108 protein-coding genes (2 of these 108 running past the window's edge) are annotated in these 115,343 nt (G+C 51.5%); 66 read left to right on the top strand and 42 right to left on the bottom strand.

What is annotated here, in order from left to right; translation table 11 throughout:
* Window positions 1-1,017, bottom strand: the 5' portion of a protein-coding gene (pyrC, locus tag J1784_RS22105) for a dihydroorotase (RefSeq protein ID WP_217150973.1). It extends 33 nt beyond the left edge of the window; only the first 1,017 of its 1,050 coding nucleotides appear in the window; its start codon is at window positions 1,015-1,017; its stop codon lies off the left edge, out of view.
* A 223-nt stretch (window positions 1,018-1,240) separates the two neighbouring features.
* Between pyrC and J1784_RS22100 the strand changes: the two genes are divergently transcribed.
* On the top strand, window positions 1,241-1,528 hold the full coding sequence (locus J1784_RS22100) for a putative quinol monooxygenase (protein WP_217150972.1): 288 nt from the start codon (window positions 1,241-1,243) through the stop codon (window positions 1,526-1,528).
* A gap of 82 nt (window positions 1,529-1,610) precedes the next feature.
* Here J1784_RS22100 and rne read toward each other — a convergent pair whose 3' ends face one another.
* The gene (gene rne / locus J1784_RS22095) at window positions 1,611-4,901 is read right to left on the bottom strand and encodes a ribonuclease E (RefSeq protein ID WP_217150971.1); all 3,291 of its coding nucleotides are present in this window, start codon (window positions 4,899-4,901) and stop codon (window positions 1,611-1,613) included.
* A gap of 600 nt (window positions 4,902-5,501) precedes the next feature.
* Between rne and rluC the strand changes: the two genes are divergently transcribed.
* The gene (rluC, locus tag J1784_RS22090; protein WP_217150970.1) at window positions 5,502-6,464 is read left to right on the top strand and encodes a 23S rRNA pseudouridine(955/2504/2580) synthase RluC; all 963 of its coding nucleotides are present in this window, start codon (window positions 5,502-5,504) and stop codon (window positions 6,462-6,464) included.
* 69 nt (window positions 6,465-6,533) lie between these two features.
* Here rluC and J1784_RS22085 read toward each other — a convergent pair whose 3' ends face one another.
* Entirely contained in the window at window positions 6,534-7,136 is a 603-nt protein-coding gene (locus J1784_RS22085) for a Maf family protein (RefSeq protein ID WP_420803987.1), read from the bottom strand.
* Window positions 7,137-7,278: 142 nt separating this feature from the next.
* Between J1784_RS22085 and yceD the strand changes: the two genes are divergently transcribed.
* The 22 genes from yceD (at window position 7,279) to J1784_RS21975 (ending at window position 26,349) form a co-directional block, all read left to right on the top strand.
* Window positions 7,279-7,803, top strand: coding sequence for a 23S rRNA accumulation protein YceD (yceD, locus tag J1784_RS22080; protein ID WP_217150969.1), 525 nt, complete (start codon window positions 7,279-7,281; stop codon window positions 7,801-7,803).
* A 12-nt stretch (window positions 7,804-7,815) separates the two neighbouring features.
* Window positions 7,816-7,983: a 50S ribosomal protein L32 gene (gene rpmF / locus J1784_RS22075; RefSeq protein ID WP_013576249.1), complete on the top strand. Its 168-nt coding sequence runs from the start codon at window positions 7,816-7,818 to the stop codon at window positions 7,981-7,983.
* Between the two features lie 48 nt (window positions 7,984-8,031).
* Window positions 8,032-9,066: a phosphate acyltransferase PlsX gene (plsX, locus tag J1784_RS22070; RefSeq protein ID WP_217150968.1), complete on the top strand. Its 1,035-nt coding sequence runs from the start codon at window positions 8,032-8,034 to the stop codon at window positions 9,064-9,066.
* Between the two features lie 6 nt (window positions 9,067-9,072).
* Window positions 9,073-10,026 carry a beta-ketoacyl-ACP synthase III gene (locus J1784_RS22065; protein WP_217150967.1) on the top strand — a complete coding sequence of 318 codons (954 nt, stop codon included), beginning with the start codon at window positions 9,073-9,075 and terminating at the stop codon, window positions 10,024-10,026.
* Between the two features lie 18 nt (window positions 10,027-10,044).
* Entirely contained in the window at window positions 10,045-10,974 is a 930-nt protein-coding gene (gene fabD, locus J1784_RS22060) for an ACP S-malonyltransferase (RefSeq protein ID WP_217150966.1), read from the top strand.
* A gap of 13 nt (window positions 10,975-10,987) precedes the next feature.
* Complete coding sequence (fabG, locus tag J1784_RS22055; RefSeq protein ID WP_112291135.1) at window positions 10,988-11,722, top strand: 3-oxoacyl-ACP reductase FabG; 735 nt, start codon at window positions 10,988-10,990, stop codon at window positions 11,720-11,722.
* Window positions 11,723-11,875: 153 nt separating this feature from the next.
* The gene (acpP, locus tag J1784_RS22050) at window positions 11,876-12,112 is read left to right on the top strand and encodes an acyl carrier protein (protein ID WP_015690190.1); all 237 of its coding nucleotides are present in this window, start codon (window positions 11,876-11,878) and stop codon (window positions 12,110-12,112) included.
* A gap of 101 nt (window positions 12,113-12,213) precedes the next feature.
* The gene (gene fabF / locus J1784_RS22045; protein ID WP_217150965.1) at window positions 12,214-13,455 is read left to right on the top strand and encodes a beta-ketoacyl-ACP synthase II; all 1,242 of its coding nucleotides are present in this window, start codon (window positions 12,214-12,216) and stop codon (window positions 13,453-13,455) included.
* A 234-nt stretch (window positions 13,456-13,689) separates the two neighbouring features.
* Window positions 13,690-14,487 carry an aminodeoxychorismate lyase gene (gene pabC, locus J1784_RS22040; RefSeq protein ID WP_217150964.1) on the top strand — a complete coding sequence of 266 codons (798 nt, stop codon included), beginning with the start codon at window positions 13,690-13,692 and terminating at the stop codon, window positions 14,485-14,487.
* A 15-nt stretch (window positions 14,488-14,502) separates the two neighbouring features.
* The gene (gene mltG, locus J1784_RS22035; protein ID WP_217150963.1) at window positions 14,503-15,528 is read left to right on the top strand and encodes an endolytic transglycosylase MltG; all 1,026 of its coding nucleotides are present in this window, start codon (window positions 14,503-14,505) and stop codon (window positions 15,526-15,528) included.
* Window positions 15,518-16,165 (top strand): dTMP kinase, encoded by a 648-nt coding sequence (gene tmk, locus J1784_RS22030; RefSeq protein WP_217150962.1) that lies wholly within the window; start codon window positions 15,518-15,520, stop codon window positions 16,163-16,165. The genes mltG and tmk overlap by 11 nt, the downstream gene beginning before the upstream one ends.
* Window positions 16,162-17,181 (top strand): DNA polymerase III subunit delta', encoded by a 1,020-nt coding sequence (gene holB, locus J1784_RS22025; protein WP_217150961.1) that lies wholly within the window; start codon window positions 16,162-16,164, stop codon window positions 17,179-17,181. Before tmk ends, holB begins: the two co-directional genes overlap by 4 nt.
* Window positions 17,182-17,210: 29 nt before the next feature.
* The gene (locus J1784_RS22020; protein ID WP_217150960.1) at window positions 17,211-18,005 is read left to right on the top strand and encodes a metal-dependent hydrolase; all 795 of its coding nucleotides are present in this window, start codon (window positions 17,211-17,213) and stop codon (window positions 18,003-18,005) included.
* A 338-nt stretch (window positions 18,006-18,343) separates the two neighbouring features.
* Window positions 18,344-19,777 carry a PTS glucose transporter subunit IIBC gene (gene ptsG, locus J1784_RS22015; RefSeq protein WP_217150959.1) on the top strand — a complete coding sequence of 478 codons (1,434 nt, stop codon included), beginning with the start codon at window positions 18,344-18,346 and terminating at the stop codon, window positions 19,775-19,777.
* Window positions 19,778-19,977: 200 nt separating this feature from the next.
* Complete coding sequence (hinT, locus tag J1784_RS22010; protein ID WP_120135087.1) at window positions 19,978-20,331, top strand: purine nucleoside phosphoramidase; 354 nt, start codon at window positions 19,978-19,980, stop codon at window positions 20,329-20,331.
* 8 nt (window positions 20,332-20,339) lie between these two features.
* Window positions 20,340-20,708: a YcfL family putative periplasmic lipoprotein gene (locus J1784_RS22005; RefSeq protein ID WP_217150958.1), complete on the top strand. Its 369-nt coding sequence runs from the start codon at window positions 20,340-20,342 to the stop codon at window positions 20,706-20,708.
* Between the two features lie 20 nt (window positions 20,709-20,728).
* Window positions 20,729-21,331 carry a penicillin-binding protein activator LpoB gene (gene lpoB / locus J1784_RS22000; protein WP_217150957.1) on the top strand — a complete coding sequence of 201 codons (603 nt, stop codon included), beginning with the start codon at window positions 20,729-20,731 and terminating at the stop codon, window positions 21,329-21,331.
* A complete protein-coding gene (locus tag J1784_RS21995) occupies window positions 21,315-22,172 on the top strand; it encodes a phosphotransferase (protein ID WP_217151156.1) in 858 nt (285 codons plus the stop codon). Before lpoB ends, J1784_RS21995 begins: the two co-directional genes overlap by 17 nt.
* Window positions 22,173-22,218: 46 nt before the next feature.
* Window positions 22,219-23,247, top strand: a complete 1,029-nt coding sequence (nagZ, locus tag J1784_RS21990) for a beta-N-acetylhexosaminidase (protein ID WP_217151155.1) — start codon at window positions 22,219-22,221, stop codon at window positions 23,245-23,247.
* A 52-nt stretch (window positions 23,248-23,299) separates the two neighbouring features.
* Window positions 23,300-23,842: an alpha/beta hydrolase YcfP gene (gene ycfP, locus J1784_RS21985; protein WP_217150956.1), complete on the top strand. Its 543-nt coding sequence runs from the start codon at window positions 23,300-23,302 to the stop codon at window positions 23,840-23,842.
* Between the two features lie 322 nt (window positions 23,843-24,164).
* Window positions 24,165-25,469 carry an NAD(P)/FAD-dependent oxidoreductase gene (locus tag J1784_RS21980; RefSeq protein ID WP_217150955.1) on the top strand — a complete coding sequence of 435 codons (1,305 nt, stop codon included), beginning with the start codon at window positions 24,165-24,167 and terminating at the stop codon, window positions 25,467-25,469.
* 343 nt (window positions 25,470-25,812) lie between these two features.
* The gene (locus J1784_RS21975) at window positions 25,813-26,349 is read left to right on the top strand and encodes a glycine zipper 2TM domain-containing protein (protein WP_217150954.1); all 537 of its coding nucleotides are present in this window, start codon (window positions 25,813-25,815) and stop codon (window positions 26,347-26,349) included.
* Window positions 26,350-26,451: 102 nt separating this feature from the next.
* Here the strand turns inward: J1784_RS21975 and J1784_RS21970 are convergent, their stop codons facing one another.
* Both J1784_RS21970 and J1784_RS21965 read right to left on the bottom strand, forming a co-directional pair.
* Complete coding sequence (locus J1784_RS21970; RefSeq protein ID WP_217150953.1) at window positions 26,452-27,435, bottom strand: XdhC family protein; 984 nt, start codon at window positions 27,433-27,435, stop codon at window positions 26,452-26,454.
* The gene (locus tag J1784_RS21965; RefSeq protein WP_217150952.1) at window positions 27,422-28,036 is read right to left on the bottom strand and encodes a nucleotidyltransferase family protein; all 615 of its coding nucleotides are present in this window, start codon (window positions 28,034-28,036) and stop codon (window positions 27,422-27,424) included. Before J1784_RS21965 ends, J1784_RS21970 begins: the two co-directional genes overlap by 14 nt.
* Window positions 28,037-28,245: 209 nt before the next feature.
* Here J1784_RS21965 and J1784_RS21960 point away from each other — a divergent pair, with 209 nt between their 5' ends.
* The 3 genes from J1784_RS21960 to J1784_RS21950 are packed head-to-tail and all read left to right on the top strand — an operon-like array spanning window position 28,246 to window position 32,821.
* On the top strand, window positions 28,246-31,035 hold the full coding sequence (locus J1784_RS21960; protein ID WP_217150951.1) for a xanthine dehydrogenase family protein molybdopterin-binding subunit: 2,790 nt from the start codon (window positions 28,246-28,248) through the stop codon (window positions 31,033-31,035).
* Window positions 31,032-31,580, top strand: a complete 549-nt coding sequence (locus J1784_RS21955) for a (2Fe-2S)-binding protein (protein WP_217150950.1) — start codon at window positions 31,032-31,034, stop codon at window positions 31,578-31,580. The genes J1784_RS21960 and J1784_RS21955 overlap by 4 nt, the downstream gene beginning before the upstream one ends.
* Window positions 31,580-32,821, top strand: a complete 1,242-nt coding sequence (locus J1784_RS21950; protein WP_217150949.1) for a cytochrome c — start codon at window positions 31,580-31,582, stop codon at window positions 32,819-32,821. The genes J1784_RS21955 and J1784_RS21950 overlap by 1 nt, the downstream gene beginning before the upstream one ends.
* 73 nt (window positions 32,822-32,894) lie before the next feature.
* On the opposite strand, the gene mfd is transcribed toward J1784_RS21950, so the two are convergent.
* Window positions 32,895-36,338: a transcription-repair coupling factor gene (mfd, locus tag J1784_RS21945; protein ID WP_217150948.1), complete on the bottom strand. Its 3,444-nt coding sequence runs from the start codon at window positions 36,336-36,338 to the stop codon at window positions 32,895-32,897.
* Between the two features lie 238 nt (window positions 36,339-36,576).
* Between mfd and lolC the strand changes: the two genes are divergently transcribed.
* From lolC to pepT, 5 genes are all read left to right on the top strand, one after another.
* On the top strand, window positions 36,577-37,779 hold the full coding sequence (gene lolC, locus J1784_RS21940; protein ID WP_217150947.1) for a lipoprotein-releasing ABC transporter permease subunit LolC: 1,203 nt from the start codon (window positions 36,577-36,579) through the stop codon (window positions 37,777-37,779).
* Entirely contained in the window at window positions 37,772-38,476 is a 705-nt protein-coding gene (gene lolD, locus J1784_RS21935) for a lipoprotein-releasing ABC transporter ATP-binding protein LolD (RefSeq protein ID WP_217150946.1), read from the top strand. The genes lolC and lolD overlap by 8 nt, the downstream gene beginning before the upstream one ends.
* Window positions 38,476-39,726 (top strand): lipoprotein-releasing ABC transporter permease subunit LolE, encoded by a 1,251-nt coding sequence (lolE, locus tag J1784_RS21930; protein ID WP_217150945.1) that lies wholly within the window; start codon window positions 38,476-38,478, stop codon window positions 39,724-39,726. Before lolD ends, lolE begins: the two co-directional genes overlap by 1 nt.
* A 63-nt stretch (window positions 39,727-39,789) precedes the next feature.
* Window positions 39,790-40,620 carry a Sir2 family NAD+-dependent deacetylase gene (cobB, locus tag J1784_RS21925; RefSeq protein ID WP_217150944.1) on the top strand — a complete coding sequence of 277 codons (831 nt, stop codon included), beginning with the start codon at window positions 39,790-39,792 and terminating at the stop codon, window positions 40,618-40,620.
* A 153-nt stretch (window positions 40,621-40,773) separates the two neighbouring features.
* Complete coding sequence (gene pepT / locus J1784_RS21920; protein ID WP_217150943.1) at window positions 40,774-42,009, top strand: peptidase T; 1,236 nt, start codon at window positions 40,774-40,776, stop codon at window positions 42,007-42,009.
* A gap of 76 nt (window positions 42,010-42,085) precedes the next feature.
* Here pepT and J1784_RS21915 read toward each other — a convergent pair whose 3' ends face one another.
* From J1784_RS21915 to phoP, 3 genes are all read right to left on the bottom strand, one after another.
* Window positions 42,086-43,207, bottom strand: a complete 1,122-nt coding sequence (locus J1784_RS21915; protein WP_217150942.1) for a ribosomal protein uL16 3-hydroxylase — start codon at window positions 43,205-43,207, stop codon at window positions 42,086-42,088.
* A gap of 159 nt (window positions 43,208-43,366) precedes the next feature.
* Window positions 43,367-44,821 carry a two-component system sensor histidine kinase PhoQ gene (phoQ, locus tag J1784_RS21910; RefSeq protein ID WP_217150941.1) on the bottom strand — a complete coding sequence of 485 codons (1,455 nt, stop codon included), beginning with the start codon at window positions 44,819-44,821 and terminating at the stop codon, window positions 43,367-43,369.
* Between the two features lie 31 nt (window positions 44,822-44,852).
* Window positions 44,853-45,527, bottom strand: a complete 675-nt coding sequence (gene phoP, locus J1784_RS21905; protein ID WP_095921366.1) for a two-component system response regulator PhoP — start codon at window positions 45,525-45,527, stop codon at window positions 44,853-44,855.
* 295 nt (window positions 45,528-45,822) lie between these two features.
* Between phoP and J1784_RS21900 the strand changes: the two genes are divergently transcribed.
* The 3 genes from J1784_RS21900 (at window position 45,823) to J1784_RS21890 (ending at window position 49,154) form a co-directional block, all read left to right on the top strand.
* Window positions 45,823-47,076: a nucleoside permease gene (locus J1784_RS21900; protein ID WP_217150940.1), complete on the top strand. Its 1,254-nt coding sequence runs from the start codon at window positions 45,823-45,825 to the stop codon at window positions 47,074-47,076.
* 90 nt (window positions 47,077-47,166) lie between these two features.
* Window positions 47,167-48,186 (top strand): ADP-ribosylglycohydrolase family protein, encoded by a 1,020-nt coding sequence (locus tag J1784_RS21895; protein WP_217150939.1) that lies wholly within the window; start codon window positions 47,167-47,169, stop codon window positions 48,184-48,186.
* Complete coding sequence (locus J1784_RS21890; protein WP_217150938.1) at window positions 48,183-49,154, top strand: PfkB family carbohydrate kinase; 972 nt, start codon at window positions 48,183-48,185, stop codon at window positions 49,152-49,154. Before J1784_RS21895 ends, J1784_RS21890 begins: the two co-directional genes overlap by 4 nt.
* Window positions 49,155-49,162: 8 nt before the next feature.
* Here J1784_RS21890 and J1784_RS21885 read toward each other — a convergent pair whose 3' ends face one another.
* From J1784_RS21885 to rluE, 6 genes are all read right to left on the bottom strand, one after another.
* Window positions 49,163-49,924 (bottom strand): GntR family transcriptional regulator, encoded by a 762-nt coding sequence (locus J1784_RS21885; RefSeq protein ID WP_217150937.1) that lies wholly within the window; start codon window positions 49,922-49,924, stop codon window positions 49,163-49,165.
* Window positions 49,925-50,048: 124 nt separating this feature from the next.
* Window positions 50,049-51,419, bottom strand: a complete 1,371-nt coding sequence (gene purB / locus J1784_RS21880) for an adenylosuccinate lyase (protein ID WP_217150936.1) — start codon at window positions 51,417-51,419, stop codon at window positions 50,049-50,051.
* A 23-nt stretch (window positions 51,420-51,442) separates the two neighbouring features.
* Window positions 51,443-52,069 carry a high frequency lysogenization protein HflD gene (hflD, locus tag J1784_RS21875; RefSeq protein WP_217150935.1) on the bottom strand — a complete coding sequence of 209 codons (627 nt, stop codon included), beginning with the start codon at window positions 52,067-52,069 and terminating at the stop codon, window positions 51,443-51,445.
* Between the two features lie 190 nt (window positions 52,070-52,259).
* The gene (gene mnmA / locus J1784_RS21870; protein WP_217150934.1) at window positions 52,260-53,369 is read right to left on the bottom strand and encodes a tRNA 2-thiouridine(34) synthase MnmA; all 1,110 of its coding nucleotides are present in this window, start codon (window positions 53,367-53,369) and stop codon (window positions 52,260-52,262) included.
* A gap of 248 nt (window positions 53,370-53,617) precedes the next feature.
* Entirely contained in the window at window positions 53,618-54,064 is a 447-nt protein-coding gene (locus J1784_RS21865; protein WP_217150933.1) for an NUDIX hydrolase, read from the bottom strand.
* Window positions 54,057-54,683, bottom strand: coding sequence for a 23S rRNA pseudouridine(2457) synthase RluE (gene rluE / locus J1784_RS21860; protein WP_217150932.1), 627 nt, complete (start codon window positions 54,681-54,683; stop codon window positions 54,057-54,059). The genes J1784_RS21865 and rluE overlap by 8 nt, the downstream gene beginning before the upstream one ends.
* A gap of 132 nt (window positions 54,684-54,815) precedes the next feature.
* Here rluE and icd point away from each other — a divergent pair, with 132 nt between their 5' ends.
* Complete coding sequence (gene icd, locus J1784_RS21855; RefSeq protein ID WP_112291085.1) at window positions 54,816-56,069, top strand: NADP-dependent isocitrate dehydrogenase; 1,254 nt, start codon at window positions 54,816-54,818, stop codon at window positions 56,067-56,069.
* Between the two features lie 58 nt (window positions 56,070-56,127).
* On the opposite strand, the gene J1784_RS21850 is transcribed toward icd, so the two are convergent.
* Complete coding sequence (locus J1784_RS21850; protein ID WP_217150931.1) at window positions 56,128-56,454, bottom strand: DUF2623 family protein; 327 nt, start codon at window positions 56,452-56,454, stop codon at window positions 56,128-56,130.
* Window positions 56,455-56,825: 371 nt separating this feature from the next.
* Between J1784_RS21850 and J1784_RS21845 the strand changes: the two genes are divergently transcribed.
* Window positions 56,826-58,334, top strand: coding sequence for a sensor domain-containing diguanylate cyclase (locus J1784_RS21845; RefSeq protein WP_217151154.1), 1,509 nt, complete (start codon window positions 56,826-56,828; stop codon window positions 58,332-58,334).
* 38 nt (window positions 58,335-58,372) lie between these two features.
* On the opposite strand, the gene J1784_RS21840 is transcribed toward J1784_RS21845, so the two are convergent.
* Complete coding sequence (locus J1784_RS21840) at window positions 58,373-58,561, bottom strand: hypothetical protein (RefSeq protein ID WP_217151153.1); 189 nt, start codon at window positions 58,559-58,561, stop codon at window positions 58,373-58,375.
* 359 nt (window positions 58,562-58,920) lie between these two features.
* Here J1784_RS21840 and J1784_RS21835 point away from each other — a divergent pair, with 359 nt between their 5' ends.
* Window positions 58,921-59,208: a hypothetical protein gene (locus J1784_RS21835; RefSeq protein WP_120506065.1), complete on the top strand. Its 288-nt coding sequence runs from the start codon at window positions 58,921-58,923 to the stop codon at window positions 59,206-59,208.
* A 68-nt stretch (window positions 59,209-59,276) separates the two neighbouring features.
* Here the strand turns inward: J1784_RS21835 and J1784_RS21830 are convergent, their stop codons facing one another.
* From J1784_RS21830 to J1784_RS21820, 3 genes are all read right to left on the bottom strand, one after another.
* Complete coding sequence (locus J1784_RS21830) at window positions 59,277-59,492, bottom strand: hypothetical protein (protein ID WP_217150930.1); 216 nt, start codon at window positions 59,490-59,492, stop codon at window positions 59,277-59,279.
* Window positions 59,493-59,642: 150 nt separating this feature from the next.
* On the bottom strand, window positions 59,643-61,283 hold the full coding sequence (locus J1784_RS21825; RefSeq protein ID WP_217150929.1) for an ABC transporter substrate-binding protein: 1,641 nt from the start codon (window positions 61,281-61,283) through the stop codon (window positions 59,643-59,645).
* Window positions 61,284-61,410: 127 nt separating this feature from the next.
* Window positions 61,411-61,602 carry a YdfD/YebW family protein gene (locus tag J1784_RS21820; protein WP_095921376.1) on the bottom strand — a complete coding sequence of 64 codons (192 nt, stop codon included), beginning with the start codon at window positions 61,600-61,602 and terminating at the stop codon, window positions 61,411-61,413.
* Window positions 61,603-61,802: 200 nt separating this feature from the next.
* Between J1784_RS21820 and J1784_RS21815 the strand changes: the two genes are divergently transcribed.
* On the top strand, window positions 61,803-62,048 hold the full coding sequence (locus tag J1784_RS21815; protein ID WP_013576204.1) for a DUF2766 family protein: 246 nt from the start codon (window positions 61,803-61,805) through the stop codon (window positions 62,046-62,048).
* 79 nt (window positions 62,049-62,127) lie between these two features.
* On the opposite strand, the gene J1784_RS21810 is transcribed toward J1784_RS21815, so the two are convergent.
* Window positions 62,128-62,364 carry a YobH family protein gene (locus tag J1784_RS21810; protein WP_217150928.1) on the bottom strand — a complete coding sequence of 79 codons (237 nt, stop codon included), beginning with the start codon at window positions 62,362-62,364 and terminating at the stop codon, window positions 62,128-62,130.
* A 183-nt stretch (window positions 62,365-62,547) separates the two neighbouring features.
* Window positions 62,548-65,241, bottom strand: coding sequence for an autotransporter outer membrane beta-barrel domain-containing protein (locus tag J1784_RS21805; RefSeq protein ID WP_217150927.1), 2,694 nt, complete (start codon window positions 65,239-65,241; stop codon window positions 62,548-62,550).
* 762 nt (window positions 65,242-66,003) lie between these two features.
* Here J1784_RS21805 and mgrB point away from each other — a divergent pair.
* The 4 genes from mgrB to J1784_RS21785 all read left to right on the top strand — a co-directional run bounded on the left by mgrB (window position 66,004) and on the right by J1784_RS21785 (window position 67,331).
* Complete coding sequence (gene mgrB / locus J1784_RS26935; RefSeq protein ID WP_162940700.1) at window positions 66,004-66,126, top strand: PhoP/PhoQ regulatory lipoprotein MgrB; 123 nt, start codon at window positions 66,004-66,006, stop codon at window positions 66,124-66,126.
* Between the two features lie 143 nt (window positions 66,127-66,269).
* Window positions 66,270-66,542 (top strand): YebO family protein, encoded by a 273-nt coding sequence (locus J1784_RS21795; RefSeq protein ID WP_217150926.1) that lies wholly within the window; start codon window positions 66,270-66,272, stop codon window positions 66,540-66,542.
* A 114-nt stretch (window positions 66,543-66,656) separates the two neighbouring features.
* On the top strand, window positions 66,657-66,959 hold the full coding sequence (locus J1784_RS21790) for a phage protein NinX family protein (protein ID WP_217151152.1): 303 nt from the start codon (window positions 66,657-66,659) through the stop codon (window positions 66,957-66,959).
* A 135-nt stretch (window positions 66,960-67,094) separates the two neighbouring features.
* Complete coding sequence (locus J1784_RS21785) at window positions 67,095-67,331, top strand: DUF4060 family protein (RefSeq protein ID WP_013576199.1); 237 nt, start codon at window positions 67,095-67,097, stop codon at window positions 67,329-67,331.
* A gap of 58 nt (window positions 67,332-67,389) precedes the next feature.
* Here J1784_RS21785 and J1784_RS21780 read toward each other — a convergent pair whose 3' ends face one another.
* Window positions 67,390-67,680 carry a hypothetical protein gene (locus J1784_RS21780; protein ID WP_217150925.1) on the bottom strand — a complete coding sequence of 97 codons (291 nt, stop codon included), beginning with the start codon at window positions 67,678-67,680 and terminating at the stop codon, window positions 67,390-67,392.
* A 184-nt stretch (window positions 67,681-67,864) separates the two neighbouring features.
* Between J1784_RS21780 and J1784_RS21775 the strand changes: the two genes are divergently transcribed.
* The 3 genes from J1784_RS21775 to cspE all read left to right on the top strand — a co-directional run bounded on the left by J1784_RS21775 (window position 67,865) and on the right by cspE (window position 70,334).
* Window positions 67,865-68,854: an MBL fold metallo-hydrolase gene (locus J1784_RS21775; protein WP_217150924.1), complete on the top strand. Its 990-nt coding sequence runs from the start codon at window positions 67,865-67,867 to the stop codon at window positions 68,852-68,854.
* Between the two features lie 1,112 nt (window positions 68,855-69,966).
* The gene (locus tag J1784_RS21770; protein ID WP_071823629.1) at window positions 69,967-70,083 is read left to right on the top strand and encodes a DUF2627 domain-containing protein; all 117 of its coding nucleotides are present in this window, start codon (window positions 69,967-69,969) and stop codon (window positions 70,081-70,083) included.
* Window positions 70,084-70,124: 41 nt separating this feature from the next.
* Window positions 70,125-70,334 (top strand): transcription antiterminator/RNA stability regulator CspE, encoded by a 210-nt coding sequence (gene cspE, locus J1784_RS21765; RefSeq protein WP_002221949.1) that lies wholly within the window; start codon window positions 70,125-70,127, stop codon window positions 70,332-70,334.
* Window positions 70,335-70,419: 85 nt separating this feature from the next.
* On the opposite strand, the gene pgeF is transcribed toward cspE, so the two are convergent.
* Window positions 70,420-71,118: a peptidoglycan editing factor PgeF gene (gene pgeF, locus J1784_RS21760; protein WP_217150923.1), complete on the bottom strand. Its 699-nt coding sequence runs from the start codon at window positions 71,116-71,118 to the stop codon at window positions 70,420-70,422.
* A gap of 147 nt (window positions 71,119-71,265) precedes the next feature.
* Between pgeF and rlmA the strand changes: the two genes are divergently transcribed.
* Window positions 71,266-72,087, top strand: coding sequence for a 23S rRNA (guanine(745)-N(1))-methyltransferase (gene rlmA, locus J1784_RS21755; RefSeq protein ID WP_217150922.1), 822 nt, complete (start codon window positions 71,266-71,268; stop codon window positions 72,085-72,087).
* Here the strand turns inward: rlmA and mntP are convergent, their stop codons facing one another.
* The 5 genes from mntP to manX all read right to left on the bottom strand — a co-directional run bounded on the left by mntP (window position 72,088) and on the right by manX (window position 76,156).
* Window positions 72,088-72,660, bottom strand: a complete 573-nt coding sequence (mntP, locus tag J1784_RS21750) for a manganese efflux pump MntP (protein WP_217150921.1) — start codon at window positions 72,658-72,660, stop codon at window positions 72,088-72,090. It lies immediately after the preceding gene.
* A gap of 235 nt (window positions 72,661-72,895) precedes the next feature.
* Entirely contained in the window at window positions 72,896-73,354 is a 459-nt protein-coding gene (locus tag J1784_RS21745; protein WP_217150920.1) for a DUF986 family protein, read from the bottom strand.
* Window positions 73,355-73,450: 96 nt separating this feature from the next.
* Window positions 73,451-74,293 (bottom strand): PTS mannose transporter subunit IID, encoded by an 843-nt coding sequence (locus J1784_RS21740; protein ID WP_120506051.1) that lies wholly within the window; start codon window positions 74,291-74,293, stop codon window positions 73,451-73,453.
* Window positions 74,294-74,304: 11 nt separating this feature from the next.
* The gene (locus tag J1784_RS21735) at window positions 74,305-75,102 is read right to left on the bottom strand and encodes a PTS mannose/fructose/sorbose transporter subunit IIC (RefSeq protein ID WP_112291058.1); all 798 of its coding nucleotides are present in this window, start codon (window positions 75,100-75,102) and stop codon (window positions 74,305-74,307) included.
* A 91-nt stretch (window positions 75,103-75,193) separates the two neighbouring features.
* Window positions 75,194-76,156 carry a PTS mannose transporter subunit IIAB gene (gene manX / locus J1784_RS21730; RefSeq protein ID WP_217150919.1) on the bottom strand — a complete coding sequence of 321 codons (963 nt, stop codon included), beginning with the start codon at window positions 76,154-76,156 and terminating at the stop codon, window positions 75,194-75,196.
* A 592-nt stretch (window positions 76,157-76,748) separates the two neighbouring features.
* Here manX and J1784_RS21725 point away from each other — a divergent pair.
* On the top strand, window positions 76,749-78,308 hold the full coding sequence (locus tag J1784_RS21725; RefSeq protein WP_217150918.1) for a TerC family protein: 1,560 nt from the start codon (window positions 76,749-76,751) through the stop codon (window positions 78,306-78,308).
* 79 nt (window positions 78,309-78,387) lie between these two features.
* Here the strand turns inward: J1784_RS21725 and J1784_RS21720 are convergent, their stop codons facing one another.
* The 4 genes from J1784_RS21720 to pabB all read right to left on the bottom strand — a co-directional run bounded on the left by J1784_RS21720 (window position 78,388) and on the right by pabB (window position 83,987).
* Window positions 78,388-79,980, bottom strand: a complete 1,593-nt coding sequence (locus J1784_RS21720; protein ID WP_217150917.1) for an EAL domain-containing protein — start codon at window positions 79,978-79,980, stop codon at window positions 78,388-78,390.
* Window positions 79,981-80,436: 456 nt separating this feature from the next.
* Window positions 80,437-81,801: an L-serine ammonia-lyase gene (locus J1784_RS21715; RefSeq protein ID WP_217150916.1), complete on the bottom strand. Its 1,365-nt coding sequence runs from the start codon at window positions 81,799-81,801 to the stop codon at window positions 80,437-80,439.
* A gap of 207 nt (window positions 81,802-82,008) precedes the next feature.
* Window positions 82,009-82,611 (bottom strand): CoA pyrophosphatase, encoded by a 603-nt coding sequence (locus J1784_RS21710; protein WP_129638516.1) that lies wholly within the window; start codon window positions 82,609-82,611, stop codon window positions 82,009-82,011.
* A complete protein-coding gene (pabB, locus tag J1784_RS21705; protein WP_217150915.1) occupies window positions 82,608-83,987 on the bottom strand; it encodes an aminodeoxychorismate synthase component 1 in 1,380 nt (459 codons plus the stop codon). The genes J1784_RS21710 and pabB overlap by 4 nt, the downstream gene beginning before the upstream one ends.
* A 190-nt stretch (window positions 83,988-84,177) precedes the next feature.
* On the opposite strand from pabB, the gene J1784_RS21700 reads away from it, so the two are divergent.
* Window positions 84,178-84,360, top strand: coding sequence for a YoaH family protein (locus J1784_RS21700; RefSeq protein WP_217150914.1), 183 nt, complete (start codon window positions 84,178-84,180; stop codon window positions 84,358-84,360).
* A gap of 98 nt (window positions 84,361-84,458) precedes the next feature.
* Here J1784_RS21700 and purT read toward each other — a convergent pair whose 3' ends face one another.
* On the bottom strand, window positions 84,459-85,637 hold the full coding sequence (gene purT / locus J1784_RS21695) for a formate-dependent phosphoribosylglycinamide formyltransferase (protein WP_217150913.1): 1,179 nt from the start codon (window positions 85,635-85,637) through the stop codon (window positions 84,459-84,461).
* Between the two features lie 260 nt (window positions 85,638-85,897).
* Between purT and dbpA the strand changes: the two genes are divergently transcribed.
* The 4 genes from dbpA to pip all read left to right on the top strand — a co-directional run bounded on the left by dbpA (window position 85,898) and on the right by pip (window position 91,422).
* Window positions 85,898-87,280, top strand: a complete 1,383-nt coding sequence (gene dbpA, locus J1784_RS21690) for an ATP-dependent RNA helicase DbpA (protein WP_217150912.1) — start codon at window positions 85,898-85,900, stop codon at window positions 87,278-87,280.
* 171 nt (window positions 87,281-87,451) lie between these two features.
* A complete protein-coding gene (gene yebF, locus J1784_RS21685; protein WP_217150911.1) occupies window positions 87,452-87,817 on the top strand; it encodes a protein YebF in 366 nt (121 codons plus the stop codon).
* Window positions 87,818-87,939: 122 nt separating this feature from the next.
* Window positions 87,940-89,976: a S9 family peptidase gene (locus tag J1784_RS21680; protein ID WP_217150910.1), complete on the top strand. Its 2,037-nt coding sequence runs from the start codon at window positions 87,940-87,942 to the stop codon at window positions 89,974-89,976.
* A 489-nt stretch (window positions 89,977-90,465) separates the two neighbouring features.
* Window positions 90,466-91,422 carry a prolyl aminopeptidase gene (gene pip / locus J1784_RS21675; RefSeq protein WP_217150909.1) on the top strand — a complete coding sequence of 319 codons (957 nt, stop codon included), beginning with the start codon at window positions 90,466-90,468 and terminating at the stop codon, window positions 91,420-91,422.
* 20 nt (window positions 91,423-91,442) lie between these two features.
* On the opposite strand, the gene J1784_RS21670 is transcribed toward pip, so the two are convergent.
* Window positions 91,443-91,673, bottom strand: a complete 231-nt coding sequence (locus J1784_RS21670; RefSeq protein ID WP_120132034.1) for a DNA polymerase III subunit theta — start codon at window positions 91,671-91,673, stop codon at window positions 91,443-91,445.
* A gap of 404 nt (window positions 91,674-92,077) precedes the next feature.
* Here J1784_RS21670 and ftnA point away from each other — a divergent pair, with 404 nt between their 5' ends.
* From ftnA to J1784_RS21640, 6 genes are all read left to right on the top strand, one after another.
* A complete protein-coding gene (gene ftnA, locus J1784_RS21665) occupies window positions 92,078-92,584 on the top strand; it encodes a non-heme ferritin (protein WP_217150908.1) in 507 nt (168 codons plus the stop codon).
* Between the two features lie 136 nt (window positions 92,585-92,720).
* The gene (gene copC, locus J1784_RS21660) at window positions 92,721-93,107 is read left to right on the top strand and encodes a copper homeostasis periplasmic binding protein CopC (protein ID WP_420803990.1); all 387 of its coding nucleotides are present in this window, start codon (window positions 92,721-92,723) and stop codon (window positions 93,105-93,107) included.
* Window positions 93,108-93,110: 3 nt separating this feature from the next.
* The gene (gene copD / locus J1784_RS21655; RefSeq protein WP_217150906.1) at window positions 93,111-93,995 is read left to right on the top strand and encodes a copper homeostasis membrane protein CopD; all 885 of its coding nucleotides are present in this window, start codon (window positions 93,111-93,113) and stop codon (window positions 93,993-93,995) included.
* 49 nt (window positions 93,996-94,044) lie between these two features.
* A complete protein-coding gene (locus J1784_RS21650; protein ID WP_217150905.1) occupies window positions 94,045-94,380 on the top strand; it encodes a YebY family protein in 336 nt (111 codons plus the stop codon).
* 383 nt (window positions 94,381-94,763) lie between these two features.
* Window positions 94,764-94,982, top strand: a complete 219-nt coding sequence (locus J1784_RS21645) for a DUF7661 family protein (RefSeq protein ID WP_217150904.1) — start codon at window positions 94,764-94,766, stop codon at window positions 94,980-94,982.
* Between the two features lie 306 nt (window positions 94,983-95,288).
* Window positions 95,289-95,987 (top strand): extensin-like domain-containing protein, encoded by a 699-nt coding sequence (locus J1784_RS21640; protein WP_217150903.1) that lies wholly within the window; start codon window positions 95,289-95,291, stop codon window positions 95,985-95,987.
* Between the two features lie 12 nt (window positions 95,988-95,999).
* Here the strand turns inward: J1784_RS21640 and J1784_RS21635 are convergent, their stop codons facing one another.
* The gene (locus tag J1784_RS21635; protein ID WP_217150902.1) at window positions 96,000-97,178 is read right to left on the bottom strand and encodes a M20 aminoacylase family protein; all 1,179 of its coding nucleotides are present in this window, start codon (window positions 97,176-97,178) and stop codon (window positions 96,000-96,002) included.
* 357 nt (window positions 97,179-97,535) lie between these two features.
* Complete coding sequence (locus J1784_RS21630; RefSeq protein WP_217151151.1) at window positions 97,536-97,793, bottom strand: DUF1883 domain-containing protein; 258 nt, start codon at window positions 97,791-97,793, stop codon at window positions 97,536-97,538.
* A gap of 517 nt (window positions 97,794-98,310) precedes the next feature.
* Here J1784_RS21630 and J1784_RS21625 point away from each other — a divergent pair.
* From J1784_RS21625 to J1784_RS21610, 4 genes are all read left to right on the top strand, one after another.
* Window positions 98,311-101,070 (top strand): WG repeat-containing protein, encoded by a 2,760-nt coding sequence (locus J1784_RS21625; RefSeq protein ID WP_217150901.1) that lies wholly within the window; start codon window positions 98,311-98,313, stop codon window positions 101,068-101,070.
* Window positions 101,070-103,931: a WG repeat-containing protein gene (locus J1784_RS21620; protein WP_217150900.1), complete on the top strand. Its 2,862-nt coding sequence runs from the start codon at window positions 101,070-101,072 to the stop codon at window positions 103,929-103,931. The genes J1784_RS21625 and J1784_RS21620 overlap by 1 nt, the downstream gene beginning before the upstream one ends.
* Window positions 103,932-104,028: 97 nt before the next feature.
* On the top strand, window positions 104,029-104,421 hold the full coding sequence (locus tag J1784_RS21615; protein ID WP_120161753.1) for an ASCH domain-containing protein: 393 nt from the start codon (window positions 104,029-104,031) through the stop codon (window positions 104,419-104,421).
* Between the two features lie 92 nt (window positions 104,422-104,513).
* Window positions 104,514-105,158 (top strand): C39 family peptidase, encoded by a 645-nt coding sequence (locus J1784_RS21610; protein ID WP_217150899.1) that lies wholly within the window; start codon window positions 104,514-104,516, stop codon window positions 105,156-105,158.
* A gap of 60 nt (window positions 105,159-105,218) precedes the next feature.
* On the opposite strand, the gene J1784_RS21605 is transcribed toward J1784_RS21610, so the two are convergent.
* The 5 genes from J1784_RS21605 to yebS form a co-directional block, all read right to left on the bottom strand.
* A complete protein-coding gene (locus tag J1784_RS21605) occupies window positions 105,219-105,461 on the bottom strand; it encodes a YebV family protein (protein WP_120505994.1) in 243 nt (80 codons plus the stop codon).
* Window positions 105,462-105,680: 219 nt separating this feature from the next.
* Window positions 105,681-107,402: a sensor domain-containing diguanylate cyclase gene (locus tag J1784_RS21600; protein ID WP_217150898.1), complete on the bottom strand. Its 1,722-nt coding sequence runs from the start codon at window positions 107,400-107,402 to the stop codon at window positions 105,681-105,683.
* Between the two features lie 370 nt (window positions 107,403-107,772).
* A complete protein-coding gene (rsmF, locus tag J1784_RS21595) occupies window positions 107,773-109,167 on the bottom strand; it encodes a 16S rRNA (cytosine(1407)-C(5))-methyltransferase RsmF (protein WP_217151150.1) in 1,395 nt (464 codons plus the stop codon).
* 207 nt (window positions 109,168-109,374) lie between these two features.
* Window positions 109,375-112,005: a PqiB family protein gene (locus J1784_RS21590; RefSeq protein ID WP_217150897.1), complete on the bottom strand. Its 2,631-nt coding sequence runs from the start codon at window positions 112,003-112,005 to the stop codon at window positions 109,375-109,377.
* Window positions 111,974-113,221, bottom strand: a complete 1,248-nt coding sequence (yebS, locus tag J1784_RS21585; RefSeq protein ID WP_217150896.1) for a membrane integrity lipid transport subunit YebS — start codon at window positions 113,219-113,221, stop codon at window positions 111,974-111,976. The genes J1784_RS21590 and yebS overlap by 32 nt, the downstream gene beginning before the upstream one ends.
* A gap of 257 nt (window positions 113,222-113,478) precedes the next feature.
* Between yebS and J1784_RS21580 the strand changes: the two genes are divergently transcribed.
* The 3 genes from J1784_RS21580 to prc all read left to right on the top strand — a co-directional run.
* A complete protein-coding gene (locus tag J1784_RS21580; RefSeq protein ID WP_120132017.1) occupies window positions 113,479-113,976 on the top strand; it encodes a GAF domain-containing protein in 498 nt (165 codons plus the stop codon).
* A 95-nt stretch (window positions 113,977-114,071) separates the two neighbouring features.
* On the top strand, window positions 114,072-114,761 hold the full coding sequence (gene proQ / locus J1784_RS21575; RefSeq protein WP_112287990.1) for an RNA chaperone ProQ: 690 nt from the start codon (window positions 114,072-114,074) through the stop codon (window positions 114,759-114,761).
* Window positions 114,762-114,780: 19 nt separating this feature from the next.
* On the top strand, window positions 114,781-115,343 hold the beginning of the coding sequence (prc, locus tag J1784_RS21570; RefSeq protein WP_217150895.1) for a carboxy terminal-processing peptidase. It continues 1,510 nt past the right edge of the window; only the first 563 of its 2,073 coding nucleotides appear in the window; the start codon lies at window positions 114,781-114,783; its stop codon lies off the right edge, out of view.

Genomic DNA, 115,343 nt, shown 5'->3' with positions numbered 1-115,343 from the left:
CCCTGCGAGGAATGGCACAACAGATTCTTCACCCAAAGCAATCTCTTCCGGCTGAGTCACTGGCGTACGCGTCAGTTCGATGAAATCTTCATTGAGCGGCAAACCGTAGAAACGCGGGCCATTCAGGGAGCAGAACGCTTCAAAGTGTTGAAGGGCATTCATTTCTTCGAAGACAGTGGCATAAGCGGACAGTGCCAGAGGTGCATTAAAGCAACCCGCACAGCCACAGCTCGATTCTTTACGACCTTTGGTGTGTGGTGCGGAATCCGTGCCGAGGAAGAAACGGTCAGCGCCACTGGCGATGACTTCACGCAGGGCTTCCTGATGAACGTTACGTTTGAGGATCGGAAGACAGAATAGGTGGGGGCGAACGCCGCCCACCAGCATGTGGTTGCGGTTAAACATCAGATGCTGTGGCGTAATGGTGGCGCCCAGATACTGATTACCAGCCAGAACATACTGCGCTGCTTCTCTGGTCGTAATGTGCTCGAATACAATTTTCAGCTCAGGAAACTGACGACGAACCGGATCCATCACTTCATCAATGAAACGGGCTTCGCGATCGAAAATATCAACATGGCTGTGAGTCACTTCGCCGTGGATAAGCAAAGGCATGCCGATTTTTTGCATGCGCTCGAGCACCGGGTAAATCGTTTTGACATCCGAAACCCCGTGCTGGGAGTTTGTGGTCGCGTTGGCCGGATACAGTTTTGCAGCAGTGAAAACGCCTTGCTCAAACCCGCGGGCAATTTCTTCCGGATCCAGAGAGTCGGTCAGATAGCAGGTCATCAGAGGGGTGAATTTATGTCCGGCAGGCAGCGCGGCCATAATACGTTCACGATACGCTATTGCTGCGGCGACAGTGGTCACCGGCGGCGTCAGGTTCGGCATGACAATCGCACGACCAAAGACTTCACTGGTGAAAGGTAACACCGTGCTGAGCATTTCATCGTCACGAAGGTGAATATGCCAGTCATCTGGGCGGCGGATTTTCAAAACTTGCGGTGTTGCGGTCATCAGGCAAAACTCCGGCATTGAGAGACAAGATGTTGGGATCAGGTGCGGTAATGGGAGCATTAACGGCGGGGAACAAGAATAAGCGTAAAAGCGTTGTGTTGCATCTGTTAAATAAAGTTCGTATTGAAATCAATGTATCGAAAGGTTCATAGTGGTAGGAGATTTTAGTTACTGTGCTTCATGGTTTGTGCCTGAAGCAGGACAAAATAACGGGAGAACCATTATGGAAATCAGAGTTGTTGCTACCATTGTCGCGAAAAAAGAATTCAGGACAAAAGTGACAGAAGCATTGCTTGACGTAATTGAGCCGAGTCGCCAGGAAGTAGGGTGCCTGCAATATGAACTGCACCAGGATCTGGATACCGACGGGACGTTTGTTTTCTATGAGCGCTGGGCATCAGAGGATGCGTTGAACCAGCATAATAAGACCGAGCATTTCCAGCATTTCGCAAAAAGCCTGGAAGGGAAGCTTGAGGAACTGACGATCCGTCGTCTGAAAAGTCTGGCCTGATTCTCGTCGGTCAGATTTACAGCCAATAAAAAAACCCGCCGAGGCGGGTTTTTACTTTTGTGACAATCTCAGCTCAGCGCAATTACTCTGCTGGCATCTCCGGTTTGGTTGCAGGAGCCGTTGCAGTAGTGACTGCAGCATGGCCACCGGCAGAACCTTTACCATCGAAGTTGAACTCAGGGCGAACCCATTCACTGTGACGCGCTGGTTCAGGCACATAGCTCGGCGCGGGTGCTTTGGTCATAGGCGCTGTCGCGAAATGCTTGAAGCGAGGCGCTACAACTGCAGCTTCAGTCACTGCCGGAGCTTGCGTAACTGGCGCATTTTCCACAGCAGGTTTAACTTCTGCAACCGGTTCTGCTTTCGCTTCAACTTTCACTTCAGGTTCTGCGACGTGCGCAGGTGCCTGAAGCTCTGGTTCAGCCAGCACGGCTGTTGGTTCAACAACTGCTGGCTCGTGCGCTTCTGGCGCTATCTCGACAACAGGCGTTTCTTCAACAGGTTCCGCGGTTGCAGGTTCAACCAATACAGGTTCATCGGCAAAAGGTTGCGCGATTTGCGCTGGTGCTTCTTGCTGTGCGGGTTCAAAAGCAGTTTCTGGCTCAGCGGCTGGCTGAGGTGCGACTTCTGCAGTTTCAGAAATAACCGGCGTATTCGCCTGTGCAATCTCAACCTGCTGGGTCAGCACTTCAGGTGCTTCTGCTTCAGTAGTCTGCTGCTCATGGGACTGATATTCAGATGACTGATATTCAGAAGACTGAGCCACCGGATAGGTGATCCACACTTTACCTGACGCCATTTCCGGAGAAACGAACGCACCCGCCATTGGCATTGGTGACTGAGTCGGGTAACGCTCATCGCGGTAACGACGACGACGCTGACCGCTGACGCGCAGGTGACGTGGAGAACGGCGTGAACGACGTGGCATACCGTTTTCACGGGCATTGTCATTCTGATTGTCTTCGCTGTCAGCAGCGTTTGCGGGTTCTGCATCAGAAGGTTCTTGCGCAACTACTGCTGGCGCTGGTGCTGTAGGACGAGTACCTGTGATCAGCAACTGAGCCGCAGCTTCTTCTTCGTGATCCACTTCTTCGGATTCAAAGCGGATTTTCTGATTCAGCTGACGACGCTGACGGCGCTGTGCTGGCTGACGATCTTCCTGTTCAGCTTCATCAGTCACTACCGGAGCAACAACTTGCTCAACGGCAACTGCATCCTGAATTTTTTCTTCAGTTTGCGGTTTACGTTTGTCTTCAGAACGGCGACGGGAACGTTCACGACGAGGTTGCTGCTGCTGTTCTTCGCGAGCGGCAGTTTCAACTTCTTCATTACGACTTTCGGTAACAACCGGTTCCTGATTACGACGGCCACGACGCTGATCGTCACGTTGCTCGCGATTATTCTCGCGGTTATCACGGCTTTCGCCACGATTGTTATCACGACCTTCGCCACGTTCGCCACGATTACCGCGGTCATTACGCTCACCGTTGCGGTCACGACGTCCGCCCTGACGACGCTGGTTACGGCGTTCGTTGTTACGACGGTTTTCGGTTTCAGTTGCTTCCGGGGTCTCTTTCGGTGCCTCAACAGGTTTAACTTCCTGCTGTGGTTCCGGAGCGAACAAGCTTTTCAACCCGCTCAGCAGACGGCTGACAAAACCTGATTTCTCAGCAACAGGAGCTGCCGGAGCATTCACTGTGGCGGTGCGGGTTTTGACAGGTTCTTCAGTGGTAGTGGTCTGCTCGAAGCTGGATGGCGGCGCTTCGCTTTGCAGCGCAAAGGCAGCCAGAGCCGGTTGCTCAGGACGACGACGTTCAGTCGGCAACTCTTCAGAAGGTTGCAGCATTTCTGCTTCGTGGATCTGTGGCAGCAGGTAGCTCAGTGCAGAGATTTCTTCGCCTTTACGAACACGCAGAACGTGGTAATGCGGAGTTTGCATCTGATCGTTAGGTACGATCACCGCACGCACGCCACCCTGACGTTTCTCGATGGCATTCACCGATTCACGTTTTTCGTTCAGCAGGTAAGAAGCGATTGGCACTGGAACGATGGCATGCACTTCTTTGGTGTTTTCCTTCAGCGCTTCTTCTTCAATCAGACGCAGAATCGACAGTGACAGAGATTCGTTGTCACGGACGGTACCGGTACCTGCGCAACGTGGGCAGATATGGTGCGTTGATTCACCCAGTGACGGGCTCAGGCGCTGACGGGACATTTCCAGTAAGCCGAAACGGGAAATGCGACCAATCTGGATACGTGCGCGATCCTGACGAACGGCGTCACGCAGACGGTTTTCCACTTCGCGCTGGTGGCGAACTGGCGTCATATCAATGAAGTCGATAACGATCAAGCCACCGAGGTCGCGCAGGCGCAACTGGCGGGCAATTTCGTCTGCCGCTTCAAGGTTGGTATTAAACGCCGTCTCTTCGATATCGCCGCCGCGGGTTGCACGCGCGGAGTTGATATCGATAGCAGTCAGCGCTTCGGTGCTGTCGATAACAATCGAGCCACCGGAAGGCAGACGAACTTCACGCTGGAAGGCGGATTCGATTTGCGATTCGATCTGGTAGTGACTGAACAGCGGAATTTCACCGACGTACGGTTTAATTTTGCTGCTGAAATCAGGACGGCCCAGAGCGGCGATATGCTCTTTTGCCAGATCGAGGATTTTCGGGTTATCGATAAGAATTTCGCCGATGTCCGGACGCAGATAATCACGGAATGCACGAACGATAACGTTGCTTTCCTGATGGATCAGGAACGGAGCAGGGCGGCCTTCAGCTGCTTTCTTGATAGCATCCCAATGTTTGAGACGGAAAGTCAGGTCCCATTGCAGGGCTTCTGCGGATTTGCCAACACCGGCAGTACGCACAATCAGACCCATGCCATCAGGCAATTGCAGAGAAGACAGCGCTTCTTTCAGTTCAGTACGGTCATCACCTTCAATCCGGCGGGAAATTCCCCCAGCGCGTGGATTGTTAGGCATCAGAACCAGATAACTACCGGCCAGACTGATAAACGTCGTCAGTGCTGCGCCTTTATTTCCACGTTCTTCTTTATCAACCTGAACGATAACTTCCTGACCTTCGCGCAACACATCTTTGATGTTTGGGCGGCCGTGGGAAGAATAGTTACCAGGGAAATATTCACGGGAAATTTCTTTCAGAGGGAGGAAACCATGTCGTTCTGCGCCGTAATCTACGAATGCCGCTTCCAGACTAGGTTCAATGCGGGTGATTTTACCTTTGTAAATGTTCGCTTTTTTCTGCTCATGGCCCGGACTTTCAATATCCAAATCATACAGCCGCTGTCCATCTACAAGGGCAACGCGCAACTCTTCTTGCTGAGTCGCGTTAATCAACATTCTTTTCATCTTAACTTACTCGTTATTATTCCATTATTGACAGAGCTGCGGGCAAAATGACCTCATGACCGGATAAACCGTTGGCCCCGAGTCTTCTCGCAAATCGTCAACCTCACGGCTGTCGCTTGCATAGGGGCGCATTATTTCGGTAAGTCTGCTTTTGCTGTATTAAAGGCACCAGCGTTATGAAAGCAGCACTTTTATTAGGGGAATAGCTTCTGAATTTAGGTTAACAGATCTCATTCCGTATGCCGGCCAAGCTGCAACCCGCAGCCCGCTAATTGCTTGATTTCACATTACGTCTTACGCCATTGCTGCGTTTTTGTGCGATCAGGCAAATCTATAATTCCTGCGTTTTCCCTAACTTAAGAGAAACAACGCCGAAAGTAGTTTCATTATTCCATTGCAGGCACTGTGATAGCAAGGTGACTTTTCCCATGCGGGTAAGATATTTACCTCAATGAGAGATGCGCCGCATTGTCTGAACATAAGCATTCTGTAAAAACAGGGGGTATAGAAGGGTTTTCCTCGGCTGTTACTGGTAAAGTAAGAGTTAAGCACATAAAAATCAGTGGCGCGAACCGTGCCGGATATTTAGAATCGCGAGCCATGAAAACTGAGAATCCAACTGTACAATTAATCCCCATCTCTGAAGACGAAGCCGGTCAGCGCATCGACAACTTCTTACTTAAAATCCTGAAGGGCGTGCCGAAGAGCATGATCTATCGCATCGTGCGTAAAGGAGAGGTGCGGGTTAATAAGAAAAGAATTAAGCCTGAATACAAATTACTTGCCGGGGATGAAGTGCGCGTGCCGCCGGTTCGCGTGGCTGAGCGCGATGAAGCGCCGGTTTCCGCGAAACTGGATAAAGTTGCTGCTTTAGCCAATTGCATCTTATATGAAGACGATCACCTGCTGATCCTCAATAAACCGTCCGGGACTGCCGTTCATGGTGGCAGCGGGCTGAGCTTTGGCGTGATTGAAGGTCTGCGGGCTTTACGTCCGGAAGCGCGATTCCTTGAGCTGGTTCACCGTCTGGACCGCGATACTTCCGGTGTTCTGCTGGTCGCCAAGAAGCGGTCTGCCCTGCGATCCCTGCATGAGCAACTGCGTGTTAAAAGCATGCAGAAGGATTACTTGGCTCTGGTGCGCGGCGAATGGCCTTCGCATTGCAAAGTGGTGCAGGCTCCGTTGCTGAAAAATATTCTGCAAAGCGGTGAACGTGTGGTCAGGGTAAATGCGGAAGGCAAGCCTTCTGAAACGCGCTTTAAAATTGAAGAACGGTATGAATTTGCGACGCTGGTCAAAGCCAGTCCGGTGACCGGCAGAACGCACCAGATCCGTGTGCACGCGCTGCACGCCGGTCATCCGATTGCTTTTGACGATCGTTATGGTGAGCGCGATTTTGATGCAAAACTGTCAGGAACGGGGCTGAACCGTCTTTTCCTGCATGCGGCTGCGCTGCGTTTTGAACATCCCGCCACCGGTGAAACGATGCGCATTGAGGCTCCGATGGATGCCAAACTGCGTAACTGCCTGAAAATTTTGCGCGGAAAATCCACTGCCCGCTAAGAAATCAGAGTATGAGTCATAAAAAGGCGCACAGGTTGCGCCTTTTTTATGTCTGAAAATTATTGAGTCTCATTGAGTCTCAAGTAAAGGGTTGATGCCGTGTTCGCGCAGTAATGCGAGCAGGGCAATAAGAGGCAGGCCAATCAGCGTATTCGGGTCGCGTCCCGTCAGACTGTCGAAAAGTGTGATCCCCAGTCCTTCGCATTTAAAGCTGCCGGCGCAGTCATACGGCTCTTCGCGATGCAGATAACCTGAAATTTCTTCAGCCGTTAATGGCCTGAAAGTCACGTCGAAGGTTTCGCAAATCGTCTTTGCTTGTGAGGTCTCGCTATTATAAAGGCTCAGGCCTGTATAAAAAGTTACGGTTTTGCCACTGGCTGCCTGAAGTTGTCTGAACGCATTATCGAAAGTGTGCGGCTTCCCGGTTATCCTCCCATCAATTACGCAGACCTGGTCGGAACCTATAATCAGATGATGCGGATGGGCAGTGGCGAGTGCGCTGGCTTTGGATTGTGCCAGGCGTTTCACCAGTTCTGTCGGGCTCTCACCGGATGCCGGAGTTTCATCAATATTGGGGGATGCACAGGTAAACGTCAGGCCGGTTTTCTCCAGCAACGCTTTACGGTAGACCGAGGTCGAGGCTAAAAGTAATTGTGGTGAAGACATAATCATAATTTTTTTTCACAAAGCGTAGCGTTATTGAATCACACATTTTAAACTGTCGGCCGCTGCGGAAGCGAATATTGGTGAAAGGTGCGGTTTTGAGGCCTTTTTCTTTGACTCTATGTCGTTACAAAGTTAATATGCGCGCCCTATGCAAAAAGTAAAATTACCCCTGACCCTTGATGCGGTCCGCACTGCCCAGAAGCGTTTAGACTATACAGGTGTCTATACTGCAGATCAGGTTACGCGTGTTGCCCAATCAGTGGTCAGTGTGGATTCTGATATACAAACCTCATTGTCGTTTGATATCGACAATCAGCGCCTGGCTGTGATTACCGGCCAATCAGATGTTGCTGTAACTCTGGAATGCCAGAGATGCGGTAAGACGTTTGAACATCAGGTTCACACAACATATTGTTTTAGCCCTGTCCAGAATGATGAACAGGCTGAGGCATTACCGGAAGCGTACGAGCCGATCGAAGTCGATGATTTTGGCGAAGTCGATTTGCTGGCGATGATTGAAGACGAAATTATTCTTTCACTGCCTGTCGTTCCGGTACATGAATCTGAACACTGTGAAGTGTCCGACGCGGACATGGTATTTGGCAAACTGCCTGAAGAGGCGGAGAAACCTAATCCATTTGCCGTATTAGCGAGTTTAAAGAAAAGTACTTAAGGAGTAAGGTCCATGGCCGTACAACAGAATAAACCAACCCGTTCTAAACGTGGCATGCGTCGTTCACATGACGCTCTGACCACTTCCACTCTGTCTGTGGACAAGACTTCTGGTGAAACTCACCTGCGTCACCACATCACTGCCGACGGTTTCTACCGCGGTCGCAAGGTAATCGGCTGATAATTGCCTGCAACTTATTCACGTGATAAGTGCTGGCAAGGCGATACCTTGACTCGTCTAACCATCGCGTTAGATGTAATGGGCGGAGATTTCGGTCCTTCCGTCACAGTGCCTGCTTCATTGCAGGCACTGATCTCTAATTCTGAATTAGATCTTCTTCTGGTCGGCGATCCCGACGCAATCACACCTTTCTTAGCCAAAGCCGATCCTTCTATAAAAGAACGAATTCGGATAATTCCTGCTGAATCAGTTATAGCCAGCGACATGCGCGCATCGCAAGCTATACGTGCCAGTAAAGGAAGCTCAATGCGTGTGGCGTTGGAACTGATCAAAAGCGGAGATGCACAGGCGTGTGTCAGTGCCGGAAATACCGGTGCTCTGATGGGATTAGCCAAAATGGTGGTCAAGCCACTGGATGGCATTGAACGCCCGGCGCTAATGAGCGTGCTGCCCAATCAGCAACGCAGTAAAACTGTGGTGCTGGATCTGGGGGCGAACGTTGAGTGTGACAGCACGATGCTGGTCCAGTTTGCCGTGATGGGTGCAGTAATGGCCGAGCAGGTGGTGGGGATTACAAACCCCCGCGTTGCCCTGCTCAACATCGGCGAAGAAGAAAGCAAAGGGCTGGATAATATCCGCGAAGCCGCAGCTATTTTAAAAAATACCGCATTAATCAACTATATCGGCTATCTTGAAGGCAATGACCTTCTGACCGGTAAGACAGATGTGATGGTGTGTGACGGCTTCGTTGGAAATGTTACGCTCAAGACCATGGAAGGCGTAATTAGGATGTTTTTGTCACTGTTAAAATCCTCCGGTGAGGGTGGCAAGAAGGCCTGGTGGTTGAAATGGTTGGGACGGATAGTCCAGAAGAAGTTGCTAAAGCGTTTTAGCCACCTCAACCCCGACCAGTATAATGGCGCATGTTTGTTAGGATTACGGGGCATCGTTATTAAAAGCCACGGCGGAGCAAACCAGCGTGCGTTTGCTGTCGCTATCGAACAGGCTGTGCAGGCGGTGCAGCGGCAGGTCCCTCAGCGGATTGCCGCGCGCCTTGAAGCTGTATTACCCAAGAGTGACTGATCGTACATGTATACAAAAATTCTCGGTACGGGGAGCTATTTGCCCGTGCAAGTTCGGACTAATGCCGACTTAGAAAAAATGGTGGATACCTCCGACGAGTGGATTGTCACCCGCACAGGTATTCGTGAACGTCGTATCGCTGCACCGGATGAGACTGTGGCCACAATGGGCCTGCACGCTGCAGAAAAAGCACTCGAAATGGCCGGCGTCAGCGCAAGCGACGTGGGTTTGATCATTGTTGCAACAACCTCATCTTCACATGCATTCCCGAGTTCAGCCTGCCAGGTGCAGAATATGCTGGGCATCAAGGATTCCGCAGCGTTCGATCTGGCCGCGGCTTGTGCCGGCTTTACCTATGCACTGAGCGTAGCCGATCAGTACATCAAAAACGGTGCCGTGAAATATGCACTGGTGATCGGTTCTGATGTGCTGTCGCGTAAACTCGATCCTGAAGATCGTGGCACCGTTATTCTTTTTGGTGATGGCGCGGGCGCAGTCTTGCTGGGCGCATCCGAAGAGCAGGGTATCATTTCTACGCATATGCATGCCGATGGTCATTACGGCAACTTGCTGACGTTGGCTTATCCAAGTCAGTCAGAACCGGAAAAACCGGCGTATGTCACCATGGCCGGGAATGAAGTCTTCAAAGTCGCTGTAACTGAACTGGCGCACATTGTTGATGAAACCCTGACTGCGAATAATCTTGACCGTTCTGCACTTGACTGGCTGGTTCCTCATCAGGCGAACCTGCGCATTATCAGTGCGACAGCGAAAAAGTTAGGAATGGAAATGGATAAAGTGGTGGTTACGCTCGATCGTCATGGCAATACCTCTGCGGCTTCTGTGCCAGCAGCATTTGACGAAGCAGTGCGTGACGGCAGAATTCAGCGCGGGCAATTAGTGTTGCTCGAAGCATTTGGCGGTGGCTTTACCTGGGGCTCGGCGCTGGTACGTTTTTGATTTAACAGGAAGATAAAAATGACAAAAATTGCAGTTGTTTTCCCTGGTCAGGGTTCTCAGACGCTCGGTATGCTGGCAGATTTAGCCGCTGCTCATCCGGTGATTGAAGAAACATTTGCCGAAGCTTCTTCGGCGCTGGGATATGATTTGTGGCAGCTGGTGCAACAGGGGCCTGCTGAAGAACTGAATAAAACCTGGCAGACGCAACCTGCATTGCTGGCCGCTTCCGTCGCTATCTGGCGCGTATGGCAGCAGCAGAATGGCACTCAGCCTGTTCTCATGGCTGGCCACAGTCTGGGCGAATATTCTGCTCTGGTTTGTTCTGGCGTACTGGATTTCAAACAGGCGATTTCCCTGGTTGAACTGCGCGGCAAACTGATGCAGGAAGCGGTTCCGGCAGGTACTGGCGCGATGTACGCAATTATCGGTCTGGATAACGACGCGATTGCTAAAGCTTGTGAAGAATCTGCTCAGGGACAGGTTGTTTCTCCGGTTAACTTTAACTCGCCAGGTCAGGTTGTGATCGCGGGTAACAAAGAAGCGGTGGAACGTGCCGGTGCTGCTTGTAAAGAAGCGGGTGCAAAACGTGCTCTGCCGTTGCCTGTCAGTGTGCCATCGCATTGTGCGCTGATGAAGCCTGCTGCGGATAAACTGGCTGTCGCACTGGAAAACGTCACATTCAGCGCACCACAGTATTCTGTAGTGAACAATGTTGATGTGAAAATCGAAACGTCCCCTGAAGCCATCCGCAGTGCGCTGGTACGCCAGCTATACAGCCCGGTGCGCTGGACGGAGTCTGTCGAGTTTATGGCAGCACAGGGCGTTGAGCAGCTTTTAGAAGTGGGGCCGGGTAAAGTGCTGACCGGTCTGACTAAACGTATTGTTGATACCCTGACGGCGGCCGCTGTGAATGACACGGCAAGCCTGGCAGCGGCGTTAGAGCAGTAATAAGAGGATGAGTATGACCTTCGAAGGCAAAATTGCACTTGTTACTGGTGCTAGTCGTGGTATCGGCCGCGCTATTGCAGAGAAACTGGTAGCAGGCGGCGCGAAAGTGATCGGCACAGCAACCAGCGAGAAAGGTGCTGAAGCGATCAGCGAATATTTAGGCGAAAATGGCAAAGGTATTATGCTCAATGTGGTTGATTCTGCATCTATTGAGCAAGTATTGGCGACTATTCGAGCTGAATTTGGCGAAATTGATATTTTAGTTAATAATGCCGGCATTACCCGTGATAACCTTCTCATGCGAATGAAGGATGATGAGTGGCAGGATATCCTGGATACGAATCTTACTTCAGTGTTTCGGCTGTCAAAAGCTGTCATGCGGGCTATGATGAAGAAACGGTGTGGACGGATTATTACAATTGGTTCCGTTGTTGGCACCATGGGTAACGCAGGGCAGGCGAACTACGCGGCGGCTAAAGCTGGCTTGATTGGTTTTAGTAAGTCTTTGGCACGTGAAGTCGCTTCACGTGGCATTACTGTCAACGTCGTCGCTCCCGGCTTTATTGAGACGGATATGACAAGGGCGTTGACAGATGATCAACGCGCAGGCATTTTGTCATCAGTTCCAGCCAACCGGTTGGGCGATGCCAAAGAAATTGCCAGCGCCGTTGCTTTTTTAGCCTCTGACGAGGCCGGCTATATCACGGGTGAAACATTACATGTCAATGGCGGCATGTATATGATTTAAAAATTACGAAATTATTTGCGTTATTTGCGGTAAAAACCGCAAAATAGAGCAAATTCGTGGTTTGACCAGCCTGGATTTAGTTGCATCTTTTTCAACATTTTATACACTACGAAAACCATCGCGAAAGCGAGTTTTGATAGGAAATTTAAGAGTATGAGCACTATCGAAGAACGCGTTAAGAAAATCATCGTTGAACAGCTGGGTGTTAAACAGGAAGAAGTAGTGAATGCTGCATCTTTCGTAGACGACCTTGGCGCTGATTCTCTCGACACCGTTGAGCTGGTTATGGCTCTGGAAGAAGAGTTTGATACCGAGATCCCTGACGAAGAAGCTGAAAAAATCACTACTGTTCAGGCAGCAATTGATTTTATCAACGCTAGCCAACAGTAAGCGTACATGCTTTAAGTTTAGATAGTTAGGCGGTCATTTGACCGCCTAAGTTTTTTATATCCCACGGTATTACTACTTTTTTCCCTCCCTGGAGGACACACGTGTCTAAGCGTCGAGTTGTAGTGACTGGACTGGGCATGCTGTCTCCTGTCGGCAATACTGTAGAGTCCACTTGGAACGCTCTTCTTGCCGGTCAGAGTGGCATCAGCCTGATCGACCATTTTGATACTAGTGCCTATGCAACGCGTTTTGCTGGCTTAGTAAAAGATTTTAACTGTGAAGACTTCATCCCGCGCAAAGATGCCCGCAAGATGGATGCCTTTATTCAGTATGGTATTACTGCCGGTATTCAGGCGATGCAAGACTCCGGGCTTGAAGTAACTGCTGAGAACGCGACACGCATTGGTGCGGCGATCGGTTCTGGCATCGGTGGACTTGGTCTGATTGAAGAAAACCATACGTCATTGGTTAACGGCGGACCTCGCAAAATTAGTCCTTTTTTCGTTCCATCAACCATCGTTAACATGATTGCCGGTCATCTGAGCATCATGTTCGGGTTGCGTGGCCCGAGTATTTCTATTGCCACGGCCTGTACTTCAGGTGTGCATAATATTGGTCATGCCGCGCGTATTATCGCTTATAACGATGCTGACGTGATGCTGGCTGGCGGTGCAGAAAAAGCCAGTACGCCTTTGGGTGTCGGTGGTTTCGGTGCAGCACGCGCGTTATCCACGCGCAATGATAACCCGCAGGCGGCAAGCCGTCCTTGGGATAAAGATCGTGATGGTTTCGTACTGGGTGATGGTGCCGGGATTATGGTGCTTGAGGAGTACGAACATGCCCGCAAACGCGGTGCAAAAATTTATGCTGAAATCGTCGGCTTTGGTATGAGCAGTGATGCCTTCCATATGACGTCTCCACCGGAAAATGGTGCAGGTGCCGCGCTGGCGATGGAAAATGCTCTGCGTGATGCAGGTATTTCTGCGTCGCAAATTGGTTACATCAACGCGCACGGGACTTCAACTCCGGCGGGTGATAAAGCCGAAGCGCAGGCGGTTAAATCTGTCTTTGGTGCGGATGCACACAAAGTGCTGGTCAGTTCAACCAAGTCTATGACCGGCCACTTGTTAGGCGCGGCGGGTGCCGTGGAATCAATCTTCACTTTACTGGCATTGCGTGATCAGGCCGTTCCGCCGACCCTGAATCTGGATAACCCGGATGAAGGTTGTGATCTGGACTTTGTGCCGCACGAAGCGCGTCAGGTGAAAGACATGCAATATTCACTGTGTAACTCTTTCGGATTTGGTGGAACCAACGGTTCCCTGGTATTTCGCAAGATGTGATTGTGCCAGTGTCATATTGAGAAAGGCCCGTTAATCGGGCCTTTTTGCTGTCTGAATAAAAGCGATGGTAATACGGTGAAACAGAATCAAACGGCAGTTCAACGGAATGAGTCTTCCTGCTATGTCGCCATGCCAGTACGCTAAAGTAAGAATGCTCCACTTGCTGCAAGAAGCCTGCTCACGCAGTCTCTGCTGTCGGAGAAACCCTAACCCTGCAGTCAGGAGAAAGTAGCCATGTGGATTAACGGTGCGGCGGCGACAACGTTGCCAGCGGCAGACCGGTCTGTGCAATTTGGTGACGGTTGCTTCACTACGGCCAGGGTGTTGCGCGCTGAAATTCAGCTTCTTTCAGAACACATTGCGCGGATGCGGCGGGCAGCGTCTGTCTTGTGTATCGATGGCGTGGACTGGGCAGCTTTAGAGCGTGAGATGGTTCATGCAGCCGGGCAGCAGGAAGAAGCAGTCGTTAAAGCGGTTATTACGCGCGGGCAGGGCGGACGCGGTTACAGCGCTGCGGGATGCTCTGAACCGACGCGCATTGTTTCTGTATCCGCTTATCCGGCGCATTATCACGCGTTACGTAAACACGGCGTGAAACTCACCCTGAGTCCGGTGAACTTGAGTAAAAATCCGCTGCTGGCGGGTATAAAACACCTTAACCGCCTTGAGCAGGTGATGATCCGCCTGCATCTTGACCAGACGGACGCCCACGAGGCACTCGTGGTTGACACCTCCGGTTGCCTGGTGGAATGCTGTGCGGCTAATTTATTCTGGCGTAAGGGGAATCATATCTTCACACCGGATTTATCGCAGTCGGGTGTGGATGGCGTTATGCGCCGGCACATTATCCGGCTGATTGAAAATACGTCCCCGTGGACGTTGCATATTGTCAGCGAGCCTGTAAAGGCTTTGTCGGATGCCGACGAGGTGCTGATTTGTAATGCGCTGATGCCAGTTTTACCCGTGGCCCAGGCCAGCGGGGAGAAGTATTCATCCCGGGAGTTGTACGATTTCCTGCTCCAGAGCTGTTAAAAAAGTGAATAAACAATGACAAACAAAAAGACCAAAATCTTCGCCCTGATTGTCCTGATCCTTGCAGGGCTGGCGACGTTTGCCTACCAGAAAGTAAAACAGTTTGCGGACCGCCCGATCAATGTCAGCAGTGAAACAATCTTTACCCTGCCTGCCGGTACCGGCCGCGTGGTGCTGGAAACCCTGCTTATCGACAAAAAGCTGATGAAGCCTAATCCGTGGTTCCCGTGGTTATTACGTTTAGAACCCGAACTGAGTGAGTTTAAAGCCGGAACCTATCGACTGGAAAAAGGCATGACGGTTCGCCAGATGCTGGAACTGCTCAAAAGCGGTAAAGAAGCCCAGTTCAGCATTCGTTTTGTCGAGGGTTTTAAGCTCAGCGACTGGATGAAGGTTCTGGATAAATCAGAATATCTCAAGCATGAACTCAGCGGGAAAAGCGGTGAGGAGATTGCGGCCGCGCTGGGCATGACGGATACCAAAAATGTCGAAGGCTGGTTGTATCCTGACACTTACCATTACACCGCAGGCATGACGGATTTATCTCTGTTCAAACGCGCTCACGTACGGATGGAAAAAACCGTTGCCGATATCTGGCAAGGTCGTGCGGATTCGCTGCCATATAAAACGCCTGCAGATATGGTCACCATGGCGTCGATTATCGAAAAAGAAACCGCTGTGAAAGATGAGCGCCCGGAAGTGGCGTCGGTATTTATCAACCGTCTGCGTATTGGTATGCGCCTGCAAACTGACCCGACCGTCATTTACGGTATGGGCGAAAATTACACCGGCAATATCACGAAGAAAGATTTGGAAACGCCGACGCCTTACAATACTTATGTGATAACCGGCCTGCCGCCGTCGCCGATTGCGATGCCGAGCGAAGCATCACTTCAGGCTGCGGCACATCCCGCAAAAACGCCGTATCTTTATTTTGTCGCTGACGGCAAAGGCGGGCATACTTTCAGCACTAACCTTGAGAACCACAACAAGGCGGTTCGTGTGTATATAGAGGCTCTTAAGAATAAGAATGAAAAGTAACTTCATTGTCATTGAAGGCCTCGAAGGGGCGGGGAAAACCACCGCTCATAACGTGGTGGTAGATGCGTTACGCCTGCATGGTGTGGAAGAAATTGTGTTTACCCGTGAGCCTGGTGGTACACCGCTGGCGGAGAAACTGCGCGATTTATTTAAACGCGGCGTCGATGGCGAAAAACCGACGGTCAAAGCCGAAGTGCTGATGCTCTACGCCGCCCGTGTCCAGCTGGTTGAGACGGTGATTTTACCCGCTCTGGCCCGTGGCGCGTGGGTTGTGGGCGACCGGCACGATCTCTCCTCGCAAGCCTATCAGGGCGGCGGACGCGGGATTGATGCCAAACTGATGACCTCTTTGCGTGATACCGTTTTGGGCGATTTCCGCCCGGATCTGACGCTGTATCTGGATTTACCTCCGGCTATAGGCCTGCAACGTGCCCGTGCGCGTGGTGAACTGGATCGTATCGAACAGGAAGCGTTGCCTTTCTTTGAACGCACGCGTGCCCGTTATCTGGAGCTTGCCGCCGAAGACTCCCGCATCAAAACCATTGATGCCTCCCAGACCCTTGAACAGGTAAAAGCATCCATCGAACTGACGCTGAAAAATTGGTTTGACGAGCAGGCAACCCGGGAGCATTCATGAACTGGTATCCGTGGCTCAGCGGCCCTTACCGCCAGCTGACAGTGCAATATCTGACAGGCCGCGGTCATCATGCGGTGCTGATGCATGCAGCCTCGGGGATCGGAGATGAGGCGCTGGTATATGGTCTGAGCCGCTGGCTGTTATGCCAGCACAAAGACGGCGAAAAGAGCTGCGGGACGTGTCACAGCTGCCAGCTGATGATTGCCGGAAACCATCCCGACTGGCATATCCTGCAACCTGAAAAGGGCAAAAACTCGCTGGGCATTGATCCGGTGCGTCAGCTCATAGAAACGCTCTACAACTATTCCCAGCAGGGCGGTTCGAAAGTGGTCTGGATCCCGCAAACGGAATTACTGACCGAAGCCGCGGCGAATGCGTTGCTGAAAACGCTGGAAGAACCTCCGTCGGGCACTTATTTTCTGCTGGGATGCCGGGAGCCTTCGGCTTTACTGGCAACGATCCGCAGCCGCTGTTTTTACTGGCATCTGCCGGTGCCGGAAGAAGCGTTGGCCGTGCAGTGGAGCAATCGTCAGCTCAGCGCCGATCCTGTCTCGATTAAAACTGCATTACGCCTCACCAGCGGTGCGCCGTTATCAGCTGCCGAACTCTTGCAGCCGGAACGCTGGAAGCAGCGAGTAACGCTATGCCAGCAGCTGTACGCTCAGTGTCAGCAACAGGATATGCTTTCCCTGTTGCCGCAGCTTAATCATGATGACGCAGCGGAACGCTTGTACTGGCTGGCGACGTTGCTGCTCGATGCGATTAAATGGCAGCAGAATGCAGGTCAGTTCATCATCAATCACGATCAGCAGCCGTTAATTGCGCTGCTTGCCGGTGCGCAGTCCGGTGTGTCTTTGCAGCAATCGGTGAGCGCCTGGATGCATTGCCGCCAGCAGCTGCTTTCAATCGTCGGTGTTAACCGTGAATTACTGCTGACCGAACAACTCCTTGAGTGGGAACAGATGCTTCAGGGCAACGTTTCTGCGTCGATTTTTAGTTCCGCGCTTTCCCGCTGAACCCCCTTATTTGTTATGAGTTAACTACTATGTTTTTAGTCGATTCCCACTGTCATCTCGACAGCCTTGATTACGATGAGCTGCATTCCGGCGTGGATAATGTGCTGGAAAAAGCCCGTGAACGTGACGTGAAATTTATGCTGGCGGTGGCGACCACCTTGCCCGGTTATCGGGCGATGACCCAGCTGATTGGCGACCGTCCTGACGTGGCATTTTCCTGTGGCGTGCATCCGCTGAATATCGACGATGGCTATGATTTTGCTGAGCTTCGTGAGCTTGCCGCCAGTCCGAAAGTGGTGGCGATGGGTGAAACCGGTCTGGATTATTTTTATCAGAAAGAAGCTCATCAGCTGAAACTGCAACAGGATTCATTCCGCGAGCACATCCGCATTGGCCGTGAGCTGAACAAACCGGTGATCGTCCATACCCGTGATGCCCGCCAGGATACGTTGGATATTCTCAAAGAAGAAAACTCAGGGGAGTGCGGCGGCGTTCTGCATTGCTTTACCGAGGATCTGCCGACGGCCAAATTCCTTCTGGATCTGGGTTTCTATATTTCTTTCTCCGGTATTGTGACGTTCCGTAACGCAGAAGCTTTACGCGAAGTGGCCCGTTATGTCCCGCTGGATCGTTTACTGGTGGAAACCGACTCGCCGTATCTGGCGCCGGTGCCGCATCGTGGTAAAGAGAATCAGCCTGCTTATGTCCGCGACGTTGCCGATTACATGGCCGTGCTCAAAGGCGTGAGTGTTGAACAGCTGGCCGAAGCGACGACTGCAAACTTTTCACGATTATTTCACATCGACACTTCCTCCCTGATCTAGCCTTAGGCTTAGTCATATACGCTGGATTTATTTTTCGCCTCGTAATTAATCACCGGAATGAGGTATTGTGGCCCCGTTTTTCACGGGGTCAACGGCGTTTATTTCGGATTTAATGTTGTAAATTGTGGGTTTTTTAAACGCTCTCACTGCATTTTTCAGAAAAACGTGACTGCCATCAAACATTAACAAAGGGAATTATTTTACCCTGCGTAAAAATTAAAAGGGGTGCTCAGACACCCGACAGCAAAGGGCTGTACGATCCTTTGCAAAGCGGTTAGTTATCAGGCTAAACCGCATGAAGTATCAAAAAGCATCATTACTCAGGAGCACACTCAATTATGTTTAAGAACGCGTTTGCAAACCTTCAAAAGGTCGGTAAATCGCTAATGCTGCCAGTATCCGTACTGCCAATCGCAGGTATCCTGCTTGGTGTCGGTTCTGCAAACTTTAGCTGGCTGCCAATGATCGTTTCCCATGTTATGGCCGAAGCCGGTGGTTCCGTCTTCGCTAACATGCCTCTGATCTTTGCTATCGGTGTGGCATTAGGCTTCACCAACAACGACGGTGTATCTGCACTGGCGTCCGTTGTGGCATACGGCATCATGGTGAAAACCATGGCAGTTGTTGCACCACTGGTTCTGCACTTGCCTGCTGAAGAAATTGCAGCCAAGCACCTGGCGGATACCGGCGTACTGGGCGGTATTATCTCCGGTGCGATTGCGGCATACATGTTCAACCGTTTCTACCGCATCAAGTTGCCAGAATATCTGGGCTTCTTCGCGGGCAAACGTTTCGTGCCAATCATCTCTGGTCTGGCTGCGATTATCCTGGGTGTGGTTCTGTCCTTCATCTGGCCGCCAATCGGTACAGGTATCCAGACCTTCTCACAATGGGCTGCTTACCAGAACCCGGTTGTGGCATTCGGTATCTACGGCGTTGTAGAACGTGCGCTGGTTCCGTTTGGTCTGCACCACATCTGGAACGTTCCATTCCAGATGCAAATCGGTGAGTACGTAAACTCTGCAGGCCAGGTGTTCCACGGCGATATTCCACGTTATATGGCGGGTGACCCGACTGCGGGTAAACTGTCCGGTGGCTTCCTGTTCAAAATGTACGGTCTGCCAGCCGCTGCTATCGCTATCTGGCACTCAGCGAAACCTGAGAACCGTGCAAAAGTCGGCGGCATCATGATTTCCGCTGCACTGACTGCGTTCCTGACCGGTATCACCGAGCCAATCGAATTCTCCTTCATGTTCGTTGCGCCGATCCTGTATGTGATCCATGCGCTTCTGGCAGGTCTGGCATTCCCAATCTGTATCCTGCTGGGTATGCGTGACGGTACCAGCTTCTCGCACGGTCTGATTGACTTCATCGTCCTGAGCGGTAACAGCAGCAAAATCTGGCTGTTCCCAATCGTTGGTGCGGTTTACGCGGTGGTTTACTACAGCATCTTCCGTTTCCTGATTGCGAAACTGGATCTGAAAACCCCTGGCCGCGAAGAAACCACCAGCGAAACTACAGCACAGGGCGGTTCTGAAATGTCTGCTTCTCTGGTTCAGGCTTTCGGCGGCAAAGACAACATCACTAACCTTGATGCCTGTATTACCCGTCTGCGCGTCAGCGTAGCGGACGTCTCCAAAGTTGATCAGGCTGGCTTGAAAAAACTGGGTGCGGCAGGTGTGGTGGTTGCAGGTTCTGGTGTTCAGGCTATTTTCGGTACCAAGTCTGACAACCTGAAAACGGATATGGACGAGTACATGCGTAACCATTAATGGTGAGCAATGTTGAGTTCTGAGAAAGGAGGCTTCGGCCTCCTTTTTTTATACCTGTGATTTGGCACAACGGCTACTGGTGCCTGCGGCTGGCGCTTTCTGCGTCAATTAAGCATCAAAAAGCGTAATCAGGTTGAAAGGAATGGAAATTCTAACCCATACTGCGTACAACGCTTTTTACTTTGTTAAGGACAGTTAAGATGGCCGAAGAGACAATTTTCAGCAAAATTATTCGCCGTGAAATTCCCGCCGATGTGGTTTACCAGGACGAACTGGTGACGGCATTTCGCGATATTTCTCCTCAGGCGCCAAGCCACATTCTGATCATCCCGAATATCCTGATCCCGACAATGAATGACGTTGATGCCACGCACGAAGCCGCGCTGGGTCGGATGATGACCGTTGCCGCTAAAATTGCTGAGCAGGAAGGGATCGCCGAAAGCGGCTACCGTCTGATCGTCAACTGCAACCGCGATGGCGGGCAGGAGGTTTATCACATCCATATGCATCTGGTCGGTGGCCGTGCATTGGGTCCGTTGCTGTCACGTCAGTAAGGGTAAACATGCGTTTCCTGATGGCATTATTGCCGGTAATTTTGTTGGCAGGCTGTAGCAGCAAGCCCGGTATTGCGCTCAATAATCAGCAAAGAGTGGTCATGGAATCTCCGGTTCTGACGGCCGGGATCATCCCGAGTTCGCCATCAGTGTCTGATTCAGGTGGGCAGAAAAAAGCCACCAGTACACTCAATAATAACCAGCCACATCCTGTCACCTTGCATTACCGTTTCTATTGGTATGATAAGCAGGGACTGGATTTATTACCGGTTGCCGAATCCCGGACTGTTACCGTGCCTGCCGACAGCAGCATTGAGATCAGTTCACTCAATGGCAATCTCGATGCGTACAGTGTGCGCATGTACCTTTATCTCTAATTCCCGAACGGAGAAGGTTGATGAAAAAGTATTTTCTCATTGTGGCAATGGCCGCATTGATCCTTGGCGGTTGTACTTTGCCAAACCAGCAACAGACGCAGCCCCAGCAGCCAGAACAACCTCAGCAACCGCAACAGCCGCTGCCGCCGGTCAATCCGCCAGTGCCTGAGCAGCCACAGGTTCAGCCGGTTCCGCAGCCGCCAAAATTCGCGAATATCGACTGGACGGCGACCGTTGAGCCGATGCTGGCAAAAATGCTCAAATCCGGCGGTGTCCAGTCCGGTAGCGTTCTGCTGGTAGATGGTGTGAAAAACAGCACCAACGGCTCGCTGCAAATGGCCAAAGCGACTGACGCCCTGCGTAATGCGCTGGCGAACAACACGACCTTCCAGGTGGTTCCGGCAGAACAGGTTTCTTCTGCGAAACAATCACTGGGATTATCGCCGGATGACAGCCTGGCTTCGGTTAGCAAAGCCATTGGTCTGGCAAATATCGTAAAAGCCCAGTACGTGCTGTACAGCACCGTGAGCGGCGATGTGAAAGCGCCGACCATGTCGATGCGTCTGATTACCGCACCAAGTGGCGAAATCGTCTGGTCAGGCCGTGGTGCTGTCCAGAATTAACGCTGAGCTTCTGCAATCCGAACTACAGCAACTGATCGAAAAATATTATCCGGCGGTGAATACCGCCGGTTTTCGTTTATCACCGGTCGCAGGGCTGACGGGTGAAAGCTGGAAAATAAGTTCGGTTGCCGGAAATTTGCTGGCGCGACATCAGTCTTTTGATAAGCAGATTGCGGGCGCAAACCGGCGACGTGAATCTGCGATTTTGCGGCATGTCGCGCGGCAAAAATCAGGGCCGTGTGTCAGACTTTATTCGCCGCCGTGGCTGATTGTTGACTGGATAGACGGAACGCCGCTGACTGAGCAGGACTTCGCGACGCCTGCCACACGGCAGGCGCTGAGCCGGACGCTGGTCAACCTGCATCAGTTGCCGCCTTCAGGCTACCGGCTGAATTTACAGCAGCAGTTTGCGCTTTACTGGCAACATATCGACCGGCGCAGGCTGACGCCGCGCTGGCTGCGGTTACATCAAAAGATGATATCGCAGACGCCGCCTGCGCCGCTGAAACTGGCGCTGGTGCATATGGATATTCATGGAGGCAATGTACTCAATACGCCGGACGGCGTGCGACTGATTGACTGGGAATACGCGGCGAATGCGGATATTGCACTTGAGCTGGCGGCGATTGTTCGCGGCAATGGCTGGAGCGCGCAGCAGCAAAACCTGTTCATACGTGAATACGTCAATGCAGGCGGGTATCAGGACATAACGCTTTTGCAGCAGCAGGTAAACCGCTGGATCCCCCGGGTCGATTACCTGATGCTGATGTGGTTTGAAGTGCGCTGGCAGCAAACCGGCGAGAGTCAGTACAGTGAATGGGCGCACCCGTTGCGTCCGTGAAAATCATCTGAAAAGAAAAGGAGCGTCCATTTTGTTGGGACCTGTAATGCTGGATGTCGTTGGCTTTGAGCTGGATGCCGAAGAACGTGAAATTTTGCAGCACCCGCTGGTGGGCGGACTGATTTTATTCACCCGAAATTATCATGATGTCGATCAGTTGCATGAACTGATCCGCCAGATCCGTGCCGCGTCCCACGACCGGCTGGTGCTGGCGGTGGATCAGGAAGGCGGACGCGTGCAGCGTTTTCGCGAAGGTTTCACCCGTCTGCCTGCCGCGCAATCTTTTGCCGCCCTGAATGCGCCGCATGAAGCGAAGCGCCTGGCGCAGGAAGGTGGCTGGCTGATGGCGTCAGAAATGATTGCTATGGATATCGACATCAGTTTTGCACCGGTTCTTGATATCGGCCATATCAGTGCTGCCATTGGCGAGCGTTCATTCCACGCCGAACCACAGCAAGCGCTGGATATGGCGGAGCAGTTCATTCTCGGCATGCATGCTGCCGGGATGAAAACCACCGGTAAGCATTTCCCGGGACATGGCGCGGTCAGCGCAGATTCCCATAAAGAAACGCCGCGTGACGATCGCCCGCTGGCAGTTATCCGCGAGCACGACATGGCAATCTTCCGCCAGCTTAATGAGCGTAAATTGCTGGATGCCGTCATGCCCGCGCACGTGATTTATACGCAGGCTGACCCGCGCCCGGCCAGCGGTTCGCCTTACTGGTTACAGGAAATTTTGCGCAAAGAACTGGATTTCAACGGCGTCATTTTCTCCGATGATATTTCGATGGAAGGTGCCGCGATTATGGGCAGTTACCCGGAACGGGCTCAGGCTTCACTGGATGCCGGTTGCGATATGATCCTGGCCTGCAATAACCGTCAGGGTGCAGTAAGCGTTCTGGATAACCTGTCTCCGGTCAAAGCTGAACGTGTTGCGCAGTTGTATCATCGCGGACTGTACAGTGGAAAACAGGCCCGTCAGGCCCTGCGTAATTCGAGTCGCTGGAAAGAGGCAAACCGTGAACTGACCGCGCTCGATGCCCGCTGGCAGGAACATAAAGAGACTGCCCGGTAACGTTTTTCAGACCGCGTGAGGGTTTCAACGCACATTCAGGATGAGGTAAACGATGATTATCTATTTGCATGGCTTCGATTCAACCAGTCCCGGTAACCATGAGAAAGTGTTGCAGTTGCAGTTTATTGATCCCGACGTCCGTTTCATCAGCTACAGCACGCTGCACCCGCGCCACGACATGCAACATTTGCTGAAAGAAGTCGATAAAGTGCTGCATGAAACCACCGACAAAAATGTGCTGATTTGCGGTGTCGGGCTCGGCGGATTCTGGGCTGAGCGTATCGGTTTTCTGTGCGGTATCCGGCAGGTGATGTTCAACCCGAACTTATCGCCGCAGGACAACATGACCGGAAAAATTGACCGTCCCGAAGAGTACGAAGACATCGCCACGAAATGCATCAGTGATTTTCGAGAGAAAAACCGTGACCGTTGCCTGGTAATTTTATCCCGCGAAGACGGCGTGCTCGACAGCAAGATAACCGCTGAGAAGCTGCATCATTATTATCCGGTGGAATGGGACGAACATCAGAGCCATAAGTTCAGGGATATCTCGACCCATCTTCAGCGGATCAAAGCGTTCAAAAACATCGCCTGATTTAACATTTTATTTCTGAAACCCTCTGAAACCACTGCCCGCAAGCAGTGGTTTTTTATTGGCCGTATTCGCTGCCGGAAATCATTTTTTCACCTGTTTCCTGTATAACCTGCTGATTTAAAGCAGTCAAAATACGCGCCATTTCCTTAAGTGAAATTAGCCAAATGAATTTAAATTGACCTATATCAATTTTGGTATGACCAAATCACCACGCGTGATATCCTCCGTCTCAGATACCGATTTAACTTAAGCAACCCTATGTAATATAAGGATAATATTTTTACTCTTATATAACAATTGGTTCACATTTGAGGGGGTCATTTTGACATCACCAATGAAGAAAATTGTGATTATCGGCGGTGGCGCCGGCGGTCTGGAACTGGCAACCAGCCTGGGCCATAAACTTGGCCGCAAGAAAAAAGCGGAGATCATTCTGGTCGACCGTAACCACAGCCATTTATGGAAACCCCTGTTGCACGAAGTGGCGACCGGCAGCCTGGACGACGGCGTGGATGCGCTGAGCTATCTGGCCCATGCCCGCAATCACGGTTTCACTTTCCAGATTGGCTCACTGACCGATATTGATCGCGAAAATCAGACCATTAAACTGGCTGAAATTTGCGACGAAAACGGCGAAATGCTGGTGCCGGTACGTGATATTGCCTACGACCAGCTGGTGATGGCGCTGGGCAGTACCTCTAACGACTTCGGCACGCCGGGTGTGAAAGATAACTGCATCTTCCTGGATAACCCGCATCAGGCGCATCGTTTCCATAATGAAATGCTGAACCTGTTCCTTAAATTCTCTGCAAGCTCAGACAAGCAGAAAAAAGTGAACATCGCGATTGTCGGCGGTGGTGCAACGGGCGTTGAGCTGTCTGCCGAGCTGCACAATGCGGTGAAACAGCTGCACAGCTACGGTTTTGAAGGGCTGGACAGCGAAGCGCTTAACGTCACGCTGGTGGAAGCCGGTGAGCGTATTCTGCCTGCTTTGCCGCCGCGTATTTCTGCTGCGGCGCACAATGAGCTGACCAAACTGGGCGTGCGCGTTCTGACACAAACTATGGTCACCAGCGCGGATAAAAACGGTCTGAACACCAAATCTGGCGAATTCGTTGATGCCGATCTGATGGTCTGGGCTGCGGGCATTAAAGCGCCTGATTTTATGAAAGAAATCGCCGGTCTGGAAACCAACCGCATTAATCAGCTGGTGGTTGAGCCGACCTTGCAGACCACGCGTGACCCGAACATCTATGCAATCGGTGACTGCGCTTCCTGTCCGCAGCCGTCCGGCGGTTTTGTGCCACCGCGTGCTCAGTCCGCGCACCAGATGGCCTCCCGCTGCTTCGCCAACATCATGGCGCAGCGCAAAGGGCAGAGCCTGAAGCCTTACGTGTATAAGGACCACGGTTCACTGGTTTCCCTTTCACGCTTCAGTACTGTTGGCAGCCTGATGGGTAACCTGATGCGCGGTTCTATGATGGTCGAAGGGCGTCTGGCGCGACTGGTTTATGTTTCCCTGTACCGCATGCACCAGATTGCGTTGCACGGTTACATTAAGACCGGGCTGATGATGCTGGTCGGCGGAATCAACCGCGTGATCCGTCCGCGTCTGAAACTGCACTGATTTTCGGTCAGCGGCTTTTTTTTGAGGTCAGCTGAATCGTTTCATACCTAAGAGCCTGTTTATTACAGGCTTTTTTGTTTTTTGCGCAATAAATGCCCGGATAGTACAAGATCACGCCAATATTACTTTGTCAGCTAAGAATGCTCCTAAACACCCCCTCAGACAGGCCTTTTCCCTCACTTACAGAGTTCGTCTTATTGTTTGCTTACGTTTTGGTATGCACTATTAACATTAAGTTTACAGACGGCGATTCACGCACGCCGGACCTCAGATGTGTTGCTGTCCGCTGAGGAACGCCCCTTAAGGGTGTGAATTGCGTGGTAACATTTTCGGAGGAAGTCCTGTGAACAAGTCAATGTTAGCTGGGGTCGGTATTGGTGTGGCTGCGGCGTTGGGCATTGCTGGCGTTGCGAGCATGAACGTCTTTTCGTCTGGCCCGCAGTATGCGCAGGTTGTCAGCGCGACGCCAATCAAAGAGACCACAAAAACCCCGCGTCAGGAATGTCGTAACGTCACTGTAACTCACCGCCGTCCTGTGCAGGATGAGCATCAGATCACCGGTTCCGTACTGGGTGCGGTAGCAGGGGGCGTTCTGGGCCACCAGTTTGGTGGTGGTCGCGGACGTGACGTCGCGACAGTTGCCGGTGCGCTGGGTGGCGGCTATGCGGGAAACCGCGTGCAAAGCAGCATGCAGGATAACGATACTTACACGACTCAACAGCAGCGCTGTAAAACCGTGTACGACAAACAAGACAAAACGCTCGGTTATGATGTGACCTACAAAATAGGCGATCAGCAGGGTAAAGTTCGTATGGACCACGATCCGGGCACCCAAATCCCGCTGGATAAAAGCGGTCAGCTGCAACTTACCCGTACCTAATCGTCCGGTAAGTCTGTAAAAAAGCCTGAGGCGAAAACCTCAGGCTTTTTTTATGCAAAGAACTTTTTATACAAAGAAAATTTTAGGCTAAGAACCTGGCGGTCAGGCAGCCGTGACAAGCTGTTTCACGCCATTTTTATGTTTAACGATATCGGCCATGACGGCCAGTGCGATTTCAGCCGGGGTTTTGCTGCCGATCGGTAATCCTACCGGCGCATGCAGGCGGGAAAAATCCTCTGGTGTGAAATCCGCGATAGTTTGCAGACGCTCACGCCGTCGTGCGCTGTTGCGCTGTGAACCCATCGCCCCGATATAAAATGCCGGAGTATTCACCGCTTCCATCAGCGTCAGGTCGTCCATTCTCGGGTCATGCGTCAGTGCGACAATGGCGGTATTCGCATGGCAGCTCTGCTCCTCAAGATATTTAGCCGGGAATTGTTTTTCCAGGCGAATATCCGCTTTCAGCGACGGCAGAAAGTTTTCCAGCACATCCTCGCGACATTCACACACCACCACTTCAAATCCCAGTGCGCAGGCAAAATCTGCGCAATACAACGCGACGCTCGACAATCCGGCAATCAGCAGACGCGGCGGAGCGGCCAGATGCAGCGTGATGCAATCATCGTTGCGCATCACCTGGGTGGCATTATGGTAATTCGTCAGTTCCAGATGATCGCAGGCTGCAGGCAAGGTGAGTGACTTGGTCAGGGCGTAATGTCCCGCCAGCGCCATGCCCATTCTTTGCAGATAATCGAGATTGCCTGCTGTTGCCGGTAAATACTCGATCAGGACATCCAGCGAACCGCCGCACGGCAGGGCGATATTCGGCGTCAGGCCGCCTTCTCCGTAGCGAACAATCTGGCTGGCTTGCTGATATTCACCTGCGGCTATGCGGTGCAGAAAATCTTCTTCAACACAACCGCCGGAAAGCGAACCGCAAAAATGTCCATCTGCGTTTGCCACCATCAATGCGCCTGGCGCACGCGGCGATGACCCGTAAGTGGTCAGTACCGTACAAAGCCAGACCGGCTGGTGCGCGAGCCATTCCATCGCCTGAGAAATAACCTGATTATCAAGATGCTGCATGCCGTTGTCCGTTTTGAAAAAGCGGGAGATTGCGGAGTTGCTCCGGCAGATCGATATCTGCGATCACTGCCGGAATATTTAAATTTAGTCGTAATACTTCGTTTTCGCGTAAAAGCTCGCGCGCGCCATGATCACCGCGTAACTGCAAAAGTTTCTCTCTCATCGGCAGGGCGAAACCGACCGGATGGCCCGGCTCGTGTTGCCAGTAAGGGCGGACAATCTGCGCCTGCTGCAGGCCGCTGGCGACCGCGGTAAAAACCTCTACCGGAACAAAGGGCATATCTGCCAGATGGATCAGCCAGCCGTCCCACTCCGGCGTGGCGCGCACTCCGGCAGCAATAGACTCACCGGTTCCGGCGCTTTCGGCGAGAGTAAAAGGCACCTCTTTATTTGCGCAACTGGCCTGAACCTGGCCATTCTCCGGACGGGTCACCACATGAACCGGCATACCGCTGGCGATTAACTGGCCCAGCGTGGTTTCAAAAATGGTCGCAGGATTTTCTGCTGTTTGACTCAGAACGGCATTGAGCTTGTTTCCCTCACCACCGGCGGCAGTAAAGCGGTTTCCTGACCCCGCAGCAAGAAGAATAATTCCGGTCATATCACGTCTATCCCTTCTGATTATTGTTTGCGCAACAGAAGCGAATGATCCCACTTTTTTGCGCGTATTTGTGAATGAGTTATTAAAAATGTGTTTCTCATCATGGCTTATAAGGTTTTACGTACATATAATCGCCCGCGATAAACAGTATTTCCAGAATATTAGAAAGTACTGAACAATAAGAAGACATAAAAGAATCAAAGGAATTTATGAGCAATTTCAACCCGTCCAGACGGCGCTTCGTGAAAGGCGCTGTGATCGCTGGTGTCTCCGTTTATCTCGCGCCGTTGCACAGTCGGGCTTACGCCGCACTGTTCGAAGAAAAAATTCTGCAATCCCCCCAGTGGGATGCGCAAAACAAACGCGTCCGTTTCCGCATTGATGGCAAAGCGAAAGTCATGGGGCAGAAAGTCTTTGCCCGCGATATCCGCGCTAAAGATATGCCGCACTGGCCGCAAAAACAGGCGCACGCCTTTATCCTTCGCGTGACAGAAGCCGATAAGATTTATGCGGGGCTCGATCTCTCACTGCTGGGCGACGATCTTCAGCCTGATCAGCTGGTGACGGCTGACGTGCTGGCGCGCGACGGTCTGGCCTTCCCGGCATTTTATGGCGAAGACATGCTGCTGCCGGAAGGCAAAACACCCGCTTATCTGGGACAGGCGGTGGCGATACTGGTGTATCAGGATTTCGCCAAATTCCGTTTCGCCAAAAATGCCCTGAAATTCAAAGACGGTGTAGTGCGCTATGGTGAGAAAACCGGACCGCTGGAACGCGACCCGTGGGGAACATTCCGCTTCGTTCGCGTCGGGGGTGAAACGGCTTATGAGGACGATAAATTCTCCAGCCTGAAAGATATGCCGGTCTTCCCGGTCGGTATGCGCAAACACCTGCCGGTCTGGCCGGAAGGGCGCGAAGGCGGCAAGCTGGACGAACAGGGCATGTTCTGGGCGGGTGAAATGGCGAATGAGCTGAAATCGCCGCCGCAGGACTGGCTGGTGATGTCGCGCAAATTCACCACCCAATCTGTGGATACCTCCGCACTTGAGCCAGATAATGCCAACGGCTGGTACGACGCTGCGACGCAAACGCTGCATATGGTGGTGCCAACGCAGTCGCCGCAAGAAGTGGCGGATGAAATGCCGCGCATGATGGCGAAATCTCACCGCACGGTGAAAACGCTGATTATGCACCCGTGCTACACCGTCGGTTACGGCTCGAAAGATCACTACAACTTCCCGTACTACGGTGCGGTCGCGGCGATGTACGGCGACGGCGCGCCGGTGCGTCTGGCGAATGACCGCTTCGAGCAGTTCCAGTCAGCGCTTAAACGTCATGCGTTTGATATGAATTACGATATTGCCGTGAATCGCGAAACCGGCATGTTGCAGTCATTCCACGCAGCAATGACCGCAGACGGCGGCGGACGCAGCAACTTCACACCGTCGGTGGTGATGGTTGGCGCGACGGCGGCACAGTCGATTTACTATTTCCCGAAAAGTGATTTATCCGCCGTTGGCCTGGCTTCACGCGCGCTCGACGCCGGTTCCGCACGCGGTTACGGCACGCTGCAAAGTATGGCTGCCACAGAAATGATGATGGATGAACTGGCCGCTGAACTGAAGCTGGATCCGATTGCGTTTCGCATGCGCAACGTCCTGAAATCAGGCATGAAAAATACCCAGGGTGCGATCCCGGCCGGCGCAATCCGTGCCGATGAAGTACTGGACAAAGCCGCCGTTCATCCGTTATGGACTGAACGACAGAAACGTAAAGCCGAATACGAAAGCCTGAATCCGGGTAAACGTTATGGCGTCGGTTTTGGCTGCGTGCAGAAAGACTTCGGTACCGGTGCGGAAACCTCTTTCGCTCGTGTGGAAATCAGTGAAAAAGGCGAAATCAGCCTGTGGCACAGTGGCGCAGAAATGGGCACGGGTATGTCGACGTCGCAGTCCGTACTGTGCGCAGAATGGCTGGGCAAACCGGCAGAACAGGCACATTTCTCGGTGACCGACTGGTCGGTACTGCCGGTTGAAACCAGCGGCGATCCGTACATTATGTCGCAGGAAGAGCAGGATAAACTGCAAACCAATCCGCGCTGGTCGCCTTCTTATTGCTCGCCATCCAGCGCCAGTAACTCGGCCTATTACTTCTCTCACAGCACCCGTGAAGCGGCACGCCTGATCTTCGACAACGGCATCTGGCCGGCGGCGATGGCTATCTGGCAAACCGGTATTGGCGGCGGACAGGCTGCTCCTTACGTTGTGCGCAAAGAAGATGCCCGCTGGGTGGAAGGCGGGCTGACCGCTAACGGAATGCAAATTCTCAGCCTCGAAATGCTGGCGAAAAAAGTCTACGAAATGAAAGGCATGACCGGCGCAGCGGTTCACGTATTCAACCGCTGGCAATGGGCGGAAGCCGATTTCACCCTCAACAATGTGCGTCAGCGCATTCCGGTGGATGGTATGTCGGTGCGCAACGGTACGGATGAATTCCGCACACTGGCGCGTGACGCGGTGTATTACCCGCCAACGCAGCGTAACAACGCTTCTGTGACCTATTACAGTGCGGTCGGTACGCTGGCCGAAATCGCGGTAGAAATTGCCACCGGCAAGGTCGAACTCCTGACGCACCATTCCATTATGGAGTGCGGCAATCTTATCGTACCTGAGCTGGTTTCCGGGCAGTTGCAGGGCGGGCTGGCGATGGGTATCGGCCACGCATTGCACGAGTATTTACCGTTGTACGAAGACGGGCCGGGTAACGGAACGTGGAACTTCAACCGTTACCACTTGCCGCGCGCCAGCGATGTGGCGGTGTGGAAACAGACCAGCGACATTCTGCCTGCGCTGTCGGAAACCGATCCGCCGAAAGGCATGGCCGAAGTGGTGATGATCCCTGTCGTCGCCGCGCTGGTGAACGCCATCGCCCATGCTACCGGCCACCGATTCCGTGATTTGCCTGTCCGTGCTGAAAATATTCGTGAGGTTTTACAATGAGCATCAAAACCCAGCCTATGACGCTGACCATCAACAATCAACAATATGGCCCGCTGGAGGTTCCTGAAGGCCTGATGATGATTGATTTCCTGCACGAATATGTGGCGCTGACCGGTTCCCGTCTGGGTTGTGGTCAGGGGATTTGTCACGCCTGCGTGGCGATCGTTGACCACGAAAGCGGCACCAGCGAAGAAGTGCGTACCTGCATCACCGGCGCCCATTTCTTCAACGGCAAAAAAGTGCGTACCGTCGAAGGCCACGCGAAAACAGATGATAAAGGCGAAGTTCAGCTTTCTCCGGTTCAGCAGGCGTTTCTGGAACATTACAGTTTCCAGTGCGGTTACTGCACACCGGGCTTTGTGAATGCCGCCACGCTGCTGCTTGAGCGTCTGCAAAAACATCCGATCCCGCTGGCCGATCTTGAAGCGGCGATTAACGGTGCGCTGGAAAATCACATCTGCCGCTGTACCGGCTACGTGCGTTATTACGAAGCGGTGCGCGACGTGGTGATGAAAACTCCAGGCCTGATCCGGGAGCATGCGTGATGAAAAAACGTCTTTTCCTCGCGCTGCTGGTGGTGATTATCATCGTGATCGCCGTGCTCTGGTGGCGGGAAAACCGTACGCTGGATGCGCCGGTGCAGAAAGTCACTGCGGATACGGCGCAGGTAGAACGCGGTCGTTATCTGGTTCAGGCATCCGACTGCGCCGCGTGTCATACCGCTTCCGGCGGCGCGCCACTGGCGGGTGGCTATCCGCTGGAAACGCCTTTTGGCAAAATCTTCGGCAGCAACCTGACGCCATCTGCGGACGACGGTATTGGCCGCTGGACGTCAGACGATTTCTATCTGGCGCTGACCAAGGGTGTGGCGCCGGGCGGGCGTCATCTGTATCCGGCGATGCCTTACACTTCGTACAAAGGTGTGACGCGTCAGGATTCTGACGATATGTATGCGTTTCTGATGACGCGTCCGGCGGTGGATCAGCCGGTACCGGAAAACGAAATGCCATTCCCGTTCAATCAGCGCATGGCGATGATTGGCTGGAACCTGTTGTTCCGCACCAGTGACCCGATGCCTGCCAGTTCTCAGGGCAATTCTGCCGACTGGCAGCGCGGTCAGTACCTGGCGGATGTGCTGGGTCACTGTGGCGAATGTCATACGCCACGCGGCAAACTGGGGCAGATGGACACGGACAGCAACCTGAAAGGCGGCACGTTAGGGCGCATTACCGCACCGGCGATCACTCCGGATGCGCTGGCGCAACGCGGCTGGAACCCGGCAGACCTCAGCCGTTTCCTCGCGAGCGGCATTGCGCCACAGGGATCTGCCTTTGACGAGATGCATAAGGTTGTTGATCTCAGTACCCGTCATCTGACCGAAGCCGATCACCGTGCGATCGTCACTTACTTGCTGGGCGACAAACCGCCAGCGTCCGTGCCGGTGAAAATCGGGCAGGGCGGTAATGATTTGGGAAGGATCACTTATCTGGACCAATGCTCCGGTTGTCATATGGCCGATGGTTCCGGCAAACCGCATGTCGCGGTGGCGATGCAAAACAACGCCACGCTGCGCCAGCCGGATGGTCGTAACCTGATTATCTCGGTGCTCGATGGTTTACCGGCGCAGGAATTCCCGAACGGTGAAAGCATGCAGCCGATGCCGGGTTTTGCTGACCGTCTGAATGATGCGCAAATTGCCGAAATGGTGAATTACCTGCGTATGACATTCGGCGGTCTGCCGGGGGATATCACGCCGGAACAGGTGAAGGCGTTGCGTAAACCATAACGGTCAATCTGAAGACATAAAAAGGCCCAGTGAATGATAAGTTCACCGGGCTTTTTCTTTTGTTTCGTCAGACTCAGATCAGGTGTTCTGTAAACTCACTCAGCATATCTCCGACAAATTTCAGACGTTTAAGCCGGTCAGTCAGATCCAACATAAACTTCAGTTTGGTCGGGCCATCGAGACGGTAAACCTGTGGCTGTTTTTGCAGCAGACCAATCAGGAAGCCCGGATCGACACGGTTCTTGTCACCGAATTCGATAAAGCCACCGCGCTCGTTGCCTTCAATACGCCGGATACCCAGCTCTTTAGCTTTCAGGCGCAGCACCGCAATCTGCAACAGATTGCGCGCGGCGTCTGGCAACGTGCCGAAACGGTCGATAAGCTCAACACGCAATTCATCCAGCTCACTTTCGGTTTTCGCGCTGGCAATGCGTTTATACAGTGACAGACGGGTATTGACGTCAGGAATGAAATCTTCCGGCAGCAGCGCTGGCATCCGCATTTCGACTTCCGTCTGGCTGGTGGTTAAATCTTCCAGCGACGGCTCGCGGCCTTCTTTCAGCGCCTCGACGGCGTTTTCCAGCAGTTCCATATACAGCGAGAAACCGATGCTGGTCATCTGACCGCTCTGGCCTTCGCCGAGCAGTTCACCCGCGCCACGGATTTCCAGGTCATGTGTTGCCAGCGCAAAACCGGCACCCAGGTCTTCCAGCGAAGCGATGGCTTCCAGACGTTTATGCGCATCAACAGACATGGCTTTCGGCGGCGGCGTCAGCAAATACGCATACGCCTGATGGTGCGAACGTCCCACGCGACCGCGTAACTGGTGCAGCTGCGCCAGACCGAAGTGATCGGCGCGTTCGATAATAATGGTATTCGCCGTCGGAATATCAATACCGGTTTCGATTATGGTGGTACATACCAGCACGTTAAAACGCTGGTGGTGGAAATCATTCATCACGCGCTCGAGGTCACGCTCACGCATCTGTCCGTGACCGATAGCGATACGCGCTTCCGGCACCAGTTCAGCCAGCCGCTGCGAGGCTTTCTCGATATTCTCAACGTCGTTATAAAGATAATAAACTTGCCCGCCGCGCAGAATTTCACGCAGGATCGCCTCGCGCACGACCAGACTGTCGTACTCGCGCACAAAGGTTTTGACCGCCATACGACGCGCCGGTGGCGTGGCAATAATCGACAGGTCGCGCATGCCGCTCATCGCCATGTTCAGCGTACGCGGGATAGGCGTCGCGGTCAGGGTCAGAATGTCGACGTCCGCGCGCATCGCCTTAATGCGTTCTTTGTGACGCACGCCGAAACGGTGCTCTTCATCGACAATCAGCAGCCCGAGATCTTTCCAGCGCAGGTCGCTTTGCAGCAGCTTGTGCGTGCCGATAATAATATCGACTTTGCCTTCTACCGCATCTTCCAGCACCACGTTTTGCTCTTTGGCGCTGCGGAAACGCGACATCATTTCGATGCGCACAGGCCAGCTGGCGAAGCGGTCACGGAAGTTATCGAAATGCTGTTGCGCCAGCAGTGTGGTGGGTACCAGAACCGCCACCTGTTTGTTGTTGGATACTGCCAGGAATGCCGCGCGCATCGCCACTTCAGTTTTACCGAAGCCCACGTCGCCACACACCAGACGATCCATCGCCAGCGGTTGCGTCATGTCGGTCAGCACGGCGTTAATCGCCTGCGCCTGATCCGGCGTGGTTTCAAACGGGAAGGCCTGGCAGAACAGCTGATACTGCTCTTTATCATGCTTAAAGGCGAAACCGCTTTTGGCTTCGCGCTGGGCGTAGATATCGAGCAGTTCAGCAGCGACATCACGCACTTTTTCGGCGGCTTTCTGCCGGGCTTTCGACCAGGCTTCACCCCCGAGTTTATGCAGCGGCGCGCTTTCGTCTGCGCCACCGGCATAGCGGCTGATGAGATGCAGAGATGACACCGGCACATACAGTTTGTCTTCACCGGCGTACGTCAGGATCAGGTATTCGGCAGTAATTCCGCCGGTTTCCAGCGTGGTCAGGCCGAGATAACGGCCCACACCGTGCTCGACGTGCACCACCGGCTGACCGGGACGCAGTTCGGCGAGATTGCGGATCAGCGTATCGGTATTGATCGACCGGCGGCTGTCCTGACGGCGGCGAGCTACGCGCTCACCGAGCAGATCGCTTTCGCAGATCAGCGCCAGTTCTTTGTCCGCATCCAGAAAACCGCGCTCGCACGCGCCGATCATGATGTAACGACCGGCGGTATCGGCTTCTTCTATGCGGGTAATCAGCGTGGGCATCAGCTTGATGCGTGCCAGTAAATCCTGAAGCGTTTCACGGCGGCCTTCACTTTCTACCGAGAAGACCAGGCTTCCCGCGAAGGATTCATTGAACCTACGCAGGTTATCCATCGGCGCTTTATTCTGCGGCTGGACGGATAAATCAGGCAGCTTTTCGTAGCTCAGATTGGTATTCGCGGCTTTCTGCGGCAGCGAATCGGTGCGCAGCTGCACGCGCGGCCACTCTTTAAGCTCGGCAAATAACGAATCAACACGCAGCCACAGATTTTCCGGTTCCAGCAGCGGACGCATCGGATCGACGCGGCGGCTCTCGTAACGCTGGCTGGCATCCTGCCAGAAACGGTCGGCGGCAGCTTCAAGGTCGCCGGTGTTCAGCACCAGCGTGTTTTCCGGCAGATAGCTGAAAAGTGTGGTCAGTGGCTGACTGAAGAACAGTGGCTGCCAGTATTCAATACCGGCCGGGAAGGTGCCTTTGCTGACCTGCTGATACACATGCTCGGCGTCACGGCGCACTTCGAACTTCTCGCGCCACTGGCTGCGGAACAGTTCGATGGCGTTTTTATCGGTCGGGAATTCATGTGCGGGCAGCAGATTGATGTGATCCACTTCGGTCAGCGTGCGTTGGGTGTCCACGTCAAAAATACGGAGGCTGTCGATTTCATCATCAAAAAAATCAATGCGGTAAGGTTCTTCGCTGCCCATAGGATACAAATCGAGCAGGGCGCCACGGGTGGCAAACTCACCGTGTTCCATCACCTGATCGACGCTGCGGTAACCGGCCTGTTCCAGCTGCGCACGCAGTTTATCGCGGGAAAGCTGCTGGCCTTTTTTCATCACCAGTGCGTGACCGTGCAGGAACTCGTGCGGACAGACGCGCTGCATCAGCGTATTCACCGGCAGAATGATGATGCCGCGCTCCATAGTCGGAAGCTGATACAAACTGGAAAGACGCGAAGAAATGATTTCCTGATGCGGGGAAAAACTGTCGTAAGGCAGGGTTTCCCAGTCCGAAATGCTCAGGACTTTATTTTCAGTGAACTGTTGGATTTCATCGCGCAGGCGCAGGGCGTTTTGCATATCAGGTGCGATCAGCAGCACGGGGCCGGTGTGGCGTTCACTGATTTGGGCGCATTCCAGCGCGCAGGCGGAGCCCGTAAGCTGGCCTAACAGGCGGGTGTCGCCCGGACGTTCAGGCAACGAATAACGATAATCTTGAGACATAGGCTGTTTTGAGTTCTCGTTTTGGCGGCTGTCGGAGGCCAATTTGCAGACCGTATCTTGCTTCGCTGGTGTCATCGGGGTCAACCCGTTGACTGTATAAAAGGGTCAACAGAGTCACAAAGTTAAACCGATTACTTTGGGTTAGTGGTTCCATAAAGCGGTGCTAGCCTTTATTATCCTTGATCACTTTAGTCTGCGCCACGCACTTATTTGCGGCCAAGCACTTAAAACGGATGTTATGTATCAACCTGTCGCGTTATTTATAGGTCTGCGCTACATGCGCGGGCGTGCTTCGGACCGCTTCGGGCGGTTTGTCTCCTGGTTATCCACCATTGGTATCACCCTTGGGGTGATGGCGCTGGTGACCGTATTGTCTGTGATGAACGGTTTTGAGAAAGATCTGGAAGGTAACATTCTCGGTCTGATGCCTCAGGCATTAATCACCACACCGGGCGGATCTCTCGATCCACAAAAAATCACCCACGATCAGGTGTCTGCGCTGAAAAGCGTAAACCGCGCTGTACCGCTGACCACCGGAGATGTCGTGCTGCAAAGCCCCGGCAGCGTTGCTGTGGGTGTGATGCTGGGTGTGGATCCCAATCAGCATGATCCGCTGGCGAAATACTTAATTGGGGTCGCTCAGCAGGAACTTCAACCGGGTCAGTACAACATCATTCTTGGCGATCAACTCGCGCAGCAGCTCAAAGTGCGTCGCGGTGACCAGCTGCGTCTGATGGTGACCAGCGTCAGCCAGTTCACGCCGGTCGGACGCGTACCGAGCCAGCGTCTGTTTAACGTGATCGGCACGTTTTCCGCCAACAGCGAAGTGGATGGTTACCAGATGCTGGTGAACATTCAGGATGCTTCGCGCCTCATGTTGTATCCGAAAGGCAATGTCACCGGATGGCGTCTGTTCCTCGATAAACCGCTGGACGTTGACAGCCTGAGTACGCAAAAACTGCCAGACGGTGCGAGCTGGAAAGACTGGCGCGAGCGTCGCGGCGAGTTGTTCCAGGCGGTGCGCATGGAAAAAAATATGATGGGGCTGCTGCTGAGTCTGATCGTCGCCGTCGCCGCGTTTAACATTATTACGTCACTGGGATTACTGGTGATGGAGAAGCAAGCTGAAGTGGCAATTTTGCAAACGCAGGGCCTGAGCCGCCGCCAGATTATGGCGCTGTTTATGGTGCAGGGTGCCAGTGCCGGTGTGATCGGCGCGTTGCTCGGTGCTGTGCTCGGCGTGGTGCTGGCCACCCAGCTGAATACCATTATGCCGGCTATCGGGCTGATGCTCGACGGCGCGTCGCTGCCGGTCGATATCGAACCGGTTCAGGTGGTGGTCATTGCGCTGGTCGCGATGGCAATCGCTTTATTATCTACGCTTTATCCTTCCTGGCGCGCTGCTGCCACCCATCCCGCAGAGGCTTTACGTTATGAGTAATTCTTTATTATTGCAGTGTGAAAACCTCTGTAAGACTTATCAGGAAGGCAAGATGCACACCGACGTGCTGCGTGACGTAAGCTTCGCCATGCAGCCGGGTGAGATGATGGCGATTGTCGGGACGTCCGGTTCCGGTAAAAGTACCTTGCTGCATTTGCTGGGCGGGCTGGATTCTCCTACGTCCGGCGAAGTGATTTTCAAAGGCCAGTCGCTGAACAGCATGTCTTCTTCAGCCAAGTCTGAACTGCGTAACCGCGAGCTGGGCTTTATTTATCAGTTCCACCATTTGTTGCCGGATTTCACCGCGCTGGAAAACGTGGCGATGCCGCTGCTGATCGGCAAAAAGAAATCTGCTGAAGTCCAGGAGCGCGCGATGGCGATGCTCGAAGCAGTGGGTTTGCAGCATCGCAGCCATCACCGTCCTTCTGAGCTTTCCGGCGGCGAGCGCCAGCGTGTGGCGATTGCCCGTGCGCTGGTGAATAATCCTTCGCTGGTGCTGGCCGATGAACCAACCGGTAACCTTGATCAGCGCAATGCCGACAGTATTTTTGAACTGCTTGGTGAACTGAATGTGCGTCAGGGCACGGCATTTCTGGTCGTGACACATGCGCTGGAACTGGCCAACCGTCTGACACGTCAGCTGGAAATGCGTGACGGCAAGCTGCAGCAGGATTCGATGTTGCTGGGAGCGAAGTAATGTCAGGCATTCCGTTTTCATTATTGATTGGCCTGCGGTTTAGCCGTGGCCGCCGTCGCAGCGGCATGGTGTCGCTGATTTCGGTGATTTCAACGCTCGGCATCGCGCTGGGTGTGGCGGTACTGATCGTCGGTCTGAGCGCCATGAACGGGTTCGAGCGCGAGCTGAAAGAGCGTGTGCTGGCGGTGGTTCCTCATGGCGAAATCCGCCCGGTGAATCAGCCGTTCAATAATTGGCAGGGCGTTTTAGACCGTGTGGAAAAAGTGCCGGGTATTGTGGCCGCTGCGCCCTATATCCAGTTCAACGGTCTGATCGAACACGGCGCCAAACTGCGTGCTATCCAGCTTAAAGGTGTGGATCCGCAGAGCGAACCGCGTGTCAGTGCTGCGCCGAAATTTGTACAAAACAACGCATGGCAGAACTTTAAAGCCGGTCAGCAACAGCTGATCCTCGGTAAAGGCGTCGCCGATGCCGTGGGCGTGAAACAGGGTGACTGGGTGACGGTGATGATCCCTAACAGTGACCCTGAAATGAAACTGTTGCAGCCAAAACGCATCCGTTTGCAGGTTGCCGGGATTTTGCAGCTCAGCGGACAGCTTGATCACAGTCTGGGAATGGTGCCGCTGGCCGACGCGCAGCAGTATCAGGATATGGGCACCAGCGTGACCGGTATTGATATCAAAGTGAATGATGTTTTTGCGGCACAAAAATTAGTCCACGATGCGGGTGAAGTGACGCAGGCTTACGTCTACATTAGTAGTTGGATCGGCACATACGGCTATATGTACCGCGATATCCAGATGGTTCGTGCCATCATGTATATGGCGATGGTGCTGGTGATCGGCGTGGCCTGTTTCAACATTGTGTCGACGCTGGTGATGGCGGTAAAAGATAAAAGCAGCGATATTGCGATTTTGCGCACATTGGGCGCGAAAGACGGACTTATCCGCGCGGTCTTCATCTGGTACGGTTTACTGGCGGGACTGGTCGGCAGTGTGGCGGGTGTGGTGATTGGCGTGATTGCGGCTTTCCAGCTGACCAACATCGTCAACTTTTTGCAAAAACTCACCGGGCATCAGTTCCTGTCGGGCGATATTTATTTCATCGACTTTCTGCCATCAGAAGTGCACTGGCTGGATGTCGGGGGCGTGCTGGTCACTGCCCTGATCCTGAGCCTGCTGGCGAGCTGGTATCCGGCACGTCGTGCAAGCCGTATTGATCCCGCCCGTGTACTGAGCGGCGGTCAGTAATTTCTTTTTATATGCAGTTTTACACCAGTTTTTATCAGACACAGAGAGAGTAAGGAGCACTTCATGCGCACACGTCATCGTCTGTGTCGGTTTCGCAAAAACAAGCGCATTCGCCATCAGCGTTTCCGGTCGAATATTTTCCACCGTGACTCAATGGCTGCGGCTTCACTGAAAAAGCCATTTGTCGTGGTGCTGACCGGTGCCGGGATTTCCGCTGAATCGGGCATCCGCACGTTCCGCGCTGCTGACGGTTTGTGGGAAGAACACCGTGTCGAGGACGTGGCGACGCCGGAAGGTTATCGCCGCGACCCTGAACTGGTACAGCGTTTTTACAACGAACGCCGCCGCCAGCTGCAGGCCGACGATCTCAAACCGAACGCCGCGCATTATGCTCTGGCGACGCTGGAAGAAGCACTCGGCGACAACTTCCTGCTGGTGACGCAGAACATCGATAATCTGCATGAGCGCGCCGGGAGTTCCCGCGTGATTCATATGCACGGTGAATTGCTGAAAGTACGTTGTACGCAGTCGGGGCAGGTGCTGGACTGGCCGGGCGACCTGAGTGTGGATGACCGCTGTCATTGCTGCCAGTTCCCCGCGCCGCTGCGCCCGCACATTGTCTGGTTTGGTGAAATGCCATTTGGTATGGACGAGATTTACGATGCGCTGGCGAAGGCCGATTTCTTTGTAGCGATTGGCACGTCAGGCCATGTTTACCCGGCGGCCGGATTTGTTCACGAAGCGCGCATCGGTGGTGCCTGTGCAGTCGAGCTGAATCTTGAGCCAAGCCAGGTAGAAAGCGAATTTGATATGAAGCATTACGGTCTTGCGAGTCAGGTCGTGCCGGAATTTGTCCATAAGTTTCTGACGAAGAAAGACGAAGCCTGGTCGTAGACCGGGCTTTTTTTTCGGCTTTGTGCCCGTAAAGCGAAAAATTGCGCCTGTCCCTTAGACATATCTCGTTAAACTTGGCGAAAACTGACCTGACGCAATATTCACGGTTTTCATGCTGCGCATAATAAAACCCAGCCGCCAGAGGATACCCAAATGAATAAGTTGCTTGATCGTTTTCTTCATTATGTTTCTTTCGATACCCAATCTAAACCCAATGTCAGACATACGCCCAGCACAGAAGGGCAAACCCGACTGGCGCAGGCTTTACGCAATGAACTGACAGAACTGGGATTCTCAGACGTCACCCTCAGCGATAAAGGCTGCGTGATGGCGACCCTGCCGGGCAATGTGGCCTGGAAAGTCCCGGTGATTGGTTTCATTTCCCATCTGGATACCGCGCCGGACTTCACCGCCAAACACGTAAATCCGCAAATTGTAGAAAATTATCGCGGCGGCGATATCGCGCTGGGTAACGGCGACGAAATTTTATCGCCGGTGATGTTCCCGGTGTTACATCAGCTGCTCGGCCATACGATTATCACCACCGACGGCAAAACCTTGCTCGGGTCTGATGATAAATCCGGTATCGCGGAAATCATTACCGCGATGGTGCGGCTGAAAAATAGCAATATTCCGCACGGGCCGGTGCGTATCGCTTTTACGCCGGATGAAGAAATCGGAAAAGGTGCGCAGAGTTTTGATATTCCTGCATTCGGTGCGCAGTGGGCTTACACTGTCGACGGTGGCGGTGTGGGGGAGCTGGAGTTTGAGAACTTCAACGCTGCGTCTGCCACGATTAAAATTGTCGGCAACAACGTCCATCCGGGCAGTGCCAAAGGTGTGATGGTGAATGCGCTCTCACTGGCGACGCGTTTTCATAGCGAACTGCCTGCGGATGAAACGCCGGAGCATACAGAAGGTTACGAAGGTTTCTACCATCTGACCACCATCAAGGGCAACGTTGAACGCGCGGAAATGCATTACATCATCCGTGATTTCGACAAAACGCAGTTCGAGGCCCGTAAGCAAAAGATTATTGATATCGCGCATCTGGTCGGCAAAGGTTTGCATCGCGATTGCTATATCGAAGTGACGCTCGACGATCACTACTACAACATGCGCGACAAAGTGGCGCAGCATCCGCACATTATCGCGCTGGCGCAGCAGGCAATGAAAGACTGCGATATCGAGCCCATCATGAAGCCAATTCGGGGTGGTACCGACGGCGCGCAGCTTTCTTTCCGCGGTCTGCCATGCCCGAATATCTTCACCGGCGGCTATAACTTCCACGGTAAACACGAATTCGTGACGCTCGAAGGAATGGAAAAAGCGGTCTCTGTGATTATGCGTATTGCGGAACTGACAGCCAAAGAGGCTGTAAAACACTAACAGGTTTTCCGGTGGCGATAAAAAAGGGGCGATGTCTGAAAACATCGCCCCTTTTGTTTTATACGTGTTTGACCGGTCAGTCGTTAAAGTACCAGTAACCGCTGTTAACCAGCGCAGACAGCAGCGCCAGGAAGGAAGGATCGTCGAGGGCATCACCGAGCATTTCTTTGGTCACGGTTTTGTGACGGGCAATTGCATCCACCGCACCGATATGTTTCGTGGTCATCGCTTCGCCGTTGACGTAACAGGTATCGCCGACGCGCAGTACACGCAGGCCGCCCAGACGTTCCAGCGTTTCGCCAGATTCCAGCAGTTCATAAATTTCACCGGCCTGATAAGGCGGTTCCGGCGGGGCCAGATCCAGTTCATGGCGCGACTGGGAAATAAACTCACCAAACCAGTTGTTGAAGTGGGTTGGGTTTCCGATCAGGTCCAGCATCATGCCACGCAGTTTATCCAGCTCAGCCGGTTGCACCTCAGCCGGATGTTCACGTTCAACCAGTTCCGGATCGCTGTAACGGTGGCTGCCGAGTTCGCGCGAAAGCACATAATCTGCAAAACCGCTGACCATTTCGCGGGCGTTCGGCGCGCGGAAACCGACGGAATAGTTGAGGGAATTCTCCAGCGAATAGCCGTCGTGCGGGAAACCAGGCGGAATATAAACGATATCGCCCGGTTCCAGTTCTTCATCAATAATGGCGTCGAACGGTTCAACTTGCAGCAAATCCGGATGCGGGCAATGTTGTTTCATGGCGACTTTTTCACCCACACGCCAGCGACGGCGGCCGGTGCCCTGAATAATAAAGACGTCGTACTGATCCAGATGCGGCCCCACGCCGCCACCCGGAACCGAGAAGGAAATCATCAGGTCATCCATGCGCCAGTCCGGGATATGGCGGAAAGGCGTCATAAGATGAGAAGAAGGTTCGTGCCAGTGATCGACCGCCTGAACCAGCACCGACCAGCCGGTTTCGCCCAGATGATCGTAACTCTCAAACGGCCCGTGGCTGACGTTCCATTTACCGTCGTGATTGCTCACCAGACGGCTGTCCACCTCATTTTCCATCGCCAGTCCTGCCAGTTCGTCAGGCGAGATAGGATCGACGAAATTTTTAAAGCCGCGTTTTAGCACGACAGGACGTTTTTGCCAGTAACGCTGCAGGAAATCATTCCAGTCTAGGTCGAGTTGGTAATCCATAGTATTTCCCTTGCATTAAAAGGAGGGTAGATAAAGAAGAGGACGGTCTGTAAATGATTATAACGGAAGGTGTTGCAGCTGAGTTGGGCAATTGCCAGCAAATTTCGCACTCTGCGTAAGATTGCACCGAAATTTGCTGGCAAAATGGTCGGGTAAACGTTACTCCAGTTCGATGCCTTGTTGCAGTCCGAAACAGACACGCATACTGGCGCCGCCGAGCGGGCTGTCGCCGATGATAATTTTGCCGTCGTACTGCTCGATAATGTCGTTAGCCAGTGAAAGACCCAGACCTTGTCCGGGGCGCAATGTATCCGCACGCTGACCGCGCTGGAAAATCACCTCGCGCTTGCTTTCGGGAATGCCCGGACCGTCATCTTCAATCAAAATTACCAGCTCATGTTCGGTGTGTACGGCACTGATTTCGACAAACTCCAGACAGTATTTGCAGGCGTTATCAATCACGTTACCCATGACTTCCATGAAATCATTTTTCTCACCGACAAAGGTGATTTCCGGCGAAATATCGACAGTGATCACCACGCCTTTACGCTGATAAACCTTATTGAGCGCCGAGCACAATCCGTCGAGGATCGCCGGAACAGAATGCACTTCGCGGATCAGCAGGTTCTGTTCCGAACGCAACGTGGCGCGATGCAGGTAGTAACCAATCTGCTGCGAAATACGGCTGATTTGCTCGAGCATCACCGGCTCGGCTTCTTCGATGGTCATTTGCTTGCCATTGCGCAGTGCCCGCAGGGTGGATTGCAAAACCGCCAGCGGGGTTTTCAGGCTGTGCGTCAGGTCCGCCAGCGTGGTGCGATAACGGTCATAGCGGCCCCGTTCACCGTGCAGCAAAATATTCAGATTACGCACCAGCCCGCGCAACTCGCGGGGCGGGTTTTCATCCAGCAATTCCCGCTCGTGAGATTCCAGCTGTGCAACCTGATGGATGACCTCTTTGATTGGCCGCAGACTCCAGTAAGCCGCCAGCCATAACAGCGGAACGACTAACAGTAAATTCGCCAGCAGGACATAACTGAACCATTCCCAGACCAGATCGGAACGCTGCAATTCCTGCGGAATGGTATCGACCACCACGATGTTCAGTGCCGGCAGGCGGGACGTCGCGTTATAGGTATTGACCGCAATGGAGTGGGTCATCGCGTTAGCATCGGTATCGTCGTAGCTTTTGAGTTTGTCCTGCGCTTGCGGGTTATTGCCCAGCACTTCGCTGCTGATTTGTGTATCGGTATCGAGCTCGTAGAAGCCCGGCTTGTTCATCCACGCTTTATCGATATGGGCTTCCAGTTCAGGAATGCGGCGTTCGGCCCACAGCAGTTTTCCGTCGGCGTCGTAAATGAACACCAGCGTCGGCGTGTTGAGATCCAGATCAGGAGGGACGTTGATGGTCAGCTTGTTATCGCGCCACTGCGCCAGACTGAAAAAGAGATTGCTTTCGCCGCGCAGTAAACGGTAGGCGGTTTTATCAAAACTGACCATATAGCCGACGACCGCCACCAGCCCGTAAGCAAGCGACAGGGCGAGAACGACCGCCGCGGTCGCCATCATAAACCGGACGCGAAGGGAGAAGGGTTTTTTGGTACGTCCTTTCATGGCGCGTCCTTTCGTGCTGAGCAGCAAACCCTTACGGGCGGATGTCGAAACGGTAACCCTGACCGCGAACGGTCGTGATCACATCTACCGGATGTTCAGCCTGTAATTTTTTACGCAACCGTCCCATCAGCACGTCAACGGTGTGGCTTTCGCGCAGTTCAGCGTCCGGATAAAGCTGGAGCATCAGCGAATCTTTACTGACCACTTTTCCGGCGTTGCGGATAAGCGTCTCGATAATCGTATATTCAAATGCGGTCAGTTTAATCGGCTGCTCATTAACGGTCAGTTCGCGGCGGGACAAATCAATCTGGAAAGGTTGCAGGGTAATGACCTGCGACGCGAGGCCGCTGTTGCGGCGCATCAGCGCCTGCATACGCGCCAGCACTTCTTCAAGATGGAAAGGCTTGGTAACGTAGTCGTCGGCACCGGCTTCGAGCACCGCCACTTTATCCTGCCAGCTTTCGCGGGCGGTCAGCACCAGGATCGGCAAATTCGTCTGATGGCTACGCCAGCGGCGGATCAGGCTCAGACCGTCTTCGCCCGGCAGACCCAGATCGACAATTGCAATGTCCGGCGCATGTTCATGCAAAAAGTAGTCGGCTTCTTTAGCGTCTTCCGCCGCATCCACCTGATGGCCCATTTCCCGCAACTGTACTGAAAGGTGATGACGTAGCAGTGCGTTATCTTCAATGACTAAAATGCGCATAATAATTCCTTATTCTCAGTACGCGGGACAGGGACGTAATTTTCTGCGGTTAAGTCTATAGGATCCTGAAAAATTTTAATCAACCCGAGTTCAACATCGGGCTGACAAACATCAACAGAACCTAAACGAATTATAAACGGCTTTTGCGGGCAGACGCATAAATTGTGATTTTGATCTCTGATAAAAATCAAAGGTACTATTAATGTATTATAAAGGTATCTTGAATGCCTGATTTCATCCGCTGCTTTTGGTGCCAGGGCACCGCGCGGATTCTCCATTCAGCAAGGATATAATAATGAAACGTACTCATCTGAAGCTGTCCGTCATGATGTTTATTGAGTGGTTTATCTGGGGTGCGTGGTTTGTGCCCCTCTGGCAATATCTCAATAAACTGGGTTTTAGTCCGTCGGAGATTGCCTGGTCTTACAGCAGTACCGCGATTGCCGCCATTCTCTCGCCGGTGCTGGTCGGGGTCATCGCTGACCGCTATTTTGCTGCGCAAAAAGTTCTGGCCTGGTTGCTGCTGGCCGGTGGTGTGCTGATGGGGTTTATCGCCCTGCAAACCGAATTTTCTTCTTTCTTCCCGCTGCTGGTGGTGTACGCCATCACCTATATGCCGACGGTTGCGCTGACCAACAGCATTGCCTTTGCGAATATCAATGACACCGAAAAGGATTTTCCGCGTATTCGCGTGCTGGGCACGCTGGGCTGGATTGCCTCCGGCCTGGCGATTGGTTTTGTGCTGCCGCCGATGCTCGGTATGAGCAATATTTCCGACAGTAATCTGCCGCTGTGGATCACCGCCATTGCGTCATTCGCGCTGGGCATTTACAGCTTCTGGCTGCCGGATACCCCGGCGAAAGGCAAAGGGCCGGTGGATATCAAGGCGCTGTTCGGCCTGAATGCGCTGGGATTACTGAAAGACCGCTCGTTCGCTATTTTCGCGCTGTGCTCGTTTTTATTCTGCATGCCGCTGGCGTTTTATTACCAGTTCGCCAACGGTTATCTGACGCAGGTCGGCCTGCCGAATGCGACCGGCTGGATGACGCTCGGTCAGGTGTCTGAAATCTTCGCCATGCTGGCGCTGCCGTTCCTGCTCAAACGTTTTGGCATTAAAAAAGTCCTGATGCTGGGCTTTGTGACTGCCGCTATCCGTTACGTGTTCTTCATCTACGGTGGCACGGCGGATGTCTGGGCCTACAGTATGTTATTCCTCGGCATCCTGCTGCACGGCGTCAGCTACGATTTCTATTTTGTTACCGGCTATATCTACGTTGATAAGAAAGCGCCACCGCATATGCGCACCGCCGCGCAAGGCCTGATCACCCTGATTTGTCAGGGGCTCGGCAGTTTCATCGGCAACTGGCTGGGCGGCCGTGCGATGACCACGTTTGCGCTAAGCACGCCAAAAAATGGCATGACCTTTGACTGGTTTGCAGTCTGGGGCGTGGGCGCGGCAATGGTCTCTGGCGTCATGCTGTTATTCCTGCTGTTCTTCCGTGAACGCAGTAAAACCATCACGCCGGTCAGCATTCCTGCTTCGTCGTGATCTGTTTTTAATTTCGGTATTTAACTTCAGTGTTTTTAAACTTCAGGCGGGCAGGCTGCCCGCCAACATATTGATATCGGGAGATTTACCATGACACAGCTAAGCCCTGAAAGCCGTATGCTCGGCGCGTTGTACGGACAAATGCTGGGCGACGCGCTGGGTATGCCGTCGGAACTTTGGCCTCGTGAGCGCGTTAAAAAGCATTTTGGCTGGATTGACCGTTTTATGGATGGCCCGGCGGAAAACAACGCCGCCTGTTATTTCAAGGCTGCACAGTTTACCGATGACACCTCGATGGCGCTGGCACTGGCCGACGCACTGCTGGAAGCCGACGGTAAAGTGGTGCCGGAACTGATTGCCCGCAATGTGATCCGCTGGGTGGACAGTTTTGATGCGTTCAATAAAAACATCCTCGGCCCGAGCTCCAAACTGGCGCTGGCGGAGCAGAAGAAAGGTGTGGCGATCGGCGAGCTCGAAAACAACGGCGTGACCAACGGCGCGGCGATGCGAGTTTCTCCGCTGGGCTGCGTGCTGCCGTCGGCTCCGCTGGAAAATTTCTGCGAGCAGGTCTGGATTGCCTCCAGTCCGACACACAAATCTGATATTGCCGTCGCCGGTGCAGTGGTGATTGCCTGGGCGGTATCGCGCGCCATTGAAGGGGCCAGCTGGCAGGAAATCAAACTCGCGCTGCCGGATGTGGCGAAGTATGCCCAGACGCGGCATTCCACCACCTTCAGCGCATCGCTGGCGGCGCGAATCGAACTGGCCTTCGCGACGGTCGCGAAAGCGAACGGCACTGAGCAGGCATCCGAAGCGGTGTATCAGCTGGTGGGTGCGGGAGTCAGTACCATCGAATCCGTTCCGGCGGCGCTGGCGATGGTTGAACTGGCGGGAACTTGCCCGAATCAGTGCGCGGTATTGTGCGCTAATCTGGGCGGTGATACCGACACCATCGGTGCAATGGCGACCGCGATTTGTGGCGCGTTAAACGGCATTGAAGTATTCAAAAAAGAGTGGCTGGAAGAACTCAAACGCGTAAATCCTCAGGACATGACGCGTTACAGCGACGCCTTCCTGCGCTTTCGCCAGCAGGCGCAGGAGGCCGAATGAGCCATGAGCATCGTGAATTATTGCAAACCCTGACGCAGGGCGACTGGCATCAGCAAACGCCGGTGATGGTGATTGGCGCAGCGGTGATGGATATGGTCGCCAGAGCCGATGCGTTGCCGGAGCGCGGCGGGGATATCGCCGCGGACGTGACTGGATTTCATCTCGGCGGCTGTGCAATGAATATTGCGCTCGGGCTGAAACAGCTGGGGATTCACAGCCACAATCTGCTGCCGGTGGGCGAAGGGATGTGGAGTGATCGTCTGCGTCGTGAAATGGCGGGGCGGGATATTGTCTCGGATTTACAGGTGAGCGGGGCGGATAACGGCTGGTGTCTGGCGCTGGTCGAACCGGATGGCGAACGGACGTTTATCTCGGTCGACGGCATCGAGAATCAGTGGCAGCCGCAATGGCTGTCACAGGCAACGCCGGAGAACGGGCTGGTGTATGTTTCCGGTTATCAGCTGGGGGCGAAACAGGGAGCAGTGCTGATCGACTGGCTGGAAACCTTGCCAGAGGCGGTGCGCGTGGTGGTGGATTTCGGTCCGCGTCTGGATGTGATGCCGCAGGAACGCATTGACCGGCTGATCCGTCCCCGCGTGATCCTGACTTTGAATCAGCGCGAAGCCGCTATGCTGGGTTTTACTGACGATGCTGAGGTATTCTGCCGCGAACTGCACGGAAAAACCCATGAACTGGTGGTATTACGGTGCGGTGAAAAGGGCAGTTATTACTACGCATCGCCGGAGGATTGTGGCTGGATTGCGGCACGAAAAATCACCGTAGCCGACAGCATTGGTGCGGGCGACAGTCACTGTGCCGGTTTGCTGGCGGGGCTTTCTCTCGGGCTGACACACTGGCAGAGCATGATGCTGGCCAACTGCGTGGCAGCGTATGTGGTATCGAAAACCGGCGGCGACTGCGCCCCGACGCTGGCGCAACTGGCAGATTCACTGGGCAGCGTGGATTAACCGGGAAGTCAGTCTTCGCTGACGAACTCGTACATGTCGCTGCGGCAAAAACTTTCGCTGTACTCAATCGGACGGTTTTGTCCGTCGAACAGGGTTTGTTTGATGATAAGCAGCGGCATTGGTTCACTCAGCTGTAAAGCCTGTAAGGTGCCGGCATCGCTCATCGCGGCACTGACGCGGCTTTGCAGCGCGCCCAGCTCAATATTATTGCGGCTGAAATAATCGTAAAGCGAGACGCCGATATCCTGCACATCCCCGATGGCATCCATCACCACGTAGGAGATCGCCACCGACATCGGGCGTGTATCAATATAGTGAATGCGTTTTAACCTATAGACGCCGGTGCCTTCGGTGAGCGCCAGTTTGCTGGCGATCAGCGCGGATGCGGCAATCTGCTCACGGCTGATCCACAACGTATCCGGTTTGCGGCCCTGTAACATCACTTCCCGCGAAAACCCTTTCACGTTTGCCAGTGAATACGCCAGTTTAGCGTCTGCCGTTTTTCTGATGAAAGTACCGTAACCCCGAGAACGGCCGATGTGACCATCTTCTTCCAGTTTCGCCAGCGCCTTGCGCACGGTGATGCGCGAAATCCCCAGCACTTCGGTGAACTGACGTTCGCTCGGAAGAAAATCGCCGTCCTGTAAAATTCCGCTTTCCAGCGCCTGTCGCACCGATTCGTTAAAGCACAAATACAACGGCATAGTGCCCGCCTGAGCCAGATCGGTTTTCAGTTTTTCCAGCACCTGCTGGTTGGTGTCCATGCTCATTGGGTTATTCCGGATAGCGATAATGACTTCTATTTTAGAGGGAAGCGGATTTTTTGCAGTGACATTTAGCGCAGAAAAAACAAAGGCGACCCGCAGGTCGCCTTTTAACGTGCGGAGCTAAAACTTACTTCAGTTCGTCAACCATAGTGGTGGCGCGACCGATGTAGTTGCCCGGCGTCATGGCTTTCAGACGCACTTTTTCGTCTTCCGGCAATTCCAGAGAATCGATAAAGGCCTGCATGCCTGCGGCATCGACACGCTTGCCACGGGTCAGCTCCTTCAGCTTCTCGTATGGCTTTTCGATACCGTATCGACGCATCACGGTCTGGATTGGCTCAGCCAGAACTTCCCAGTTGTGATCCAGTTCGTTGGCCAGATTTGCTTCGTTCACTTCCAGCTTGCTGACGCCTTTCATGGTGGCCTGATAAGCAATCAGAGCGTAGCCCAGACCGACACCCAGGTTACGCAGCACGGTGGAGTCGGTCAGGTCACGCTGCCAGCGGGACACCGGCAATTTGCTGGCCAGATGCTGCAATACGGCGTTGGACAGACCCAGATTGCCTTCGGAGTTTTCGAAGTCGATCGGGTTAACTTTGTGCGGCATGGTGGAAGAACCGATTTCGCCAGCGATGGTGCGCTGTTTGAAGTGGTTCAGGGCGATGTAACCCCAGATGTCGCGGTCGAAGTCGATCAGGATGGTGTTGAAACGCGCCACGCAGTCAAACAGTTCGGCGATGTAGTCATGCGGCTCGATTTGTGTGGTGTACGGATTCCAGGTCACGCCCAGAGAGGTCACAAACTCTTCGCTGAACTGATGCCAGTCCACTTCCGGATACGCCACGATGTGGGCGTTGTAGTTGCCGACGGCGCCGTTGATTTTGCCGAGGATTTCGACGTTTTGCAGCTGCTTAAACTGGCGATCCATACGGTAAGCGACGTTAGCCAGTTCTTTACCGATAGTGGAGGGTGTCGCAGGCTGACCGTGGGTACGGGACAACAGCGGAATATCACGATACTTGTGCGCCAGGTCTTTCACGGCATCAATAATCTGCTTCCAGTAAGGCAGCACCACGTCCTGACGTGCGGTTTGCAGCATCAGCGCGTGGGACAGGTTATTGATGTCTTCAGAAGTACAGGCGAAGTGAATGAATTCAGACACCGCGTGCAGGGCAGGGATAGCGGCCACTTTTTCTTTCAGGAAATACTCAACCGCTTTGACGTCATGGTTGGTGGTTTTTTCGATATCTTTAATGCGCTGCGCGTCATAAACATCAAAATTCGCCACAATCTGGTCGAGGAAAGCGTTTGCGTCGGCATCAAAAGCAGGAACTTCCTTGATTTCTGCACAGGCTGCCAGTTTTTGCAGCCAACGTACTTCAACCTGCACACGGAATTTCAGCAGGCCAAATTCGCTGAAAATAGTACGCAGCGCGCTGACTTTATCACCGTAGCGTCCATCAACGGGGGAAACGGCGGTCAGTGAGGATAATTCCATCAGTAGCAACTCCTGGGATCTTATTAACAATGAGCGAGAATATTCTTCGCCTGTTCAAACAAGCGATTACGGGAAAACATCAGTTGCAGACGGCCACCGCCGACCTGGTGCCACAGCACCGCAGAACGGATACCGGCCAGTAAAATGGCGCGAACTTTGGCCTGCACTTGTGAATTTTGTAAAATTGCCGGAGAACCGGTGACCTGAATGCGCGGACCGGCCGGGCTGACCACATCGACATAAATCGATGCCAGGGAGCTAATCATCGTTTCAGATTCGAGCTCGAAATGCGCCAGCTGACGGTCAAGCTGATCGATACGTTCACCTAGCTGATTCATGGCGGCTTTATTGGCGTACAGCTTGCGTTCCAGCACCATCAGGCTCAGCGCGTAACGCGTTAATTCAGCGCCCGGCCCCTGACGGTTGGCGTTCAGCACACCCAGCAGCGTCTCCAGTCCCATCTTCAAATTAGCTTCATTATTACCGTAAACCGCCAGCGTCGAGGCCGGATTCATCTCCAGCAGGCTGCGCAGTGACACTGACATTTCTTCCTGTGAGCAATGGCCGTCATGTGCCAGTTGCTGAACCAGGCGCGCCGCCTGACAGATCCCCGCCAAAGCCAGCGTAATGTCGTAATAATTTTTAGCCACGTTTACTCCTGTAAGCGTTTTGAAACGATGAGACGCAGTGACAATGAAATAGCCCAAATTCATGGCGACAGATCATGCCATAAAACTGCCTCTAAACACAGTTCGGAATCAGTGCAGGGCATCATAGTCGGGCACAAATAACGCGGGACGCCCGAAAGCGTCCCGTATTCAACGATATATTTATCGTGTATCAGGCCTGAAGCGGCAGACGCTGTTCGATGATACCGCCTCCCAGACAGATTTCACCCTGATAAAATACCGCAGACTGACCCGGTGTCACGGCCGCGACCGGTGCATCAAAACGCACCTCGATGCGGTCATCACCCAGCGGTGTTACCACGCAGGGAATATCTTCCTGACGGTAACGGGTTTTGACGGTGCAGGTCAGCGGCGCGGTCAGCGTTTTGCGATCTACCCAGTGCAGCTGTTGGGCAATCAGACCGACATTCATCAGACGCGGATGCTCATGGCCTTGCGCGACGTAAAGAATGTTGTTTTCCACATCCTTTTCCACGGTGTACCACGGCTCTTCGCTGCCGTCTTTCTGGCCGCCGATGCCCAGACCTTTACGCTGGCCGAGGGTGTGATACATCAGACCCTGATGTTGTCCCATCACCTGACCGTCTACGCTTTTAATCACGCCCGGTTGCGCAGGCAGATAGCGGCCAAGGAAATCACGGAATTTACGCTCACCGATAAAGCAGATGCCGGTAGAGTCTTTCTTCTTCGCAGTGATCAAATCCAGTTCTTCGGCGATCCGGCGAACTTCCGGTTTTTCCAGCTCACCGACCGGGAACAGGCTTTGTGCGACCTGCTCATGACCGAGCGTGTAGAGGAAATAGCTCTGGTCTTTGTTGCCATCAACGCCACGCAGCAAATGGCTGACACCGTCGATATCCTGACGGCGAACGTAGTGGCCGGTCGCGATATAATCCGCGCCCAGATCTTCAGCCGCAAATTCCAGAAAGGCTTTGAATTTGATCTCTTTGTTGCACAGGATATCCGGATTTGGCGTGCGCCCGGCTTTGTATTCCTCAAGGAACAATTCGAACACGTTGTCCCAATATTCCGCCGCGAAGTTCACGGTGTGAAGTTCGATACCCAGCTTGTCGCACACGGCTTGCGCATCCGCAAGGTCGGTGGCTGCTGTGCAATATTCTTCGTCGTCATCCTCTTCCCAATTTTTCATGAAGAGGCCCTCGACCTGATAACCCTGCTGTTGCAGAAGGTACGCAGAGACAGAGGAATCGACCCCGCCGGACATCCCGACGATCACTTTTTTCTGGCTGTTGTCAGACATAATAGTCCCGAAACACATGAATTAATTGCCCGGTACTGACGGTGTTTTTTCTGATGCTTGTCCCACGAGGATGAAGGCCGCGCGCAACTAACACATGACAGAAACCCGAACACCACAGAAACCCGGACAGAGAGGTGCTGCTTTACTAAAATTTCACGCGAGGTAAATCGTGAAGCGCAAAATTTTATCACGTCAGGCCGGTTGCTGCATCGCAGAATCACCGCGTGGCAACAACCGGAAGGGACGTGTTATTCCGGCAGATTGAAATTGTGCAGAATTTCCAGAGGATAACGCGGCGACTGCTGGTAACAACGGATGCTTTCCGCCACCAGCGGCGAGCGAAGTTGCGCAGAACCGATAATTTCTTCAGCAGTCACCCAGCGGCAACGATCAATATCATCATCCTGTGGCGCGGTTTCCAGCATTTCAGGCAGGTCGATCACAAAGGCGAAACGCAGGAACGGCGTGGCGTCCGGTGCCTGCCACTGATGCAAACCGAGGAAATATTGCGGCTCGGCGCGGATACCGGTTTCTTCATACAGTTCACGCTTTGCGGCGCTGACTAAGGTTTCATCGGCTTCGAGATGGCCGGCAGGCTGATTCCAGGTAACTTTGCCATGAATGGTTTCTTCGACAACCAGAAACTTTCCCTGTGCCTGAACGATGCAGGCGACAGTAACGTGCGGTTTAAACATGTGGAATTTCCTTCCATTGGCCGGGTTGTAAGTCGCCGAGGGTGAATTCGCCCGTACTGAAGCGGATCAGGCGCAGCGTCGGGAATCCTACATGAGCGGTCATGCGGCGCACCTGACGGTTTCTTCCCTCGTATAACGTGATTTTCAACCACGCCGTCGGGATAGATTTACGCTCGCGGATGGGTGGATTACGTACCCACAACCAGTCAGGTTCATCAACAATTTCCGCACCCGCAGGCAATGTCGGTCCGTCTTTGAGCTCGATGCCTTCGCGCAATGCTTTCACCGCAGCGTCATCCGGCTCGCCCTCGACCTGAACATAATAAACTTTACCGGTGCGTTTGCCCGGCTGGGTCAGCGCAGCCTGCAGTTTGCCATCGTTGGTCAGCACCAGTAAACCTTCGCTGTCGCGATCCAGACGGCCAGCGGCATAAACATCTGTTAACGAAATGTAATCTTTAAGCGTCGCCCGCCCGGCTTCATCAGTGAATTGTGGCAGGACATCAAACGGTTTATTGAAAAGAATCACCTTTCTCGGCCCTTTTAGGGCAGATTGTTCTTTAGCAGGCCTTTTGCTGAAACGTTTAACGTTGTGATTTTTAAAAGATAGCGGGTTCATAGGCATTGAAGTTAGAGAGAATTAGCGCATTATACTTGAAAAATGTTTCGGATTGGCTAGCGAGAAATATTCGAGTAATATCGACCGGCATCTTACAAATTTTTAACAAAAATGCGCTCGAAGGAGAGGTTAATGGAAAGCAAAGTAGTTGTTCCGGCTGAAGGTAAAAAGATTACAGTAGACGCTCAGGGTAAACTGGTCATTCCTAATAATCCTGTTATCCCATTTATCGAAGGTGATGGCATCGGTGTTGACGTAACGCCAGCCATGATCAAAGTCGTTGATGCGGCTGTTCAGAAAGCCTATAAAGGCGAGCGTAAAATCTCCTGGATGGAAATCTACACCGGCGAGAAATCCGTAGAACTGTACGGCAAGGACGTGTGGCTGCCAGAAGAAACTCTGGACCTGATCCGTGATTACCGTGTTGCTATCAAAGGTCCACTGACAACTCCGGTTGGCGGCGGCATTCGCTCCCTGAACGTGGCACTTCGCCAGCAACTCGACCTGTATATCTGCCTGCGTCCGGTTCGTTATTACACCGGCACACCAAGCCCGGTTAAACGTCCTGAAGACACCGACATGGTTATCTTCCGTGAAAACTCCGAAGATATCTATGCGGGTATCGAGTGGAAAGCCGGTTCTGCTGAAGCAGATAAAGTGATCAAATTCCTGCAAGACGAAATGGGCGTGAAGAAAATCCGTTTCCCACAAGATTGTGGTATCGGTATCAAACCTTGCTCAGAAGAAGGGACTAAACGTCTGGTTCGTGCGGCGATTGAATACACCATCACTAACGATCGTGATTCACTGACTCTGGTTCACAAAGGCAACATCATGAAGTTCACCGAAGGTGCCTTCAAGGATTGGGGCTACCAGCTGGCACGCGAAGAGTTCGGCGGTGAGCTGATCGACGGCGGTCCGTGGGTGAAAATCAAGAACCCGAACAACGGCAAAGACATCATCATTAAAGACGTTATTGCGGATGCGTTCCTGCAACAAATCCTGCTGCGTCCTGCTGAATACGACGTTATCGCTTGTATGAACCTCAACGGTGACTACATCTCCGACGCCCTGGCGGCGCAGGTTGGCGGCATCGGTATCGCACCGGGCGCAAACATCGGTTCTGATTGCGCACTGTTCGAAGCCACTCACGGTACTGCACCGAAATATGCCGGTCAGGACAAAGTGAACCCGGGTTCAATCATCCTGTCCGCAGAAATGATGCTGCGTCATATGGAATGGTTCGAAGCCGCAGACCTGATCGTCAAAGGCATGGAAGGCGCTATCGCCAACAAAACTGTGACTTACGATTTCGAACGTCTGATGGAAGGCGCTAAGCTGCGCAAATGTAGCGAGTTTGCCGACGACATGATCGCAAATATGTAATTGCGATATTGTTGCAAAATCAACGGAGGCTTAATGCCTCCGTTTTTTATGTCCGGGGTTAAATGGCCGGGTTTGGCGGGAAAGCGTCGCCGGCGTTACGGGCAATACCCTCGTAGCCGACAAGAAAAAATGCTCTCGACGGGTGCCTGGCGCTGGCGGAAAAAAACTCAGCCAGCAGATCTTTATCCAGACTGTAATTACGCGATAAAACTCCGGCCTCAAAGGCGGCAGTATTATCGTCTCCGGTAATCTGTGCCTGATTATGGGCATATCCTAAAACAAAACCGCGCAGATATTCCTCGCAGTAACCGGAAACCTCTGATGCCGGCCATGCACTTTTGGCCAAAAGCCCCGCTTTTAGCCCTTTCCCAAAGTGGTTTTGCATTTCACAATCCTCTCCAAACAAGCGCTATATAATAAATCATATAGCGAGTATTCAGGCAATGACCTATCGCAGGAGAATGGTGTGTTCAGTGGCCGGTGCGAAGGGTAAAGAGGAGAGGCGCAGGACTGAAAAATTTGCATCAAAAACATCAATATCAATAATTTGACTTAAGTCAGTTGAGGTTAAGTCCAATTTTTCGCTGCGGATTCAGACGGATAGTAGTTTATTTTTTCGGCCTTATTGTGCATCAGTGGCTGTGGTGTTACATATGAGCCACTTTTTACCACAGGAATGACTTTTTGTTGCGCTCACTCCTTTCAAGCTCTCTGTTCCGTATTGATCTGCGCCGCCTGATCCTGATTTTAGCCGTGATGAGCGCGTTTGTGACGCTCGCCAACAGCTTCTATGCCAGTTATCGTGTTCAGCGCCAGTTACTTATCGACAATACGCTCGAAGAGAACCGCGTTTACGCGACGAAACTGGCCGCCAGCACCGAACAGTTTCTAAAAAGTATGCAGAAACAGCTTGCCTACAGCAGTGTGATCGCGGCGAGTCACTTTGACGATCCTGCTGTTCTGCAATCTGAAACTGCACGCCTCAAATACCAGACTGACAGTTTTAACTCTGTGGTGCTTACTAATGCGCAAGGGCGGATCCTGGCGACATCGCCTGACAGCCTGCAACTGGTGGGTCATATCCTGAATACCCCCGGTGCTATTCAGGCGCTGAAAGAACGGCGTCCGATCATCAGTCAGCCCTATATTTCAGCAGCTCAGAATCTGGTAATTGTGATTTCTACGCCGGTTATCACGGCTGACGGCAAATATCTGGGGTATATCGCAGGCACCATTTACCTGCGCCAGAAGAGTATTTTGAATGAATTGCTGGGCGAGCATTATTATCGCGACGGTTCTTATATTGCCGTGCTCGATAAAGAGCGCCGTATTCTTTATCACCCGGATGCCTATCGCGTCGGGGAAGTGGTGAAGCCTCGTCCGCTGACCGAAGCCGTCAGAAAAGAATCTAACGGCAGTCTGATGGTCACTAATCTTGCCGGGCAGAATATGCTCGCCGGTTACGCTGTTGTGCCTTCTTCAGGCTGGGAAATCATTACTCAGCGACCGACCGATTCGACCCTCAAGCCGCTGGAAGGGCTGATGGTCAAAGTGCTTAAACATCTGACGCCGCTGGCGCTGCTGACGCTGATTTGTGTCTGGTTGTTCTCCAGAATGATCGCCCGTCCGCTCTGGCTACTGGCACGTAGCGCGAACGAAATGGATAAACCGGATATTTCCAGTAACATCCGTGAAATCCCTTCTTGGTATTTCGAGTCGAATCAGCTCAAGCGGGCCCTGCTGATTGGTATTAATTTATTGCAGAAGAAAATTGGCAAACTGAAATTCGAGACGCAGACCGACCCGATGACGGGCCTGTTTAACCGGCGCGGACTGGCAATGGCGCTGGAATCGGTGGTGCAGATGCGTCAGCAGTTTTCTGCTATTGCGCTGGATATCGATCACTTTAAGATTATCAACGATTCCTACGGCCATGACACCGGTGATGAAGTGATCAAATCACTGGCCGAACAAATTCGTCACAACGCCCGTGAAAGTGACATTTTGTGCCGCGTGGGCGGGGAAGAGTTTCTGGTGTTGCTGCCGGGAACCACGCTGGCGGAAGCACAAATGATTGCCGAACGTCTGCGCCAGAATGTGGAAACACTGGTGCTGCCGGAGATCCGCCCGATAACGATTTCATTAGGTGTTTCTTACTGGAATCACTTGCAGGGCGAGCCCGAAACTTCACTCAAACGGGCCGATGAGGCGTTATATAAAGCCAAGCAGGAAGGGCGTAACCGCGTGGTTGTCGGCCCGGAATAACGTTTTACTCAGTCAGGGCATCCTCAGCCCTGACAAGGTTATTTACCGGTGGCCGCCTGTTGTTTCTTAGCCTCTGCAGCCAGATGGTGTCCGATGGCGCATCCTGCTACCGCCCCGATGACGGCATGATGTTTCAGATGACCGGCAACACCCCCGACTACCGCACCTTTCAGACAACCTTCTGCCTGCGCCAGTGAACTCACCAAAAGCATGCCCGTCATTGCCATCGTTATACCCAGAACCAGAACCGCTTTTTTCACCTGATCTCTCCCGAAATGAACAAATAATGCTGTGGCAGAAAATGTCACATCAGGTATCTGGCTGTCATTTTGGTATCTGTAAGCAGGTACTGCCGCTGTTACGCATCTGGCGGTCATAACCCCCGCGCCGCAGGTCATTTGAGTTAGGTAACGGTTACATCTGTACAGGCAGTTAACGGCTCATTGAACAATGGTTTACATTGCTGGCCATCAGCAGGCATCGTCTCACTTTCTTTAACTCTGCTAAACTTAACGTCAGTAACCGGCGAAGATCTTCTTACTTCGCTGTCTCCGGTTATTTTCCACCCGTGAAGAAGGATGCCGCTATGACGCATCAAGAACAATTGCAGGCCCTGATGGTTCGCATTGACGCGCTGGAACAACGTGAAAGACAACTGACTTATGCCTCAAATGCCTATCAGGCCATTCTGACGACATTGCTGGGGATCCTGGATAAACCTACACGTGACAAGGTGATCAGCATGGTTGATCAGGCGCATGATGTGGCTTATGCCAAAGCCAGTCTGGAGCAGAAGGGAAACATTCTCGGCGCAGATGACATTACGCAGCGCATATTCTTGTTTGCGCAGGGGCGTGCGGCGCAATCCAAATAACGGCAGGCGGATTATTGATTAACGACTCGTAGCCAGAAGTGGTCGCGAGGCTTTTGTATTTCCGTCTTTCAGGAACGGCGGTCCGCTTTAAGCATGTTTATCGCTGCACCGAGCAGAATGCGGCGCTGGACACCGGTCGCCGTGACCAGTTGTTCATCGAGATACCCAATCAGCGCATCGGCACTCAACGGCTCACCTCTGTGGCGCATCTGAATCACGCCATCACCGATAATACGCGCGACTTCGTCCCAAAGCGGTTGGATCTCACTTTCCGAGAATTTCATAACAGCTCCCGTTTGTGTGATTTACGTACAATCTACCATCTGAGTGGCGTCTGGCAAGTCTGATGACGTAGACGGGGAAGCAACAGGGGGAGAAGTGAGAGGGGATTTCTCCTTCCGAAAAGAGTGTCCGGAAGGAGAAACTTTCTGCGGTTAGTGCTTAATTACATACAGGTCTTTGGTGTAAATGTAATTAAGCGGGCTGTCGTTGAAACCACCCACATACGGTTTTACCAGACGTGCACTGACATAGTGATACAGCGGAATCACCGGTGATTGCTCGGACAGTATCTGCTCAGCCTGCTGGTAAGCTTTGCCAACGTCGGCTTTATCTGTGGCTTTCAGCGCATCATTCAGTGCCTGATCATAAGCCGCATTGCTGAATTTAGGCGTATTTTCGCTGTTGCCGGTGCGCAAGGTATTCAGGAAAGTGGAAGGCTCGTTATAGTCGGCAATCCAGGCGTAACGCACGACTTCATACGTCCCCTGATGCATGGTATCGAGCATGGTTTTCCATTCCTGATTTTGCAGAACAGCGTCCACACCCAGATTCTTTTTCCACATTGACGCTGCGGCAATCGCAATGCGCTGATGTGATTCAGAGGTATTGTAGAGCAGATTAAATTTCAGAGGATGGTCGGGGCCGAAACCGGCTTCGGTCAGCAGCTTTTTCGCTTCTGCGTTACGCTGTTCCTGCGTCAGACTGGCTTCTTTCGGTTTTGCGAAAGTAAAGCCACCGGTGTTATCCGGCGATAAATGCCATGCCGGAGTTTGCCCCTGGCCTAATACTTTATCGGCAATGATCGACTTATCAATCGCCAGATTCAGCGCTTTACGCACGCGCACATCGTTGAAAGGCGGCTTCTGCGTGTTCATCGCATAGTAATAGACGGCGAGATAAGGGCTGACATGAACCTGCGAGCCCAGCTCTTTTTTCAGCGAGGCAAACAACGGAGAAGGAACGGTGTACGTGATGTCGATTTCACCGGCTTTATAACGGTTAACATCCGCCGTGCCTGAAGCGATGGGTAAATATGTCACTTTATTAATGACGGTATGCGCGTTATCCCAGTAGTTCGGGTTACGCACAGCGGTGATGCGTTCGTTAACTGTCCAGGTATCGAGCTTGAAAGGACCACTGCTGACCAGATTTCCCGGCTGAGTCCACTTATCACCGTATTTTTCCACATCCGCCTGACTGATAGGCGAAAGGGAAGGGTGTGCCAGCATACCCAGGAAGTAAGAGAGAGGCTGGTCGAGGGTGATTTCGAGCGTTTGTTTATCCAGCGCTTTAATCCCTAACTGATCGGCGGGCTTTTTGCCGTCAATGATATCTGCGGCATTCAGCACATGCATGCTGCCGAGATAGCTTTCATAAGGTGAGGCGGTTTTCGGGTCGATCAGACGTTGCCAGCTGAAGACTACATCCTGCGCGGTAATCGGTGAGCCGTCAGACCAGACAATGCCGGGACGTAAATGGAAAACCCAGGTTTTGTTGTCTTTGGTTTCCCAACTGCCGGCAAGCGATGGCTGTGCATCGCCTTTGCCGTCAATAGTCACTAATCCTGCATACAAATCGCTGAGGATGTTGAATTCCACATCACTTTCCACCTTATGCGGATCAAGAGATGCCGGTTCACTGCCATTGTTGCGGGTAATTTCCTGTTTGGCCGCCAGCTCTACACCCGCGGGAACGGTCGCAGCGTAAGTGGTAAATGAAGCCATAAAGGTCGAAGAGAGAAGAAGCGTGAGAGGAATTTTTTTAAAGCTTCCATAAGTTTTACGTATCGTCATTGCCATTTCCTGCCCTGTCAATATGGTTAAATATCAATGAGTAACAGGGTATTCATACCTTTGTTCTGACACTTTAGCAATCTTTATGAGACTTTTGTTATTACTCTGTGAAAGGCAACACAGTGGATCAGAAATCAGCATTTTCGTGCGCCGGGATCCAATAGCCATCAATAAAATCTTCTATCGGATAGCAGCCAGCCTGCCGCAAGCCCTGCTGGTGCATTGCGACCGTGCATTGTTTCTGAGTGTTAAAGGCATCCACCACAAGGTCTTCACATCCTCCGCCCAGATAACAAATGGTCAAAACTAGAGCGAACATAGTGCGTCTCCTTCTTTGTCATCACATTAAGCATAGAACTAATGTGCCCGTAACAAAATGTAAGAGCGCGCGTTTGCTGGATATTTGTCCGGTTGAAAAGTAGTAAAATGGCAGAAGCGGCAGAAAAGAGAATTTCCATAACGGGCATGATATCCTCGCGACCATAATTTTTTTGAATGACGTAATGGAAGGAGCAGCTCATGTCCGAATCTTTAAACAGAGAACAGGAAATCGAATCTGATCTGGTGGCATGCCAGTTGGTGATTAAGCAAATTCTGGATGTGATAGAAATTATTGCTCCAGCAGAAGTGCGCGAAAAGATGTCACACCAGCTGAAAAGTATTGATTTCAGCAAGCATCCGGCTGGTGCCGATCCGGTGACTAAGCGTGCAATTGAAAAAGCGATTTCATTAATTGAACTGAAATTCACCAGGCACGACAGCTGAACAATAGCCGCTGAACCAGAGCAGTTGAACAATAATTGTCATGCCCGTGGTGACGGGCATGACAGGCTAAAAATGTGTGTTATTGGTTATCGACCACTTCGCCAACTTTTTTGAAAATCGGACAGTTCGCAACCCCAATAACTCCGCTGTCAGAATGAATATACTGAGAGCTGATAATCCCTCTTGCCGTTAAGTATTGGCATTTCAGGCCTAATCCTGCTGCATTCTCGCTACTGCCAACTGTCATACCGTACCCTGAAAAAAGAAAAATGGCGTAAATCACGGCCAGCACAATAATCGTCTTAACGATACCCATTCTGAAACTCCCTACATATCTGTTCCTGAGTTATTCAGGATATTGATGAGCATAGTAGAAGTTATTTTGATCAGAATGTCATTGCTAATGAGTCTGAATCAGAAAATGGTAAAATAAATGCCAAAAAAATGACCCCTGAAAAGGGGCCATTGTGTGAACAGATTTATAACTCAGACCTGCAAATTACCAGCGGTATTTCATACCGGCATTTGCTGCCCAAGGCTGGTCAACATCACTGCCGCCCAGGTAGTTAGCACCTGCGTAAATGGTGAAATTTTTGCTCATGTCGAACTGACCACCTAAGCCAACGCGTACTGCTGAACCATCAACGCCGTTATCGATACGGTCACCGTTGATGTCGGCATCGTTGTTAGCATCTTCATACACATAGGCCAGCGTTGCGTAAGGGCTGATTGCCTGGTTGGCACCCAGATCAAAGGTATAACCGATGTTGGTCCCTAACTCATAACGCATGCTGTCATAAGCCTGATCGCTGACTTTCATGTTGTTGCTCATGCTGTAGTCATCATCGCCAATGAATACGCCGGTGATGCTGGCATATGGCGTCAGGTAAGCTTGCGGTGCGAATTTCCAGTCGTAACCGGCTTTCAGACCAAAGCCCCAGGCATCAGTGGAGTTATCCCCAGAAACCTGCTGACCATCGCTCATGGTGCTGTCAGTCGAGTTGCTGAAGTGACTGTAGCTCAGAGAGGTATCAATGAATGCGCCATTTTTAAAGTCGAGGCTGGAGTAAACGCGTGCTGACTGACTGTCAGTATCTGCATCCGCATCATCCATAGACAAGCTGGATTTCGCGAAGCTTGCCGCCATACCGACCAGCCACTGACGATCGCCACCACCTTCAGTGACTTTATCCAGACCGACCATAATGCCGTTGATATCCTGATCGTAATCTACAACGCCATTGTCACCATTTTGCTGGCCGCCGAAGTAGTTGACCCAGACGCCGCCTTTGTCATCACCCTGGGTGTGACGCGAGCTGTCCATACGGTTGCTCAGAGTATCCTGCTCCATATGCCAGGTTGCGGCATTGGAAGAAGGCAGGCTCAGCGCGGCGTTAGCTGTAGAGGTGATGCCTTGCTTAGCCAGAACAACGGTATCGCCCTGTTGTTCAGCCTGGTATTTGTAGGCACCCAGATCAGCGGTGTTTGCATGAGTAAAGGTCGCATTGCCGCCATAAGTGCGGATCAGCTCTTTATTCTGGTAATCAGCAACACGGCCTTCACCGGTCGCGTTATTGACACGAACCTGATAGTTACCGTCAGTCACGCCATTCACTGCAAGGTGGCCATCGGAATTGATACCAATAGTCCCGCGGTCATAAACGTAGTCCGCAGCCGTTTTATCACGTGCGTTGTTCATATCGGAATTCAGTACGAATTCACGGCTGCCCACATTGAAGGTACCGTCATCAGTCAACACCATGTTATGCGTGTCAACCTGGCCTGCGCCTAAGTTCAGCTCAGAACCATTGCCTACAGTGATGGTGTTTGCATACAGAGACGCGGTTTCTTCGGTCAGGTTGGCTTTACTGCCTGAGTTGAGATTAAGAGCATCAGTGTAAACTTCACCATGCACAGCAATTTTCAGGCTTGATGCGTTTGTCAGGGAGATGTTGTCAGCCAGTAATCCGGAGTCAGCAACATTGACCTGAGACTGGTTGTTTACCGTCAGGTTGTCGATGTTAGAGAACTTGGTGGTATCCCACTCAGAGCCGTTGTTAAGGGCGACATTAAAGAGGCCGCTCTGATAGACCGCATTGCCACTCAGGTAACCCGTTGTAGTATTAAATACTGAACCCGGCCAGATGCTGTTAGTAGCACGATCATACAAACCAGCGTCAGCCTGAACCTCAGAAATCGCTGCACCGACCCATTTGCTGCCATTATCCAGGGTCAGGTTAAGTTCGTCGGTATCGTCCCAGCCGTTGGTATCAAGTACTCCATCACCGTTGTTGTCGTGGCCGCCAACGTAGTAATTATGATCAAAGCTGCTTTCGAAATAGACGTCACCGGAGATTGTTGAATTATTGAAAACAGCGGTTGTTTTCATTGAATTATCAGCGGCAGAATTAGCAATTACGGAAAGCGCGATATCGTCAGCCGAGGTGCCAGTAGCACTGATATTACCGTAATCACTTGGTTTGTCTGACTGTCCATAGAAACCCGTGGTTTCTAATTCAGTGTAAGAACCAGATGTCAGCACTGAATCATTTACTGTCAGGGTATTATCAAAAGTATTGCCATTATTAACGTCAGTATCTACCCATTGGTAGCCTTGTGACAGCGCAATACCTGCAACGTGTGAGTTGTTCTGGATTAGAATATTACTTTCCTGATCCAATGTCACCGCAACGCCCATATCGTAGGTGCTCAGGTTTTCATGGTCACGGACTTTATTTGCATCTGTTACGTCATAATCGAAATGTTCGTAAGTGTCATTGATAGTGGAATTATCAATAGTGAGTTGCAAAGGTGACTGGTCATAATCATTACGAGCATCGCCACAGTCAGTCGTCATGCACTCGGAAGTGATCATTCCGTTAACGGTAGTATTCGTAATGTTCAGCGTATTATTTGTGCCGTTATCAAAGCCCAGATAGTAAGTAGAAAGAACGCCGTTAACGACAGAATTATTGATAGAAGAGTAGATGTCTCCGCCAGTGTAACTGGTGTTTGCCCCGTCATTATCTACATAACCGCGGTAACCGACATGACCCGCCAGCGCGGAGTCATGATAGAAGGTATCGTAGACGGTACCGGAGATATCAGCAGACATCGCCGCAGGTGCAGTTACTGCAACAGCGCAGGCCAGCGCTATTTTAGAAACGAAGAACTTTTTATTCCATGCATGCATTTATTAATCCCTCAACAAAAAATAGTCAGCATGAATCAGCTGGTAATTATTTCAGCCACTATGCTTTCATTTATATAACAGAAGAGACAGAAGAACTGTTCGACGGCGGGATGATATTTTAATGCATGGTGTAATTCAACAAAGAAGTTCCAGTGAAAATAAATTAAATGGTGGGGTTTGTATTTTATTTTAGAGGATTTAATGCGATTTTATTTCCTGATAAATTTAATTTATTTCCGTATGATTTCCAAAAAAATGCATTTATTGATAAGAATATTTTGTTGAGCAGCGGGAGACTGATGCTGGCTAAAGAGTATGCCAGAGGTTTTCTGCTGAGTGCACGGGGGGTTCATGGTTTATGATTTTGGAGTGATTTTTTAATCTGTTTCTCTTTATTCTATAAAAAGTACTTTAATGTGTGAGTAGTTAAGTTCATTTTTAAGAAAATCTAAGGAGTGGGATTATTTTTGAAAGGGTAATGATTAAGTCGTTTTATTTGATGCAGGTCAACTCTGGTCAGGTAGATATATATAGATAAAATGTATGCATTTTTATATATGATTTACGTATGTGATTATTGCAGGATGTTTAGCCTGTAAAGCTGGCGCTTTGTTATATCGCTGTTTAAGATTTTCGTCGTACTATGTCTGTCTGTTAGTCATTCGTTGGACGTCGCCTTTGAGCCCTGATAGACGCTGTTTAAACCAAAAGAGACCTGCCATCAAATTGAAAAAGCCTGTTTTCAATGTCAGAAGGGTCGTGATGTTCGTCCTGTTCCTGCTCATTTGCATAGGCCTTTACCTGCTTGCGCTCAATAGCTATTGCGATCAGGGCGGGAATTTTGACCTGGGCGTATGTGCGATTACTTCCTTTATCCCTTTTTAAGGGAGCTCTGCCAGAAATCCCGCTCTGCGGCAGTCCGGCCCTAAGAAAAGCCTGTTTTTTCGTTAATGGATTTGTGAATGACTTCCCTGATCTGCCGGTGATGGTAAGATGAAGGCTCTGAACATTCAGTGGTAGGGTAGTCAATGTTTGATTTCGCAATGGGCCAAAACAGCCTGGCTTCATTGGTGCTGTGTGCACTCTCAGCTTTGTTATTTCTGCTGGTATGGTTTTTTGTCAGCCGGGCCAGTGTCAGGGCAAATGAACAAATTGCTTTGTTGCATGAGATAGCTGAGCAGCAACGCCAGCAAACCGAGTTGCTCAAGGTTCTTGCTGCACAGGCACGAGGCAAAATGCCTCCTGTTGAAGCAGAGGATGATTCCGCTCTCAGCCTGCGTGGTTTTATTCCTGAACGTTAATCTTGCTCTGTAAACCCGCCCTCCGGCGGGTTTTTTCCTCCTGCTAAACCTTCATAAAACTGTCTTATTCTTCGGGTAGTCTCCACGCATGTGCCTTGCAGGATGGAAGAACTGATGATCAAATGGTCGGAAGAAGACGATAGCGAAGTAAACCACAACATTGCTTTACTGACGGGAGAGGAGCCTGAGAAGTGGTATCCCTACGGCGGTATGAAAGGCAAAGATTATTGCAACAACCCCTCCGACGCGTGGCCGATTATTTGCGCCAACAAAATCAGCATCAATTTTAAAGAGTTGCAGAGTGATCCGCTCTGGCTGGCTGAGATAAGCAGCCCCGATGGTCAGTGGCAAGCACAAAGCAAAAGACCTCTTCGTGCAGCAATGGTATGTTTCCTGCTTAGTAAGACTTGCGCATAAGTTAAAGCGCAGAGATACTCAGATTGTGACAAAGTTTTGCAAAGAAGTGATTCGAATAAGCGTCGCATAAAGCGATGCGTATCAAGTGATTAATGTTTCCTCATTTTGACAGTTGTGTCTAAGGCGGAGTCCATTATGAAGCGCATCATTAAAGGTGATAAAACTCTCTCCCATCTGGTGGTTGCTCACGCAGCTATCGACAGTCATGAAAAAGCCTACGGCAAACGCCGGCAAGGCTGGCCTTCGACCTATCTCATTAAGTATAAAGATGCGCGTGTTGCGGTTGAAGTTGTGACCCGCAGACAATCCTATGTTGCAACCCTCATGATCGGCGCCAGAAATCTGACCAAACTTTGCGGTATGCCTGCCTGAAAATCAGGAATACATCCCCGTAATCTCAAACCGTGTCGTAACCCGACACGGTTTTGTTTTATACCGGCTTTCTCATCAGCTGACGACGGTAAATATTTCCCCGGCGGAAAGGACGCTTCAGCAACCCAGAAAGCAGGCTGATCAGGTCAAGCATCAGCAGTATTGTGCCGGTGATCGCAAGCACCAGCAGCGTCAGAATGGCGAAGGCGATAACTTTCAGAGACGCAGGGACTTTGACGCGACGAAAACGTGAGCTGAGCCACAGGCGGCCGTACTGGGTCTGAATCTGCATGATATGTGTGAGTCGCGCAGCAAATGAGCGACGACGTTGAATTGTGTTCCTGGTCATAAAATTCCTCCTTTTTAAACGTCCTCAGTAAAACACACAGTTATTAAGATTTTCTTAACCCCTGATAGCTGATGAATTGGCACATAATTTTTCACTTTCTCCCTGTAGTGTGATTAACAAATATGCTACTTAAAATGATGTGATTACACTTTCGTTCAACCGGAAAGCTATCCCGTGGAGTCCTATGCCTGGTAAAAATCCGTATTACGACCCTTCAAAACCCCATCATACGCCGGACGGTTTTACTAACACCGAGCCGCAGAACCGGCAGGAGGGAGATTTCAAACGCTGGAGAAAAGAACGTAAAGCCCTTCGTTTACCTGCGCCACCGGAGAAGGGCTATGAACATTTCATCAGCCAGTGGTGGCAGAGTGCTGATTTTAGCGGAACGGATGATCGTTTATGGTTTTTAGGCCACGCATGTTTATTGCTGCGCGTGGCCGGGCGCTACGTTCTTATGGATCCCGCATTGTCGGAACGCGCCTCGCCGTTGAGCTTTTACGGACCTAAACGCAAAACGCCTGTTGCGGCGCCCGTTGAAAAATTGCCTCCCATCGACGTGGTGTTATTTTCACATAATCACTATGACCATCTGGATCGTGCAACCGTGCGCAAGCTGTTACGACGTTTTCCAGACGCGCAGTTTATGGTGCCTTTGGGCATGAAATCGTGGCTTGAACGGCGCGGAGCCCGGTATATCGAAGAACTCGACTGGTGGCAGGAACATCAGTTTGGTGATCTGACTTTTTCAGCCGTACCTGCGCGTCACTGGAGCATGCGGACATTCTGGGATCGAAATCAGTCTCTGTGGTGTGGCTGGGTCGTCAGAAACGCTGATTTGCGCTTCTATTTTTCCGGGGATAGCGGTTACAGCAATCAGTTTGAACTGATCGGTCAGCGTCTCGGGCCATTCGATTTAGCCGCAATTCCTGTCGGCGCCTATGCACCAAGATGGTTCATGAGCGCGCAGCATATGGATCCGCAGCAGGCTGTAACGGTCTTTTCTCAACTGGGCTGTCAGAAAGCCGTGCCGATCCACTGGGGTGTTTTTGAATTAGCCGATGATTCGCTGGACCAACCATTAAACGAATTAGCGGATGCCATATCTCAAAGTGATTCACCTGAAATGGAATTTAAACCCTTAAAAATAGGTGCAAGCATTTCTAAAGATTGAATATCATTTGCCCGTTCTTAGCGGAGAGTAAAGTGCAATGACGGGCTTATTAAATGAGAAGTATTATCACTTAAAGATTTGTTTGAGTGATGGCTTACTAAATGAAGGTGTTACTGAGTTGTTAATAAGTATTCCGGAAATGATTATTTTGCAGTACCGGATATTTTCCTGATGAAATAATTATTTGTATCAGAACGGCTCAAAACTTCCGGCCGGTGCTAATCTCCGGGGATTGCTTAAGATACAGTACATTATGCTGACCCTGTTGCGGGAAGGCCTTTGCCAGTCGCGGCTTCTGGTGCCGGACAGTGGCTCAAAGTTCGCCCGCATTCCGGTTAATCAAAATGATGATATGAGATTTAGATCACGGTAATTAATATTAAATTTTCATATTCATATTTTATATATGAATATGCTCGTTTTGAATGTTTGCGCAAGTGTTATACCGATTTAACCAACCCGCAAACTTTAATTCATTATAATGTCAAAAAAGAGACTATTAGAAATATGTATTAGAAGTCTGTGAGATTTAGAATTGTAATCCGAAGAGGCAGCAGAAGTTTTCTGTATTATCGGATAAAGGCTGAAGCCGCACAGTTAAGGTGCATTTATTGTGAGCTTCCTGCTGTTTTGCACCATTTTATCCCTCTATGACGTAATTGATTATTGCATAACCAGTCATATTGCCTGAGCGTGAATTCTTCCGCTTGCCCGTTCTGTTGCACAAGTGTCCACCTTGCCCGCCAGACGCGCTCTCACCCGAACGTGACCTTACAACGGGTGGTGGTTTTCCTCGCCGAATCAGGCTGTCAGTAAAAGCTTCAGGTCAATATTGACAATAAAAATTCAAATAAAGGTGTGTTTTACGCTTACGGTTCTGCATTAAATGATCAATAATCAAAAACAGGTCGTTATTGTTTTGTTTGATATGCAGGTGAAACTGCAAAGCAGAAAAAAGCATGTCTATCAACATATTTCAGCATAACTGAACACGAAGTGCCTTTAACCGGCTCAAATATGTGCGACATGTCCATCACTGATTAAAAATGGCTTGCCATCGAATTCAGAGTATGTGATAACGCATCTGGGTAAAACGAGGTACAGTTCTGTATATGTGTGGCATTTTCAGTATAGAAGTTCTGAGTAAAGACGTTCACGTTGAATACCGCTTCTCTGCCGATTCTAATCTTAGTGCCTCAAGCAGTAACGACTCTAGTTTGTCTATGTAACGCCTACGGGCGGTTTAAACAATCCAAAGGAAATACTCAAGATGGCAAAGATCAAAGGTCAAGTTAAGTGGTTCAACGAGTCTAAAGGTTTCGGTTTCATTACTCCTGCTGACGGCAGCAAAGACGTGTTCGTACACTTCTCTGCAATCCAGGGTAACGGCTTCAAAACTCTGGCTGAAGGCCAGAACGTAGAGTTCGAAATCCAAGACGGCCAGAAAGGCCCGTCAGCAGTTAACGTAACTGCAATCTAAGCAGCGTCAGCTGTAAAAAAACCCGCCAAGGCGGGTTTTTTTGTGTCTGCTTTTCAGCGACATAGAGGTTTATTTCAGGATCACTTTACCCCATGATCATAATGCCAGATTGCTGATTACGCCCGCTGATCCCCGGATGAGAAGGGTCTTTTGCCCGCTGATGACTATTGCGTCGGAAACTGGTGTATTTGAAACCTTCACCGGCTGTCGTACAAATCGTGCAGCTGCCTGCATGGTCAATTTCGGCAAACCCCAAAGCCTGTAGTTTTGCCTGTGCAATGGCAGCCAGATCCAGATGACGGTGACGGGGTGAAATCAGGGTTGGGGGAAAATCAAGTTGTTGCATAAATGTATCAACCAGCTCCTGACTGACTTCGTAACAACAAGCCTTCGCTGCAGGGCCAATGGCGACAATCCAGTCGCGGGTATCACCCGACTGATTAATCCTCTGCGCCATTTTTTCCAGAACACCGTCGATAAGTCCCCGCCAGCCTGCGTGAACAGCAGCCACTTCTTTGCCATCTTTGCGACAAAAAATCACCGGCAGGCAATCTGCGGTAAATACGGCCAAAAGAACACCAGGTACGGAGGTGATAAAACCGTCAGCTTCGCCGCAGTCCTGTCCGGGGTGAGTTACATTAACAATCCGGGTGCCATGAACTTGCTTCTTTTCCGGGCGCGTGGCTTCAAAGGCTTGCAGGTGAGCTGGAAGCAGGGATTCTTTGTCACCGAAGCCATGCAAAACGTCGGGGATGTGGCTGAGTAGAATGGAGCTGTCACTCATCTCGTGTCTCGGTCAGTAAGGGATATGGCTTCAGTGTAGCTGCCTTTTATGCGGACTTTCCAGCAGTTGCAACCACAGGGCGCCTTCTTTAGACTTACCTCTATTGCGAACTTTCGCTCCCTCAGACTTTCCTTGCAGGTTTTCTCCATGACGTATCAGTGCCCGCTTTGTTTCCAGCCGCTTACGCTGACAGGTCAGCAATGGCGTTGCCCGGCCAATCATCAGTTTGATAATGCCAAAGAGGGTTACGTTAATCTGATGCCCGTACAGCACAAACGCTCTAAGCAACCAGGCGACAGCCCTGAAATGATGATTTCGCGTCGTGCATTTCTTGATGCTGGCCACTATCAGCCTTTGCGGGATCGCCTGTCGGATATCCTTGATGAAGTCATTCCTGAAGATGCGCAGGCATTACTTGATATCGGTTGCGGGGAAGGGTATTACACTGCGGCTTTCGCCGAACGGTTAATGCCGCATCGCATGCTGAAAGTTTATGGGCTGGATGTGGCCAAAGTGGCTATCCGTTATGCCGCCAAACGCTACCACGATGTGTCTTTTTGCGTGGCGTCCAGCCACCGTTTGCCTTTTGCGGACAGCTCGCTGGATGCGGTGATTCGCATCTATGCGCCCTGCAAGGCTCAGGAGCTTCACCGGGCCATCAAACCCGGTGGTTTAGTGGTGACTGTCGCACCGGGTCCGCGTCATTTATACCAGCTGAAAGGTCTTATCTATCAGGATGTGCAGTTGCACGCCGATCTGGATGAGCAACTGGAAGGTTTTGAGCGCATCAGTACTGAAGCATTGTCCTATGACATGCGTCTTTCAGGCGCACAGGCATTTGATTTATTGCAGATGACGCCCTTCGCGTGGCGGGCAACAGAAGAAGTGATGGCTGATTTAAAGGCTCAGACGGCCTTTGAGTGTGAAACAGATTTCCTCATCCGGATACATCAGCGTGCATCAGAGTAATCAGTGCAAATAGCCCGGATGCTCGAGCAGGATATTCAATCCTATTCCGATCAGAACCACACCCCCTAAAATCTCGGCCCATTTGCCTAGCAGCGGGCCGATAAAACGACCTACCATAATCCCCAAAGTGGACATCAGCAGAGTTGCCATACCGATAAAGACCGCGGTCTGGATGATGTTCACTTCAAGTAATGCTAATCCTACGCCGATTGCCAGCGCATCCAGACTTGTGCCGATCGCGGTGGCGGCCAGGATCCAGAAACTATGTCGTATTGCTGTCGTGAGATCGTTATCCGGTTTGTCTTTCAGCCCTTCGATAATCATTCGAGTGCCAAGAATAAACAGCAGGACAAACGCGACCCAGTGGCTCCATTGCATGATGTACTGGCTGGCAAATAAGCCCAGCCCCCAGCCAATCAGCGGGGTTATTGCCTCTATGACACCGAAAATCAGGCCAGTGCGCAGGGCTTCACGCAGGCAGGGACGGTTAAGGGCCGCGCCTTTACTGATGGATGCGGCAAAGGCGTCCATTGACATGCCAAAAGCCAGAATAAGCGTTGCGGATAAATTCACGAGTATATCCCCCAAATAACGGCGCAACCTTATCATGATATTTTTATTCAGGACAACAACAAATAAAATAAGGGTTTATATATCCGGGGTGGATTATTACCTGGAGGGGAAAGACAATTTTATTGTAGGGGTAAATAACAGTTATATTAGTGGGGTGATATTATCTCGAAGCTTAAGCAGTAAAGCCATAAATATACCTATGGCTATAACTGATAGACGGGCGACTAAAACTAAATTACTGATTTTCAACCATTAGCTTGTAGATGCGTTCCAGATCGTCAAGTTCATTAACGCGGATTAATAACTTTTTCTGTTCTAATTCAAATACCAGTACACCGTCTTCTGACAGGTTCATGCTACGGATCCTGTCGTAGGTGATGAAGGTATTCGCGAAATAAAAACCCTTCGGTTTGAACAGCATTTTTGGCCAGCGGATGAACGAAAGATAGAAAGCAATCAGGCCAAGACCAATTAACAGGTAATTCGTTACAGCAGTACCATTAGCATGGATATTGTTATATAGCAGGATAACCAGCAGACCGATGAAGATAATGGAATCCAGCTTATTGCGGCGTCTGAGATTCACACGCAGCCGCGTTTCACCATTTTTAGTCCCCATGATGAACTCATCGAAGATGGCGTAGGCCAGTAACAGGAGGATGAATAGCGCGAGGACAATATCGGTAACAGACATGAAAACTCCAGCTTACGGTCACAAAAGGCAAATCAAAAAACAGCAAAATCAGGTTATAAAAAAAACCGGGGGAATGATCCCCCGGCTTAGCGGTTATCAGAGCCCTAACAGGCCAATCCAGTAACCGAAGATACCGATGGCGAAGAAGCCAACGATGATCCACAAGGCGTTAACTTTCTTACGCAGCAGCCACATACAGCCGAAGGTCAGCAGTAATGGCACCAGACCAGGCATCAGCTGATCCAGAATCGTCTGGACAGTGGTAACCGTAGTATGGCCTGTCTGGTCGGTGATTTTCGACACCACCAGCGGAATATTAACGTGCGTCCATTTATTAACCAGGGCCCCCATGACAAAGAGGCCGAGAATTGACGCCCCCTCAGTCAGTTTCTGCAGGAAGCCGCCGCCCATATCGTTAACGATATCGACACCTTTTTTGTAGCCGTAAGACACGCCGTAGTAACGGGTCAGCAGACGTACAAGGTTAAACAGAACGAAGAACAGTAACGGACCCAGCAGGCTGCCGGTCATCGCGATACCTGCGCCGAGTGCAGCAAACACCGGACGTACAGTACCCCAGAAGATCGGGTCACCCACACCGGCCAGAGGACCCATCAGACCCACTTTCAGGCCGTTGATGGCCGCGTCGTCGATAGGTGCGCCGTTAGCACGCTGTTCTTCCATCGCAAGCGTTACACCCAGAACCGGGGCAGCAACGTAAGGATGGGTGTTAAAGAATTCCAGGTGGCGTTTGATAGCCGCTTTGCGATCGTCATTGTTTTCAGGGTAGAGACGACGGATGGCAGGCACCATACAGAAGCAGAAGCCCAGAGCCTGCATACGTTCGAAGTTCCATGACCCCTGGAAAAGGTTGGAGCGCATAAACACACCGCGAATATCGCTGGCCGTGAGTTTTTTAACTGCAGTTTGATCAACCATGTCCTTCACCCTTAATCCAATTCGTTGTCGAGATCGTTAACACCCGGTGCCGCCGCTGCTTGCGCAGACTTGTTGTATTTCGGGCTCAACTGGATGTAAAGAACAGCCATCACCACACCAATCACACCCAGTGCAACCAGGTTGAAGTTGGTGAACGCGGCAGTAACGAAACCAAGGTAGAAGAATGGCATCAGGTAGCCAGCACGCATCATGTTGATAACCATGGCGTAACCCACCACGACGATCATACCACCAGCAATGTTCAGACCGTTGGTGACCACTTCAGGGATAGAAGCCAGCAAGTCATGAACGATTGCAGTACCCACAGACACAGCAACAATCACTGCAGGGATTGCGATACGCATTGCCTGAAGGATCAGCGCAGAAACGTGGATCCAGGTAATGGCGTTCAGATTACCTTTCTCAGCCGCTTTATCCGCTGCGTGCTGGAAGGCAACAGTGATAGTACGAACGATAATGGTTAATACCTGACCGGCAGCCGCCAGCGGGATAGCCAGTGCGATACCGGCACCGACGGACTGTCCACCTGCGATAACCAGAATGGTAGAAATGATAGAGGCGAGGGCGGCATCCGGCGCAACAGCAGCACCGATGTTCATCCAGCCAAGTGCAATCATTTCCAAAGTACCACCGATGATGATCCCGGTTTTAACATCACCAAGAACAAAACCGATCAAAGTACAGGCAACTAACGGGCGGTGAAACTGAAATTCATCCAGGATCGAACCCATCCCGGCAATACATGCAACAATAAATATCAGCACAATTTGTAGTGTGGTGATCTCCATTGCACTTCTCCTATGACCAAAGGACGCTGAGTATAAACAGGCACATCAGGCAGATAACGTTGAGGGAATCTGCACAATTTCGATGTGCTTATTAATTCATCTTATTAATGAGATCCATCATCTTGAGGCGGGAGTCTGTAGAGACTTTACGCACTTCAAGTTCGATACCTTTTTCATTCAATTTCTTGAATGATTCGATATCTTTTTCGTCGACAGATACTGCGTTATTCACCTGAGTTTTACCCTGACGGAAAGCCATACCACCGATGTTTACGGTAGTGATTTTCACGCCACCCTCAACTAAACGCAGAACGTCAGTCGGGTTAGTGAATAACAACATCACGCGGTCGCCAGCGTATTTTGGGTTATCCCAGACACGGATGGCTTTCGCAACGTCGACAACGTGTGCAGTAACACCAGGAGGAGCAACCTGAGTCAGTAACGTTTTACGCACGGTATCGGCAGCCACTTCGTCGCTGACAACAATAATGCGGGTCACGTTGGTTTCTTTGGTCCAGCGGGTCGCTACCTGGCCATGAATCAAACGGTCATCGATACGGGCGAGGCCGATTTTCATATGGTCGTTCGGGCCGGCAGGTTTCGCCGGGGCGGCTGCTTTTGGCGCAGGGGCGGCAACAGGGGCAACGGCTGCAGGCTCAGGGGCTTTCAGCGCTTTCACACCGATACGACCTGTTTCTACTGCAATGGCAACCAGTTCTGCGAAAGAAGGGTTGTCATCGCGAGCCATGAAAGTCTCTGCCAGCATCGGGATGTTAACGCCAGTGACAACTTCGTAATTTTCTTTATCGACAACAATACGGCTGGCGGCATTGAACGGGCTGCCACCCCAGGTGTCGACCAGGAAAAGGACGCCGCTGCTGGTGTCTAAACCACCCAACTTTGCCGTGTACTTTTCGATCAGGGTTTCGGCGTTCTCGCCGGGAACGAAATCGATATAGGCGACATTATCTTGTTCACCTAAAATCATTTCCGCTGTTTTCAGCAGCTGCTCAGCTGCTGACCCGTGCGTGCCGATGATAATAGCAATACTCACTCGCTACCTCCTCTGTTAACTCTTGAAAAGAGTTATGCACATAAGTAATGGTGCTGATGATATCCGCCCGTTTTTATTCCTGAGGCGGACAGGGCAATCCCTGCGTACTAACGTTCCTTAATTTCTGATAAGACTGCGAAACAGTAAAATGGCAGAACCTCAACAGGTTGTGCGACGTGATTTATTTTAGTGTGCGAAAAAATAATTTTTGTGACGGTTGTCCGTTATTCAACGACGTATTGTGAATACGTTTTCACATTGCACATTAAAACAGCATAGATGTTTCAAAATGATGCGGATCGTAAAAAATCACACTTTATTCAAATAATCATTCCTGATAGAGTGATTTTCCGAATCATTGAACAGGAGTACCGGGCCTCAGCCCTCCCTATGGACTGTCACCGACGTCACTATTCTTCGCTTTATCACCTCATTCTTACCGGCAAATCCGCCCCAATAGGCCTGATTACTGCCGCACTGAAACCGCTTTCATCTGACATTTTTGTCGTGACTCCTTCTGGCAAGTCTTCTGACCGCCTGACGTCACGCGTTTCTTTGCGTCATTTTTCTTTAACTCATTGCGGAGTCTGACATGGAATTTTTGATGGACCCTTCAATCTGGGTCGGTTTGCTGACGCTTGTCGTACTGGAAATTGTTCTGGGTATCGACAACCTTGTTTTTATTGCCATTCTTGCAGATAAACTGCCGCCTAAGCAGCGTGATAAGGCCCGTATTATTGGTCTTTCGCTGGCGCTGATTATGCGCCTTGGCCTGCTGTCGCTGATTTCGTGGATGGTCAAACTGACCACGCCGCTGTTTAGCATTGCGCAGTTCAGCTTCTCAGGGCGGGATCTGATCCTGCTGGTTGGTGGTTTGTTCCTGTTGTTTAAAGCCACAACTGAGTTGCACGAGCGGCTGGAAGGGCATGACGAACAGGGAACACCGAATCGCGGCTATGCCAGTTTCTGGTCCGTGGTGGCGCAGATTGTGGTGCTCGACGCGGTCTTCTCGCTGGATGCCGTCATAACCGCAGTGGGTATGGTGAATAATCTGGCTGTAATGATGACGGCCGTGGTGATTGCCATGGGTGTGATGTTACTGGCGTCCAAATCGCTGACGCGTTTTGTGAATAATCATCCGACGGTAGTGGTGCTGTGTCTCAGCTTCCTGCTGATGATTGGTCTGAGCCTGATAGCGGAAGGTTTTGGTTTCCATATTCCTAAGGGTTACCTGTACGCGGCAATCGGCTTCTCTATTCTGATTGAATTGTTCAACCAGATTGCGCGCCGCAACTTCCTGAAAAGCCAGTCTACCCGTCCGATGCGTGAGCGTACCGCCGAGGCCATTCAGCGTCTGATGGGCGGGAAACGCCAGCATCAGAACGAAGATGAACCGGTCGGTGATGTCCTGCCGGCATCAGAAGCTTTTGCAGAAGAAGAACGTCATATGATCACCGGTGTTCTGACACTGGCATCGCGTTCCCTGCGCAGCATCATGACGCCACGCACTGAGATTTCGTGGGTGGACTGTGAAAAGTCACCGGCTGAAATCCGTAATCAGCTGCTGGATACCCCGCACAGTTTGTTCCCGATTTGCCGCCATTCTCTGGATGACTTGATCGGTGTGGTGCGGGCGAAAGACCTGCTGGTCGCGCTGGAAAACGGTGAGAGCATCGTGGCTTTTGCTGAAAAAACGCCGCCGATTGTGGTACCGGAAACCATGGATGTCATCAACCTGCTGGCGGTATTACGTAAAGCCAAAGGTCGTCTGGTGGTGGTGAGCAACGAGTTTGGTGTGATTCAGGGGCTGGTGACGCCGCTGGACGTGCTGGAAGCCATCGCCGGTGAGTTCCCGGACGAAGATGAAACGCCAGACGTGATTGCTGACGGAGAGTCCTGGATAGCGAAAGGCGGCACAGACTTGCACCTTCTTCAGCAAATCCTCGATGTCAAAAATCTGGTGAATGCCGATGATGATTTTGCTTCGCTGGCCGGATTACTGCTCTCGAAATCAGGCCAGATGCCTGTCGCGGGCGAAGTGATTGAAATGGCGTCGCTGCATTTTGAAATCCTCGAGGTGACAGATTACCGTATCGAGCGTGTGCGCATCACCCGGATTAAGTCAGAAGACGTGTGGGACGAAAACCACTAAATCTGGCGTAATATCTGAATGTAAAACGGCGACTCCGGTCGCCGTTTTTTATACCTGAAATAGCATGAAGAATGCGGGATCAGACCGCGCCCTGAATATTCTGAGGTTCCATATTTTGAGTCGATTTCCGGTAACGCTCCAGCCAGACCGGGAACACTTCTATCGGCATCGGGCGTGCAAAGTAGTAGCCCTGCAACGAATCCACTTTGCGCTTACGCAGATAATCAACTTGTTCGCGGGTTTCCACCCCTTCGGCAATCAGCTTTAAATTCAGGCGTTGTGCCAGCGTGATAATAGTATCCGTGACGGTTGCATTGATCGCATCCGTACCGATGGAGGCCGTAAACGCCTGATCAATCTTCAGCACGTCCGGGTTTAGCGTTTTGAGATAACTCAGCGAACTGTGGCCGGTACCAAAATCATCAATAGCCAGCAGGATCCCCATCTCTTTCAGCTGCGAAATTTCCGCAGCCCGCAATTCCTGAAGACGCGTGCGCTCGGTCAGTTCAAGCATCAGGGAAACCGAAGGCTGCGCCGGAAGCCACAGTTTGCGGATATCATCCACGATTTCCATATTATTGAAGTGCTGAGCCGCCACGTTAATGCTGACATAAAAACCCGGAGTAGCCGGGAAGACCGCCAGATTATCGGCAACGGTTTTAATCAGATAGCGGGTTAGCGAGATAATTAATCCGTGCTGTTCAGCCAGCGGAATAAAGACATCAGGCGATACCCATTCCTGTCTGCGGTTTTTCCAGCGCATCAGCGTTTCCACACCGATACAGCGCCCGTCATCACTGTTAATAATCGGCTGACAATAGACCTTAAATTCGCGGTGCGAAATGCCGTGACTGATCGGATAGGCCAGGCTTATCCGGCTGCCGGAAAGCAGATACACCGCGGTTGCCGTCAGCAGACTGATTAACACTGAAAGTGGCAGATGCGAAGGGAGTTCGTTCCAGGCCAGTTCGCTGGCTTTTTCTCCAAAAATAGAGACCGAGAAATCATATTTTTGCGATTGCTCGCTCAGTAGCGGAGGTTGCGGAAGGTTATTGCTGCTGATTATCTCATTTTTGCCATATTCGAGATTTTGCTTCCCGACGTTTAATACAATATGGCTGGCGTAAGGAGGCTGCGGTTCGAGCAGGAAATTCGACAATATGCCGATGTTATAAACAAACAGCTCGCCGTTGCGATTATCCGGCGTGGAGGGATGCCACAGAATGAGCGTCGGGGTGTCCACGCGACTCCATTTTGACGCGCGAAGTTCAAGCTGTGTTATTCCCAGAGAAAAAGACGGTAACGTATCGCTGAGGCTAAGATCCAGCGGGCCGACAAGACTTGAACAGATGAGTTTGCCGTCACTGACCAGGCTGATTGAGCGCAGCGTCTGCATACGGGCGACATTTTGCTGCAGGATGGGTTGCAGAACATTACAACCGAGAGTCAGATCCAGAGGAACCGCTTTCCCCGCAGGTGACGCAGGTTCGAGTAGTTTTTCCAGCTTTTGGACGGTATGAAGCGCGACATGTTGTTGGTCTTCTGCGATGACCTGAGCTTGTTCGTAAATTCGAATGCCAAGAGTCAGAAGCAAAGTACATATCCCCATCGCGCAGGCAAGCGCAATGCGATAGTAGCGATACTTCGCAAGTCCGGTCTGGGAGAACAGCATCGTTCTAATCCTTTTATCCCGTGTTAATTGCAGGCTCAAAATTATTTTTTTAAAGGTTTACCGATGCGTAACAGCCAGTGTGTTTTAGTTGATAGTAGCTGTAAATCGTCGGATGCTCTGCCTGAGTTGCGGAAAAAACACTCATTTCCTGCGTTAAAACTAAAGAAAATCAGCCTAAGTGACGTTGTCACTTAAATTTTTTCTGTCAGTCCCGGCATTTATTATTCTGTATTCAGAGGCTCACTGATCGGGAAAATCAGGCGGAAAACAGCATGCCGTACCTGCAGGGCATATTGCAAGTAACACTTCCATTATGTATTGATAATACAACAGGTTGTCGTTAGCGAAGGTTTTATTGCTGCCTGCTGTCGTCCGGCTGGTATTTCCTGCGGCAAAACGGCTGAAAATACTTCAGCTGAAGTACCGCAGGAAACCGCTAAATCAACGACATCAGCGTCAGTCGCACTGAACCTTAATAGCCAAACCACCACGCGAAGTTTCACGGTATTTTGAATTCATATCTTTACCGGTTTCGTACATGGTTTCGATCACTTTATCCAGAGAAACTCTTGGCTCGCTGGTACGGCGTAACGCCATTCGGGCCGAGTTAATCGCTTTTACGGAAGCAATGGCATTACGTTCAATGCACGGCACCTGAACCTGTCCGGCCACCGGATCACAAGTCAGACCGAGATTGTGCTCCATACCAATTTCAGCAGCGACACACACTTGTTCCGGGCTGCCGCCGAGCAGTTCCGTCAGACCAGCGGCTGCCATCGAACACGCCACGCCCACTTCGCCCTGGCAACCGACTTCTGCACCTGAGATCGACGCATTCATTTTATACAGAATGCCGATAGCGCCGGAAGTCAGGAAATAGCGCAGGTAAATGTCCGGGCTGACCGACTGAATAAACTGGTCATAATAGGCCAGCACCGCCGGCACAATGCCGCACGCGCCGTTGGTCGGTGCCGTCACAACACGTCCGCCTGCAGCGTTTTCTTCATTAACTGCCAGTGCAAACATGTTTACCCAGTCGATCACATTCATTGGGTCGCTGGAGAGTTTGTCATTGGAAACCAGCATACGGCGCAGGGCAGAAGCACGACGCGGAACCCGCAACGGGCCCGGCAGCACGCCTTCGGTGTTCAGACCGCGATCGATACACGCCTGCATGGTGTGCCAGATCTTCTCGAAATACTGGTCAATTTCCTGCTTGCTGTGTTGCGCCAGTTCGTTCTGCATCACCAGTCCGGATAATGACAGCCCGGTTTCCTTGCACTTGGCCAGCATTTCACTGGCCGAATTAAAGCTGTAAGGCACCGTGACTTCATCGAGAACCGGCTGACCGAAATGTTCGTCATCGACGATAAAACCGCCGCCAACAGAATAATACGTTTTGCTGTAAATCATTTTATCGCCAGCAAAAGCATGAATTTGCATGGCATTCTCGTGTCGCGGCAAATTCTCACCGCGGAACACCATGCCGGTATCGCGCGGGAAATCCACTTCATGCTGGGTTGTGCCCAGCGGCAACCGCTCACGTTGCTCAACGTCGCGGATAAAATGTGGAATGCCGTCAATGTCGACGGTGTCTGGCTGGTTACCGGCCAGGCCCAGAATAATGGCGATATCTGTGTGGTGGCCTTTGCCTGTCAGGGACAAAGAACCAAAAACGTCCACGGCGACACGCGTAACGGCAGGCATCATGCCCTTTTCCAGCAGGTCATCAGCGAACTGTTTACCGGCTTTCATCGGGCCCAAAGTATGGGAACTGGAAGGGCCAATCCCGACCTTGAACATGTCGAAAACGCTAATCACGTCGAATACTCCTGTAATAGATTGCGGCAGGGAACGGGATCCCTGGCTTCCATAAATGAACAACGGCGAGATGTCGTCGTTATGGACGGCTCTCTTGTTCTTATGGATAGACTTATAGTTTAAAAGGGCTGAGAGGCAAAAGTTTCATTTTTCGCATGAAATAAACTTATTTGATGCAAAAGTGTGATCGCTATGTAATCAGGGCGCTCAGACTTCAACCTGTCCGGCGAGCTGGCGGATGATGGCGGCGGTGAGACCCCAGACAAATTGCTGCTGATACCAGGATAAATACACGCGGTGATGAATGCCCCGGCGATGGATATCCAGAGGGTGATAACGCGCCAGATCAAAGGCTTCCCGCAGCGGCATTTCAAACAGCTCGGCGACCTCATCTTCAGCCGGATGCAGCGGTACATCGACGGGCAACAGTCCGACGACCGGCGTGACCCGAAAACCGCTGCTGCTGTCTTGTGGCGAAAGCGTGCCTAATACATAAACCTGTTCTGGCGGAATGGCGACTTCTTCCTGTGCTTCACGCAGGGCGGTGGCGATGATCGACGCGTCAGAGGCATCCGCCGCGCCGCCGGGAAAAGCGACCTGTCCGGCGTGTTTACGCAGCTGATCAGAGCGGCGTGTCAGTAAAAGCGTCGGCTCGGGGCGGCAAATAATCGGGATCAGCACGGCAGCATGACGGGTTCCGCGCAGCGCCGGAGCGGGCTGGCGCGGTTGCTGCAACTGAAAGCGCAAAATAAAATCTTCCACGGCGGGGGAAAGTGTCTGAATTGGCGCGTGCTGTTCCAGCAATGTCACGATTGTGCTTCTCCTAACAGAGGCAGAATACGGGCAATCTTATCAAAAGTTTCCTGATATTCTGCCTGTTCCTGACTGTCCGCCACAATCCCTCCGCCTGCCCAGCAATGAATTTTTCCTTGTGACGTGAGCAGTGTGCGGATGGTGATGTTGCTGTCCATGGTGCCGCAACAGCTGATATACGCGATGCTGCCGCAATAGCCATTACGACGATGTGGCTCAAGTTCTTCAATGATTTCCATCGCCCGTACCTTCGGCGCGCCGGTAATGGAACCACCGGGGAAACAGGCGCGTAACAAGGCGGCGGGATGGCAATCTTGAGGTAACTGCGCGGTGATTGTGCTGACCAGATGATGTACCGCCGGGAAAGGTTCAACCACAAACAGCTCCGGCACGCGTACGCTGCCGGGTACCGCGACGCGCCCGATGTCATTACGCAGCAAATCAACAATCATCAGGTTTTCAGCGCGATCTTTCTCCGATCCCGCCAGCCGTTCTGCCTGTCGTGCATCTTCCGCCGGATCTTCGCAGCGCGGCAGGGTGCCTTTAATCGGACGTGTCTGGATTTGATGTTCTTTCAGCCAGATAAAGCGCTCCGGCGAGAGACTGATCACGGCGTTTTCCGGCAGACGCAAAAACGCTGAGAATGGCGCGCGGTTGGCCTGATTCAGACGCAGAAAAGCCTGCCATTCATCGCCGCTGTAATCCGTTGAAAATCGTTGCGCTAGATTTATCTGATAACAATCGCCGCTGCGGATATATTCCTGAATCTGCCTGAATTTTTGTCCGTATTGTTCACGGCTCATATTTGCCTGCCACGACGCATTCAGTCGGAAAGGCGCTGGCGCAGAGCGAATTCGATTATGCTCATCAAGCCAGCGCAAACGGGCAGAAATATCCCCATGACAAATCAGCGTAAGGCGCTGCAAATGATGATCGGCAACCAGCGCCCAATCGTAAATTCCGACAGCCATATCCGGCAGTTCAATATCGCGCTCCGCGATTTGTGGCAAATCCTCAATGCAGCGTCCTAAATCATAGCCGAACAATCCGAGAGCGCCGCCAAGAAACGGAAAATCCGGCGAGCTTTCCGCGTGCAGTCCGCAGGCCGCCAGCTGTTCTTTGAGCAGCGAAAAGGGATCGTCATTCCGGGAATGCTGCACGCCATGTTGTTCAATCTGCGTCAGCCCGCCACGGGTGGTCAGGGTTATCAGCGGGTCAGCCACCAGAATATCAAAACGGTTATGCTGATGTTGCGCGGAGCCTGAATGTAAAAGCATCGCCCAGGGCAGGGCCGAAAGCGGTGTGAAGCGCGCTGTCAGGGCATCTGGCTGATAAGGTAATGAATGAAAAACAACAGACTGGGTGACTTGCATGGCAGGTTTGAGCTTCTCTGGCGCGGTGACGTATTTTAGGCCGATCCTAACACAGATCCGGTGACCTGAAAGCAGCGCAGGCGATTTGCGTTAATAAGGCGTATACTGTGCAACCCCGCATTGCGCGGGCTTTTGTTATCTTCTTTGCACTCATAAATGTGCACCAATCAATGCACAACAGGAAACTCCCATGCTGACAGGTATGCCTTCACTTTCACATCAGGAACAAGAACAGGCCGCCGATCGTATCCGCCAGTTAATGGAAACCGGTATGAGCAGTGGCGAAGCCATTGCGACCGTTGCGGCAGAAATCCGCGCGAAGCATCAGGGCGATCGCGTGACCGTCATTTTTGATGACGAAGACGACGAATAAAACTGGCTGACAGTTTGCGTCGCGGCTTGCGTCGCGACAAAGAAAAACCGGACCCTTTTCAGGCGTCCGGTTTTTTTTCGTCTCAGCGTTGTGAACGCTTAGCCTTTAACAATCACCGCTGCAGCCGCTTGTTTGGCCTGTTCAACGGCTTCTTCAACATTGTCTGCAATCGCCAGGGCCACGCCCAGACGGCGTTTACCGCTGATTTCCGGTTTGCCAAACAGACGCACCTGATTGAAACCAGTTAGCGCATTTTCCAGACCGCTGAAGGTGACATTGTTGCTGGTAAGCTCAGGCAGAATGACGGCGGATGCAGAAGGGCCGAACTGGCGGATTTTCCCCACCGGCAGGCCGAGGAAGGCGCGCACGTGCAGCGCAAACTCAGACAGATCCTGAGAAATCAGTGTCACCATGCCGGTGTCGTGTGGGCGAGGGGAGACTTCGCTGAAGACAACATCATCGCCACAAACAAACAGCTCAACGCCGAACAGGCCTTTACCGCCCAGCGCTTTCACGACTTTTTCTGCGATATCTTTGGCACGCTGTAACGCCAGTTCTGTCATCTGTTGCGGCTGCCAGGATTCACGGTAATCACCGTCTTCCTGACGGTGACCGATTGGCGCGCAGAAGTGAATGCCGTCAACGGCACTGATGGTCAGCAACGTGATTTCAAAATCAAACTTCACCAGACCTTCAACAATCACGCGTCCGCCGCCTGCACGCCCGCCTTGCTGCGCATAATCCCATGCGGTCTGCAACTGGTCGGCACCGCGGATCAGGCTCTGACCTTTACCCGAAGAACTCATGACTGGTTTGATAATGCACGGATAACCGATAGCATCGACGGCCTGACGGAAAGACGTTTCATCGTCAGCGAACTGATACGTCGATGTCGGCAATTTCAGAGTTTCGGCAGCCAGACGGCGGATACCTTCGCGGTTCATGGTCAGGCGGGTCGCTTCGGCACAAGGCACGACGTTGTGGCCTTGTTTTTCCAGCTCTACCAACATGCTGGTGGCGATAGCTTCGATTTCCGGCACGATAAAATCAGGGCGTTCGGTTTCGATAACCGCTTTCAGCGCATCGCCGTCGAGCATGTTAATCACATGGCTGCGATGAGCGACCTGCATTGCCGGTGCATCGGCGTAGCGATCGACCGCAATCACTTCCAGGCCAAGACGCTGACATTCGATGGCCACTTCTTTACCCAGCTCGCCAGAGCCTAATAACATGACGCGTGTGGCGCCGGTGCGCAGTGCAGTACCAATGGTTAACATAGCTTCGTACCCAAATCTGAGATGAGTGATAACAGGAATTTCGGCGCGCAGTATATCTGAAATATTTGACGACGAAAACGATTGCGCGGCGCATAAGATAAAATTCTCAGGATAACAAAAAGGTGTTTTGAAGGATTTTTTCAGCCTGTTTTCTGCCGTTTAAGGCAGCCGTCGAGCGTCTCTGTTATCATTTAGCCAAACCATGGCGTCAGACTTCCTGCCGCTGCCCCGATTTTTGCCTCACATAAAGAGTTATCGCCTTGAGCACGCATTCCTTTTCTGCCCTGACATTGCCCGCTGAGCAACTTTCCAACCTGAATGAATTGGGTTACACCGAAATGACCCCGATTCAGGAAGCCTCTTTGCCTGCTATTCTACAAGGTCAGGACGTTCGCGCCAAAGCCAAAACCGGCAGCGGCAAAACGGCCGCCTTTGGTATCGGTTTGCTGAACAGCATTACCGTTTCACAGTTTGTTGCTCAGGCGCTGGTGCTGTGTCCGACCCGTGAACTGGCCGACCAGGTCAGCAAAGAGTTACGCCGTCTGGCGCGCTTTACCCAGAACATCAAAATTCTGACCCTCTGTGGTGGCCAGCCGATCGGGCCACAGCTCGAATCGCTGGTGCATCCGCCACACATCGTAGTAGGTACACCGGGCCGTATTCAGGAACATCTGCGTAAAGGCACCCTCAAGCTCGATGAACTGAAAGTGCTGGTACTGGATGAAGCCGACCGCATGCTGGACATGGGCTTTAGCGAAGATATCGAAGATGTGGTCAGTTATACGCCGCAGGATCGTCAGACGCTGCTGTTCTCCGCGACCTATCCGGACGGCATTGAGCGCATCAGTTCCAAATTCCAGCGTCAGCCGCTGAAAGTGGAAATAGAAGGCGAAGACGACATTGCTGATATTCAGCAGGTCTTTATCGAAGCGGATAAACATCAGCGCCTGTCGCTGCTGGCCGCAGTGCTATATCAGCACCAGCCAACGTCGTGCGTGGTGTTCTGTAACACCAAACGCGATTGTCAGGATGTCTGTGATGACCTGAAGGCAAAAGGCATCAGTGCGCTGGCGCTGAACGGTGACCTCGAACAGCGCGACCGCGACCGCGTGTTGGTGCGTTTCTCTAACGGCAGCTGTCGTGTGCTGGTGGCGACGGATGTGGCCGCGCGTGGACTGGACATCAAACAGTTAGCTCTGGTAATCAACTACGAACTCTCTTTCGACCCGGAAGTTCACGTTCACCGCGTTGGCCGTACCGGTCGTGCGGGAACGAGTGGTATGGCTGTCAGCCTGGTAACGCCGCAGGAAATGCCGCGAGTGACCGCGCTGGAAGATTACACCCGTCAGCGTTTCACCTGGCAGCCTGCCGCGCAGGCACTGGCCGCAACGCCGGTGGCGCTGGATCCTGAAATGGCAACATTGTGTATTGATGGCGGCCGTAAAGCTAAGATTCGTCCCGGCGATATTCTGGGTGCCCTGACAGGTGATGCGGGACTGACCGCCGCTGAAGTCGGTAAAATCGATATGTTCCCGGTACACGCCTATGTTGCGATCCGCCAGAAAAGCGCGAAGAAAGCATTACAGCGTTTGCAGGAAGGAAAAATCAAAGGCAAAAACTGTAAGGCCATTATTTTACGTTAAGAGTTTGTCTTAGCATCGGGCGTCTTGTTGTTAATGTTGTGTTATTGCCTTGTTGAGGATTATATTATCTAACGCAAGCGATGACCTTGTATTCCGTAGGGCTATTTTTTACAAGGCCAGCGACTCCGGCAAGGTCAACTGAATGAACGACAAGGACTGGGAAGACGAACGATGAAAAAGATAATCTTGGGCGTTGCGATGGCCGTTGCAGGAATGAGCGGCCTGAGCCAGGTGGCACAGGCTGATGAGCCTGAAGTGAGAACGGCAACGGTCACACCGTGTTCCACCGCCACTAAAGACGATGTAGCGGCGCTGGTAAAACGTGATTTCCTGCAAAACCGTATTCCGCGCTGGGATGCGGATAAAAAAGTGCTGGGCACTTCCACGCCGGTTGCGTGGGTAGTGACGGACAGCATCAGCGGCACTAATGCGAAATGGGATATCCCGCTGAAAGTGCGTGGCGATCACACCGATAAAACCTATCAGGTGACCCTCAACTGTCAGATTGGCGAAATCAGCTACAGCGCGCCGTTATAAGTACCGACTGCGTCCGTTAATCCATAGCGGACGCATTATTTCCCCCGCATTGACGTCTCTTGGTTTCCCTGTCTAAACCTGTCACTCTTGTTACACCGCAAAGAGGACAAAGAGATCCCGAGATGATGACACCTCCAAAGGCTGAAAAACGCCCGCAAACCCTGAGTATTCACGGTGATAACCGTGTCGATAACTATTACTGGCTGCGTGACGATGACCGCGCCGATCCTCAGGTTCTGGCCTATCTGACGGCTGAAAATGAATTTACTGAACAGGCCATGCAGCCACAGCAGGCACTGCGCGAAACGCTGTATGGCGAAATGGTGGCCCGCATTGCACAGCAGGATCATTCCGTTCCCTACGTGAAACACGGTTATCGCTATCAGACCCGCTATGAGCCGGGCAACGAGTACGCCATTTATCTGCGCCAGCCTGCTGCTGAACACGAAAACTGGAACACGCTGATTGATGGCAATGAGCGCGCCAAAGACAGTGAGTTTTATACACTGGGCGGTCTGGATATCAGCCCTGATAATCAGCTGATGGCCGTGGCGGAAGACTTTCTTTCGCGCCGTCAGTATGACATCCGCTTCAAAAAACTTGATGATGAAACCTGGACTGACGATCTGCTGAAAAACACTTCCGGCAGCAGCGAATGGGCGAACGATTCTCAGACGCTGTATTACGTGCGCAAGCACAAGAAAACGTTGCTGCCGTATCAGGTTTATCGCCACGTAGTCGGTACTGATCCGAAAACCGATAAACTGGTGTACGAAGAAAAAGACGACACCTTTTACGTCGGGCTGGATAAAACCACATCCGAAAAATACATTCTGATCCACCTCGACAGCACTACGACGTCAGAGATCTTACTCCTGGATGCTGATGATCCGCAGGCCAAACCGCAGGTCTTCCTCTCACGTCGGAAAGATCACGAGTACGCGCTCGATCATTACCTTGGGCATTTCTACATTCGCTCTAATAAAGACGGTAAAAACTTCGGGCTGTATAAAAGTGAAGACGGGGTAGAGGCAAACTGGCAGACCCTGATTGCGCCGCGCATTGAAGTGATGCTTGAAGGCTTTAGCCTGTTCCGTGACTGGCTGGTAGTGGAAGAACGTCATCAGGGGCTGACGCAGTTGCGCCAGATCCACTGGAAAACCGGTGAAGAAAAATCGCTGGCGTTTGATGACCCGACGTATACCACCTGGCTGGCGTACAATCCGGAACCTGATACCTCACTGCTGCGCTATGGCTATTCCTCGATGACTATGCCGAGCTCGTTGTTCGAACTGGATCTCGATACGCATGACCGTACGCTACTCAAACAGCAGGAAGTGAAAGATTTCGATGCGGCGAATTACCGCAGTGAACGCGTCTGGGTCACGGCGCGCGATGGCGTGAAAGTGCCCGTATCGCTGGTATATCGTCGTGAGCTGTTTAAGCCGAATGAAAATCCGTTACTGGTTTACGGCTACGGTTCCTATGGCAGCAGCATGGATCCGGCGTTCAGCGGCAGTCGCCTAAGTTTACTGGATCGCGGTTTTGTTTTTGCACTGGCACACATTCGCGGCGGGGCGGAGCTCGGCCAGCAATGGTACGACGACGGAAAACTGTTTAACAAACTCAACACATTCCATGATTTCATTGATGTGACCAAAGGACTGGTAGCCGAAGGTTATGGCGATGCCGGACAGGTCTTTGCGATGGGCGGAAGTGCGGGCGGCTTACTGATGGGCGCAATCATTAATCAGGCGCCGGAGCTTTATCACGGCATCGTGGCGCAGGTTCCGTTCGTTGACGTCGTGACGACTATGCTTGATGAGTCTATTCCGCTGACAACCGGTGAATACGACGAGTGGGGTAATCCGAACGATAAAGCCTATTACGACTATATGTTGCAATACAGCCCATACGATCAGGTCCGCGCGCAGGCCTATCCGCACATGCTGGTGACTACTGGTCTGCATGATTCTCAGGTGCAATATTGGGAACCAGCGAAATGGGTGGCGAAATTACGTGATCTCAAAACTGACGACAATCAGTTGCTGATGCATACCGATATGGATTCCGGGCATGGTGGTAAATCCGGCCGATTCAAAGCTTATGAAGATATCGCGCTGGAATACGCTTTTGTGCTGGCGCTGGCAGGAAAGTAATGTAATTTCTCTCCTTAGTATTTCGGGTCACAGCCAACGCCGCTGCGGCTCGAAGTATAAAAGGGAATAAAAAAACCCGCTCTCGGCGGGTTTGATCTACGAAGTACATTGTTAAGCGGAAGCTTTCTTAGCTTTTTTCTCAGCCTTTTTTTCGGCCGGGGTTTTCAATGGCTTTTTCTTCGCATTCTTTTTGCTATCCATTCCTTTACTCATAATTGCCTCTCTTAAAGCGGGTGGATTGGGTTGCTCACCTATTTACTGCCTAATTCGGGCCAGTTGCAAGCACCTTTGTGCATCCCACAATACTTTACAGAGGTGGAGCATTTCACCGGCTGGCGAGTGGTGCAATCAAATTGCGCGATAAGTATGCGAACGGCATACAAAACAATGGTTTTTGGACATAACCACTTGTTGTAAGTGGGCCGATGCGCTGTTATTAACGTGTAAGCACATTTATCAATACACTGGCCGAATAGAACAGGAAATGTCATGCCAAAATTAAAAGGGTTGTATCCGCCGCTGGAAGCCTATGCCAGTGGCATGCTTGATACAGGTGATGGTCACCAGATTTACTGGGAACGCAGCGGAAACCCGGAAGGCAAACCGGCGGTGTTTATTCATGGCGGACCGGGCGGGGGATGCTCATCGGTGCATCGTCAGCTGTTTGACGCCAATGATTATGACGTCATGCTGTTTGACCAGCGTGGCTGTGGACGCTCTAAACCTCACGCCAGCCTCGACAACAACACAACCTGGCATCTGGTCGACGATATTGAACGTTTGCGTAAACTGGCCGGTGTCGATAAATGGCTGGTTTTCGGGGGTTCCTGGGGCTCGACGCTGGCACTGGCATACGCCCAAACGCATCCTGAACGCGTCAGCGAGATGGTTCTGCGGGGTATTTTCACGCTGCGTAAACAGGAACTGACCTGGTATTACCAGGACGGCGCCTCACGTTTTTTCCCTGAAAAATGGCAACGTATTTTGTCGATTCTTTCGCAAGACGAACGCAAGGACGTGATTGCATCGTACCGCGCCCGTCTGACTTCTGACGATCGCGCTGTTCAGCTAGAAGCGGCTAAAATCTGGAGTTTATGGGAAGGGGAGACGGTAACGCTAATGCCTGCGGAAGGCGCGTCGTCCTTTGGCGAAGACAATTTCGCGCTGGCTTTTGCCCGCATTGAAAACCATTACTTCACGCACATGGGCTTTTTAGAAACGGATGACCAGTTGCTGAAAAATATAGATCGCATCCGCCATATTCCGGCAGTGATTGTTCATGGCCGCTATGATATGGCCTGTCAGGTGCAAAACGCCTGGGATCTGGCGCAGGCATGGCCGGAAGCGGACCTGCATATTATCGAAGGGGCAGGGCACTCGTTTGATGAGCCTGGCATCCTGGATCAGTTAATCCGCACTAACCAGCGATTCGCCGCCCGGCGCTAACCTTTTCCTGCTGCTCCCGCTTACTTTTGTTTGGGTTCATAAGGTAAGCGGGAGAACTTATGTGATTCCCCGCGATAAAACATCACCCGTTCACGAAAATAGGTACGCAGATGCGCAGGCTGCTCGCGCTCGGCCATTTCCGCGACAACAGGCATATTGTAGCGTTCTTTAAAAGCCACCGCTGAGGCGGCCAGATCGATGTTGATACGATCCATCTCTTCTTTACTGATTTCAGCCAGATTGATGCTCATTACAGCTTCCTGATAACCGGTTTTACCACATTGTACCCGAGGCAGACGCCATCGTGAATGTTGTCATTTTATTTTAACGATCTGCCTGAAGAACTGAATAACGGGAAAATATTAAAAGTAAATAAGAACCATTCACAAACGCGAAGTGATAATTAACTCCATTAATTACCCGATAATTAATATCGTGAATAAGAATGATTCTTTTTAATAGTAATCTATATGTTAATGATTATCATTGTTGCATATTTATTTTAGAAAAATATTGTTTTAAATCAGATTGTTAAAATTACTTGTTATTGTGAGTGGTATTAATGTGAATCGGGTGTTTTTATTTTGTGTTGATGCGGGCATAATGCGGATAAATAAATCTCCCCACCTGCCATAATTTAATTTGGAGCCGTGTCATGCTTAAAAAAGAAATGATTGATCAGCTTAATGAACAGCTGAACCTCGAGTTTTATTCTGCCAATTTATATTTGCAGATGAGTGCATGGTGCAGCGATAAAGGCTACGAAGGTGCGGCCGCATTCCTGAAACAGCATTCAATGGAAGAGATGGATCATATGCATCGCCTCTTCAAATACGTCAGCGATACCGGTGCTCTGCCATTGCTGGGCGCGATTGCTGCTCCGCCGGTTTCTTTCGAATCTCTGACCGATTTGTTCAAACAGACTTACGAACACGAACAGCTGATCACTCAGAAAATCAACGAGCTGGCTGATTTGTCCATGACGCTGAAAGACTATTCCTCCTTCAATTTTCTGCAATGGTACGTTGCTGAGCAGCATGAAGAAGAAACATTGTTCAAATCCGTGCTGGATAAACTGGCGCTGGTCAGCAATACCGGCAATGGTTTGTTCTTTGTGGATAAAGATCTGAAGAACATGGTTGCTCAGGCAACAGCGGGCTAAATTTTGCCGCTGTTGCCCAAAAACGCAGAGTGCTCAGGCCTCTGCGTTTTTTTATGGCTTTTTGGCAATCGTTTTGTGGCGGATTGCGCTAAAGTGTCGGCGTTATAAATTCATCATCAAGCAAGCCAAGGAAATTATCGTGTTCAATAAAACCACTTCTCTTTGCCGTGCGCTGGCAGTCTCAGCCGTATTGCTGAGCGGATTTATCTCACAGCAGGCTTCTGCTCATGCTCACCTCAAAACGGAAACCCCTGCGGCGGATGCGGTCCTTTCCGCCAGTCCGACCGAATTATCTCTGGGTTTCAGTGAAGGTATCGAGCCAAATTTCAGTAAAGTTACCCTGACGGATGCCAGCCAAAAAACCGTGAAAACCGGTAAAATGACACTGGCTGCGAACGATAATACACAAGCCGTGTTGCCGCTGACCGATGCGCTTGCTGCCGGGAAATATGTCGTGACGTGGAATGTGGTATCCGTTGATGGTCATAAAACTCACGGTCAGTACAGCTTCACCGTCAAATAAGCCATGAGTCTTACAGCACTGTTCGTCCTGTGCCGGTTTCTGCATTTTGCATCACTGATGCAAATTTTCGGACTGAGCGTATTTTGCTCTTTGCTGGCACCAGAGGGATTTTCAGCCATTTTACAGCGTAAAAATCAGACGTTGATGGTCTGGTCCGGACTTATCGCCGCGGTTACATCCGTCGGTATGCTGGCCATACAGGCCGCTCTGATGGGCAACGGCTGGGACGATATTCTCAACCTTAACGTCTGGATACTGGTATTAACCACTGCGTTTGGCGAAGTGTGGAGCTGGCACTTGTTGCTGACGGCCGTACTGTTGCTGGTGTTGTTAATGGAATGGCTGCCCGGCCGTAATGTTCTGCTGTTTCTGTGCTCGCTGGGTTTATTGATAACTCAGGCACTGATTGGACATGCCGCGATGCATCAGGGGTTGCTGGGGCTTGTACAGCGGACTAACCACGTGGTGCATCTGCTCAGTGCGGCTTACTGGTTCGGGTCTTTATTGCCTTTACTGACCTGCATGTTGTATACCCGCCAGCCATCGGCAAGGCCTTATGCGATTGTCACGCTTGTCCGTTTTTCTGTCTGGGGACACGCTGCGGTCGTGCTGGTGATCATCACCGGTATCCTTAATACCACCATTATATTGCAGCGCTGGCCAACCGATATGACATCTCTTTATCAGTGCCTGCTGGTGGTCAAAGTGATACTGGTCGCGATGATGGCGGCAGTGGCAGTTTATAACCGTTACCGGTTGGTGCCGTTGATGGGCAAAGACCCTGAGCGGGCGCAGAGTCGTTTTATCACCATGACCTGGCTGGAATGGGGACTGGCGATCGGCGTTTTACTGCTGGTGAGCTGGTTCGCGACACTTGCCCCGCGTTGAAAATGGTCATCTGAAGATTACAAAGAATCCAATATTACCGAGGAAAATCATGAGGAAAACACTGCTTACCTGTGTGCTGCTGACTTTATCTGCCAGCAGCTTTGCCGCCCCGCAACTGGAGACCATCAGCCGTCTGCAATACGGTAAGGCCTGGGCCTTCACCCGCGAAGAGGTCATGCTGCAATGCCGTCCGGGCAAAGCGCTGTATGTGATTAATGACAGCACGCTGGCGCAATATCCTCTGAATGACGTGGCAAAAGAGCAGGTCAAAAACCATCAGGTTCAGGCTGTGCCACTGGAGAAAATCTGGCTGGACGACCCGCAGAATCCCGGACAAAAAATGAGCCTGGCTCCATTTATAGCCAAGGCTGAATCGCTTTGCTGAAACGCCGTGCCGCCGGTAAACGACTGATGTTAATCCCATGTTTTGCGTATGTTGTCACACAATAGAAATAATACATCATTGTTATTATCACTATGTTTCAAACTGGGTGGAAATTAGTCATCTGTCGTCTACTCTTTAAGTTGTACGGCTTAACCGCCTGCATTAATGCCAACTTTTAGCGCACGGCTCTCTCCCAAGAGCCATTTCCCTAGACCGAATATAGGAATCGTATTCGGTCTTTTTTTTGCCTGTTTTTAAAATGAATATCCTTTTATCAGACCAATCGCTAAGGCTATCCTAACTGCACCTCATTTAGACTCCCGCCCATCACTTTGACTATGAAATCTAGATATGGCATATACCAGATTTGGCAGGGAAACCCTATGCTGATTTACAATGTTTTTGGTCGCTACCTTGCTGTTAAAAAGCCCCCTGATGGCTGGCAGGTTTTCCGTGCTGATATGGCGGAGCGAAAATTTACCAGGCTTTATGACATCATTATTCCCGACGACATGACAGAGGATGAAGTCTCCGGTTGGCTGGGGGATATTTTTCATGAGGCGGCCAGTCAAAGGCATCCGGATGTCAGGCGAGTGGAGTAACTGAGAACGGCTTTGCTGCAGAGCGCTCATAGATTGCAGATAAAAAAAAGCCCGCTTGGGGCGGGCTGAAAGGGGTAATGCGAGGGTCTTACACACTATGAAGGACAGTTCACAGTGGACACAGGAGAAGAAACTTCGTCTTCGGGAATAAAAGTAACAATCTCAATGTCGATTTATGTCAAACCTTCGTAAGTTTATTGCGCGACTTGTAACCCCGTCAGACTCTTATTTACTCAGACGCTATACTCAGGATATTACTCCCGTAAAATCAAGGGACTGCTGCGGCACAACCATGTAAGGAGCATTATGCGATATTGGGTAAGCCTGACTGTAATTTTAATGGCACTGTATTTCGGTGGTCCGTGGATAACTCGTCATGTGCCTTCAGAATATAATCCTTTCATACCGCTGGTTATTACTGACCCGCCAAATCTGATTACCCGATACAAATTAAGAAAGCTGGATAATAATCCCCGGGAATGTCTGGCAACGCTCGAACGGGCGCAAAAAGAAGGCGCGATCCAGTTCAGTACTCCAGGCGATATGGGAGGAAAATGTCCGCTCACAGAACCGGTGCGGGTTCGAGGGTTTGGTGAGGTTGCGCTGAGCACGAGTTATCTGGCGAGTTGTCGTCTTGCCCTGAGCAGTGCGATGTTTGTCGCACAGGTGGCGAAGCCATTAGCGTCACAGGAACTAGGTTCCCCTCTGGTAAAAATTGACCACCTCGGTAGTTATGCCTGTCGCAATGTTTACAATAAACCTGATGCGCGGCTTAGTGAACATGCGACCGCTGAAGCTCTTGATATTGCAGGTTTTGAACTGTCGGATGGCCGCCATTTAACCGTACTCAAGCAATGGCCACAAACGGGAGCTGAGGCGCGGTATATCCATACATTGTTTGCTGAAAGTTGTCCGTTTTTCGGAAACTCAATCGGGCCCGAATATAATGCAGCGCACGCCAACCATTTTCACTTCGGCATGCGCTGGTTCGGTTTTTGCCGCTAAGCAATTATCCCATTAATCAGCCAGATAACGCTCAACCAGACGCGTCCAGTAAGCCGCCCCGAAACTCAGGCTTTCATCATTAAAGTTGTAAGCCGGATTGTGCAAAACTGCGCTGTCGCCATTGCCCAGTCGCAGGAAACAGCCTGGTTTATTTTGCAGGAAATAAGCAAAATCTTCACTGCCTGAAATGGGCGGCAAATTATCGATGACATTATCTTCGCCCAGCAGCTCTTTTGCGACTTCGGCTGCAAACGCTGTTTCCTTATCATGATTCACCAGTACCGGGTATCCGGGCACATATTCGATTTCAGCACGAGCGCCATATCCGGTTGCATGATTTTCCATCAGTTGACAAATTCGCTGTTCGAGGATTTTGCGCACTTGCGGATCGAATGAGCGGACACTCATTTCCAGACGCGCAGTTTCCGGGATGACATTGGCCGCATGACCGGCGTGCAATGAACCGATGGTGACTACTGCCGTTTCATTCGGATCGATGTTGCGTGAAATCACCGACTGTAATGCAACTACCAGACTTCCGGCCACAAGAATAGGATCGACAGTCATATGCGGGCGAGCCGCATGACCGCCTTTGCCATGAATAGTGATATTGACAGTGTCGCAGGCTGCCATAAACGGCCCTGAACGGAACATCATTTTCCCGACCGGATATCCCGGATGGTTATGTAAACCATAAATGGCATCGCAAGGGAATCTCTCAAAAAGTTGTTCTGCAAGCATGCGCTCTGCGCCACTGTTAAAACCGATTTCTTCTGCCGGCTGGAAAATCAGGTGTACGGTGCCTGAGAAGTTTTTGCTGCGCGCCAGTTGTTCAGCGGCGCCAAGCAGCATTGTTGTATGACCGTCATGTCCGCACGCATGCATTTTCCCTGGATTTTGGCTGGCGTAGCTCACACCCGTTTGTTCCGTTATCGGCAATGCATCCATATCTGCGCGGATACCCATGCTGCGTGAACTGTTGCCCTGCGTCATTGTACCGATCACACCGTAGCCGCCGACGCCAGTCGTCACCTGATAGCCCAGTGATTCTAATCTCCTGGCGACGAGCGCAGCTGTTGCCGATTCTTCATTGGAGAGTTCCGGATGTTGGTGCAGGTGTTGGCGAACTTTGCGCAGCTCAGGAATAAGATCAGCTACGTCAGCGATGGTGCAAAGTGATTTATTATTCATTTTGAGATATCTGTTTTGCCTGAAAGAAATCCGGTGAACTGACCGGTGCCACGTCGTTACATCAACAGAATGCAATGTGAAATCAACGCTGGCAATCAATTAATCAGGCCATAAAAGAGGTTTTTAAAATTATGGAATGTTCAATTCAATAACGCTATGTAACTGATGTAACACGCTAAAGTTTTTACGCGATGTTACGCAAGATTTCACTTTGCCGGTAGACGATATTCCCGCTTACCTATAACTTCAGTAACAGCAAATGACGGATTGGTGTATGAGGATGAGGCAAATGGTTTCCCATTCGCCAGAGCAAAAATATAAGAAGAAGTGAAGGCTCTTTTTTATATAAGAAGTTGATCAGGCTGGCAGGTAGCTGATTGAATGCTCCAGAGAGTCGCATTTCGAATCGATGAGAACATTCCAGATACCTTTATAGGGAATACCTACATAAGCCGTATTCTGATCGTTAACCGTCAAAATATCGCCGAAACCTGAGTGACGTCCTTTTCGCTCAACCTCATTTTCACACATCAGATGTATGTGACATTTTTCTGAACAACGAATGACGACGGTGTCGCCACCAAACAGACTCAATCTGGCTCGAACAATAGGCATGACTCTTCCCCAATTAGATAAAGCACCTGAAATACGCTGTAACCGAACACTGCCAGGTTTTACGCCACCCAGACCGGGAGTGATGTTGGTCACACAACGCTCATTTATCTATAAAACCAGACATAAGCAGGGGGAATAATGACTTTAATCAAAAGTTATAAGAATCTTTTAGAGATTAATTATTCGCCATTTTTATGCTTGTAAAAGAAAACGATCCTATTTTTAGGAAAGAAGTCAAAATGTAATTATGTAGTTAACAAAAGGTGCGCGATCAAATCGGATGGTAACATCTGTAGCGTACCTTCCGGTGCAGTGATGAAGTGTATTCATTCGTTACAGAGTAATAAATTAGCTGCTTTTTCTTTCACAAGCTGACACCCTATAGGCGTATAGCATGTGCGCGCGCTTGAAATTGATTATTATCGGATTTATTACCGTCTCACGCGCCCATTTTGCGGGTGATGAAGAAAAAGCGTGCGCTACACTTTCCCATTTTATCCAGTTATAAGGGCATCGGATGAATTGCTCCGAAAAATTCAAATACATCAGAAATTTCAGCGCGTTAACCCTGGTTCTGAATGCTTTTTTTAACATGCCGGTACATGCGGATGACGCGCAGTTACGGGCATGTGGCAATGCAAAAACCGCCAAAGATTGCCAGTTACCTTTTCAGCAGGGACTTTCGCCTGTTCAGGTCGGTCTGTCCCGCGAGCCTCAGTGGGGCTACGTAGATGCTACCGGACATATGGTCATCAAACCCGATTTCAGCGAAGCACGGGGTTTTGTAAATGACCTGGCCGCTGTTAAAAAAGGCGATCAGTTCGGGTATATCGATAAAAAAGGTCATTGGGTTATCGAGCCGCGTTTTACGCGCGCCACTGATTTTAACGCGCAGGGTACTGCGTTAGTGGTGACAGATAATCGTCTTGCGCTGATAGACAAGAAAGGCGCCGTGATTAAAACGCTGCCGTTTGCCGTTGCTCTCGATAGCCGTGGCTTTGCCGGCGGTCAGGCACTGGCAAGTGTCCAAACCCAGGTATCACCTGCGTTATGGAATGCGTCGACCGATCGTTCTCTTTCTTTACCTGATGATGTTATGGCGCTCGATTTGCCACAGTCAGGGCTTATCCCCGCCCAAAAACGTGATTCAGCTGAAGAAGGTTACTGGGGGTATCTCGATGAGAACGGTGACTGGGCGATAAACCCGATGGTACTTAAAACGCGGGATGAACCCCAGCTAAACGGTGACGTCGTTGCAGTGAAAACTAAGAACCTATGGTCGTTTGTCGACCGTCAGGGCGTTGCGTTAAATAAAGAACAATATAAATCTGTGCAGCCGCTCGCTTCTGGCAGCTGGCTGGTGACAGGCAACGATAATAATAAACAACTACTCAGCAGTAAGCTGGAGAAAGTGCAGGATATTCCTGCTGATCAGGCTGAAAATATTTTGGTCTGGGGAAAGGCAACGTTGGGTACGGGTAGTAAGGGCATCGTTATCATCGGTGCAGATAACCAAATTGTTTCGCTGAAAGTTAACAAGCCGCAGGTTTTGCAACAGGGCAATCATCTCTGGATTATGCAAACTGAAGGCAAGATGCCACAGGTTGCTCAGATTTATGACAACAATGGTGTGGCGCTGCTTAATGATGCCACGCTTGCTGCACTAAAAAACTATCAGCTGCGGCCACTGGGCACGGCAGTGATGACAGATGATGTGGCTGTATTACCCGAATCAAACGGCGATGCGGCGCACAGCCTCCCGTGGGCGGTTTTGACGCCTGCGGATGTTAGCAAACCGCCAGCCATTCTCACTTCTCAGGGTAATGTCTTATCTGATCCCCAATGGGCATCAGTAGAAACTACCGGGTCTCAGGCTCCGCTCCTCATACACACTCAAAATAAAAAAGTGGGTGCTGTAGATGCTTCAGGCAAGTGGGTTATTCAGCCGACATATACTCAAATCACGCCGTTTGACGGTGATTACAGTTGGGCTGTAGATAACGCCAACAATGCTGATGTAAAGCATCTGATTGATCGAAATGGCAATACAGTAGATATCCCAGCAGAGATACAGAAAAACGCTCAGCGTTTGTCCTCCGGATTGGTTTATTACACTGAGGGCGAAAAAGAATCACAGCGCTGGGGCCTATGGGATATCGCGAGCAAAAGCATTAAGGCAGCACCCCAGTTCACAGAAATTGATGGTTTCAACGACGGTTATGCCTTGGCTAAAGCCGATGACGGATGGGGGGTTCTCAACACGAATGGCAGCTGGGCAATAGCTCCAGATGCGGACCGCAGCGGTAAGTTCCAATATATCGGTCAGGGCGCCTTCACTCTATCTGATAACGATCAGCCGGGTGAGCGTGGTGCGCTTTCCAGCCATTACAGTCTCTACAGCGCACAAAGCGGACAAACGCTTGCGACGGATTTACTCGCCAGACCGCAAGCTGTAGGGCATGACCATTGGCTGGTTCAGCCTTCCGAAGGGGGCGTGGCGTTACTTGATAACGCAGGGCGTTTCCCGGTCAGTAAAGCCATTAATGCGTCTTCGAGTTCTGTGGAAGGTGACAGGATTAGATTGAGTTTCTCCCCGCACTACGGTGCAATTAACAGTCAGGGTGACTGGCAGATTGAGCCGCTTTATACCGCTGAATTTAATTTCATCGCACCTCTTAATCTGAGCCGTGCAGTTAGTGACGGGCGTACTACGCTGATTAATGAGCACGGCGGTTCCGCAGAGGGCTTCGATCAGGCGCAACCGCTGAATTCAATGGCGCGTCTGGTCATGAACGATGATGTGACTGGTGAAACCGTTCTTTATGACAACGATGGCAATGAAATCCAGCGTTTCGCCGGGCTGGATAGCCTGCTGGCTGACAAAGCCAGCTCAGGTGTTATTCCTGTGCGAGATCAGAAAGGCCTTTATGGTTTTGTCGATCAGCAAGGCAAAAAGCTGATTGGTTCATACTTCGATCAGGTCGGAGCAATGAGCAATAATTTTGCGACTGCCGTAAAAAAATCCACGTACGGCAACCTGTTGGGATATATCAACACCACAGGCCGTTTTGCTATTTTGCCTAAATTTGACTGGGCCAGTGATTTTAGTGAGAAGCGTGCCTGGGCCGGCGGCAAGGGTGTGGTGAATTTACTTAATGCCGACGGGAATGTTCAGGCAAAAATTCAGGTGCGTTGTAATCAGCGCGTCATCGTGGATGCGAAAGGTGCCTATCTATGGCCTGCCAAAGCACCCGCTTGTGGTTCCGGGGGTAATTAATGATTGTCAGCAAACCTTCAAGGCTATGCCAGGCACTTCGCTCTGCACTGAACACCGGCAGTGCAATGGCCTTATTGACGCTGACCGCCTCTGCTGTTGCGGCTGAACCCGCAATAGCTGAATCTGCACCGGCATGTATGGCTCAGTTGCCCGCTTCCCAGGCGGATACTCAATTGCGTGCAGCGTTGCCATTAGCGCAAAATTTGTGTATCCGCGACGTTCGTGAAGGGCGCGCAGCCGTGTTTTTACCCGCTGCTGATGCTGCTGATGAGCGCTGGGGTTTTTTAGATAATCAGGGGCAGCTCGTCATCAAACCTGTTTTTGAACAGGTCGGGGATTATCACTTCGGTGCCGCCGCTGCCATGCAGCAGGGGAAGTGGGGATATATCGATCTGACCGGCAACTGGATGATCCCGCCGTCCTTTGACAGCGTACAACCCTTTACTGAATCAGGATTGGCAGTGGTGAAAACAGGGGGGAAATCTCAGGTTATTGACCGCAAAGGGGCTCAGGTCGGTAAAGCACTGGATGATTTGGTTGATGACGCTGTTCTGAGTAATGGCGTTCCTGCCCGCCTGAGCCTGACATTTAACAGCGTACTGCTTTCGCCAGACGGTGTTCGCCACGTGGCCACGGATAAAATGGAAGTGGTTGAGCCGTTTGGTTCCGATGATCTGTTCATTGCTGTCGATGCTACTAAAGGTTACGGCATTGTGGATGGCAATCTGACCTGGCGCGTGCAGCCGCAGTACACGTCCATCACGCTCGATCCTCACAATCCTTCTGTTGCCCTGGCGAAGAAGGCCGATGGCATCACCTTAATCCGCACCGACGGAGTGCAGGACGAACAAAAATATCTTTCTGTCAGTGAGGAAACGGGCGCCTTCTGGCTGGCGAAAACGGCCGATGGCATCAAATTGCTGGATAATTCCGCCGCTGTGATTGCCACATTTAATGAAGCTGATGCGGCAGCCCTGCGCGTATCAGGGGATTATGTTTTAAATCCGGCCAGCAAAGACTCCCTGACTTTATATGTTCCGGGGCGAAAACAAGCGATTACGCTGCCGGCAGGCAGTGAGCCTTGGGAGCAAAATACCGCAGAGTTCCTGATAACGACCAAAGGTGAGCAGAAAAAGGTGAATGCCATTATCGCGCCTACTGGTGGTGTCATTGGTGGTACTCAGAATGTTGGCTGGCTGACGCAAATTGCCAGTGCAGAAGTTATTGACCACCGTTTATGGCTGCGTAATGAACAGGGGAGGGTGGTAAATGTGGTTGATACTACAGGCAAGGCATTGCTGAATCAGAAGAGTATCAGCACGCTTGATGGCAGCCGGATTGAACCTCTTAATGCCCCTACTAATTCAGCCCTTTCAACCGCAACGCCACTGGCGCTGGTGCGCCCTGGTGATGCGAGCAGCAAAAATGGTGTGGGTTTCCTGCGCCCGGACGGTGCCCTTCAGCTTGATACCAAATGGCAGGACATTGAACCTGCTGACAGCAAGGACAACATCGGTCAATTTATCGTGAGAACTGCTGATGGCACTGGCGTGGTGGATGCACAAGGCAAGGTGGTTATCCCGCTGACCGAAGACAATATTTCACCTTTCGTCCAGGGTTATGCGCTCGATTATCTGAATGGAAAACTGACTGCGCTTGATAGCGCCGGTAAGCATTACGATTTACCCAATGTATTCGAGATTGAATCTGTCGGTAATGGCTGGTTCCGGTATCGTGAAACGGCAGCGGAGGGCGCGCTGTGGGGCATATATGATGTCGCCAGCCAGAAAACTGTGCTCCAGCCGGCTTATCAGGATGTGGGTGATTACTCAGATGGTCTGGCCGCATTCAAAACGTCGGAAGGGCTGTGGGGGATCCTCGACAGTCAGGGTAAAACGGTGGTTGCGGCTAAATATGCGGATGCCCGTCGCATTAACTCTGCCCTCTGGTTACTGACACAGCCTGCAACTGACGGCCAGCCGGTATCGGCTGTCCTTGCAGAAATCATTGGCAATGATGCTCAGCCAAGAATTGCACCTACCGCCGGCCTTACCGTCAATCAGTTTAGTGACGGACGTATTCTGGCCACTTCTGCGGCGGGGCAGTCCTGGCTTCTGGATGCCAAAGGTAATATTCAGCTTCATGAGCAGCAGACACGGATCAGTGCTCTGGGCGACTGGGTGAAATTATCGCGTCAGCCGCAGCAAGGGTATTTGTCTGCGCAGGGTGAATGGCAAATTCAGCCTGTCGGCGACAGCCGGAGTTCTGCCTTCGTACATGGTCGCGCCCTGCGTTCCACGCCGGCAGGTTATGAGCTGATCGATGACAAAGGTGTGCGTGTGGCAGCTATGCCTGAAGGGCAGTGGAACATGCCACCCGCGAGCGGCTGGTCTGTATCCTATGATCCGCAGGATAACGAACCTGCGACACGTTATGTCGACAACACCGGCAAACTGGTTCTCACGGTTCAGGGGCACGCCAGCCAGATGGTTGATGATCACGCCGTGCTGACGCGGGCTGACGGGACAAAAACCTGGATTAACGGGCAAGGGAAAGAAGCTGATGGCGTCTCTTACGCTGATTTAGGTTTGCCTGTCGACGGGCTCGCATTCGCCAAAGCAGACGGTAATTATGGCTTTGTCGATGCGCTGGGCAATTTCGTGGTAGCACCAGTGTTTAGCGCCGCGTCACCGTTTGACAGCGGGGTGGCAGTCGTTTCCACACCGGCTATGTCGATGATGATAGACAAAACCGGTAAACCCCTGGCGCGTGTTGATAAGGAATGTGGTATTACCGTCTTATACGGTGCCGGTAGTGCGCGTCAGTGGCCGGTGAAAATGCCGGATAACTGCAAACCTTAAGACACTTTTCCGGCTTGCAAAACCCGCTACGGCGGGTTTTTTTGTGCTAATGTTTAACTGTAATGGCAGTGAACTATCTCAATTGAAAGGATAAATTATGATTCCGCAGATCCCACTCAAATACAGGGACGCAGAGCGCTGGTCGTTTGGTGATACTGAATCGTCAGCTGACGAACTGGCTAAGCGCGTTATTGCTGGCACAAAAACCGCCACCTGTTCAAATCTTGATGATGATCCTGAACCTGAGCCGGGCGAAATCTTTGTGGTAGTCGATGGTCGCAATAATCCGGTTTGTGCTGTGCAACTGACCGAAGTCAAACAAGTGCCTTTTGACCAGGTGACAGAACAACATGCCTGGGAAGAAGGAGAGGGGGACCGGACGCTGGCATACTGGCGCAAAGAGCACCAGCGTTTTTTCGAAGAGTACGAAATGTTTGAGCCGACTATGCCTCTGTTATTGATGAAGTTCCGCATGGTTGAAAAGTTCTAAATCGTCCTGAGGCCTGATGCATAAATCAGGCCTTTTCATTTTCAAAGATATGATCAACCTGATGTTATCAGTCTGTCGTTCAGGAATACGTCATGCCCTTTAATCAGCGTTCGTTTTCTCCTTCTTCGGGAGTCCCGTATTTTAGTCAGTGGGAAGATCCTGACTGCGCAGCCGGGATTATTGCCGGTGACATCCAGCTGAGCGATATCAGCTTGTGGCCCCGGTCGGGGGCCGCTGACCAGCAGGAATTTATTGAGTGGGCAAATCATGTTTGCGGAATGTGCTGCCTTAAGATGGTACTCGCAGCCATTTCAGGCAACGTGGTGCCCGTCTTGAAACTGACCTACCAAAGTCTTTCATACGGAGCGTATATTCGCGAGGGTGACAATATAAAGGGGCTTATTTACGCGCCTTTTGTTGAATATGTCCGTAACGAACTCGGTCTTGAGGCGCAGGTGAAAGTGGATATTTCCGCGCATGAGATTGCGGGTCAGCTGGAAGAACACCGTTTTTTTATTGCTTCTGTACATCCATCTGTTCGTATCCCGGAGTCCACGCCACCGCGCAGAGGCGGTCATCTGGTGCTGGTGACCCGTGCTGACGAACAATCAGTGACCTTTCATAATCCTTCCGGTCACGATCTTTCTACTCAGCAGGACGTCACACTACCTGTGGAAACTTTCGAACGTTTTTTTGCCGGACGGGGGATTTCGCTGGTCGCAAAAGCTCAGCAGTGACAAGCGCGGCCGACTGACCGCAAGCGGCATGGCGAACTCAACTCCGTTCGCCATGCTGTGTTACTCCAGTCGCATAATCCACTCATCTTTCTGTTCGTCGTACTTTTCCTTATACAACACAGAATGACGTCCATCGAGAACCGCCGGGACGCTGGTATGGTCATCCCAGGCATCAAGTTGCATACACAAATCAGGGTCTGATTTGCACGGAATATGCACTTTATCGCCGCCTTTTGCTTCAGGCGTTGAGAGATGTGCATCGTCAATTTCGTAACTGCCAATCCGGATACTCGATTTTCCCATCAGATACTCCTCGCCAGAGTGATGTAAGCAATTTCAATGACATCAGGTATGACCAGTTGGTCTGCCTTATTTGAGAATAGTCGACAGCACAAAAAGCGCCACCCGAATTTTCACGGATTCTCTTTTTGTGGCGACAGGCAGGGGGATGGAAGTTCGAACCGGTTTGTGATGAAGCAAGGTACAGAGCCGCGCAAATTGAGCGGCTGCGGGAAAGAAGGCTTAAAGCTGGTTAAATCTTACCGAGACAGGCATTGCGTTTATTTGGTTGCGACCATTATTTTTCGACAGATACAGGGCTTCATCGGCGGCACTGACGATATCTGACTGGTCTTCAATGCCTGGATCCTGTTCCGGCATATACGTTGCAATACCCTGACTGATGGTGACGCGGTTAAACTCGCTAAAACTGTGCTTGATGCCCAGCGACTCAATCGATTCCATGATGTGCTGTGCGACAATCCAGGCGCCTTTCAGGTCTGTATCCGGCAGAATGGCAGCGAATTCTTCGCCGCCAAAACGCGTCACAACGTCTGTGCTGCGTTTGAGCGATTTGCGTAAAGTACGCGCCACTAAACGCAGGCAGGCGTCGCCGGAAAGATGGCCATAATGATCGTTGAAATGTTTGAAGTAATCGATGTCGATCATCACCACTGTCAGCGGCGTGCGGTTCCGCTTGGAACGCATATATTCGTGGCTGAGCACTTTTTTAAACTCACGGCGGTTCGGTAGTTTAGTCAGTGAATCGGTGCGCGCCTGAATTTCGAGACGTCGGTTAGCTTTGACCAGTTTCAGTTCCAGTAACTTGCGTTCGTGAACGTCTTCGGCTGTGCCGTACCAGCGCTGAATCGAACCATCGGGAGCGTAACTGGCGGCTGCGCGGATACGCATCCAGTTCCAGCCACGGTCGACGTGACAAAAACGAACTTCAATATCCAGAGGCGCGCCTGTTTTCAGGCATTGTTCCCAGGTCTGAACGGCGGCGCGACGGTCTTCCACGTGCATACTCTGGATCCACTTGTCGGCCAGAATATCCTGACGGGTCATCCCGGTGATCCGCTGGAAACGCGAACTGACATCATTGAGCATTCCGCGCGGGTCGGCTGTCCAGGGGATTTGCGGGTTCAGCTCAACCATATTGCGGTAATGTTCCTGACTTTCGCGCAGGGCTCTTTCCATACGTTTGAGGCTGGTGATATCCGTCATCGCGACGGAAAGGCCGTTCAGCTGATTCTGTGCGTCATAGGCCGCTTTAATACGTACGAAGAAAACCTGATTTTTACCGGGAACGGAAAACTCGCGATCGGGAGTCGTTTCGTTACGCTGGGCAAGCTCAAGCGCATTACTCAGCAAAGGTGAAAGTCCCGGCAGGAAAACGCCGATTTTGCGACCGATCGCTTCATAGGGTTGCAGGCCGATAATATTCGCCATTGCGTCATTAACGGTGACATATCGCATCTGCAAATCAATGAAACACAAGCCAACGGGCGCATTGGAATAAATCGTTTCGAGCTGGAAGAGACGCTGACCCGGTGCCTGATCCAGGCTGGTCAGGTTGCGGTCGATCCCGCGATAACCACGAAAGTTACCGTCATTATCAAAAAGTGGAACACCGCTGGTTTCGAGAATAACCTCAGTGCCGTCCGGACGGATATTACGATTGAGCAAACCACCGAAAGGGGCGCGGCGTTCAACGATAGCGGCAAATTGCTCGCCCACGCGGCGTGCTTCATCGGGAGGCATGAAATCGAAAGGGGTTTTTCCTAATACTTTTTCAGGCGGAACGCCAAGAAACTCGATGCATTTATTGGAGGAGAAAACATAACGCCCCTGTGCATCGACTTCCCAGATCCAGTCAGAATTGTTATCGATAATATCTCGCAGACTGGCCATTTGCTGCAAAAGCAGCCCATCTGCTGATTCGAGTTTCATTTCATCCGACATGATACTTCTCCGACTGGCAGGTCTTTACTCAACATCAGGCATTAAGATTTATATCTGAAAATGATATATCACTGACAATGTTATCTTGATGGCAATAATACATGGCAGCATAGGATTATTCCTACTTATAATTCAGTAAACCTTTCTTGATAATATAAGTCACTATCCGATATAGGCAGCATAAAATGCTTTGCAGCTATTTGTTATATACACTTTGTCACCGTGATTTCACCTAAAATTTCAGTTGCACAGAATTCAAAGAAAGGCAGTTATGAGGTGTTTTTGTCGGCGTGAATGACTGTTGAGTAGAATATTCTGCGCCGTCGGAATGTTCCTCTGGCACAGAAATTTGTGGGAAAGTTAAATCTAATTAATCGTTCGGCAATGTTTGCGGGCGTATCGCGCCATCTCTCACCAGTTCGCGTGGAAGACTGTTTTTAATCCGGCTACCGATCCTTTTTGCCAATCCTAATGGCTGCCCAAGCCAGGTCACCAGACACTCGTCTGCGGGTGGCGTATCGTCAGGATAGATATCGACGCCACGAAACCAGCTTTGCGCCAGTTCATCATTTATCTCAAAACGATTATTGGCATCTGTGACACTGAATGCCACTACGGCTTCATGCTGCCAGCGAAATCCTTTCGGAAAACGTTCAGCCAGTCGTATACCAATTCGGGAGAAACGGATTTTGCCAAAGACTGGCTCCAGCACGGCAGGGAACAGCCAGATTTCTTTATCGCGCTGCCATAGCGTGTATTGTTTTTCAGGCCAGGAAAGTCCTGAAAGACCTGCCGCTTTAATAATTTCCGCGCTGTCCTGACGGGAAAGTGGCGAGAACGGGAAGCGTCCCACTTTATATCCGGGGACTGGCAGACGCGGTACCGAATCGGTTTTACGAAAGCGGGCGACAAAGAAGCCTTCGCTGTCGTAGACCTGAGGAAATACATGCAAATAACCTTCCGGCGTGACTGATTTTCCGGCGCCCGCGAATAACTCTTCCAGCGATTCGACTTCTACCGCATCCGCATAGGTTTCCAGCAACCACTGGCAGACCTGCTGGTTTTCCTGCGCATTAAGGGTGCAGGTTGAATAGACCAGTACGCCGCCGGGTTTCAGCGCATGAAACGCGCTGTCGATCAGTTCACGTTGCGTAGCGGCAATTTCAGTCACGCTGCTTTCAGACCAGTTGCTCATGGCGTCAGGGTCTTTGCGGATGACGCCTTCGCCGGAGCAGGGCGCGTCCAGCAGGATGGCGTCAAAGGTTTCAGGCAGTGCCGCGCCAAATACGCGCCCGTCAAAATGCGTCAGCGCAGTATTACTGACACCGCAGCGGCTGATATTGGCATGCAGGACTTTGACACGGCTGGCGGAATATTCATTGGCAATGATGCCACCCTGATTTTTCATCAGAGCCGCAATTTGCGTGGTTTTAGAACCGGGCGCAGCTGCGACGTCCATCACCAGAACCGGTTGCGTGTCGTTGGCAAATAACGCCGTGACCGGCAACATTGAGCTCGCTTCCTGGATATAGAAAAGGCCTGCAAGATGCGATAAGGCATTGCCCAGACGGGTATCGTCCAGAGCGTTGCGGTTTATCCAGAAACCTTCTGCGCACCACGGCACGGGCTCTAAATCCCACTGATAAATACCGGCGAGTTCAAGGAAATCCGTCACACTGATTTTCAGGGTATTCACCCGCAGACTCGGGCGGAGAGGGCGCTGGCAGGCGGCAATAAAATCTTCCATGCTCAGATAGTCAGGCATGATTGCGCGTGTCGCTTCCAGAAAAGCAGCGGGCAATTTATCAGTAAAAGTGCTGGCGGTGGTGAGCTTTGACAAAGGTGTGGTTCCAGAGCTGAAGAAGTTTTTCTGCCGCGCAGTTTATCATATTTACCGGTGATGAGAGGGCTGCGGGCGTTGCCGGATAAAGAAAAGGCCACCCGAAGGTGGCCCTGATCAACATAATACCGGTTAATTTCTCGGAATTGCCGTGCCCCATTTCTGCCAATCTTTTGGTGCTTCAGGATTGAGCAGGAAATGATTGCCGTTGGCCGCTTTCGGCGCCAGTGGCGTGGTAGGCGGTGTCGCAAAGGCGATACCTCCGCGAATAAATTGCTGGAATGTGCCGCTCTTGAACACGCCACCGGTCAGGCCAAACTGCAGGTCATAGCCCGAGGCCAGCCAGAACACGGAGTTTTCCCGCACCAGATATTGATATTTTTTACTGATCCGAAGCGTCACATTCACGCGATCCGCCATGGCGCCCAGATAGAAGCCAGATACCGTACCGACTTCGATCCCGCGGAACAGCACCGGCGTGCCGATTTGCAATGAGCCGACTTCGGCCGCATCGACCACGATCCCCAGGCCGTCTGTGTAGCGCGAGTCGGTGATGGTGGAGTCCTGCAAATCAAAGTTGCGTGCCGGTGCACCTTTTCCTGCCTCGACGTTGATGTAAGGCTGGAGAAGCGTATCGAGATTGCTTACGCCACCGGCGGAGATTTCCGGCGAAACAATGGAGAACCGCGTCCCGCGGCGGGCAAAGTTATCCACGTATTCCGGATACAATACCGCTTTGGCGGAAACCTGATTCAGCTGCGAATCGAGTTTCAGTGATTCCACCTGACCGATGGTGATGCCCAGATAACGGATTGGCATACCGGCGGAAAGCTTGCTGGCATCATACGTATTCAGCGTTATCTGGCTGCCCACCGCGCGTGCCGACGTTTCTGAATCATACAGAACACGTTTCGCCCCTTTGCTGGCGGTGACGCCGTCGAGGTTGTCGAAGCTGATCGCGCCTTTGAGTGCGCGATCCAGCGGCGAGGCCTGTACGGTCAGTCCGCTGCCGTTGAGTTGCACTTTCGCGCCACCTTCGGCCCAGAAAATGGTTTTCTCTGTCAGCAGGTTGCGGTATTGCGGCTGAATATAAACATCCACATCAAACTCATTGGCTTTAGGGCGAACGTTGACAATCTGGCCCACCTGGAATTTCCGGTAAAGCACGACGGAACCGGTCTGCACATCAGGCAGGCTTTTAGCGGTCAGCGTCAGCGTAGCGCCCGGTTGCTCGCCCTGAATGCCTTCAGCGGCCTTTTCCGCATTACTGTACAGCGGATACTTCTGTGAAGGTGCTCCTTTAGTACCCGGAATAATACGCACGCCGCCATCGACCCATTCCTGAGCGCTTGCGCCGAGGACTTCCATCCCATCGACGCCAAGTTTCACATCAACGCGGCTGTTGACCACAAACTTGCTGTCTTTATGCAGCAGGTTTTTATATTCCGGCTTGATCGCGACATTAAACACAATGCCTTCATCCGTCAGCGTGCGGTCAATAATGGTACCGACGTTGAGGCCGTAAAGTTTGATTGGCTGACCTGCATCGATGCCGTAACTCTGTGGTGCGATGAGCTGAACTTTGAGTATGTCAGGGTTCTGTAACAGTCGCTGGTTGCTGTCGAGCACCACAAAATGCTTTTGCGGCTCCCCGTCACCAGGAATAAGTTCCAGCGTATTGCCGGTCAGCAACTGGCTGATATTGGCGTTATTCAGGCTGATTTTCGGGCTGTTCATTTCAATACGCGTGCCGGTACGCATCATGTCGAGCACTGAAGGATCAACCGTCAGTTTACCGGTGACTTTATTGTCTGGCTGCAAAGTGATTTTGGTCAGCGTACCGACCTGCAAGCCCTGATACATCAGCGGCGTCTGGCCTTCGGATAATCCGTTGCCATCCGGTAAATCCAGATTGATTTCCACACCGCGCTGGCTTTGCGCCAGATCCGGATACAGGACGTAAGACTGATCGGCTTTTGCCTGTTTCCCGTCATTCGGGGAATCCATCGCGATGGCGCCGTTCACCAGCGCCGCCAGACTTTCCATCTGAACTTTCGCTCCGCTGAAGCTCAAATCTGCCTTAAAGCCGGAAACGTTCCAGAAGCGTGTATTGTCTTTAACCAGATTAGCAAAGCGTTTGTCGATCAATACATCGATGGTCACGCCTTCATTACCACTTTCAATGTCATAATCGTAAACTTTACCGACCGGAATTTTACGGTAATACACCAGCGAACCGGTGCTCAGTGAACCCAGGTCTTTGGCGTGCAGATGAACCATCAGTTCGCCGGTATTGAGACGGAATTTTGGCTGTGTATCGAGCGCAACAAAGTGATCTTTCTCTTTTCCTGGCCCTGGCATCATGCCGATGTAGTTACCGCCGACCAGCGCATCGAGCCCTGAAACACCGGCCAGAGAGGCTTTGGGAGTCACCAGCCAAAACTGAGTGCCATCGCGCAGTGCGTTGGACAAGTCACTTTTAATGCTGACTTTCACCTGAATGGTGCGCAGATCTTTGCTCAGGCTGATGGATTCCACCGTCCCGACTTCCACGCCCTGATAACGGACCGGCGTCCGGCCAGCCACGATCCCTGCCGCAGACTGGAAATCGATAGTCACGGTGGTACCGCGCTCCTGATAGTTGCTGTAAATCAACCATCCGGCGATCAGTAAAGCAATAAACGGCAGAAGCCAGAAAGGTGAAATCCGGCGCCTGTGTTTTATCCGTGCTTCAGTCGGTGTATTCGGCGTTTCCTGTTGCATGTGCATCCCAAATCAAGCGGCTATCAAGCCATTCAACGGCAAGAATGGTCAGAATTACGGCAGAGCCAAAATAAAAGGCGGCCGGTCCCATCGTAAAAGACAAAAGCTGGTCACGGTTCACCAGCGACATCATTAATGAAATAACAAACAAATCAAGCATCGACCAGCGTCCTATCCAGGTCACGAGTCGCAGCAAACGGATACGCGTTTTCAGTCCCTGAATCGCTTTGAAATGAATGCTGAGCAGCAGCGTCAGCATCACGATAACTTTGGTAAACGGCACCAGTACGCTGGCAATAAACACGATGGCGGCGATTGGCACATTTCCCGATGTCGCGAGCGACACTACGCCCGAAAATATGGTGTCCTTCAGCTGTTGCCCGTTGGCGTAGATGATGGAAATAGGCAGTAAATTGGCCGGGATTAAAAAGACAATCGCGGCAATCAGCGCAGCCCAGGTTTTCTGCAAACTGTGTTTATAGCGTAGACGCATCGGAACATGGCAGCGCGGGCAGCGTCCGCGCTCATCCGGAATGCCGGTGAATTTACAGGCCAGGCACAAACGCAGCGAAGAGGGCAATCCTTTCGGCTGACGCTGCGGGTAGAACTCTTCCCATAACTGCTCGATGTTGAGATTAATCATGGTCAGTGTGACCATCAGCGTCATCATCAGGTAGGCAGCCAGCGCGATACCGACGTTGATATCGGCATACTCTTTGACCTTAATGCTGGCTACGGCCATCCCGACCAGATAAATATCGAGCATCACCCAGTCTTTGAGGCGATCGAGCATCAGCAATACGGGTTTCAGATTCATCCCAAGTTTGCTGCCAAAATGCAGATAAAGAATGGATACGGCCAGTGTCAGCGGGGCTCCGATAGTACAGAAGGCCACCATGCTCGCGGTGACGGGATCACCCTGACGTGACATCTGCCAGATGCCCTCGAGCAAACTGGCGTCAATGCGCGTGCCCAGAAGACGGATGCTGATCAGCGGTTCGGTATAAGCGAACGGCATCAGCAGCAATATGCTGATGGCCATCGTGATCAGTCGCGGCAGGGAGCAGACCCGGCCTTTTTCAACTTTCGCGTTACAGCGCGGACAATGTGCCGTCTGCGTGCGTTGCAGCGCCGGGAGTCTGAAAAGCGTGTCACACTCGCTGCATCGCTGGTAACGAATTTGTGGAATCTGGGCTGAAATTGTGTGTATTTTCATAGTGCCTGGAATAGTAAAGAATACCTGTTGTTACAATTACGCATCCCCCGAGGGGGTCAGGCGAGGCCATCAGGCCAAGATCAGCCAGGTTTTTTTGACAAAATAACGTATTATGCGGTCGGCAAACAGTTATTGTAGGTGAGTCTTTTTGATGTCACACAGGATTAACCTTGTTCATATGGGCATTTAATGCTTATTTTATAGAGGTTAAGCACAACAGAACGGCTCAGTGCCCTTAGGTTATTATTGGTTACTACATGAATAAAGAAGCATTCTACACGGAATTAAAACGTGATTTGAACGCGTTGATCGCCGGAGAAAACAATTTCATTGCAACTCTGTCGAACGCAAGTGCCTTACTTTTTGAACGTCTTGAAGGCGTTAACTGGGTAGGTTTTTATCTGATGGATGGCACAACGCTGGTGCTGGGGCCTTTCCAGGGTAAAATTGCCTGCGTGCGTATTCCGGTAGGAAAAGGCGTCTGCGGTACTGCAGTAGCGGAAAATACCGTGCAACGTGTGGGTGATGTTCATGCCTTCCCGGGCCATATCGCCTGTGACGCAGCAAGTAATGCCGAAATCGTTCTGCCAGTCACAATAAATGGCAAAGTGATCGGCGTATTAGACATTGATAGCACCGTTTATCAACGCTTCGATGAAGCCGATGAACAGGGGCTGACAGAGTTAGTCAGCGGGCTTTGCCAGCATCTCGAAAACTGCGATGCTGAAAAATATGTCAATCTGATCGTAAGTTGATCGTCGGATAACGTGGCATTTAATAACGGCGTCATTATAATGACGCCTGTTCATGCCTGCGCCGGTTGGCAAACCCGTTGTAATCAGGAAATTTCATGGAAAATCAACCTAAGTTGAACAGTAGTAAAGAAGTCATCGCCTTTTTGGCTGAGCGGTTCCCGCTCTGTTTTACCGCCGAAGGCGAAGCACGCCCATTAAAGATCGGTATCTTTGCGGATTTGGTCGAGCGCGTGCAAGGTGAAGAGAATCTGAGCAAAACTCAGTTACGCTCTGCTCTGCGTCTGTATACCTCAAGCTGGCGCTATCTGTACGGCGTTAAAGTTGGCGCGGAACGCGTTGACCTTGATGGTAATTCATGTGGCGTTCTCGAAGAGCAGCACGTCGAACATGCCCGTAAACAGTTGGAAGAAGCAAAAGCCCGCGTTCAGGCACAACGTGCAGAACAACAGGCTAAACGTCGTGAAGCCGGTGAAACCACTGAGCCGCGTCGTCCACGTCCGGCCGGTAAAAAACCAGCGCCGCGTCGTGAAAATGCGCCCGCTGCTGTGGCTGGTCAGGAAAATCGCAAACCACGTACACCTCGCCCACCGCGTGAGGAAAAACGTGAACCGCGTCAGGTGCCAGTAACAGACATTTCAAAACTGCAAATTGGCCAGGAAATCAAAGTCAGAGCAGGACAGAGTGCGATGGATGCAACCGTTTTGGAAATTGCCAAAGACGGTGTACGCGTTCAACTCTCTTCGGGTCTGGCGATGATCGTGCGCGCAGAACACTTGCAGTTCTGATACGGAGGCCAACTCAGGCATGAACAAATTTGTCAGATTAAGCGTTATTGCGGGTCTGTTAATGGCAGGAGCAGGGCTGGTGAATACCAGCTTTGCAGCGAACGAGAGTGCACCGGTGACTCTCGCTCAACTGCCTAATTTAACGCAGGATCCGCAGGATGCAACGGTGAGCGAGCGTGTTACTGCTCGTTTTACCCGTTCACATTATCGTCAGTTCGACCTTAATGCAGATTTCTCAGCGAAAATCTTCGACCGTTACCTCAACATGCTCGATTATGGCCATAACGTATTAATGGCTTCCGATGTCGCACAGTTCACTGATAAACGTGCAACCTTGGGTGAGGAACTGAAAACCGGTCAGTTAACCACGCCATATGCTCTTTTCAATCTGGCTCAAAAACGCCGCTTTGAACGCTATGATTATGCGTTGAAAGTGCTTGAGCGCCCGATGGATTTCACGGGTAACGACACGATTGAACTTGATCGCAGTAAATCACCGTGGCCGAAAGACCGCGCTGAGCTGGACAAATTGTGGGATGCGAAAGTCAAATATGACGAGCTAAACCTCAAACTGACCGGCAA

Source organism: Rahnella ecdela, assembly GCF_019049625.1.
GTDB classification, from domain to species: Bacteria; Pseudomonadota; Gammaproteobacteria; order Enterobacterales; family Enterobacteriaceae; genus Rahnella; species Rahnella ecdela.
Note: the sequence above shows the minus strand (reverse complement) of the source record. Positions and strands in the feature narration are given on the sequence as shown.

What these genes read in the sequence shown, in the direction of transcription:
- J1784_RS21680 (WP_217150910.1), top strand. Translation starts at nt 87,940, where the DNA reads ATGATGACACCTCCAAAGGCTGAAAAACGCCCGCAAACCCTGAGTATT.
- J1784_RS21865 (WP_217150933.1), bottom strand. Translation starts at nt 54,064, where the DNA reads ATGTTTAAACCGCACGTTACTGTCGCCTGCATCGTTCAGGCACAGGGA.
- J1784_RS21620 (WP_217150900.1), top strand. Translation starts at nt 101,070, where the DNA reads ATGATTGTCAGCAAACCTTCAAGGCTATGCCAGGCACTTCGCTCTGCA.
- J1784_RS21915 (WP_217150942.1), bottom strand. Translation starts at nt 43,207, where the DNA reads ATGGATTACCAACTCGACCTAGACTGGAATGATTTCCTGCAGCGTTAC.
- J1784_RS21890 (WP_217150938.1), top strand. Translation starts at nt 48,183, where the DNA reads ATGAGCCATGAGCATCGTGAATTATTGCAAACCCTGACGCAGGGCGAC.
- J1784_RS21700 (WP_217150914.1), top strand. Translation starts at nt 84,178, where the DNA reads ATGCTGACAGGTATGCCTTCACTTTCACATCAGGAACAAGAACAGGCC.
- hinT (WP_120135087.1), top strand. Translation starts at nt 19,978, where the DNA reads ATGGCCGAAGAGACAATTTTCAGCAAAATTATTCGCCGTGAAATTCCC.
- J1784_RS22065 (WP_217150967.1), top strand. Translation starts at nt 9,073, where the DNA reads ATGTATACAAAAATTCTCGGTACGGGGAGCTATTTGCCCGTGCAAGTT.
- icd (WP_112291085.1), top strand. Translation starts at nt 54,816, where the DNA reads ATGGAAAGCAAAGTAGTTGTTCCGGCTGAAGGTAAAAAGATTACAGTA.
- J1784_RS21650 (WP_217150905.1), top strand. Translation starts at nt 94,045, where the DNA reads ATGAGGAAAACACTGCTTACCTGTGTGCTGCTGACTTTATCTGCCAGC.
- phoQ (WP_217150941.1), bottom strand. Translation starts at nt 44,821, where the DNA reads ATGAAAGGACGTACCAAAAAACCCTTCTCCCTTCGCGTCCGGTTTATG.
- J1784_RS21670 (WP_120132034.1), bottom strand. Translation starts at nt 91,673, where the DNA reads ATGAGCATCAATCTGGCTGAAATCAGTAAAGAAGAGATGGATCGTATC.
- J1784_RS21785 (WP_013576199.1), top strand. Translation starts at nt 67,095, where the DNA reads ATGAAGCGCATCATTAAAGGTGATAAAACTCTCTCCCATCTGGTGGTT.
- J1784_RS21625 (WP_217150901.1), top strand. Translation starts at nt 98,311, where the DNA reads ATGAATTGCTCCGAAAAATTCAAATACATCAGAAATTTCAGCGCGTTA.
- J1784_RS21845 (WP_217151154.1), top strand. Translation starts at nt 56,826, where the DNA reads ATGAGCGCGTTTGTGACGCTCGCCAACAGCTTCTATGCCAGTTATCGT.
- J1784_RS21615 (WP_120161753.1), top strand. Translation starts at nt 104,029, where the DNA reads ATGATTCCGCAGATCCCACTCAAATACAGGGACGCAGAGCGCTGGTCG.
- J1784_RS21640 (WP_217150903.1), top strand. Translation starts at nt 95,289, where the DNA reads ATGCGATATTGGGTAAGCCTGACTGTAATTTTAATGGCACTGTATTTC.
- rluC (WP_217150970.1), top strand. Translation starts at nt 5,502, where the DNA reads ATGAAAACTGAGAATCCAACTGTACAATTAATCCCCATCTCTGAAGAC.
- J1784_RS21630 (WP_217151151.1), bottom strand. Translation starts at nt 97,793, where the DNA reads ATGCCTATTGTTCGAGCCAGATTGAGTCTGTTTGGTGGCGACACCGTC.
- J1784_RS21900 (WP_217150940.1), top strand. Translation starts at nt 45,823, where the DNA reads ATGAAACGTACTCATCTGAAGCTGTCCGTCATGATGTTTATTGAGTGG.
- acpP (WP_015690190.1), top strand. Translation starts at nt 11,876, where the DNA reads ATGAGCACTATCGAAGAACGCGTTAAGAAAATCATCGTTGAACAGCTG.
- J1784_RS21960 (WP_217150951.1), top strand. Translation starts at nt 28,246, where the DNA reads ATGAGCAATTTCAACCCGTCCAGACGGCGCTTCGTGAAAGGCGCTGTG.
- J1784_RS21645 (WP_217150904.1), top strand. Translation starts at nt 94,764, where the DNA reads ATGCTGATTTACAATGTTTTTGGTCGCTACCTTGCTGTTAAAAAGCCC.
- lolC (WP_217150947.1), top strand. Translation starts at nt 36,577, where the DNA reads ATGTATCAACCTGTCGCGTTATTTATAGGTCTGCGCTACATGCGCGGG.
- J1784_RS21955 (WP_217150950.1), top strand. Translation starts at nt 31,032, where the DNA reads ATGAGCATCAAAACCCAGCCTATGACGCTGACCATCAACAATCAACAA.
- J1784_RS21635 (WP_217150902.1), bottom strand. Translation starts at nt 97,178, where the DNA reads ATGAATAATAAATCACTTTGCACCATCGCTGACGTAGCTGATCTTATT.
- tmk (WP_217150962.1), top strand. Translation starts at nt 15,518, where the DNA reads ATGAAAAGTAACTTCATTGTCATTGAAGGCCTCGAAGGGGCGGGGAAA.
- mltG (WP_217150963.1), top strand. Translation starts at nt 14,503, where the DNA reads ATGACAAACAAAAAGACCAAAATCTTCGCCCTGATTGTCCTGATCCTT.
- J1784_RS21735 (WP_112291058.1), bottom strand. Translation starts at nt 75,102, where the DNA reads ATGGAGATCACCACACTACAAATTGTGCTGATATTTATTGTTGCATGT.
- lolD (WP_217150946.1), top strand. Translation starts at nt 37,772, where the DNA reads ATGAGTAATTCTTTATTATTGCAGTGTGAAAACCTCTGTAAGACTTAT.
- pepT (WP_217150943.1), top strand. Translation starts at nt 40,774, where the DNA reads ATGAATAAGTTGCTTGATCGTTTTCTTCATTATGTTTCTTTCGATACC.
- J1784_RS21775 (WP_217150924.1), top strand. Translation starts at nt 67,865, where the DNA reads ATGCCTGGTAAAAATCCGTATTACGACCCTTCAAAACCCCATCATACG.
- pgeF (WP_217150923.1), bottom strand. Translation starts at nt 71,118, where the DNA reads ATGAGTGACAGCTCCATTCTACTCAGCCACATCCCCGACGTTTTGCAT.
- copD (WP_217150906.1), top strand. Translation starts at nt 93,111, where the DNA reads ATGAGTCTTACAGCACTGTTCGTCCTGTGCCGGTTTCTGCATTTTGCA.
- J1784_RS21885 (WP_217150937.1), bottom strand. Translation starts at nt 49,924, where the DNA reads ATGAGCATGGACACCAACCAGCAGGTGCTGGAAAAACTGAAAACCGAT.
- cspE (WP_002221949.1), top strand. Translation starts at nt 70,125, where the DNA reads ATGGCAAAGATCAAAGGTCAAGTTAAGTGGTTCAACGAGTCTAAAGGT.
- ftnA (WP_217150908.1), top strand. Translation starts at nt 92,078, where the DNA reads ATGCTTAAAAAAGAAATGATTGATCAGCTTAATGAACAGCTGAACCTC.
- ycfP (WP_217150956.1), top strand. Translation starts at nt 23,300, where the DNA reads ATGATTATCTATTTGCATGGCTTCGATTCAACCAGTCCCGGTAACCAT.
- J1784_RS22005 (WP_217150958.1), top strand. Translation starts at nt 20,340, where the DNA reads ATGCGTTTCCTGATGGCATTATTGCCGGTAATTTTGTTGGCAGGCTGT.
- J1784_RS21790 (WP_217151152.1), top strand. Translation starts at nt 66,657, where the DNA reads ATGATCAAATGGTCGGAAGAAGACGATAGCGAAGTAAACCACAACATT.
- J1784_RS21970 (WP_217150953.1), bottom strand. Translation starts at nt 27,435, where the DNA reads ATGCAGCATCTTGATAATCAGGTTATTTCTCAGGCGATGGAATGGCTC.
- J1784_RS21725 (WP_217150918.1), top strand. Translation starts at nt 76,749, where the DNA reads ATGGAATTTTTGATGGACCCTTCAATCTGGGTCGGTTTGCTGACGCTT.
- pabB (WP_217150915.1), bottom strand. Translation starts at nt 83,987, where the DNA reads ATGCAAGTCACCCAGTCTGTTGTTTTTCATTCATTACCTTATCAGCCA.
- J1784_RS21590 (WP_217150897.1), bottom strand. Translation starts at nt 112,005, where the DNA reads ATGCAACAGGAAACGCCGAATACACCGACTGAAGCACGGATAAAACAC.
- purB (WP_217150936.1), bottom strand. Translation starts at nt 51,419, where the DNA reads ATGGAATTATCCTCACTGACCGCCGTTTCCCCCGTTGATGGACGCTAC.
- J1784_RS21965 (WP_217150952.1), bottom strand. Translation starts at nt 28,036, where the DNA reads ATGACCGGAATTATTCTTCTTGCTGCGGGGTCAGGAAACCGCTTTACT.
- rsmF (WP_217151150.1), bottom strand. Translation starts at nt 109,167, where the DNA reads ATGCCTGACTATCTGAGCATGGAAGATTTTATTGCCGCCTGCCAGCGC.
- J1784_RS21780 (WP_217150925.1), bottom strand. Translation starts at nt 67,680, where the DNA reads ATGACCAGGAACACAATTCAACGTCGTCGCTCATTTGCTGCGCGACTC.
- J1784_RS21810 (WP_217150928.1), bottom strand. Translation starts at nt 62,364, where the DNA reads ATGGGTATCGTTAAGACGATTATTGTGCTGGCCGTGATTTACGCCATT.
- J1784_RS21830 (WP_217150930.1), bottom strand. Translation starts at nt 59,492, where the DNA reads ATGAAATTCTCGGAAAGTGAGATCCAACCGCTTTGGGACGAAGTCGCG.
- phoP (WP_095921366.1), bottom strand. Translation starts at nt 45,527, where the DNA reads ATGCGCATTTTAGTCATTGAAGATAACGCACTGCTACGTCATCACCTT.
- proQ (WP_112287990.1), top strand. Translation starts at nt 114,072, where the DNA reads ATGGAAAATCAACCTAAGTTGAACAGTAGTAAAGAAGTCATCGCCTTT.
- lolE (WP_217150945.1), top strand. Translation starts at nt 38,476, where the DNA reads ATGTCAGGCATTCCGTTTTCATTATTGATTGGCCTGCGGTTTAGCCGT.
- J1784_RS21600 (WP_217150898.1), bottom strand. Translation starts at nt 107,402, where the DNA reads ATGTCGGATGAAATGAAACTCGAATCAGCAGATGGGCTGCTTTTGCAG.
- J1784_RS21820 (WP_095921376.1), bottom strand. Translation starts at nt 61,602, where the DNA reads ATGTTCGCTCTAGTTTTGACCATTTGTTATCTGGGCGGAGGATGTGAA.
- yebS (WP_217150896.1), bottom strand. Translation starts at nt 113,221, where the DNA reads ATGAAAATACACACAATTTCAGCCCAGATTCCACAAATTCGTTACCAG.
- J1784_RS21825 (WP_217150929.1), bottom strand. Translation starts at nt 61,283, where the DNA reads ATGACGATACGTAAAACTTATGGAAGCTTTAAAAAAATTCCTCTCACG.
- purT (WP_217150913.1), bottom strand. Translation starts at nt 85,637, where the DNA reads ATGTTAACCATTGGTACTGCACTGCGCACCGGCGCCACACGCGTCATG.
- J1784_RS21950 (WP_217150949.1), top strand. Translation starts at nt 31,580, where the DNA reads ATGAAAAAACGTCTTTTCCTCGCGCTGCTGGTGGTGATTATCATCGTG.
- lpoB (WP_217150957.1), top strand. Translation starts at nt 20,729, where the DNA reads ATGAAAAAGTATTTTCTCATTGTGGCAATGGCCGCATTGATCCTTGGC.
- pabC (WP_217150964.1), top strand. Translation starts at nt 13,690, where the DNA reads ATGTGGATTAACGGTGCGGCGGCGACAACGTTGCCAGCGGCAGACCGG.
- J1784_RS21805 (WP_217150927.1), bottom strand. Translation starts at nt 65,241, where the DNA reads ATGCATGCATGGAATAAAAAGTTCTTCGTTTCTAAAATAGCGCTGGCC.
- J1784_RS22085 (WP_420803987.1), bottom strand. Translation starts at nt 7,136, where the DNA reads ATGATTATGTCTTCACCACAATTACTTTTAGCCTCGACCTCGGTCTAC.
- J1784_RS21610 (WP_217150899.1), top strand. Translation starts at nt 104,514, where the DNA reads ATGCCCTTTAATCAGCGTTCGTTTTCTCCTTCTTCGGGAGTCCCGTAT.
- fabD (WP_217150966.1), top strand. Translation starts at nt 10,045, where the DNA reads ATGACAAAAATTGCAGTTGTTTTCCCTGGTCAGGGTTCTCAGACGCTC.
- nagZ (WP_217151155.1), top strand. Translation starts at nt 22,219, where the DNA reads ATGCTGGATGTCGTTGGCTTTGAGCTGGATGCCGAAGAACGTGAAATT.
- holB (WP_217150961.1), top strand. Translation starts at nt 16,162, where the DNA reads ATGAACTGGTATCCGTGGCTCAGCGGCCCTTACCGCCAGCTGACAGTG.
- ptsG (WP_217150959.1), top strand. Translation starts at nt 18,344, where the DNA reads ATGTTTAAGAACGCGTTTGCAAACCTTCAAAAGGTCGGTAAATCGCTA.
- J1784_RS21740 (WP_120506051.1), bottom strand. Translation starts at nt 74,293, where the DNA reads ATGGTTGATCAAACTGCAGTTAAAAAACTCACGGCCAGCGATATTCGC.
- J1784_RS21580 (WP_120132017.1), top strand. Translation starts at nt 113,479, where the DNA reads ATGAATAAAGAAGCATTCTACACGGAATTAAAACGTGATTTGAACGCG.
- mnmA (WP_217150934.1), bottom strand. Translation starts at nt 53,369, where the DNA reads ATGTCTGACAACAGCCAGAAAAAAGTGATCGTCGGGATGTCCGGCGGG.
- J1784_RS21770 (WP_071823629.1), top strand. Translation starts at nt 69,967, where the DNA reads ATGTGTGGCATTTTCAGTATAGAAGTTCTGAGTAAAGACGTTCACGTT.
- J1784_RS21795 (WP_217150926.1), top strand. Translation starts at nt 66,270, where the DNA reads ATGTTTGATTTCGCAATGGGCCAAAACAGCCTGGCTTCATTGGTGCTG.
- J1784_RS22020 (WP_217150960.1), top strand. Translation starts at nt 17,211, where the DNA reads ATGTTTTTAGTCGATTCCCACTGTCATCTCGACAGCCTTGATTACGAT.
- rluE (WP_217150932.1), bottom strand. Translation starts at nt 54,683, where the DNA reads ATGAACCCGCTATCTTTTAAAAATCACAACGTTAAACGTTTCAGCAAA.
- cobB (WP_217150944.1), top strand. Translation starts at nt 39,790, where the DNA reads ATGCGCACACGTCATCGTCTGTGTCGGTTTCGCAAAAACAAGCGCATT.
- J1784_RS21850 (WP_217150931.1), bottom strand. Translation starts at nt 56,454, where the DNA reads ATGCAAAACCACTTTGGGAAAGGGCTAAAAGCGGGGCTTTTGGCCAAA.
- J1784_RS21605 (WP_120505994.1), bottom strand. Translation starts at nt 105,461, where the DNA reads ATGGGAAAATCGAGTATCCGGATTGGCAGTTACGAAATTGACGATGCA.
- J1784_RS21835 (WP_120506065.1), top strand. Translation starts at nt 58,921, where the DNA reads ATGACGCATCAAGAACAATTGCAGGCCCTGATGGTTCGCATTGACGCG.
- mfd (WP_217150948.1), bottom strand. Translation starts at nt 36,338, where the DNA reads ATGTCTCAAGATTATCGTTATTCGTTGCCTGAACGTCCGGGCGACACC.
- J1784_RS21745 (WP_217150920.1), bottom strand. Translation starts at nt 73,354, where the DNA reads ATGTCTGTTACCGATATTGTCCTCGCGCTATTCATCCTCCTGTTACTG.
- fabG (WP_112291135.1), top strand. Translation starts at nt 10,988, where the DNA reads ATGACCTTCGAAGGCAAAATTGCACTTGTTACTGGTGCTAGTCGTGGT.
- yebF (WP_217150911.1), top strand. Translation starts at nt 87,452, where the DNA reads ATGAAAAAGATAATCTTGGGCGTTGCGATGGCCGTTGCAGGAATGAGC.
- rpmF (WP_013576249.1), top strand. Translation starts at nt 7,816, where the DNA reads ATGGCCGTACAACAGAATAAACCAACCCGTTCTAAACGTGGCATGCGT.
- mgrB (WP_162940700.1), top strand. Translation starts at nt 66,004, where the DNA reads ATGTTCGTCCTGTTCCTGCTCATTTGCATAGGCCTTTACCTGCTTGCG.
- J1784_RS22100 (WP_217150972.1), top strand. Translation starts at nt 1,241, where the DNA reads ATGGAAATCAGAGTTGTTGCTACCATTGTCGCGAAAAAAGAATTCAGG.
- J1784_RS21720 (WP_217150917.1), bottom strand. Translation starts at nt 79,980, where the DNA reads ATGCTGTTCTCCCAGACCGGACTTGCGAAGTATCGCTACTATCGCATT.
- rne (WP_217150971.1), bottom strand. Translation starts at nt 4,901, where the DNA reads ATGAAAAGAATGTTGATTAACGCGACTCAGCAAGAAGAGTTGCGCGTT.
- J1784_RS21815 (WP_013576204.1), top strand. Translation starts at nt 61,803, where the DNA reads ATGTCCGAATCTTTAAACAGAGAACAGGAAATCGAATCTGATCTGGTG.
- yceD (WP_217150969.1), top strand. Translation starts at nt 7,279, where the DNA reads ATGCAAAAAGTAAAATTACCCCTGACCCTTGATGCGGTCCGCACTGCC.
- rlmA (WP_217150922.1), top strand. Translation starts at nt 71,266, where the DNA reads ATGACGTATCAGTGCCCGCTTTGTTTCCAGCCGCTTACGCTGACAGGT.
- pip (WP_217150909.1), top strand. Translation starts at nt 90,466, where the DNA reads ATGCCAAAATTAAAAGGGTTGTATCCGCCGCTGGAAGCCTATGCCAGT.
- J1784_RS21895 (WP_217150939.1), top strand. Translation starts at nt 47,167, where the DNA reads ATGACACAGCTAAGCCCTGAAAGCCGTATGCTCGGCGCGTTGTACGGA.
- J1784_RS21840 (WP_217151153.1), bottom strand. Translation starts at nt 58,561, where the DNA reads ATGGCAATGACGGGCATGCTTTTGGTGAGTTCACTGGCGCAGGCAGAA.